Origin of the sequence: Acidianus brierleyi, assembly GCF_003201835.2 — an archaeon.
In the GTDB taxonomy this organism is placed as follows: Archaea; Thermoproteota; Thermoprotei_A; order Sulfolobales; family Sulfolobaceae; genus Aramenus; species Aramenus brierleyi.
On the sequence record NZ_CP029289.2, the window covers coordinates 2738031 to 2853373 of the forward strand.

The following is a 115343-nucleotide window of genomic DNA, read 5'->3' on the forward strand; positions in this document are numbered from 1 at the left end:
CGATTAAAGACATTGCCTGATGAACTTACAGTTTATCCTGGACACGGAAATTCTACACAATTAGGCTACGAAAAGATTAATAACCTATTCTTAACTGGAGAAGTAGACTTATAGTTTTGCTACTTTATGAAATTCTTCAATTTTCATCACAATATGGAGAAAATATTCCTCAATTACACATTAGATTTTGAATCTATGAAATTATGGAAAATCAATGACTAGGAAAAATAGATTACCGACAACTCAAATAGTTTTATACATCTTTCATAAATTCTTGTAAGATGTAGAAGATATTTTTTAGTCTGAAGAATAATGATACTTAATGTATGCATTAGTCTTTAATAAGAATGGTATGGAGAATCTAAAATACACAGAATATAAAGATCCTTCAGTCAATGACAATGAAGTTTTAATAAAAGTAAGGATTGCAGGCGTAAATCTTGTAGATTATTTTACTGTCGTGTCTATGAACGTAAATCCAATACCTCATATTCCTGGCGTAGAATTCGCTGGAGAAGTAATAAAGACAGGTAAAAATGTCAAGAGTGTTAAAGAGGGAGATAAAGTTACCATTTATGGTAGAATATTCGATGGAAATTGCGATATGTGTATGATGGGTTATGAGACCCTCTGTAGAAATGGTGGAAGAATAGGTGTAAACACTACCGGTGGGTTTGCAGAATATGTTTCAATAGAAGAGAAATACGTATTTAAGTTACCAGAAAATTATAGTTGGGAATTAGGTTCTAGTATGACTGTTGCAGCTTTAACTGCATATCATGCATTAAAGGAAGCTCAATTAAGGCTATCAGATACTCTGGTGGTTTTCGGAGCATCTGGAAATACTGGAATGTTCCTAGTTCAATTAGGGAAGAAATTCGGAGCTAAAGTAATAGCAGTAAGCAGGAAACAATGGCTTACAGACTTTGGAGCGGATATGATAGTAGGATATGAAGATGTTTACGAGAAGGTTAAGGATTTTACGAATGGAAAAATGGCAGACGTTATTATAAATTCTTTAGGTAAAGAATTTTGGGACAAAAGTTTCTCAGTAGTAGGAGTTAAGGGTAAAATAGTGACTTTTGGCACACTTACTGGAGCAGAAATCAAATTGAATTTAAACCAACTCTATAATAAACATATAAGTATCTTGGGCACTAATAGAGGAAACAGAAAAGATTTCTTAGAGCTTTTGGATGTTTGTAGAGACTGTAAGGTTAGAACATGGAAGAAATATAGCCTTGAGAACGGTATAGAAGCGTTAAATTCGTTGTCTGCCAATGATAGGGATGGTAGAATATTTATAGTGGTATAAAAAGATAATATCTTTTTCACTTTAATATTCACCTTCTAATAAAATAGAAATAGAGGTATATACCAAGATTTATTAAATAAGAAAATAAAATGAAAATATGATAAAAGAACATCGTCCTATAAATACAAGGAAGGTCTACATATATAGATGATATAGAACCTAGGAATATCAATTGTAACATTTAACGAAATAGTTAACTTCTCCAAGAGAGGGAATTAGGATAAACGTAAAAGGCGACGAAGTATATTATTATTTTCCTCTATTTCGGACTGTGGAGTACCTTCGCCAATTGAATCTCCACGGTATGCCGTTACAGATACTGTTGAGTATGTATCGAATTTACTATCAGGAAGTAGAGGAATAGGAGAAGCAGGAACTACTGACGCTTTATCAGATTTATAGCTTTAGAAAAATGTACCAAGAAAAATTATATGCTACTCCAATTAGACCTTGGTTTATAATATAAAAACATTTTTTCTAAATTATTAAAATAGATAAAGAGTTTATATATTATTTAATCTTTTTGCTTATGAATCTGACTAATATAAACTTAAACTAAATTTTATAATAAAAATATTTATTTAATTAATATGTATCATGTATCTATGGACTCTAATTGGTTTTCAATTTCACAAGAAAAAAGGACTGCAATAAAATATATTTCAGAAAATTTTTATCCAGCAAAATACATGAACAGATGGAGAGATTTCAAAGAAATTTCTTATAAATTATCAGAAATTGTTAAACTATATTCTTCTACACAAATAACTGAAGAAATAGAGCATTTTGAATTCTTTAAGCAATATTTTAATGAAGACACACTGGACTTACCGCTACCAGAATCTTACATCAAATGGTTTGATTCCATGCTTCTAGCGTTTAGGCACGGAAATATAGATGAAATAGCTTCACGTTTTCATATGATAACTGAAGGAATTTTAGCTACTGTAGGTTTAAAAATACTAAACGAAACGTCTATGGAATTACCAGAATTTAACTTTAATATAAAGAAAATAATAGAAGATGAGGCAAGACATATAAATTTTGGTTTTCAAATTATCATGAATCCAAATTATGCTGTAAATAGAATAGAAGAATTATATCCTTATGCTGAAGATATAATAAAGGATGGTATGAAATATTTAGAACCAATAGGATATTCTTGGTATGATTTACGTAAGCTTATGTTAGAATTGAAAGAAGCTAGGATAAACAAGTTAAAAAAGAAAATAATGTCTGCTAATTGAAATAAGTCATAAAACTCTTACAATATATTAAATTACGTTTGAACTTTCCTTTATATTAATATTATAATAAAATTTCTTATAAATATTAAATAATAAAATTTAATAGAAGGAGATTATAATTTATTGATTAGACTAAATACATTTATATTTATGCATTCATCATCTTGCAATTCACAGCTCTATTGTAGATTGAAATAATAGATTATGTAAGAGATATATTCAATTAAATTATTATACAAACAAAAACGTATTCAAGGACTTAGATTGAAACATTTTCTTTCAAATTATAAAAACAAAGTGAATTAACAAAGATAATCTGAATAGCCCATGTTTGTTAAGTAAGATTGATAATTATTGTAGCAAAATAATCTCTATTAAGATATTTAATTGAAAGAGTTATTATTCTATGAAACAATCACATATCATTTTGCGTATGAAACAAAAGTATAAATAGTATAATGATACTAACTGCTATAATTCCTAAAGTACCAGAAAAGTAAAACGCATATGACGGTTTTATTTCGAATAATATACCTATAACTATATTATAGAATATCTGAAATATATTAGTAAAAGTACTAATTAATGCAATTTGTGATCCACGAATTTCTGATCTAGTAACACTCTTACTAATATTCACACCCATTATATTTTGCATAGCAACAAGTAATGTCCAAAAATAAAATAATATAAATGTAATATAAATATTGTATACTAACGGAATAAGGAAAAATATGAATGATTCAGAAAATAATATAAGTGATAAGTTCTTAAAACTACTATAATTACTTAGAATAATTGAAAATAGTAGTGGTAAAAAGGCCATTATTATCGCGTATGTTGAATATATGACGCCAATCAATGTTAATGGTATTGATAGATATTTAACGAAATAAATTGTCACATAAAATACCTCTAGATTTAATCCTGAACTGAGTATAGAAGTTAAAATGTATAACAATAGAGTTTTATCTCTAATATGTTTAAAACTTAATTGCATTATTTTTCCTACTTTATAATTTTTGTTTTCTCCTTTAGGTAATTTAAGAAATCTTATCAAACTACTGATTCCAAATAATATTGAAATGAACACAAATAACAAAAGTGAAACACCGAAATACTGTAACAAAAAACCACCAGTTAAAATTCCTATAGATGCTAGGATGCTAGTTATAAGAGAAAATACACCAAAAGCTTTTCCAGCATCCCTATAATCAAGTATAAATTTATGGATACCTAGAGAATTAATCATTCTCACTATGGACTCAAAAATTATAAATGAAATTATAAAAAATACAGCGATACGCGTTCCCATTATAAGAAACAGAGGAACAGCAATTAATGCAGAGATAACAAGGGCATTTCTACTACCTATTTTATCAACTATAATGCCTAAAGGAAGATTTAAAATAACATATACAAAATTCGTTATACTATATATTGTACCAATAATAAATATATTAATATTAAAGAAAGTCATAATAATAGGAAAATAATACGCTAATAATGAATATGCAAAAGTAGAAATGCCAGAAGATAAAGAAAAATAAAATAATATTTTATCCCTTATAAGATAATAAATCTCCTTTAGCATAATTTTTCACTATAGGACACAAAGGATCTGGAGCTAGCAAGTCGTGACCTAATATATACGCGTTAAATCTGAAACCTCCTTTACAGATATTTTTAACAGTACAACTCTTACATGGTTCTTTAAGAAACGATAGTGTTCTTATAGCATTAAGCAATCTGTTGTTAGACCAAATTTCAATTAATGAGTGCGTCTTTAGATTACCTAGCTTTGCCAGAGGAATAGAAGTTGCTTCGGACCCAGGATAAACATCTCCATTCGGCGAAACGATTAGACCTATTTCACCCCAATTTGTAGGAATTGGTATCCTAGAATATAGAATATCAGTATCCACATAATTTTGTATAAAGTCTTCTCCATAGATTGATCTAAGTCTATTCAATTTGTCATGAATTTTTTTCTCGTCATTAGAATCTGGTACTACATACTTTTGATTAATATATCCGTGACCTACTTTTATAACAGGATTAATTTCTATCCAGTCTAAATTTGCTTTATATGCTAGATCCACAACTTCTTCTAAGTGGTCGAGATAATATTTAGTTAACACTATATTACCTCCAACAAGCTTTACTCCAAAATACTTAAATTTCTTAGCAATATTTGTTTTGTTTAATATTTCATTTTTAATATTCATGTCCAAAACTGATAGATCAGATAAATGCTTATGTGATGTGAGATTTATTCTAACTCTATCTAAACCACTTTCTACTAATTTTTTAATTCTATTATCAGAAACTGGTTCTCCACTAGTTAATAGTAAATATCTTAATTTTTGTCTTGAAATATAGGATAAGATTTCTTCTAAATCAGTTCTTAGCAGAGCTTCTCCTCCAGTAATTACAATATCCATAGCCCCTTCATAACTTTTATCCATATTTTTAATTTGATCAATTATTAATAACCATTCATTTACGTCTAATTCCTTTATTTCTATTGTAGATCTGAACTTTGGTTTTTCATTTGCTATATAAAAATTCCCTTCTTTAGGCGGATTATGGCAGTAAAAACATTGTTGACTGCATCTATAAGTTAGCTCCAATTCTATAAAAAAAGGTTTAGAGTTAATCACTTTAGTTCATCCTCTTTTTTAGAGTATTACCAACTCGTCATATAGTAACTAGGTGCATGAACTGTATAGTACATCGTATACTTTCTCTTTTGTATCTTTATCTCATTTTCAAACTTTTTTATTACATATTCTTCGTCTATTTCCATTCTTTACACCCCCTATTATCTAATATCTTTTGAACAGCTTTTTTTAACTCTCAATAATTGAGAAAACTTTTTAAATATGCCATAATTATTAAACTGTCATATTTTAACGTTTTTTAGACATTACCTACCGAATAAAGTAATATATACATTTATTTAATATACTCAGTAGTACTTCAAAGTACAACGACATCCCTTAAATTACACAAATACTTTATATATGTTAAGGAAAAGATATTGCCCTTTAAAGCCTCAGAAAGTACAAAAGTATTTTATTAAAATGGTTAATGCTTATATCATTCCTCCACATAACTAAAAATTGATCTCGTATCAAAAACAATGAAAGATTATTTAAAAACAAATACAAACATATTATGGTGATGAGTATTAATTAGGGGGTTATACCCAGGTAGATTTCAGCCATTTCATTACGGGCATCTGAGTGTAGTAAAATGGGCACTTGAGAAGGTTGACGAATTAATAATACTTATTGGAAGCGCTCAGGAAAGCCATACTTTAACTAATCCTTTTACTGCAGGTGAAAGAATTGAAATGATAAAAAATACATTATCAGAATACGATATACCGTCTAATAGGTTCTACATTATTCCTTTACCAGATATTTCAATGAACAGTATATGGGCCTATCATGTAAAATCATATGTTCCTAGATTTCATAAAGTTATAGGAAGGAATCCCCTAGTAATTAGACTATTTAAGGAGGCTGGAGTAGAAACTGAAAATCCTCCTGAATTTGATAGGATTAATTATAACTCCACATACATTAGAAAATTAATTATTGAAAATGATAGTAGATGGAAGAAGCTAGTGCCAAAGAGTGTAATTGAGGTCATAGAAGAAATTAAAGGAGATAAAAGACTCAGAGAAATTGTAGGTTAAAAAGCAATTTTGAAAAATAAAAATCATATATCAATTTTTAACTCTTGTTTTACCTTTTTCCAATCTATAGCCGATGAGATTGATTGGTATTCTATGAATTTTCCCTCATTACTTTTCCATTTATCAAAATTTTTCATTGCTGTAGAATGAGGTAAAGTACTAATGAAATCATGCATAGAATCTCTACTTTCCCAAACAGATACGGTAACATAATAAGATCTAGTGAAGTTAGCATATAATCCAAATGAAACTACTGGACTGTTCATTAATTTATTAATGATTTTTCCTGTTAATAATAGAAATTGAATAGTATATCGTCTTCTTAGAGGTAAATATGTAATCACTATTATGAACTCCTTTAAGTTAGAATTTTTAAGATATTTTTCATATTTCAAATTGCTCATGTAATTATTGATCATATGCTTATAAATGTCTACAATACTCTTACGTAACTATTAGTTATTTTAAATCGTTCTAATTCCCTTAACGCTTATATAGGAAGTACCTGTATACAAAGGCCAAATGAGACTTTTGTTAGATAATTACGAAACTTGGAATGAGTAAGTTACTTACTAGGGAGTAAGTAAAACGTTATTTAATCCTGAACAGAAAGATAATTTGAAAGATATTTTAGCAGAGAAACTGAAATCTCATCATTTCAAAATCACTAATTCAGTATTCTATTTTTATTGCGTTTTATTATCGTTAATCTGTTATTAATATAATCGATTTTCTCTATATAATCGTGTCCATATCTTAAAAATAAATATATTATAATTATACAATAAAAATATTAAATTGGAGACGGAGAAGAAACCCCTTCAATCTTTTTCATATATTCTTTATACATACATCTATCTTGAATAACAATTAATCCAGCCTTTCTTGCCTTTTCAGCAGCTTCGTCATTTCTTATTCCCTCTTGTAGCCATATTACTTTTACGTCTCCTTTTTGTTTTACCCTTTCTAAAACTTCATCTACTATTTTAGGAACTTCTGATGACGGTCTAAAAACTTCTACAACTTCAATTTTTTCAGGAACATCTAATATGGATTTATAGCTTTTTCTTCCTAAAATTTCATTAACTGTAGGATTTACTGGAATTACGTTATATCCTTTTGAAATTAGAAATTTAGGTACTTGATGCGAAGGTTTAGAAGGATCTTTAGAAAATCCTATTGTAGCTATATTCTTATATCCCTTAAGAACATTTAATATCTCATTTTCTTCGTTATCCATAATTATACTTTAATACCTATCTTTTTAAATCTATTTGCCTTATGTAACATAAAATTTAATATTAATATTATTAATTTATCAAATATTTTAAAAGGAGATTGATTAGTTAATAACAAGCATCACGGATATAAAACTTCCTTAAATCTTCAGTGGCCATATTTTAGATTCTTCCAATTTTTTATTTCCAGTATATCCACAAATTCCAACTCTCGGAGAATTAGGTATGTATTTATCCGAAGTACTGTATCTGGTTAAAGGATTATCATTTCTACCTAAAATATAGATGTATTTGTCCTTTATCTTTACACTGCTAATAACTTCTAGTTTAAGTTCAGTACTATTCCCATAATCGTACGTGTACTCGAAATAGAGACCCTTATTCAATATTTCTGAGAGTTTTGTCTTCATAGATTTCTTGCCGTCGTAATCTACAACAAAATCTGAAGGATATGTGATTTCATTTATTCTGAATTCGCTAGCGTGACCACAACAATCTACCCAAATATCTCTTATGAATTTATCTAAATCTTCTAAAGTATAATCTAAAGGAACTGCAACGTAAAGCCAATAATAAGCAGAATATTTATCCTTAATTTTTATAAGGTACGCGTCTATTTCTCCTTTTAGAACATCATTAACTTTACTGCATTTTGAGAAATGCTTAACGGCCATCGAAGTACTTATTTTAGTATTACAGAATATGCATTTTCCCCATGTAGATAGCATATTGTAATTATATATTTTCCATATTTATTCCTTGTCCATCTACAAGCTAGCTGCCACTAGTATTTTCCTAAATAGGAAGTACTAGTGATGATACGTCATAAGCTTATTAGTTAAATGTATGCTATTAATTTAAATAATGTCTAACATTAATCTTCTATCTGCAGCCGATTTATTAGTTAAGGAAGCTGATGAATTGCTTGAAAAGGGGACGTAGTGCAAGCGCCAGAAAAGTACTATAAGGCAGAAGAGGCAGTAAAACTGATGGTTAAGTTGTTAAACCTGAATGACATACTACAAAAAGTAAAGAAAGAAGATTATTGGGGTTTAGGAATTTTACATGATGCTGTAATTCAAATATCTCAAAAATTAGGTAATGAGAAAGTAATTGAACTTTGGAAGTCAGCTATAGCAATATTCACTGCTAACTTATCTAAAGATATCCTTAGTGTAGAAGCAGAAAAAGTGAAGGAACTTGTCGAACTCTCAGATAAGATCGCTAATCTTAAATTGGATTAAGGAAGCTGATGCTTAGTGGGCTACTTCAATTTTTATCAGAAATAACGTTCAACTTACTTTTAATCAAACGCTAGATTTAGAATTTATCTTGATCTAGTTCAAAACATAGTGAACTACTCCGCCCTAACGGACGTGGCTTCCTGCTTCAAAGCCGAGGCTTGCCAAAGGTAGAGGTCTCAGCTCCACAGGCACTAAGGGTCGTTCCGACCCCGATCTTCTTAGGATGTTGAGGGAAGCATTATAATCACGATCAGCGACCCAACCGCACTTGGGACAGACAAACACACGATCAGCCAAAGTTAAGTCCTTCTTAACATGTCCGCACCTAGCACAAGTCATTGAAGTAAAAGCAGGATCCACTAGAGTGAGTTTCTTACCGTACTTCCCAAGTTGATATCTCATGACACTCCTAAGCTCATGAATAGCAACATCGTGTAACCTCATCCTCAGCCTTCGAAGAGACTTACCAACAAGTTGCTTAACGCGAATGTCCTCCATTACGAGAACATCATAATGCTCAGCAAAATACTTACCAAGTTTCATGTACATGTCCTTCCTAAGGTTCTTCAAGTGTTCGTGAGCCCTCGCTAGACGAATCTTTGCCTTAAACCAGTTGCGTGACAAGAACTTCTTCCGTGAGAGAGCTTTATGAAGCCTCTTCATCTTATTGAGTGCCTTCTCATAAGGCCTCTGGTTGGGGACATATTCCCCGTCAGAGGTAGTGAGAAGTTTCTCTACGCCAACGTCCACAGCAACTACTTTGTTTGTCTTGGGGAGTTGAGGATACTCTTGATCCACAACGAAAGTAATGTAAACTCTCCCTGATGATGTTAACTTGATTACTACCCTCTTTACCTTGTCTAGCGGGAAGTCCCTATGGACAACGACGTTGAAGATCCCTAGGTTTGACAGCTGAAGCGTTATTACCTTCTTCTTGTTCTTCTTGCTTTTCGTCCTTATTTCTCTCACCTTCAGGACTTTCCAACCTGACTGAGGGTATACTAGTGAGTACCACTTGTGTGCTTTCTTTTCCTTTGGGTAACGTGCTAACCCATAGAAGAACCTCTGTCTAGCGTCGTAGAATCTGTCTGCAATCTGCTGCAGTGTTTGGGAATATAGATGTTGATATTGTTCATCCTGTTTTCTCAGATCGAGAGCTAGTTGCCTCAACTCCGTCTTAGTGAGTCCTTTTCCATCTCTTTCATGAAAATAGATGTCTGTCCAACGTAGGGTGTTGTATACTTCTGACGCTAACCTCAACTGGGCTTTTAACGCCCTCAATGTTTGTTCGTCAGTGTATGCTCTAAAGCGTAACCCTACGTCGGACATTAATAGGGTATTTGAAAAAGAAGTATATAAGCTTTACAAAGGGGGCTCCTACGGTGATTTTCACGAACAACACTCCTAAACAAGAAGACAAGCTTTACAAGAGTAAAACTTTTATAAAGAGAACAAGAAAATAACACAAGCCGAAAGTGAACATGGGGATAAAACCCCGTTGGATAGGCTGGCTATACGTCCCCGCGATCTAACATGTGGGACAACATCCCGAGTAGGAGCGTGCAAAAATTTAAGGGGACGTTCTCATAGTTAGTTCGCACTATCTCCTAACAAAATTAACAATACAACGCGTATTATAGAAAAATTCAAGAATCAGAAAAAGAGTATTACACATACAAAGTGAAGATCCTAAAGTTAACCTCTATCGAGTGGTTTCCTCGGCTCTTCAAGCTATCGCCTAGCCATGTTAGAGGCAAAGCATGTGGAGCCTATCCATCTCCACCCTTACGGATGGAGTCTTCCGCCCCCTTTGAACCCCTTGTTAAGATAAAATTCAACAGTCCACAAAGCACTTGAAAATGAATTATAATGAAAATTCTAAAATTAAGAAGAATTTATTATCATCAATTTCTGAAAATGGTAAATTTTATCTGAAAAATTGATAATCTTCTAGGCAATTCTTTATCTTACAATAAATCAGCAATATGAACTACTTTGCTGTATCTCATCATAGCCAAACTACATGATGGATTGGTTGAGATAACTGTATTTGCACCACTTTCCTTAACCTTCTCCTCTTTTACCTTCATTATTTTATCCGAAAGTTCTCCTTGAAAGACAAAATACGATCCCCCTGCACCGCATTCAAAAGAAGGATCTTCCATTTCCTTTATTTTTATGCCCATTCTATTTAATACTTCTCTATTATATTTTGTTATTCCTATAAGATTTGCGTGGCATGGATCATGAACAGTAACTTCTGAATTTATTTTAGGTAAAGGCATGTTATACTTTACAAGGAACTCTGAAAAATCGTATACGTTAATTCCCATCTCTTTCATGTGAGCAGTACAATTTGACGATAATGAAACTACTATTTTCCCTTTAAATTCTTCTTTTAATTTCTGAGCTATTTGTAAAGCTCTGTCTTTCTCTCCTTCTGCATAGTGAGGAAGACCGCAACATCCATTATAAATGCTTACTGTGAAATACTTTTTAAGATAATTGAACGCCTTCTCTACGGTTTTTCTAAAAACAACTGAAGTAATACATCCTGGGAAGAGTATAATTTGAGCGTTTTTATCGTTACTAATAAGTGGAGGAAAAGATTCTGGAATAAACTTTGATATTCTATACATTATCCCTTTATTTGAATGTTTAGCAATTTTTAGCGAGGTATATAAAAGATTCGAGTTTTCTAATATTCTATGAATTGTTTTCTTAAGGAAATCTGCTTTTCTCACTGAGGATATGGACTCACCGTATTCGACACCGCTAGGGCATGCAGCTTCACATCTCCTGCAGAATACGCAAGTCTCTATTCCCTCACTGGGTATTCCTAATTTAACTGCCAATATTCTTCCTCTCGGTGAATGAATTTCGGATCTTGTTATAACGTAAGTTGGACATGCTTCTAAGCAAAAGCCGCAATGAACGCACTTCTCTAATCCCATTCCCATAACCACTTTACAACTTGATTTTCAGGGGCGCATTTATTTTTTATTATTGACTTACATGGATTTAAAAGTCCTTTTGGATCAAAAGTTTTCCTGAGTCTATCCATAACTTCCATATCTGTTTCCGAGTAATATTTTTCTAGAAATTTGACTTTTTCAGTTCCTATCCCATGTTCACCAGAAGGTACTCCACCCATAAGTATGGCAAGCTCAGTTATTTCACTGCCAGCTTGAATTGCCCTTCTTAAACTATCTTTATCCTCTGGATCGTAAGGTATTAAAGGATGTAAGTTACCATCTCCAGCATGAAATACGTTTGCTATCATCACTCCCTTTTCTTTAGAAATTTTTCCAACTTTATTCATTATTTCCGGTAAGTCCTTTCTAGGTACATTACAATCTAACGTCAAGTAAGCTGGCGAAATAACTCCCATGGCTGGAAATGCTCCCTTCCTAGCATTCCAATATTTTCCATCGTCTTCAGGAGTCATGTATTCTCCCTCCAGATTTTTGATTACTGAAATAATTTTCTCATATTCTTCTTTAACGTCGTCCTCATTTCCGTCTAATTCAATTAATAAAACATTAGATATAGGTAATCCAGCCTTGTATTTACTCTTTTCTACAACTTCAACAGAATATTTATCCATCATTTCTAAAGCTGAAGGAATTACCCCAGACTTGAAAATGTTTATTACCGCTTCTGACGCATCTTCTACTGTTGAGAATATTCCTATAATTGTTTTCCTGGCTTTAGGTTTCGGAAATAATTTTAATCTAGCTCTTAGTACAGCACCTAAAGTTCCCTCAGCTCCTATAAATATTGACGTTGGATTAAAAAATGGCGAAGAATTGAAGTATTCCACTTTTCCATTGGGCAAAATAACTTTTACAGATACTACACTATTAAACGTTGGGCCGTACTTTATTACATGAATACCTCCAGAATCATGAGAAATGTTACCTCCTATAGATGATACAATGTAACTTGATGGGTCTGGTGCATAAAATAGATCTTGAGGAGAATTTCTTGTTACCATTATATTTGCAATCCCTGGTCCAACTTCTATCTCTAATCCTTGAATTCCATAAACTTTGTTTAGTCTAGACATAGATATAACTACTTCACCATTCAGAGGAATTGTAGCACCACTAAGGCTAGTCCCAGAACCTCTAACTATGAATTTTCGCTCTTTAGAAATAAGTAATCTAAATACTTCGATGGCTTCTTCCTCATTGCCTGGGAGAACAACCATTGACGGGTTTCCTGAAACTGCAGTAAAACCATCAAAGGAATAAAGGATTTTTTCGTTGTCAGTAATTACCCAACGATCTCCAACTATTTTTCTTAGTTCATCTTCCATAATTTATATAGAGAAAAAGAATAAATAAGAATTTCTTTAGAACTTACTTCCTTCTACTATTATTTCTTTATTTAGAGATATATTATTAAAGGAATATTTGCTTTTGGTAAAAACTCTACTGATAGTAGGTTATGCATTAAGGAACATAGGAGGAAATGTATCTTCTCCTTTCAAATTCTTCTGCTGGGATTACGAGAAAGCAACAACTTAATAAGTTACTTTCAATTAAGTTTAAATTTATAGTTCTCTTTAATGCAGATATAATCTTTTTTTACTAGTCCTATAAGACTAGTCTTATGAGACTATATATTAAGAGACGAGAAGAAAATAAGGAACATAAAGAACTGGACTTTAATTTATGGTAGAAGGAAAACTGGGAAAAGTACTTTAGTAAAGAAGAACTTACGAATGGATTATTATGTTTTGATTGGAGATTCAAATAATGCTATAACCATAGATGATAAACTGAAGGAAAATCTTAAACTACAATGTCATTATTACTTCTTATTCTTAGCCTCTTAGTAGTATTTACTACTAGTTGAATTTTTCTTCAGTAAACTGGGGAGTTTATTCTATCTCAGCAATCACTAAAACTTTCTTGCCTGCTAACTTTTCTCCAATCTCTTTAGGGATGACGGCACTATAGTAAGGAACTTTCTCTTCACCCTTCTTATAATACTCCATAGAAAACAGCTTAACATTATTTAACTCCAATTTATCCTCATCAGTTATTATCATTAAACTCTTCAACTCCTTATTTTCAAAGTCTTTAGAATATTCTATAGGAAAAGTTATAAAATAAAATCCTTAATTCCGTCTATTATACCGTTATCCCCAAAGGAGATAGTTAAGATATACCTCGTTAACGAATGATCTATAAAATCTTAACTTGCCGAAACCTAGGCTAGCTCCCCTTTCCTCGTTTATTCTAAAGTTCACGATTTCCATATCATTTCTCATCTTCATTGAAAGGTAAACGTCTTCATAACCGTTTATGAAAGTCTCGTCGAAAACTTTACCGTTTATCGCCCTTCTATTCAAAACCATGAAGCTTCCTCCGTTAACGAATGAGTCTTTCACCTCTCCAGCAAAGTTCCTCATTAATCCTATCATTGAGTCTATTATAGTAAGAGTTGTAACTCCCAGCTTTGCACCATATTTCGTCTGAAGGTAACTGTAAACTTCTGCAGGAGGTATTTTCATAAACTTTCCAATGAAGTTCATTCCCTTCAGAAAGTAGGGTTTCACTTTAATCAAAGAAACCTTATAGGAGTGGTATCTAGAAGGTTTAGCTAGAACCATTCCTTTGCTTGATGTAGAAAGTTCGTCTTTCAACTTCTTTAAGTTGTCTATACCATGAACGTCATCGTTAGAGATCACGACCCAACGAGGTGAACTTTCTAACGCAACAGACAACCCCTTGTTAACGCTCCTAGCGTAATTAAAGAAACTCCCTTTACTTTCAACCATCACGATCTTAGCTCCTGAGAATATTCTCATCGATTCCTTGGCGCGTTCACTTTCCACGTCAGCCGTGGGTATCACCACAGCTATATCATCGTTACCCGTTTGCCACACTTTCATTTGTGCTGTATCTCTTTTTCTCATCCATTCTATTATAGAATTCCTATCCAGAGAGTATATTTTCTCCACAATTGAAGGGTCTTCACTTGAAAACATGTCCTCAATCATGCGGAATTCCAAAACTTTACACCTTTTCTATAAAACACAGTATAGAAATTCATCATCGAAAAGGAGTATATTGCGTCCTCAATTGGAATTGTGAACATTCTAACCCCTAGAATTGAATGAGGACCATAAACAACCACCGGCAATGACGTCAGGAAATAGTCAAAGACAAAAAAAGGAATATATGTTAATCCAAGGAATATCCAATAGTTCCTGGATCTGAACATTTCAGGATCGAGGAACTCAACAAGCAGAATTGAGGATGATAAATAAATCAATACTATGAAGGTATATGAGTACTCCGTCAAAAATACATCTATTGCGAGAAGAAACAAAGCTATTAATATCATCAATTCTCTTGTAATCCAATTCACTTCCCTGTCACTTACCTTAGTTCTTACAAAATCGTATATTAAGAGGGTAGCAAAAGGCGTAACAATGAAGAAAAATACCTCCTCTATGGGAAGATCAACAATTCGAATACCTAAGATCCACTTAGGATTGAAACTCCAAGAGTCCTTAAGAGTAGCTAAGAAGTCCCATATTACGTAAAGAGGGGCAACTATCCCTATAGAGAATGCTAATGACTTATAATATCTTCTGACCTTGAAAAGGATTGATATTAGCAAGGTAGGGAAAAATATCATTGAATCAATTTCGACATAGGCTAAATGCGGTAGAAAGATATTAAATTCCAAATAGGTACACCCAAGAAATTATATAAACCTCGAGCTAGCACACTTCTCCTTTTAGGTTTTACCTTCATTCTATTGACCACACAAGGATCGGCCATTATCCTCCTTGCGGTCCACTTATACATATCGCCAGCAGTTTTTACTGCAATCAAATATCTACTAGGTATCATATGATATCCCCTTTCGGCTTCCTTTTGAAAGAAGAAATACCTTTTGAGGTTAAATCTCATGAATTCCTTGAAAGCTTCGTTGCACTCTAGCAGACTTGAAACCTTGAATTCCTTCATTTCGTTAACAGGCAAATATTGTCTTCCCATTTCCATGTCTTCTCTTACATCTCTAATGAAGTTTAGATATTGCATTGCTCTACCTAACATTCTAGCGTAGTATGTAGCTTCATCCCTTAAGTTAAGTATTTTCATCATCATAAGACCCACTACCTCTGCAGATCCCCACATGTAGCCTAAGGTCTCGTCTATTGTATAGTATACTTTCTTCTTTAAGTCACTCTCCATAGAGTTTAAGAATGCCTCAACCCATTCCTCTTTAAATCCTCTTCTCCTCATCATCTCAACGAAATTTGATAATACTACGTCTCCGCTAGAACCGTTATCAAGTTCCTTATAATATAATTCTCTGAGTGAGTAAAATTCTTTAACCTTTTGCGGAACGGAGTCAACTAGATCATCAAAAACTCGAACGAAAGCATAAAGTTTTGTCACATCTCTCCTAATCTCTCGAGGGAAAAGAAACGTGCTGTTATAGTAAGTTATGCTGCCCTTCTTGAAAATGCTGTTAAGCTGATCCTTCATAACTAAGAGTTTATTAAACATCTAGCAAAAATAATTGTGTAAAAAATTTCTTAATACTTGCTTTAAAGGGAAATTAAAATTCAATTAACATAACCTTTTATATCGTCTTTCACCTTTTATCCTATGTTAGAAACGTTAGAGCTCACTGCAATCGGAATCCTCTACTTCTTCGGAATGGAATTCTTAGCCAGATTTCTTCATAAGTATGTAATGCACGGAGCTCTTTGGTTCCTACACGAGGATCATCATAGAAAGAAACAAGCTGAACTTGAAAAGAACGATGCATTTGGAATAATTTTCGCGGGCATTGCAATACTCTTGATTGTTGAGTGGTTAAGAACTGGAAATCCGCTTCCTTTTGCAGTGGCTGTAGGAATGACAGCTTACGGTGCTGCTTACGTTTTTGTGCACGATATGATAATACACGACAGGCATTTACATTTACGTTCTTGGGGTTTAAGACACCAACCCTTTAGGGAGTTAATACTTGTTCATGACGTACATCATCGTGATGGGAGAGGAAATTGGGGTTTCCTTCTAGTAATAAGAGGAATAGATAAGATACCGGAGGAAGCGAGGCAAAAGGCATGAAAGTAGTAATAGTAGGAGCTGGAATAGGGGGACTTTCAACTGCCCTTTATTTAAGAAAGAAGGGAGAGGAAGTAACTATAATAGAAAAGTTGGATCAGCCAGGTGGAAGGGCTCGAAGCTTCTCACATGAGGAATTCTCATTTGACATGGGACCATCATGGTACTTAATGGCTGAAGTCTTCGAAAAATTCTTCCATGAGGTAGGAGAGGAACCCCCTCAAATAATGAAAGTTAACCCTTTATTTTCCTTATATACGGGAAAGTTAAACGTTCTAGAAAGAAGCGAGGAATTTAATCATGACCTTTCTCAGTTTAAGGACTTTGAAAGCTACTTGGAAGACACTCAATTCATGTATTCTCTGGCTATGGAGAAATTCCTATTTAAAGAGATGAAATTTTCGGATTTCCTCGATCCAGCAATAATAAGCAACTTAAAAAGGTTTCCAATATTTACCAGCTTGGATTCATTTAACAGGAGATATTTCTCCGACGATTTTCTATTGAAGGCTTTAGGTTTCTCCTCAGTTTTTCTTGGAGGTTCTCCTTTCAACACCCCAGCAGTTTATGCAATAGTAAATTATGCAATATACGGAAAGGGAGTTTACTACCCCAAAGGAGGATTTGCAGGATACGTAACTAAACTATTTGAAGCTTGTAAGAAGTCCGGAGTTCAATTCAAGTTCAATCATGAGGTAGATAAGATAGACGTAGATAACGATAAGGTCATTTCTGTTAGATCAGGTGAAGACGTGGAAAGAGGAGACGTGTTCATATTTAACATGGATTATCATTACGCTGATACTCTGCTCCCTATGGAATACACAATGAGGGGAGAATCCTACTGGGAGAGAAGAAAACTTTCTCCATCTGCAGTCTTAGCTTATGTTGGAGTTGAAGGAGAAGTTAATGCTCCACATCACGGAATCTTCATCAACGGAAATTGGAAATTACACTTTGATTCAATTTCTAAGGGAAATGAACCTGACCCTGAAAATATGTCTTACTACGTAAGTTATAGGAAAGCTACTGACAGCTCTTTGAAGGGAAAGGACTTGGTATTTCTTATACCAGTTTCTCCTGGACTTTTACTTCCAAATTATCAAGATTATGTCAGAAAAGTAATTGATGATTTCAAAGCAAAAACTAGAAGTAGCTTCCATATAAAATACGAAAAGGTATATAGAGCCGTGAACTTCGAAGAGGATTATAACGCATATAAGGGGTCTGCCTTCGGATTATCTCATACTTTAGATCAGACAGGTCCATTTAGACTTCCTATGAAAAACAGAAAACTATCTAATTTATTCTATGTTGGTCAATACACCCAGCCTGGAATAGGAGTTCCTATGGTAACTATATCTGCCATGATCGTAGGAGATAAAATATTAAACTGGTCTAAAAAATAGAAAATATAATCTTTTAATTTACTATATTTTTCATTACCGCCAATTTTAATAGGTTTATGGTCCATAGTTACTATTTTAGGAAACTTACTAGGAACACTAGCGCTTTCAGAAAGTTTATAGCCTTAGTCTTAAGGATTTTCATTTAAATCCTAATCTAAGAACTTTTCGAAAATACTAACGCATAGGTTATAAACGTAAGATTAATAAGGTTTTTCCCCTTATTCTTATTCCCGATATTTCAATTGTAATTTTTCTCTTTATGACAAACATTCAACTTCTACCTCTGGCCTATCTCGTTGTATTTTTAGGTTCAATACTAAGCGGTTTTATAGGATATTATTATTCATATGTAAAATACAGTTTAATTCCAAAAGAGACATTCGCAACAATTACCTCTATAATATCATCAATTTCTTCTCTTACAAACTCAATATTTATGATAGCTAGCGCCTTAATAATATTCATTATATCATATTAACTGCGCAGTATTGCTAGCGTTAGCCTTATTCGTTATTTTTAGATATTCAGTTCATTCCGTTTTTCTCAAAACTTAACTTGTTAAGAGACAAATTCGAATCTAAAGATAAAAGCTAAAGGAAAACATAGGGCAAACTTAAAGCAGCTACTTAATATCTTTCAAAATATTCTCAGATTTTATAAAATTGAATTCTAAAAACTAATAGTTATCGTAAATATAGTCGTAGAGATCTAACACTGACTTATCTAACTCTCCCCTCTTAACCTTATCTTCAATAATTTCCTTAAACGAGAATATACTGTCCATAACCTTTAATCTCCTTTCAGGATCAAGTGGGGATAGCACGAAAAGTATTTTTCCGCTATTCATTATGTACTTAGGATATAAGAACTGCTTCATTAATATTTCCATAATAACAGGAGCCATACTTCTATCAAATCTGGGAGCTAAGTTGATCAGTTCCTCTTCTATTTCTGATGGAGTAGCGTCAAGTAATTTACCTATTTTTTGTGCAGCCTCTTTAGCCGATATTTCCCTGAAAGGACCTGAACTATATGCCTTTGAAATTATGTTATATATCTCTTCAAGCTTATCGTTTTTACCAAAAGACTCCAGTATTCTCTTTGCTACTCTCATATCTTGTTCCTTATAGAATTCATATGTCCATTCAAAGTGCAATTTCCATAGGTCCTCGAATATGTCCCTAACCTTAGTGCCTCTAGTCATTTTCAAGACGTCGTTAGCCGGTATTACTCCGTCCCTAGTTAATTTTGGACCCTTAATATATCCGTCCTTAGTTACGGTTGCATCTCTATTCATTAGACTCCAAAGCCAAGCAGTAAATATCCTGTATGTAGCTAAATCGTTCATAAACCTTTGTTTAACCTCATAATCATCTATCGCTGCAGCTAAGTTACCGTTCAATAGCTGAAAACCGTAATTAGCTGCCATATAAAATGCATGCTGAACATGTTCAGGTGTAATATCTCCTTCTGGGACATCATACAATGCGTGCCATAATTCCTTTCCTCCCCATAGATCCTTATTATACAGTAATTTTTCTGGTGTATCAATCATGTCCTTACTTATAACCCAAGGAGTAATTTTTCCATGTTCATCTATCAAACCTAGTTTTTGAAATAATATTCTCTCTTCCGGTGTTAAACCACTATCAACTGTTGGTAATTTAGTACCTTCTATAGTGACATATTGAACTGGGGCATCTATTAATTTCTGTAATTCTTCAAGAGAAGCTCTTAACGGCTTATTTCCTGCCTCAACGTATGCTTCTTCCTTAGTTGCCACCCAACTCTGTCTAAACATGTCATACAGTTTTCCTTTAACTTTTCCTTGGATAATATCGTCCAATGTAACTTTACTAGCTTTATCAGTTATAAAGATCAGTCCTATTAATCTCTCCCTTAGTTTGTCTAATTTTATTCCTCTTAATGCTTTTACATTATACTTATGCCTTTCGAAGGGATCTGTTTGTGGGTAAAGCATCACTGCAGCCATACCACCTACAGGGGCAGCGTCGGCTTCACCGTCTTTCATTCCTGATAACAACATCATTAAAGCGTTGTATTTCTGGTATGCCATCATATTGGGAGACGTCATTGTAATGTTCTGTGGATCTGGAAGTACCTTGTCTTGTAACCACATTTCAATCAAACTGCCCAGATAATCCCATCTACCATTATTTGATTTGACTAACCTTTCTCTGAAAATCCATAATATTACTGGTAAATATCTTCCAGCATTGACTTCTTCATAAAGTAGGGCTAATTTCAATGTTCCTATTTTTAACCCTAATTTGCCTTCTATTCTCCTTAATATTTTCTCAACTAAAAGGGCTTCTTCTGGTGTCTGTGTCTTGGGCAAATAAAAGTATACTCCCGAACCGGCACTCTTTAAACTATTGTAGTTATTTAGTGTATAGATTACTGCAGACGATATTATTGCTGGTATTGGCTTTCCATCTAAAGTTATATCGAAATCAAGAATATGCAAACCGGGTAGCCTATGAAAAACTGTAGGCCATTTATCTCTGCTTTTGTTTATACTGTAAGTTTTGCCCTTTTCATAGTATGGATTTGGTGCCTTTCCTGAGAGAAATAGTTTTACATTTTTTCTACCCTCCCATACGTCAGCTACAGTTTTTCCAGATGCGTAAGGAACATACCATGCAGGCGAGGCATCTTCTTCATCTTCCATTGCTGATATTACATCTGTATTTATTTGATGGTAAGCTCTACTTAAGGGATACCATGGACCCGTAATCTCCAATCCAGGATTCTTAAGTGGATGTGCGTCATTAGGTATTGGCACATTATCGTTTAGTCTCCACCTTAATTTAGATTCTACTTCTAGAGCATTATCTATCATACCTTGAACAATTTCCCTAAAAGTTCTCTTATTTCCGTCAGCATCAATAAATATTTCGTCCCACGAAGGAAATGAACCCTTTAGCTCAACTGATTCTTTTGACTCTAACCATTTTCTTCTTTTACTTATAACACTCTTTATCTCTTCTGAGAATTCGAGTGAAAGCTCTTCGATGAGTTTTTCGACATTAATTGTTCTATCATTTATTATTTTTTCTCCGAAAAGATCTTTATACTTCTCATATATTTCCTCTGGAATCCTTATTATAGATGACAATTTAACATCAATATCATATCCATTTACATGTTTTTAAAGTTTGATAATATGGTTTTGATTATTAATATAAATTATTAAATATTATGGCACAGGGAAATATTAGCTATTAGAAAGAAAAACTAGACAATAGGAAATTTTATGCTGATAATAACTTATACAAACAGTATAAAGAAGTTGACCTTGGTCCGATTATCAAAAAATCTAAAAAATTTAAAAGTGTTCATACATTAATGGATTGGGTAGATGAAGTAGGGAAAATCAGCGAAACAAGAGAAGGTTCATCGTCAAACGTAATAACTAGAATTAACGTTTTTCCTTCTTCATATGAGGAAGTATCTGAAATTATTAAATTTGCAATAAAAAACAACTTAAAAATATATCCTTTTGGTAAGAATAGTAACCATATAGGTCCTAATGTGAATGCGGATATTGGTCTTTCTACTGAAAAATTGAACAGGATTATTGATATTTCTGAGGAGGATCTTTATGTTACTGCTCAAGCTGGAGTTGATTTTCAGTATCTTTCTAACGTTCTAAAGTCTCATGGATTACAGATTCCATTTTTATATAGCGGGACAACAGGTGGATTCGCTTCCACTAACCTACCTTCCATTTTAACTTGGTACGGTTATCCTAAAGACTGGTTATTGGGAGCTAAAATAGCTACAGGATTAGGAGAAATAATAAAAAGTGGAAGTAAAACTACAAAATTTTCAAGCGGATATAAAATATGGAAAGCTCTCTCTGGAGCTTTAGGATGGTTGGGGATTTATCTAGAAATCAATATAAGACTTATACCTTATCAAAATTTTCATTTTGAAGAGATCAAAAATTACGAGGAATATTTTAAAAGGAGACCTTTAGGTATTATAAGTGTAAAGGAAGGTAATAATATAAAAATATATGCAGTAATAAGAGGAGAAGGTAAGATATTCGAGATCCCAAAAAAATATGACGCCTCCATAGTTACAGTTAGAGGTAAGGAAATTGATGTATTAAAAGAAATTGAAGGAGATTATTGTGTTGCGTATTACGGTAATGGATTGATAAGGTGTAATGGAATAGATGTAGAAGGCCTCAGAAGCCAATTTGTGGTAATAAAGGAGAGAAATTGTGCTAGTAATTGCTTTGGTTATAATTATGAAGCTATTTCAATGCTTAAAAATAGTTTAGACCCTAATGGTATATTTTTCAATATTTTTCAATAATTCTATAATAATTACTACATTTACATGCTATGAATGTTAATTTTATATACAGTTTTAGAGAAAAAAGGAGTTATGGACGATAAAAGAGGTTTGGAGAAAAACGCTGTTGGATTTTGGTCACTGCTTGGTCAGTCCGTAGCATTAATAGCGCCATTAGGTGCAGTAGCAGCTACTTTAACTGGAAGTGCTGCATTCGCATTAGCTTCATTACCATTAGCTTATCTTGTGGCTATATTCGGAGTACTAACGTGGATTAACGTACCATATCAATTTTCAAAGAAAATAGCTAATGCAGGAGGATTCTATACTTTCGCTTTAAGAGGAATGGGACCTAGATATGGATTAGTAACTGGATTACTATATTTATTCTCTTATTTCAATGTAATAACAAATGCTATAATATTTACTGGAGGGGTATTCATACCTTCCATCCTTTCAGAATTCTTAGGGATCTCGTTACCCTCGTGGTTTTGGATAATATTCCTTATAATCTTCCTATCATCATTCACTATCCTAGCCTATCTAGGAATTAAGCCCTCTTTGAAATATTCCTTTATTACTTCATTAATAGAAATATCGCTTTTAATATGGTTAGCTATTACAATTATAATAAAAGTAGGACCTCACAACACATTAGCTCCTTTTACTCCTATAGCTCCAGGTGGATGGATAGCAGTATTCGAAGGAATGATATTGGGGTTTGGGCTTCATTGAATTTTCATGAATTTGTATCCAATCCTCAGCCCTTGGGCTTCACCAGAGTCACGGGGCATTGCCCCGTTCATACCCCTCCGCCCCTTTAGCGGGATAACCCCGACCCACCTACTCCCAGTGGGAGTAAAAAAGAGGTGGGGGAACCCGCACATCCTGAGGTATATGTTTAGAGATGCGTTCAGTTGCCTATCCAGAGTGAACCCGCACCTCTCACACCTAAAAGTCCTGCCGACCTTTCGGGAAACCCATCCACATCTGGGGCAGGACTTAGATGTGAGGTACGGGCTCACCTCCTTAACAAAGGAACCGTAAAGTGAGGCTTTATATTTTAGAACGCGGTGAATACTCCTCCATACAGTCCTCGAAATCTTCTTAGACAATCTATCGCTCGCATCTTGGAACATCTCTTTTTTATTCAACTTCTCGACAGCAAACATAGTGAGAGGATACATTCCCAACAGTTTGTTCACAAACTTGTGAACATAATCAAGCACGCGGTTCCTTTCACGGTGGGAGTACTTTCTCATCAGCAATTTCCCTTTTCTACCGTGCTTAGAGGCGAAGGACTGTATTTTACTCCTCTTCAACTCCATACCGAACTTAAGGCTATACAACTCCTTAATTGAAAATGTGACAAACTTATCACCATCATAAGCGTCCAGAGTGTATAAGTTACTGTCAATTGAAAGGAAATCGATAGGACTATTCCATGGTAGTTTATAACGGAATGGCAAATACACTTTATCCTCCTTAATTATGGGCTCACCTAATTCTAGCCCTTCAACCCTCCTTGAAAACCAAGTGTGAGACCAAGAGAAGGTAATATATTCGTAAGGTATTACAGTAATCCTAACTTCTTCGCCCTTAACTTTCCTAAGAGTAGACTTAACCCTAACGTAAACCTTCCTTAATGTCGGTTTCCTTAATGACGCTTGTCCTTTTTCAGCCCTCCTCCTCCAACTATTCAAGATTGAGTAAGCGTCGCTTATTGCCTTATCAACATAATGGGAAGCCAACTTGTTAACTTTCTCAAGCTCATCCCTTAACGTCTTGTAAACCTCCTTCTTCTTAGGCAGAGTTATTTTAATCTTCGTTAGGACTTTCTTACCTTTCTTTACTTCCTTCCTCTCTATCTTAACTCTTTCCCATAACCAGTCTAAAGCCTTCTGTAGTAGGACTCTGTAGTTCTCCAGTAGTATTTTCGTCTCCTCCTTCTTATCGTTCTTTAGGGAGTAAGTTAGGTAAACGTATTCCTCCTCCGGTTGGAATGATTTAAGCCTTAAGCTCTTCGACACATTTCTTCACCTTCTCATATTTATGGCTCCTCATACCATACAACTTTCCGCTAAATGATACCAGTATAGAGATCAAATCTTCGATTAGTTCCTGCTCTGGTGTTTTGTCCTCCTTATTTAATACCACGAGCTCGCTGTTGTGTGCTTTGCATACTTCTTCAATTATCTCGAAACCGAACCTAACTAGTCTGTCTGGGTAGGCTATGACAACTTTCGATACTTCGTTGTTTAGTATCATTCTCAATAGCTTGAGGAATCCTTTCCTCTTCATGTTTAATCCAGAACCAACGTCAGTTATTACTTGGTCGTAGTCCTTAACGTTCTCCTCCAGGTATTTTACTTGGTTTATTAAGTCGTCTTTCTGTGTGTTTGATGATACCCTAGCGTATAATACTACTTTCCTCTTCCTAACAATCCCCATGAGTCTTTCGACATCCTCTTCTTTAAACCTCCATTTTCCACTCTGTAGTATCACGGGTTTTATGTAACCCTTCTTAACATAGCTCTGTAGTGTGCGGTATGATATTCCTAGTTTTTGGCACACTTCCTTAGGTTTCAGCATTATAGTTAAACTTACATACAAAGTATATAAACTTCACGGTTTATCGGAAACTGTTGACTACGGCAATATTTTCTATGTCTGGCTCAAGTGGTGCAGTTTATATTGCAGAAGAAGCACAACAACCTAGAAGAAACATTAGATTAGCAGTATTGATAAGTTTTCTAATAACTGGTATAGTTTTCGTTTTGGTTTCTTATGCCTTTACTGTAGGCTGGGGAATAAGTAATATGTCAAATTTTGCATCTTCCGGAATACCTGGATTAATATTAGCCGATAAATACATAGGACTACCCGCAGTGGTTTTAATCTTCATTTTCATAGTAAATAGTTTATTTGCAGGTTCATTAGCTCCGTTGAATTCTTCAGCAAGACTACTTTATGCCTTAGGTAGAGATCAAGTACTGCCATCATTTTTTAGTAGAGTGCATCCTAAATACAGAACTCCCGCAAATTCAATATTATTCCTATCAATGCTTTCTGCCATAGTATCAATTACCGCCGGACTCGTGATGGGACCTTATTATGGTTTCTTATATCTTGTTCTAGCGTCTTCAATAGCTACTTTTATAGGGCATATTTTAGGAGACGTGGCTCTACCATTTTTCTATAATAAAATTAAGAATTTCAATATTATATTACACGGTATAGTTCCAGCAATTTCCTTTGTTATCTTAGCTTTAGGAATATATTACAGCTTTTATCCACCCACATATCCTATAAATATCGCAGCGATAACTACATCCGTATTTGCCATAATAGTGATAATTTATGCTTTAGTAAATAAGAGCGCTAGAAAATTAAGTAATTTGAATGTAGAAGAATCTGAAGATAAAGTATGATTTAACAAAAATATTTTTTATTATTGTGATATTGAAATTAATTATACAAGTATTTTGAAATCATTCAAGTTATATCAAACTATTTTTATGTTATAAAACCTAGCTAAATTCTTTATAAATACTAGACTTATTTTTAACTATACTTCTTTAATAATACAAAAATCAATATAGCCATAAAAACAAAATTTATAAAGGAGAAGAGGCAGTGTTGACGTTATTGTTTACTAAGTTCTGCTTTAAATTCTTGTATTGCCTTCCTTATTTCGTCTACTGACGCTTCATCTTCAAGAGTAGTTATATCTCCTACTTCACTATTCATTGTAACTGCTCTAACTACTCTTCTCATTATCTTTCCGCTTCTAGTTTTAGGAAGTTTGCTAACGAAATAGAGCTTATCTATAGTAGCTATTGGACCTACTTTCTCTCTAACGGTGTTTATAATCTCTTTTACCAAATTATCGTCTGCGTTATATCCCTGCTTTAAAATTACGAATGCTACCGGTACTTCACCTTTAATAGGATCGCTAACTCCAACTACTGCGGCCTCGGCTACAGAAGGATGCTCAATTAATGCGGATTCCAATTCATAAGTTCCGAGTCTGTGACCTGAAACCTTTATTACTTCATCAGCTCTACCCAATATCCAGAAATATCCATCTCTATCTTTTACCGCATAATCGCCTGCATAGAAAATACCAGGGAACTTACTCCAATATACTTTAACATATCTTTCTGGGTCTTTATATATGGTTAAAGGCATTCCTGGCCACGGATTCTTTAAAACTAGGTATCCTCTCTCTTCCAATTTGGCTGGGTTACCGTTATCGTCTAAAACGTCTGCTTCTAAACCAGGAATTGGCATTCCATTACTCCCAGGCTTCATTGGAATCATTAAATAACCAGGGAGGTTTGATATCATTATCCCTCCTGTTTCTGTCATCCACCATGTAGAACCGAAAGGTATCTCATTCCTTCCTACTTGATTATAAAACCATTCGAAGGCTTCTGGATTAATGGGTTCTCCTACTGAATGCATTAGTCTTACGCTCGTCATATCATGTTTCTTTACCCATTCTTCACCATACTTCATAAAAGATCTGATTGCTGTGGGAGATGTATAAAGAATACTTACCTTATATCTTTCAATTATTGAGGCCCACCTATCTGGCTGAGGATAATCAACAGCACCTTCATAAATTATCCCTGTCACTCCTTCCATTAATGGACCAAATACTATGTAAGAATGTCCGGTAACCCAGCCGATGTCTGCTGTGCACCAATATACATCTTCGTCTCTAACGTCGAATACCCATTTCATTGTTCCATGAAGTAAAGTCATATAACCCCCAATATCATGAACAATGCCTTTAGGTTTACCTGTTGTTCCAGAAGTGTACAAAATATAGAGCGGATCCTCAGATTTTAGTCTTTCTGGTTCCACGTAGGCGTTATGCGGAATATCGCTCATTATTTCATCATAATATATATCCCTCCCTTCGTTCATTCTAACTCCGTTGCCTATCCTCCTTACAACTATAACTTTCTTTATAGACGGAGTTTTCTCTAGAGCTTTATCTGCAATCCCCTTAAGATCTATTACCTTGCCTCTTCTCCATCCTCCGTCCGCTGTTATTAGCACTTTAGCTTCTGCATCGTTCATTCTTGTAGCTAAAGCGTCGGAACTAAATCCTGAAAATACTACAGTAAATACTATGCCTAGTCTAGCTGCTGCAAGCATAAATATAGGTAATTCAGGAATCATAGGAAGATAAATTGTAATCGTATCCCCCTTTCTAAGTCCCAATTTCTCCTTTAACATATAAGATACTCTATTTACTTCTCTATAGAGATCAGAATATGTTAGTTGTTTAACTTCTTTAGGATTTCCTTTCTCATCTACAGGCTCTCCTTCCCATATTATAGCAACCTTATTTCTTCTCCAAGAATTATAATGCCTATCAAGAGTTAAATAGGAGGCATTAATCTCTCCACCCACAAACCACTTATAGAAAGGGGGACTCGATTCGTCCAATACCTTATCCCAATGCCTAAACCACTCAAGTTGTGAAGCTACTTCTTCCCAAAATTCCTTATAATTTTTTACAGTTTTTTCATGAATCTCAGAATAAGTTTTCTCATCTATTACGTTATTTTCTCCTATCTTAGGTTTAATTTTCTTATCGAATGGTAAAGCCCATGTTACTGACATATTTAATATAATAGTTAGCTATAATTTTAAACATTACTTATGTTTATATATTATAAAAAGATTTTTAACTTTAATAGATGAGAGAATTTATCATGACAGAAGAAAAAAGAGCAAACGCAGCACCTCTAGGCCTCTCGGGATTTGCATTAACTACACTGGTTCTAAGCGTGTTTAATGCTGGATTATTGTCATCTCAGGGTGTAGGAGCAGTATTAGGCTTAGCTGCCTTCTATGGTGGACTAGCACAGCTACTTGCAGGGATTTTAGAGTGGAGAGCTGGAAATACATTCGGCTATGTAGCCTTCTTCACTTATGGAGCATTTTGGGAATGGTACTTCTTAACGGCTCTTGGAATTTTTGGAGACGTAACAGCTGCAGGAATAGGACTTGTCTTAGTAGGTTTCGGAATATTTACACTGGTAATGTGATTTGGTACGTTTAAGAGTAATCTAGGTTTATTCATAACGTTTTTACTTCTATGGATAACGTTCTTCCTACTAGGCATAGGCTCAATGATTAGTAGTACTCCGCTAATTCATGCAGGAGGTTATGTCGGAATATTAACTGCAATAGCGGCATGGTACACAGGCTTAGCTACCGTAGTTGCGGAAAACCTAGGAATAAAAGCACCTCTAGGAAAAGCTCCTATGGCATAATTTTTTATAAAATTTAAGCCGTTTACCAATTTTCCAAGAATTTTTATTTTCAACATTTTCTTTTTTTTAGTATTAATGTATTAATGGAATAAACATTGAGTTATGATAGCAGTTTTACGTAAATTTCTCTCTTAAATATTTTCATTTCCTTATGCAATAAGTGTAATTTGTTTGAGGCAATGATATTGTAGGCTTTACAGTGAACTATTAACTTATCTATGGTACTGAATTATTTTTAACGCTACGTAATGCTGAAAGGATTTTCCGATAAAAGTTATTAGAGTTACTTATAACGCTACTACTTCCAGTAAATTTTTATCCTTATTATTATCCAATTCTCAGATCATTTAATAAGAATTTATAGGGGTACTAACGTTAACATTAATGGAGTTTTATATTTGAGTTTAGCCAGATTAATTTTGGTAAAGTAGGTTTGACTCTAAGAATCGAAGTAGGTAAAAAAGGTTATATAATAATTCCAAAAAATATTAGGGATCTTATAGGAATTAAGGAAGGAGATACCATAATTCTAAATGTCGAAAATGGAAGAATAATTTTGGAACCAGAGAGAAAAGTAAATATTAATGATATTATTAGGAAACTTAACGAACATGAGGATAAAATATCTTATGCTAAGAAAATAAAGTTGGGTGATTTAGCTCAAACAAGCTTAGAAGAGGAGTTTGAATAATATTTTTAGATGCAAATTTTCTCATATACTTAAACTTAGGTGTAAAGGAGATAGAAGAAGTCTATCTTAAACTATTAAGGGAAGAGAGCTTAGCCTTAGATCCTTTAGTGTTAGATGAAGTTATCTATGTTTCTAGAAAGAAATATAATGTTAAATTTAAAGATACTATAGAATTTCTTGATGAAATAGTGCTACAGAATTCAATACTCTTCTCAATAACTTCTAACGAATATAAAAGAGCCAAAGATTTCATGATAAATTATTCTTTAAAACCTTCCGATTCTCTTCATGTAGCTGTTATGTTAAATAATTCTATTAAAAAGATTTTAACTGAGGATAAAGATTTTGATAAAATTAAGTAAATAGAAAAAATTTGGATATAAAGCCGCAGTTTTTGCTTTGTGGATTTATTGAATTTTTGCAGATCTTGATCTTCTTAGAACTTGATAAATTCTAAATTTAATGTCTAATTGAAAATTGATCTTAACAAGGGGTTCAAAAGGGGCGGAAGACTCCATCCGTAAGGGTGGAGATGGATAGCCCCCTTTGTAGTTACATTTAAATACGTATTTTTCAAATATTCTATTAATGGCAGTCACTGACGGAGTAAGCGTCACCGCCTTGGTTAAAGCGAGGGTCTATGTGGTACGCCTCTGCTCCAATCAATAGTTCCATATTGAGACACCGTAGGTTCACATTAGTGCTCGGGGTGGAACGACCCTTAGTGCCTGTGGAGCTGAGACCTCTACCTTTGGCAAGCCTCGGCTTTGAAGCAGGAAGCCACGCCCGTTAGGGCGTGGTAGGCTCCACATGCTTTGCCTCTAACATGGCTAGGCGATGGCTTGAAGAGCCGAAGGAACTACTTGATTGGGGTCAACTTGAGGACCTTCACCACCTCCTCCCCTATACCTAGTCTTCTTAGTCTCACCCTTGTATTCCCCATCCTTGAGTACGTGATAAACTATCCTACATATCTTGTTGGCCAAGGCTAATGTAGCCTTTTTGGAATTGCTTGTCCTCTTCAACAAGGCTTGATAGAAGCCATTAAATTGGGCCGTGTTCTTAGCGGACCTTGCAACAAGGAATAGAACGCGGGATAAGTGCTTATTCCCCTTGATGAGACCGTTGTGAAATTCGGTCTTCCCGCTCTGCTTAGTCCTTGGAGAAACTCCAGCATAAGAAGCAGCTTGTTTCGAAGACTCAAACCTGCTCACGTCTCCAAGCTCAGCGTAAATTGTGGCTGCAGAGATTGGGCCTATTCCGGGTATCTTAGTCAACTCTACTGCTTCCTCGGGTAGGAACTTCATTATCTCGTTCTCCACTTCCTTGATTTGTTCTTCTATAATGTTCAGTAGGTCCAGGAGTTGTTTTAGGATGAACGCTTCTATTCTAGTTAATTTTCTTCCCAATAATTTGGAGTACTCCTTGATCTCTTCGTCAGTTAGCTTCTCATCAGTGGCTAGTTTTCTCACTATTTCCTTTGTCTTCTTTTCGAAGGTAGCTTGTATCCTGCTGTTTCTAGAACTTTCCTTATCTCGTTCTTTACTTGTGTCTTTCTCTCTACTAGTCCTTCTCTGTGTCTTGTCATTTCTCTTAGTTCTTGCATTTCTCCCGTTGGTACGATCCTTTTACTGTGCCTGCAGCGTAGGCTATTGCGAGTCTTATGGAGTCGTTCTTGTCTGTCTTCTTGCCTAGGACTTCAACTGTTTGGACAGGGTTTATCACGTTTACTTTTAGTCCCTTGTCTCTCAGTACGTTGTATACGTGGTAGAAGTATACTCCTGTTGCTTCCATTATTCCTTCTTCGTATCCTTCTAGGAATTTTATAAGTTCTTTGAGTCCTTCCTCGTTGTATTTGAATTCTCTCGTATCAGCTTCTTTTACTGTGTTGTTGTTTATTTCCATCTTGGTTGCAACAAGTCTTGATTCCCCCACATCTATTGCAAATACTTTAGGCTTTATCTTCCTTTCCATGTGTAATACTCTTTTTCTAATTCTTGAATTTTTCTATAATACGCGTTGTATTGTTAATTTTGTTAGGAGATAGTGCGAACTAACTATGAGAACGTCCCCTTAAATTTTTGCACACTCCTACTCGGGATATTGTCCCACATGTTAGATCGCGGGGGACGTATAGCCAGCCTACCACATGGGGTTTTATCCCCATGTTCACTTTCGGCTTGTGTTATTTTCTTGTTCTCTTTATAAAAGTTTTACTCTTGTAAGGCTTGTCTTCTTGTTTAGGAGTGTTGTTCGTGAAAATCGCCGTAGGAGTTCACAAGTAGGGATAATAAAAACCGAACAATTCCACAAGGCATGTAACTGGTACTTCCGTAAAGTTCTTAGCCATTTAGAGACTAAAATGAGTAATGATAGAACAAAGACTTGCTAGAAGTACTAACGAAATTATTTTTACTTTGTTTAGAAAAATTATTATGTATCCGCTTTAGACAACGTAAGTATATAAGGCAATATCCAAGATTTTCTAGTAACGTTCAATACTGCTAATTCCTGCTATTAAAAATTATTTTATTTAATATATTTCTTATAGAAACAATATCACTTTTTAATAATCTTATTAATAACTAAGTTATTGGGAATATCATTAATTCTTTTATCTTTTATATCATCCTCATTATTATGGAAACAAAATATTCTGATGGAAAAATACTGTTAAAAAAGGATGGGAAAATAGCAGAAGTAATTCTCAATAGACCAGAAAAACTTAATACTATAACTTTACAGATGAGACGTGATTTAGGAAAAATATTTGAGGATTTAGATAAAGATCCAGAAACTTCTGTCATAATAGTTAGAGGAGAAGGAGATAAGGCTTTCAGTAGCGGAGGAGATATAAGCGAATTTCTAAATACTTCTCCAGAAGATTTACTAGATTGGGGAAAAACTATAGAGACTATAGAAAATGTTAGTAAACCAACTATCGCAGTACTTAAAGGATATATTTTAGGTGCGGGAACAGAACTTGCATTAGCGTGTGATATAAGAGTAGCTTCACCAGAGACTGAAATAGGATTACCCGAAATAAGATTAGGAATGATACCTGCTAGTGGAGGATTAACAAAAATGGTAAAATCTCTAGGGCCTCTTAAGGCTAAATATTACCTTCTTCTAGGAAAAAGGATAAAAGCACAAGAAGCTCAACAGTTGGGATTAATTCATGAGATTGCAGAAAATCCATATGATAGAGCGTTAGAAATATCTAAGGACTTAATTTCATTATCACCATTAGCAATAAAAGCTATGAAATCTGCAATAAATCTTATAATGGACTCTCCTATACAAGTAGGTTACGATATAGAAAGGAAAACTTTTGGCTTACTAAGGTTTTCAGAAGATTTCAAAGAAGGTATTGACGCATTTCTTCAAAAAAGAAAACCACAATTTAACGGAAAATAGTGTCACTCTAAAGTACTTAAATCTCCAACATCTTGACCTAATTCCTTAGCTCTAAGATATCTTCTTAATATTTTTCCACTCATTGTATGCGGTAAAGAATCTACAAATTCTATATATTTTGGAACATCATGAGCGGCTAGATTTTTCCTTACCCAATCTTGTATTTCATTTTTAATTTGTTCACTAGGACTTATCCCCTTCTTTAAAACTATAAAAGCCTTTATCGCGTTTCCCCTTTCCTCATCTGGAATTCCTATAACTGCAACTTCTGCAACGTTAGGATTTTCAGCAATTACGGATTCTATTTCAGCAGGCCCTACTCTATATCCAGAAACTTTAATCACATCATCTGCTCTACCTAAATACCAGAAATACCCATCTTTATCCATATAAGCAAGATCTCCAGTTAAATAGTAACCTCCTTTGAAATATTCCTTATATCTATCTTCATTACCCCAAATTCCTATAAATAATCCAGGGAATCCAGGCTTAAATGCTAAAATTCCTTGAGAATTTGGAGGTAAAGGATTTCCTTTTTCATCCACAATCAAGGCTTCTATTCCAGGCAGAGGCTTTCCTATAGAACCAACCTTTATTGGTAAGGAAATTATATTGCAAATAACATAAGTAGCAGTTTCGCTCTGCCCGTAAGCTTCATGTAATGGAACTCCAAAAGTATCCTTAGTCCAAGTAACTAAATCTGGTCCTACATATTCTCCTCCTGCGTGAATAAATCGTAAGGAAGAAACATCGTTTTTAATATAACGTAGTTCTTTTTTAAGAAGTCTTAAAGCAGTAGGAGCAGTACTCCAAACTGACACTTTAAATTCTTCAATAATACTCAACCATTTTTCTGCATTAAATTTCGATTCTAAGGTTACTACAGGTACTCTTCTAAGCCAGCCTGTCCATACTGAAGCATAACCTGCTACCCATGCAGGATCACCGGTAGGCCAAAATACATCGTCTTGAAGATCAAAATGATACATCCCGGAAATGTAATATAAAGCAATAGTGTTTTGAGCTTGAACTATTCCTTTAGGTCTGCCTGTAGACCCAGAAGTATATATTATAAACCATGGATCCTTTGTTCTTTTTCTTTCAACATATAACTTTTGCGTAGATTTTAAATCTTCAAAAGAATATTCATTATTATTTGAATTTCCATCAATTACTATGATCTTAACATTTAATCCAGACGTAGCATCTCTTACTCTACCTAACAATTCTTCATGAGTTAAGATAAAATGGGCTCCACTATTTTCTATTCTATATTTAAGAGCTTCAGTTCCGAATGATTGGAATACTGGAACTAATATCCCTCCAGCTAAAGTTGCCCCTATCATAGTAAAATATAATTCAGGAACTTTTCTGGAGAACAATATTATTCTATCTCCGTTCTTAAATCCTAAATCTTTTAGCGAATTAGCAATTTTACTTCCATTTAAAGCAAGGTCATGATAAGAAATTTTCCTTACTTCATCTTTTTTACCTACCCATATTAATCCTACTTTATTTTCATTTTTCTCAATATTTTGGTAAATTGAAAAATATGCAGGATTTATAGTCCCATCTGAAAACGTTAATTCTCGTTCAACTGAATCCCAATTGAACTCTTTTCTTACCTTATCGTAATCATTTAAAATAGGAGATATCTTATTATTCTTTTCCCTTATTTCTATGTTCATCTTAAATATTAATCTATTTCCGTATTTTTAACTTAATTATCTTACTCTAAAAAAGAATTAGCACTTTACGTTCCAGATAATCCTTTAAAAATAGGTATTTTTCTTCCATTTTCCTCTATAAATTCAACTGTAACTTTATCGCCTATCTCTAAACTATTCTTAATATTACTGTAAATTCTAAAACCTTCATCCATTTCCACAATGCCATAATATGTATCTCCTTTTTTGCCCTGAAACTTAGTAATTGAGAAAACCTTTCCATCACCTTTACTCACTTTAACCTCAAGATTTTTAGAATTACATTTAGGACAGTAATCTCTAGGATAGAAAAATACATTTCCGCACGATTTGCACTTAATATAAGGTAGTTTTTCATTGTTCATTAAATTTATATATTCCTTTTTTATTTCATCGAACATATTACTCACCTAAAACCATAGTTACTGCATGACCTCTATTCCATCCTCCTATTCCATTGACTAACACTCTATTAGCGCCCTCTACTTGGTGCCCTTTTGCCATACCATTAAGTTGTGAAAGAGCTTCTTCTAAAATGACTCCTCCACTCATAAACGCAGGTTGTCCTACGTTTAAGGATCCTCCCCCAGTATTTATAGGTATTTCGCCTTTGAACGTAGTATCTTTTTCCTCCACAAATTTTCCTCCTTTCCCTTTCTCAGTTAACCCTATATCTTCTATTTCCAGCAATACGGTTATTGTAAACGAGTCGTATAATTCAAATGCGTCTATTTTCTCTAAACTTACTCCTTTACTGCTTTCTATTGTAGGAGTGTACACTATATCTGGAAGTTCTGGAGGCATTTCGGCCCAGTGAGCTTCTCCATAAAAATGTATTTTAAGAGGTCTTAAATTGGAATTTCTTTGATGTTTACTAACTATAAATGCATGAAATCCATCTACAGGATATACAATTTCAAGTAATCTTAATGGATCGCTAACTAATCTCGATGAGATAACGTCTTTTACCGATAGAGGAGACTTATATAATGATTTTTCATTATTTATTGCATTTTTTCTTTGATTTACAGCTATCATTGCTCTCTGTTCATCAGTAGTGCCAAAAAGTTTTTGATGTCTTTTAGCTACTAAGGCATAATCTGTTACTGGATTCATATCCTCATAAACTCTAAAAAACTCATCGAAAGGAGTTAAACTTATGTTATAGAATTTATCCACAGAATCCGCAGTAACTTTATTTTCCCTTAAAAAAGAACCTTTTCCTCCTACTATGCAAAGTGCAGTATCTATTTCCCCTGAATTTACAAGTTTCTCAGCTCTGTATACCATAGTAAGAGCTGAAGGCCCACCGTAATCTACTATATCTATATATCTTGGTTTTATCCCCAAAAAGGCTGGGATTTGAAAAGAAGGAAAATGAATGTTTGCCTTACCATCGAATGTTCCAGAGAGCATTGTGAAAAACAATCCGTCTATATCATTTGAGTTAACTGAAGCCATTTCCATTGCATTATAAACTACATCAGAAAGTAATTGAAATGTTGAGCCTTCAAATTTTTTATAAGTTAATCCTGCGAAACCAGTTATCATTTTTCCACCTTATATTTCTCTAAGTATTCCTCTTTTAAAGAAATCCCCAAACCTGGCTTTTGCGGTGGGATAAATTCTCCGCCTTCATATCTTATCTCCCCTACTAGTCCTTCTCTTAAAGGATTATATCTTAGATGATACTCAATCATTGGTGAATTAGTAGCTAAAGCTGTATGAAGGCTTGCTATAAATCCTATTCCTCCAGCAGAATAATGAGGTATGAGAGGAAGACCGAACGCTCTGGCAAAATTCCCTATTCTCAGCATTTCCGTAATTCCTCCGTTCCATGCAGCATCTGCTTGAACTATATCAACTGCATGATTTAAGATAATATCTCTAAATTCATATAATGTAAATGCAGTCTCGTATCCTGCTATAGACAAATCTAATTCTTTAGCTAGCTCTGCACTCAAAGAAGGAAAATCTGTAGGTATTGGTTCCTCAAAAAACATAATTCCTAATTTTTCAAGTTCTCTTCCAACTCTTAATGCCGTATTAAAATCATATACATTATTTGCATCGACTGCAATGCTCACATTTTCGAATTCTTCTCTTATTGCTTTCAATCTCTTTAGATCATCTTCAATTTTTAGTCCTCCTATTTTTATTTTAACAGTATCAAATCCCTTATCTACATAACTTTTTACTTCCTCTAATAGCTTTTCTATGTCCTTATCTTGTCTATAGTACCCTCCTGTGATATATCCTTTTATCCTCTTATTTGTAGCTCCAAGAATTGAATAGATTGGAGATCCAAATTCTTTACCTAAAATATCCCATAACGCAATATCTACACCGCTTATTGCAGAAATCATTATTCCTCTCCTTCCTAGCCTAAATGTAGCTTTATACATCTTATCCCATAAACTTATTGGAGCAACTTCCTCGTCCAGTATTATGGACTTAAGGACTTTTTCTATAGTAGTTGATACTGCATCTAAAGCTCCATACGCTATGGATTCTCCGTATCCTATTTCTCCATTTTCAGTCACTATTTTTATAACTAAAACGTCCATGTAATGCTCTGCTCCTTCTTTCACTGCTAAAGCGTCCTTTTCGTAGAATTCTTTTGAAGATAATTTGATTACCTCTAAATCACGTATTTTCATTTCTAAATACCCTCCTCATTATCTTTCCAGAAGGAGTTTTTGGAATCTCATCAACAAAATTTAATACTTTTGGAACTTTATATGGAGCTAGATTATTTTTACAGAAAGTTATAATATCTTCCTTAAGTTCCTCGCTTGCTTTGTAACCATTTTTAAGTTTTATAAAAGCCGCTACGGTCTCTCCCCTATACTCATCTGGTAGACCAACTACTGCTACCTCGCTTACTGCAGGATGCATGTAAATAACTTCTTCTACTTCTCTAGGCATTATCTTAAAACCAGAAGCATCAATTATGTCCTTTTTTCTGTCAATAATATAAATCCAACCATCAACTATTTTACCGACATCTCCAGTAGGTAACCATCCATCTTTGAACTTATCCATCTTCCAATATCCGGATACGACTTGAGGTCCCCTTACTAATACTTCCCCGTCTTCTGCTACCTTGATTTCTGTATTATATACAGGAATTCCAGAACTTACTATTCCAGTTTCCTTATCTACTGGGAGTTTACCATTATAAGGATAAGGCCATAAAGTTGCCGGGGAAGTAGTTTCTGTTAAACCCCAGGCCATGTAAATCCATTGCCCTATTCTTTCCTTCCATTCTAATTCTAGTGCTCTAGGCATTGGCATTCCTCCAGATGACCATAGCCTCATACTCGATAAATCCTCATTATCATATACGTTAAGCATTGCCCTATATGCTGTAGCGACGCTCATTGTAACAGTAGTTTTCTTTTCTTCAACATCTCTGAGCGCAAGCGAAGGATCAAATCTATAGGAAATATCTATTTCACTTCCTGAAAGTATTGCAGTGGTTATGTGAAAAATTTGACCAGTTACATGAAAGAAAGGAGCAATACCTAAAACTTTATCTTTTTCAGAAAAATTAAACCATTTTTTATAGATCATTGATGAAGCGAAAATATTTGAATGAGTTATTGGAACACCTTTAGGCTTACCAGTAGTCCCAGAAGTATAAATTAATAAAGCTAAATCGTCAGGATAAACTAATCTTTCTTCACTAGAAGAAGACTTAAAGTCAAGTTGTTCTTCGCAATCTATCAACTTCCATTTAGTCTTTAGCTCATTAGGTATCTCGTGAAATGACTCTGGATTAGTAGTTATATTTTCTATTTTTTTGCTACTTATAGCTTCACACGATCTTATCATTAATTTAGCTCCAGAATTTTCTATAATAAAGTTCAATTCTCTTTCTGAATAAGAAGGATTTATAGGTAGCACGATTCCGCCTTTTTTCCATACAGCAAATTCAGAGATTACGAACTGAGGAATATTTTGCATAGAAATTATAACAATATCTCCATTTTGTATATTTAGTTGCGATGATACTGAATTTATCATTGAGTTTAATTTTCTAAAAGATATTTTTTCACCAAAGTAGTCCAACGCTATTGTATCTGAAGTATTAGAACTAATAATCTCTGTCATCGCCTTAGGGTTTTTTAGTTCGTCAAATTCTTCGCCTTTCTCATAAATCACAATACCAGTCCTCCTGTTACATCTATTATATCTCCAGTTAGGTAAGAAGCTTCATCTGAACAAAGGAATGAAATAACGTTGGCTACATCTTCTGGAGTACCCATTTTTCCTAGTGGGATTCTGTCAATTATAATTTTTTTAACTTTATCGGGCACTGACGCGGTCATGGGCGTATCGATAAAGCCTGGAACTATAGCGTTTACAGTTATTCCATACTTACCTAATTCTCGAGCAAGAGTTTTAGTAAAACCGATTATTCCTGCTTTTGCTGCAGAATAATTCGCTTGACCTATATTACCTTGCCAACTCGCTGACGACATATTTATTATTCTTCCCCATTTTTGTTTTATCATGCCATCAATGACTTGTTTAGTACAATTAAAAGTTCCATAAAGATGAACTTTTATAACTTGATCCCATTGCTCTGGAGTCATCTTTACAAATAACGCGTCTCTTATAATTCCTGCATTATTTACCAATATATCAACGTGATCTATGTTAAGTCCTTTTAATATATTTTCATAAAACTCTTTACATGAATTCCAATCTGAAACGTCCACAGTCAAACCTAGTGTTCTAGATTTAGTTAACGACGCAACTTTTTCTGCTTTATCAACAACATCCTTAGATATGTCTCCCATTACTACTGTGTATCCTTTCGATGCTAATTTTATAGAAGTTGCATAACCTATTCCACTACCTGCTCCAGTTACAATTGCTACTTTCATATTATCACCTTTAAAAAATAATATAAACCTATATTATTAATATATTCTTTCCTCTTAATAGTATCTCTATAACACGGAAAATAATTTATATTATCCATTAAACTATCTTCACATAATTCGTTTTTATATAATCATGTTTACATATAAAGTAGCTATTTCATTGGTGCCTTCAAAAAGTTTCTAGCCTTTATCTAAGGATTTTTCACAAATCTTAGTTTAAGAACTTTCTGAAAATACTAACGGGTTAGTCTTATTTAACTTAAAATTTTCAGTATATATAAAATCTTGTTAATTCTTATATAAGAGAATATAAAAAATAACTATTTATAGAAATAATCCAAACAAATATATAAATATACTAGATCGCCATTGTCAGTCTAATATAAAAATATTGCTATTTATATTTAAAGTTGGCATCACTTAAAAACTAAGTCTAAAGCCTAGATAATGTAAACATGTAAAAGAAAGAATATTAAAGATCGAGAATAATAAGAAAAATTAATGAGTTCTTCACCAGGGAAAGATCAGATACAAAACGGTATAAAAGAAATTTATAATACTGTACTGTCAACAAAAAATATTACTGCTAGATATATAGCTATACTAGCGTTAGCGTCTCTATGGTTAGACGCATACGATTTTGCCTCGATGTCTTTCGCCACTGCTTCTTTAGAAAATACTTTTCCTAATGTATCCTCATTACTAATCTCCTTCTCTATAGGAGTTATTGATCTAGGAGCTCTTTTTGGTGCAATAATTGGAGGATGGTTAAATGATAGAATAGGCAGAAGAGATATGTTCATACTTAACATGATACTATTTATATTCATGGCTGTTCTAGGCGGTTTTTCTACTAACATATACGAATTAACGGTATTTAGGGGTCTATTAGGCTTTGCTCTGGGAGCTGATACTGCTACAGGATTTACATATATCTTTGAATATTTAGAAAGAGAACAGAGACTTTTCTGGAGTAATTTATGGCAACTTCAATGGTATATAATGTATCTTGTTACTATTGGTTTCATCCTTTTACCATTTTATTTCATAGAACATAGTCTTACAACACCTATATTATGGAGAGTTATAATGATAGTAGGTGGAGTTATAGCTGCCGTAATTTTAGGTTTTAGAAGTAAAATACCAGAGTCGGTATTATGGTTAGCATATCAAGGAAAACTAGCTACTGCTAAGAAAATAATTAAAAAGACCTATGGAATAGATTTACCTAATGTTCCTGATGTAGATGTTTTTATAAGACCTGTAGGTAAGGGCGTAAAGAGCGCATTTAGTATTTTCAAAGCTAGTAAGTGGAGAGAGTTAGTATATAGCTTTAATGGCAATTTTGAACAAGGATTTATTTTCTATACATTTGGATTTTACATTCCATACATCTTATTGGCACTAAAATTAGTAGGCCCATTAGCTAGTTTAGAAGCTTTATCAATCTTATATGCTGGAGGAATTATAGGAGGATATTTAACTGCATGGCTAACTCCAAGAATTGGTACTAAATCCCAATATGTAATAGGAGCAGTAGGAGAAGGCACTTCAGTAGGTTTAATAGCACTTACATATATTCTTCATTTACCTCTTCAGTATTTCGTATTCTTCTCCTTCCTATTCTTCTTCTTCCATGTAATAGGACCTGCTAGCCAAGGAATGACCTCAATAAATACATTCTTCGGTACGGCTGAAAGAGGTACTGCTGCAGGATGGGGATATTCATGGGTGAAACTAGCAGCAATAATAGGATTACTTATAGGACTTGCTGGGGTCAAAGTAAATCCAATTGGAATGACATTAGGACTTGCAGCGTACGGAATAGCCACCGGAATCTTAGGCTTATTTATAGGATATGACACAAGAAAATACAAACTTGAGGACGTCGCAGAATTAACTGAAAAACCTCAAAAGGTTTAATTTTTATAAAATATCAAGCAATTTTTTTATTGTATTTCTTAGTAGTAGCGAAGCTCCCATTTTACTAATTCCAAATTCTTCTGCTAGATCTTCCAAATCTATATTTCTAGGCACGTTAAAATAACCTAGATCCTTAGCTCTTTTTATTATAGCCTTCTGTTTTTCAGTTAACATTACATCCGTCACCCCTCTAGATAATAATTTCATTATTATCTCATTGTTAATTTTCATATAGCTTAGGCTTATTATTTTAACGTTATCGCTAGCGAAACTACTCCTTATGTTATTGGCAGTTTCTTTAGAGGATATAAATTCATATGTTTCTATACCATCCAAAATTTTACTAGAAAGAAGATTTATATCTAAGTTCATTAGTTTTGAGAGAACAGTTCTCTCCTCCTTCTGCACCATTTCTATAGAAAATATTTTCATTCTGTTGGAATCTGAGAGATTATCTATTTCATAGTCAATTATACTATCATCCTTACTAAGAACGTTCTTTATAACTTTCTTAGGTTCATTATCAGTTATTATTGCTAATCTTTTAGCTTTCAATATTCCTAGACCGTTCTGCTCACTTAATAAGAAATCGGAATAGGAAAAAGGAGTATGAGTACTCCAACAGTCAAGATGTTTAAGCTTAATTGAAAAATAATATTTTAACTTATCCATATGTTTTACTAATGTATAAGCTTTATATGTTTTTATAAAAAGAAAATTGATTAGAATTATCAAATCCTCTTAACATAATTTATACAAGTCATACGCCTAACCTTAAATTAAAATATAGAATCTTAGATTTATCTAGCTGGACTGCTTATAGGTATTAACGAAATTAATCCTCCATCAATCACAATACAAGTGCCGTCTATAAATGAAGCTAAGTCTGAGAGAAGAAAAGCTGTTAGGTATCCTATATCTTCAGAATTTCCTACTCTTCCCATCGGATAAACTTCTCCCCATTCTCTTATTTTATCTTCAATATGTTCTTTTCCAACCTCCTTTTCTGCTGCCCATTCTAACAATGGTGTTCTTATTGACCCGGAACATATTGCTACACATCTGATTTGAGGAGCGTAGTCTACTGCTATACTTCTAGTCAGTCCTAACAACGCATGCTTACTTGTAGCATATGCAGCTACTCTTTTCTGTACAGCCATACTCTGTATTGATGCTATATTGATTATCACACCTTTACCCTGCTTTTTCATATAAGGTATAGAATATTTAGCCATAAGAAAAGCTCCCTTTACATTAACATTCATTATATTGTCCCAATCTTCTTCACTAGTTTCATCGACAGCACCATAACTTTCAATACCAGCATTATTTATAATTGAATCTATTCTTCCATATTTTGAGACAACATATTCTATTCCTTTGATGACTTCTTCCTTCTTAGATACGTCTACCTTAAAGTAATCTATTTCATAATCTGGGTTTTTAACGTCAAAATCAACTACTCTAACGCCTTCTTTCAGTAAAATCTTGATTATACCTTTGCCTATTCCTTGGGAACCGCCAGTAACAATAGCTACTGTACCTTTTAACCCTAAATCCATCATATCACACTTTTCATTAATCCATTAAAGTATTATAGTTTACGTATTCCTAGAAACGAAATTCTAAGGTCCTGTTTTGCAATTTTATCCTTTGATAGAGATTGATAGTCTTCCCACAATTTGGTCCTAATGAAACTAGGAGTTATGCTGAGAGAATACAACAGCGAACTATTTTTAGTTTGTGTGATAGTAAGCTGATGGTAGTATTTCTATTTTTGTCTCCCAAGATCTATAGCGAGTACAAGGTCCTCTAGCTCATACTTTCTTGGCTTAAGATTTCATAGAATCAGAAGTGATTGTGAAAGGATTATAAGGTTCAATTCGGTAGACCCAAAATCTGATTAGTAAAAATAATTTTTATTCATTATTAGTTATTTATGTGAATTTAATGAAATTAAACAATTGATTCTATAATTTTTTTAGAAATTTTTAAGTGTTGTATTAGATCTTTTATATTTCTGAAAGTAAACTGAGGAATATTATTATAATATTAGAAAATGATGAGATGTGTATGATAGAATCCGTTTTATTTACATTGATTATTTAATACATTATCCTTAATGTTCCTGATTATGAGTATAATGAAATATGTTCCTCATGAAGAAAAAATATGAGGTTTAATATTGAATTTGTATTTGTAAAACTATTTTGGGTCTACAGAGAAAGTCAGTATGTAGAGGAAAAATAGAACTGGTAAACGAAAATGCTTGGTTATATGTTAAATTCATAACTTCCAATATACTTAAAATGTTAAGGTATTAGTTTTTCACTTTTAATAGTATAGCCTATTACAATAGTTAATAGTATAGCTATTAGCAGTATTGTTATACCTGCATATAACATAAGATTTTGAATTCCTATGGCAGATTTAATTATAGTCCCTGAGTATATATACGAAAGAAGTATAGTAAAGCCTATATATGTTCCTAATGGAGACCTGGAAGATCCAGCTATCTTCTGCAGATATGAAAGATATAAAGAAGGCGGTATAATCATCCAAGAAATTCCTATAGAGTTAATTAAAATTAATATCATATAATATAAATTGCTAACAAGTAACCCCAAAATTATTGAAACTATCACTGTAATGGGAATTGAAATTAAAAGAAATGCAAGAACATATTCATTATATATTTTTCTAGATTTTATTCCTTCTGCAATAAAGAATTCTAGGAGGCCGTTTTGTCTATCGTCTATGAATAAAGATACTGTAAGAGAAGAGAACATTATTCCGAAGAAAGAAGGACTCATTAATAGCGATATCAATATAAATGGAAGTATAATTTTTATTGTAACTATTTCATAAATATTGATAATAAGAAGAATAATTGAGGCTATCAAAAAATATATTGTTGTACTATAACTTCTTTTTATCATTCTTTTTAGGAATAGGAACGAAATCATTTCTTCACCTCAAAAGATCTTCTAGGGGATTTCTCATTTCTTTAATTTCAAATATATTGATATTCCTTCTCATTAGCTCTTGGATTATAGAATTAACTTCTGCAGGATCATTAAGATTTATTACAAAATAGTCTCCTTGATATTTACCCTTAAGAATTTTAGACAAATCTTCTGATGCTCTAATCCCTATTGTATATTCTCTTAATTTTATTTCGTTTATAGGTTTGAATAATGAAATACTTCCTTTGTCTATAACTATAACATAATTTCCTATTTCTCTAGCTTCATACAGATTGTGGGAAGTATATATTATAATCTTGCTCTTGGATAAAGATACTATCAATTTTCTTATTTCTGAAGCTAAGATAGGGTCTAGATTTTCTGTAGGTTCGTCTAAAAGATATATATTATAATCTTTAAGAAATACCTTAGCTAATGACAATTTCTTCTTCTGACCTTGGGATAAACTCGATATTCTCTTATCCAATATATCTTCCAAATGGAATCTACCTATAACGTTATTCGGATCTCCTCCAATTATTTGAGAGAAAAATTCTAACGATTCCTTTACTGACATTTCTTGAGGCAAAGCAAAAGAATGAGAAAGATACCCTATGTTGCCTTCCTTCTTTATCTTACCTTTAAAAGGTGGAAGAACACCAGCTATCACCCTCAAAGTAGTCGTCTTACCTGCTCCGTTCCTACCAAGAAGTATATAGATTCCATTCTCCTTTATTTCAAAAGATACGTCGTGTAAAACCTCAGTTTTCCCATATCCTGCACTAACCTCATACAGACCTAACATATTACCACCTTCTTCTTCTAGGAAAGAAAACTAAGGAAAAAACTGAGACAAAAAATCCTATATAAAATAGTGCAGGCTTTCCTAGAATAAAACTTAATATGATTAAAAATATTGCAATAGCTAATAGGGAAAAACCTATTACTAAATTAGATTTAATTTTTACAATATATACTAACAATATTATAAAAACTAAGAGAACTAATGGAAAAATAACATAAAAATCTGATGTAATTGACATTTATAACACCTATCCTAACATAGAATCTCACACGCTGAAGCTGCAGCTGCTTCCGCTGCACATTTTTCTCCACAAGTAAATGAGTCGGTTAAAACTCTACATGGATCTCCAGCGCATTGCAAGTTTATGCATGCATCAAATACTTCAAGGTCTAATTCTGGCAAACTCAACTCACCTTCTCTATTTTTAAGAATGATAGTCCTTCATTTTTTATTTTTTCTGCTAATGATTCAACGGTAAGCTTCTGTCGTGGTACTTTATATCTTCCATCTAATACCTTGTTAATAATTTTTCCATGGCTAGACACTAATATCACTTTCATATCTGTTTCTATATGGTCTGGCTTCTTCAACGAATTCGAGAATTTTTCTATTACTGTGATAAAATCTTTTTGGGTATTTATCGATAGCACAACATAATGAACACCGTTACCCGCATCTATTGTAATTTCATATCCTTCTATATTATTTGTCTTCATATAGCCTATTTGAAATTCATCAATAGTAGTATTTCCATGTTCTAAAATTTTTATTTCTCTTGGTGGTTTAGGAAAATTTTCCTGGTTTTTCTCGAATACGTTATCTTTTGTAGGATCAAATAACAGGGGATATCCCCAGTAACTGGAGAGATAGCTAGTTAAAATAACTTTCTTTAAGAGCATTTTATCTAGATGCGATTCTCTATATATAGTAGACAACTACTATTACCTAACTTACTTGCTATTTAATAGCCACTTCCACAAAGGTATTGCTTTAAATCCGTCCACCTCTCCTTCATAATCCCAAGTTATTATTATTCCCTCATCAGCTTTCAAAGACGAGCTTGCCTCTTTAAGTCCTTCCATCTCCCTTTCCTCTATCTTATCCATAGCGTAGGTTACTTGAATTAAAATCTTAGGTTCAAAATTTTTAGATACAACGAAGTCAACTTCTCTCCTTTTACCTTTCCAGTAAAATACTTCCTTGCATCCCCTTCTCAATAACTCAAGATATACTACGTTCTCCATTGCCCTAGAAATTGAGAATTCGTAACCCAAAGCTGTTGGGTAACCAGTATCGATTATATAGAGCTTTTTAGGATTAGCTCTTCTTTTACTTTCGCTCTTTTCAAATTCCTCAACTAGGAATGAAAAGTAAGTCTCTTTAGCCTTTGAAAACAGTTCCAGAATAGTATCTTTACCTATTTTAATTCCCAACCCTTTCATATAATTATAAACTCTATTCACGGTAATAGGATTGGAGTAATTTGCTATAAGAAAACTTGCAAAGACTTCAGTAATATTAGGTTTAACTATAGAAAGATCTCTGACTATTACTGAATCGAAATATGACCTCAATAGTTGAACCTTATCTTTCTCAATTACAACGGCAGGATAAGAACCGAACTGCAAATATTCCTTCAGAAAGGAGAGTATTTTTCCTCTTTGCAGAGTATAGTCCATCAAGGGATTATAAATAAACCCTTTAAACCTAAGGAATTCCTTAAAAGATAAAGGGTAAACTTCATAATTAACACTTCTTCCCCTAAGTTCATTAGCTATATTTAAAGGCGTTAGTTGTGAAGACGAGCCTGAGAGAAATATCCTAGCGTTTAACCTCTTCCTAAACCAACTACCGTAATCCTTTACATCTTGAATCTCATCAAAGAAAATATACTTAGGAGTTTTGCCGATAAGTTCTTCAAAGGACAAAATTATCTTATCCAAATCGTTAACAGTCATGTTTTTTAACCTATAATCGTCAAAGTCAACGTATAAGATTTCGTCATGGGAAGCTAACCCTCCTTCAATTATTTTCTTTATTGTCTGATAGAGAAGGAAAGTTTTGCCACTTCTTCTCCCACCGGTTACTGTAATTACGTAATCCTTGTCTAGAGGTAAGGATAAGTCCCTTTCTATTATATTAGGTAATGCTGAAGTAAGCCATTCTGCTATGAAGCTCTTTATTCCTTCTTCCATAAGAATGATGATAATTGCAAGTTTAAGTCTTTTTCCGACCAGTTTTACGTAATAATTGGTCTCTAAGAGACCAGTTTAATTTCATTAATGCGATTTTAACATCTATGAAAATATTGTGCGTCTAAGATAATTTTTATTTTTTACAATTTAATTCTGTTAGCAAAATCTCTCTTTATCAATCTTCTAGGTAGCGGAGTGAACTACTCCCCCATCACCGGTAGACCCAAAATCATATTACAAATATAAATTCAATATTAAACCTCATATTTTTTCTTAATAAATAAAAGAATATATTTCATTATACTCATAATCAAGAGCATTAAGAATAATGTATTAAATAATCAATGTAAATAAAACAGATTCTATCATACGCATCTCATCATTTTCTAATATTATAATAATATTCCTCAGTTAATTGTGTGGAAATATAAAAAATCTAATATGGTACTTGGAAATTTATAAAAATTATCATATAATTATCTAACTAATTACATTAAATCGTTACGAACTACTAATAATGAATAAAAATTATTTTTACTAATAAGATTTTGGGTCTACCGTACTAGGCGTGGTCATCCTGCTAGGCGTAAGGCTGTGCGCGAGTTCAAGAAGTTGGGTTATGAACGTTGGCGGGATGAGAAGGGTTAGTTAAGGTGGTTGGTTGAGTCCTTGTTCTCTGCTGTTAAGCATTTGGTGAGTCTGTTAGGGCTACGAGTTTTGCTGGTCAAGTTGTTGAGGCTAAGCTAGTTTGGCTTATGCTTGGATGACATGGCTAACCTTGTTGTTGATCGAGCTAAGGGAGTTGAAGTTAAGTCTTAGTATAGTAAATTGGAAGATTTATTATTTTCTACAGAAAGCACATTTTTACTGTATCATTCTAATGAAATATATTGAACGAACCCACAAAGCAATGAGAAGCAAAAAAGTTAAAAATCTATATTATGTTGGACACTACACTCATCCAGGAGTAGGCGTTCCCATGGTTCTAATTTCAGCAGAAATATTAGCAAATATTATTACTATAAATCAATAAGTCCAAATTCAGCTCTAGATACCCAAACCCCTTCCTAGGAATCTAAATTACGTTCTAAACTTGATCGATTTCTAGATTAAGATCTCTAAAATTAATTAGAGTTTGCTATATAGCACTATTTTTTAGTTTACTTCAATCTTCATTGAAGCTAACGCTAAAGATTTAATCTGACTTTTGATTTCGAATTTAAGAAAAACAAGAGGCTTAATATCTAAGATTTAAGAATTCCACAAAGCACTATAGTACTTATTCTTTATAGCTTATTTTATCCTCAATCTGTTAATTCTCTTCTTTACTTAACTCATTCCCATTATTTCCTCTACAAAATATTCATAAAATCTAATACTTTTAATGAATATTATTGTTGTAATCTTTATTAACATTTAAAAAGATCAATTAACTATCAAACCATTAACTATATTTATGATGAAAGCTAATAATTATATTTATGAAGGTGGATGAAATGAGAGTAAATGAACTATTAGATATAAAATTCAGCGATATGCTTAAGAAACAGACATTAATGATTGATACTAATTCCAGTATAGCGGATGCTGCCAGTGAAATGATTAGGAATAACATCAACTCTTTATTAGTTGCCGAAAAAGGTAAACTTGTAGGTATAGTTACTGATAAGGATATTGTTAAGGCAGTAGCAAATAAACTCGATCCGTCATCAAATATTCAAAAAATAATGACTAGAACAGTTATAACAATAAATGGAGACGAAGATGTTTTAGAAGTTTTAGATACCATGCTAAATAATGAGATAAGGCACTTAGTAATTCGAAAGAATGGAAATATCGTGGGAACTATAACTAGAAGAGATATTATTAGTTACATTCTACTTTTCTCTAAAGAATGGCCTAGTTCCTGGAGATAAGCTGTATAATAACTAAGGAAAAAGTAAGAATAAAGACTATAATGTGTTAATTAAATTTAAGGAAATATTGATTAAATAAGATCTATATATTTCATATTAATTATTAATTTCTTTTTTTTAAAATATATTGACTAATGTATGAAACAGTTCTAATGATAATAAATCAATGTCAGTATTTTGTAATATGATTTAGTTTTGAATTTGTATCTTCAAATTAGCTTCAATTATATGCTTAGAATTCTAGTAATATGCCCCAATAATTATATTATATCTAATTATTTAATCTACTAATCGAAAACTTTAAATTCTGACTTAAATATGAATTATTATGAGTTTTGCAGAAAATCAAATTCTAGTTACTAATGCAGAAGAATTACCTGGATATAAGATAGTTGAAGTTAGAGGATTAGTAATAGGGATAACAGTAAGATCCAGAGGTTTGGGAGGTAATATAGTAGCCTCATTAAGAAGCCTAGTTGGAGGTGAAATCAAAGAATATATAGAATTAGCTGAACAAGCTAGATTACAAGCACTACAAAGAATGATTGATAACGCTAGAACTCTTGGAGCAAATGCAGTTATAAATGTTAGGTTCGACTCTAACGAACTAGCTCAAAACATGGATGAGATAATAGCTTATGGAACTGCAGTAATTGTAACTAAAAACAGTTAAATCTAGAATAAAAAACTAAATGGTTAATACATTAGGATTTTCAGAACTATTCTATTTTTTAGACTATTTATTTTAACATAAATACAGTTTAAAGCTAAATCAATAAGACTATTACTTCCAGTAAGTTTTTAATTATCATTTACCATATTTTTAATTTATAACTGGTAACAATCTCTTCTACTTAATAAGGAATCTTAAATTAAAATTTTGAACTTACTAGTCAAAAATTTCCAAATTAAAAGTACAAATTATCTATTAGTTAGAATATGCTTATTAATCAGAAAAATATTAATGGAAAGAATAAGGGGCAATTCGCTGATCCATTGTGAATAGCGATTTTATGCCTTTTATGTGATACAAATCTACTACATTAACGCTAAGTTTCACCATAATTTTTAGCTAATTATTCTAAAAAGAGTTAAATTAGGCGAATTCACAAAAGAAATCTGAATCTCCCATAGCTCTACATTAGTTACTTCAAATACTAAACATTTTTCAATGATAGAAGGATTGAAGATTAAGAACTGGAAAGAAAGTTTACAGATCTAATCTTTTTCTGTCCCGGAAATAATCTAAGGTAATTGAGAGAACCATAAAGTTCATTAAACTAAAACTATTTTCTTAAGTATTGTTGAATTCTATAGTTTTCTTCGATGTTAAACCAATTGTCTTTTCAAATTCTAAATCTAGTGTTAGACCAAAATTAAGTTTAACATTAGCTTTGATAAAAATTGAAGTAACTTATAAAGCAGAGAATCCATTAGGAAAACTTTATTTTACTGTATACCTACCCAGTAACTAGTGGTATACCCTGTTATTCGATATAAAACCTAAGGAGGATCCTAAAGATTTATTCGATAGAGAGGAAGAGCTTCAAAAGCTTAAAAATGGAATAAATTATCCTGTTTCACTCTTATTAGGTTTAAGGAGGAGCGGTAAGTCTTCTTTGGTCAAGGTTTTAATGAAGGAAGAGGATGCTATATGGATATACTTAGATTTGAGGAAATACGAAACTAAAACTTTTATAACTTATAAGGATGTAATAATAGAACTTGAAAAAGCATTAAATAGATTTCCTCAAAGAATAAAGAAATTACTTGAAGGAATAAAGGGGATCAATGTTGCTGGTTTAGAAATAAAACTGAATTGGGGAAAACAAAAGGTAGAAATATCTGAAATATTTGATAAACTTTCTGAAATAAGTGAAAAAGAAGATAAAAAGGTTATAATAGTGTTTGATGAATCTCAGGAACTTAGAAAGCTAAAAGGATATAATTTACTTAATCCGTTAGCCTATGCTTATGATAATCTAAAAATTAGGTTCTTATTTACTGGAAGCGAAATAGGCATGGTATATAGATTTTTAAAAATTAAAGATCCTAATTCGCCGCTTTTCGGTAGGGCAATGACGGAAATTACTATACATCCCTTCACTAAGGAAAAGGCTATAGAATTTTTAAAAAAAGGATTTGAAGAAGTGAAGATTAATCTCGATGAGAAATTACTTGAAGATGTATATAATAATATAGGAGGAATTCCAGGTTGGTTAACATATTACGGTTTTAATTACATTCAAGAAAAGGATCACGAGGAAGCCTTAAATAAAACTATAGAGTTAGCTGTTTCTTTAATAAAGAAAGAATTTAGGAATTTTCTAAAAGGAAGAGAGGAGGCTAAGGAAAGATATTATACAATAATGGGCGTTTGTAAAAAAGGTTGTAGATGGAGTGAATCTAAAAGAGCTATAGAAGCTAAGGAAGGGGTTAGAATTGACGATAAGAAATTAACTGAATTATTACAAAACTTAATTGACGCTTCTTTTCTAATTAAGGAAAATGAAATATATAGGCCTGCGGATATCTTAATAGAGAAAGCATTTTAGCTACCTAGTAATGTTTCCACTATATATCGAATTATATACACTTCTTGATTAAAATATAAATATAATAAAGCTACGTTAATTTATAAACATAATATCACTGAAATTATTGTAATAATATAAAAATGAATTCGCTAGAGTGCAATGCAATATATAGTCTAGTGCTTTGTGGACTAATTGAATTTTCTTAGGTCTTGAACTCACTAGATCAAGATAAATTCTAAACCAGACGTTTGATTAAAAGTAAGTTTAACATTATTTCTGAGAAAAACTGAAGTAACCAACAAAGCGTCTGCTCAGAGTAAGCTTATTAATCAGAATAATCAGAAAAAGATTTATGGAAAGAATAATAAGAGTTGGGAAAAGGAACGCTATCTATATTCCAAAAGATATAGCCGAGAGTATAAACTTGAAGGAGGGAGACAAAATAGAGCTAATTGTGAAGGAGGGAGACAAAATAGAGCTAATACCCCTTAGAAAGCCGACTAAGTATTGGGCAGAAATAGACGTAAATGAGGTAGAAGAGATTGGAGAAGAAATTAGTAAATCTCTCGGAATTAATAGTTGATACATCATTTTTACTTCCATTAGCAGGAATTAAGGTTAAAGGTATTGAGAATGATCTATTAGATGGAAAAACCATATATTATCCATCACTTATGTTAACAGAACTTATAGCTGTAATCATTAAAGAAGCAAAGAAGCTAAAATTAAGTCAAATACCAGAAGATGCAATGAAAGGTTTATCGTACATCATAAGTAATGTTAGATTAATCTCACTGGGACAACAAGATTTGGGAATAATATATGAGATTATAAACAATGGATGGAACGATATATTTGACGCAACCTTATATTCTGCCTACAAAAGTACTGGAGTTCCTTTAATTACAATGGATAAATCGTTTTACGAATTCTTAAACAGAAAAGGATTAGATACTAATAAAATCATATTAATTTAGATTATACAGTTTTAATATATAGATCAATTAATATCGATTAAAATACTATGATTCTCTTTAACTACTTGATCATATTATAGCATATAATGAAAGTCCCCCTTGATTAAATGAGGCTAAATTTTGACTTATTTTAAAATATATAATATCTTTATGCTTAATATTATTATATTATTTTGAATTAAAATAAAGTAAATGATTATAATGTCTGGAATTACTTTCCTAAAGCTTTAAACTTCTCTAAATTATTTAAATATTTATAATTTAAGTAGTTACTAACTATTCTAGTTAGTAATATCATTATCTATTACTAACCATTCGAATATATCACATAAGATATTCTTCTTTAATTATACAATAATAGCAATTTCTTTCCCCTTCACACGGATCAACTACTATCAAATTTATCATATAGAATATACATTAATCTGACCTTCTATTTCTTATATTACACTGGCTATTTCATACCCTAAAGATATAAGCAAATTTGCACTAAAAATCTTTGATTCCTAGAGACACCAATTTTTATAAAATTCTACATTAGTTTCATCAATGCATGAGGAGGAACAAGAATGGTTACAAGCAGCCAAACTAGGATTAGGTTATATGGGATGGCCTGGACATCCGTTCGGGAACTATTATCCTCCTTGGGTTAAATCAACAGACCCCTCTAAGTCTGTAAGTTCTGAAAACTCTACTGCAGTAACCCCACTAGTACTATTGTTATTGCCAGTATTATTAGTTCCAGAAGTATTTCAGAGTAAGATATATTTAATTAAGTCATAATTTTTTAATATCCTTTTAAGCTCTATATACATTTTTAATAATATTATTATGAAGGTTTATTAGACTATAATATAAAATATCATGATTAAATATGGCTAAAAAAGAGGAGATAGGCAAAAATCTGGAAAAAGATGGTCCAGCTTCTTTTGGTAAGGATACAGCAAAGGCTGTAGGATCTCAGTTTTTAGGATTTCTCCTTGATGCGTACGACCTAACAATGATATTAACAATAGCTCCAGTTTTGGCTGTTGTACTTCTCCCACCTTCATCTCCTTTACTAGCAGCATTTAGCGTTATATTAGCATATTCCTTGACTATAATATTTAGACCTGTGGGATCAGCAATTTTTGGGCATTTTGGAGACAAGTTAGGTAGAAGGACCGATCTGATTATAACAGTATTAGGTCTAGGAGTTACTAGTGCACTAACTGCAGCGTTACCGACTTATGCTCAAGTAGGAATATTATCTTTTATTCTATTTGTTATAATAAGAATAGGAGTAGGAATATTTGCAGGAGGAGAATATGCTGCTGGACATCCTTTTGCAATGGAATGGACTCCATATAAATGGAGAGGTTTAATGAGCGGTCTGGTTCAAGGTGGTTTCTCTTTCGGCGCTGCATTAGCTGCTGCTGTGTTAGCTCTCTTTATCTCAATTTTCGGTCAAAAGGCTCTTGAGATCTATGCATGGAGATATCTTTTTCTCACTGCTTTAATTCCAGCAGTTATAGCTCTAGCAGTTAGATTATTCATGAGGGATACTCCAATTTTTTCTAACTTAAAGGCAAACAATAAAATAAGGAAAAGTCCTTTTACTGATCTCTTTAGGAAACCTTACAGGAGAGATTTCTTTCAAGTTATGCTTTACATGACTGGAATGTTCTTCTTTGCCTATGCCCTATTCGCTTTTGTACCTACAATCTTGGAACATAAACCTTCTGTATTTCCGCTAGGCACGGCAGATGATATTTACACTATATCTACAATAGCTGCGTTTTTTGGTGCATTATCTTTTGGTGCATTATCTCAAATAGTTGGGAGAAGAAAACTAACGTTAATATGGGCTATAGCTACTGCTATAATCGCAATTCCTATTTACTACATGTTAATGTACGGTGCTACTATAGACAGTGTAGCAATAGCAATGATAGCAGGAATAATTATAGGGGTAATCACTCAAGGACCTTGGGGAATAATACCAATTTATCTTTCTGAAAGATTTAAAGCATCAATGAGGTCTTCTGGAGTTGGTTTCGGATATTCTTCGGGGATATTTCTAGGTGGATGGTTCAGTATATATGTACCTTTAATGCACGAATATCTATTCAAATCTATAGATACTCCTACAAATATATGGTTCTCTACTGCCGTTCTTCTGCTAATAGGAGCTATAATTGTAGGTATAGGGCAATATTTAGGACCAGAAACACTTGGAGAAGGCCTTTCTGAGTGAACCTTTATTATAAAAAATCTAAGATATAACATTTTTATACCGCTTAAACATTCTCTACTTATGAGTTCTACATTATGGAAAAAGAGGGTAATCCATATTATAGTTTTTGTGCTAGTATTATACCTAATTAATTTCCTAGATAGAGTAAATATTTCTTATGCAATAGACGCTGGAATGTTTAACGATCTAGGGTTGAGCTCTGCTACAGCTACAGTGGCTGCATCATTAGCTTCTTCTCTATTCTTCGTAGGATACTTTATTCCTCAAATATTCTCAAATTTACAGATTAATAGGATAGGAGTTAGGAAAGTTTTTGCTCTAGCTTTCCTATTCTGGGGCATTATTACTGTTTTAACAGGGTTATCTACTTCAGTTACTGAAGTGTACGTACTAAGATTTTTATTAGGAATTGCAGAAGCTCCATTTTACGCTGGCGTAATATTTTACTTGAGTTTATGGTTTACCAAAAAAGAGAGGGCTACAGCAAATAGCTTATTTAATGCAGCAATACCTATTTCTGGAATTATAGGAGGATTAATAGCGGGAACAATATTTTCGGTTTATGGTAATGATCCTGGGTGGAGATACTTATTCTTTTATGAGGGGGGCCTAGCTATAGCGTCAGTAATATTCATTTATACATTAATGAGTGACTTCCCTAAAGATGCGAAATGGCTATCAACAGAGGAGAAAAATCTTCTAGTTTCGGAAATAGAAACTTCACCAACTGTTCACACTAGATGGACCAGAGCCTTAGCGGACCCCGACGTAATAAAACTAGCTATTGTGTACTTCCTTGGAGTCACCAGCCTATATGGTTATACCATATGGCTTCCTTCAATAATTTCAAGCTTTTCTGGAATCTCGGCGTCCTTATCAAGTTTTCTTAGTGTTATACCTTACGTCATAGCTTCCATAAGTCTAATATTTATAGCTAGATATTCTGATAAAAAACAAACACATAAATGGGTTACTTTTTACGTATTTCTAATAGCTGGTGTCGGATTAGCTGCAAGTGCCGCAGTTCTAGGAATATCGGCTGCAATATCTTTCATATTTTTCGTGGTAGCTGCAATAGGTATATTCAGTTTCCTATCACCGTTCTGGGCAATACCTACAAAATTCTTAAAAGGTGAATCTTCTGCAGCATCAATAGGAATGATAAATGCCGTAGGAAATCTTGGAGGAATATCTGGACCTATAATAGTGGGAGTTTTAAAGGCTTACACTAACTCTTTTTTACCAGGGATTTACGCTATGGCAGCTTTCGCTTTCATAGCAGGAATAGTGGTTCTACTAATAAAGAAAGATGTAAAACAAATCATATAACCTAGTATTCTTTTTTACTATAATATTAAGACTTATATTTTTCTAAGATTAATCATATTCTTCTATTTGAGTTTAGACAATTCTTACCTTTCTTAATAATATTCCCTAATGAGAAATCCGCTTTAAGTAATGATAATCTAAAATATTTTTCACTTTATATTTAAATAAACTTATTTTTAGTCAATGGTAAAAATATATAATATATCATATAATAAACATTTAATGTTGGATAGATTTGTAATAATATTTATATCTTTCGTTTTGTAACGTATACATTAATCTAGTAAATATAATTATACTTTTACATGTTTATATTATAGAAAAAGATTTAAAAATGATGATTTAGATAATATTCTATGATGTTTAATGTCATCCCAATCAGCATTACAACAAATTCTAGACCAAATAGACACTAGGAAAGTAACTAGATTCTATTGGATAATAACGATCTTAGCTGCGATAGGAGGTTTTCTATTTGGTTACGATACTGAAGTTATAGGTATTGCATCTGTTTTTGTCCCATATCATTTTACTGGATTTGTTTACGGATACGAAATAGCCAGCGCATCATTGGGCGCAGCTATAGGTGCCATAATAGCTTATTTTTACACGGATAGATACGGAAGAAAATCGTTATTGATTGCAGACGCAGCTATTTACACTGCTGCCGCTATCCTCTCAGCTCTTACAATAAATGGGGCAATGCTTCTTATAATGAGGACAATCATAGGCATAGCTATAGGTGCAGATTCTGCAGTAGCTACTGCCTACATAACGGAATACGCTCCAAAGGACAGAAGAGGATCACTTGCAATAATGCAACAATGGATGATAACAATAGGTATTTTGGGATCTTATTTTGTTGGATCTGCAGTTTTGTTAATAGCTCCGTCTTTAGCCTACGCTGTAGGATGGAGATTAATATTAGGATTAGCCGCAATTCCTGCTTTAATAGGTTTAATATTCAGATTCATGATGCCTGAATCTCCAAGATGGTTGTTACTATCTGGACAAATTGATAGATTAAAGAGGGACTTAAAGAAGTTCGGATTAGAGGTTAGCGATTCACTCATTCAAAAAGCTACGCAAGAAGTTAAGGCTGAAGCTTTGGCAAAGTTTGATACGCCCACAAAGAGAGCTCTCCTAGTAGTAGGATTATGGATAGTTTTCCAACAAATAACTGGAATAAACGTTCCATTCTATTACGGTCCCACTATAATTCTTGGATTGCATTTATTTGCTAGCTCAACAAATCCAGTATATACTGAGATTGACTCAGTCTTGGCAGCATCAATACTTGCTGTAATAAACGTAGCAGCCACTTACATTGCCTTTAAGTATATTGATAGGATAGGAAGAAGGAACTTAGGAATTTCTGCATATGCAGGAATGCTAGTTTTCGATTTAATAGGAGGAATACTTGTAATGGAAGGTATATTAATAGGAGCCCTCATAGCGTTTGCAGGATTCATAATATTCTTCGCATATGGTGTAGGAGGTACTGGATGGTTAATTCAAGCTGAATATTTCAAGACTGCAATTAGGGGTAGAATGGCTGCAATAATAGCGTTAATAGATTGGTTAGCAAATTTCGCAATAATTGAAGTCTTCCCTGTAATGTTGTCGTCCATAGGATTAGCGGGATCAATGTTCGTATTTACGGCATTGGACGCTATAGCGTTAGGTGTCATATACTTCTTACTACCAGAAACTAAAGGATTATCGCTAGAGCAAGTAGTCAAAATGTTTGGAGAAACACCTACATCACAATTGAGGAAAGGAAGAGAAATCGTAATGAAAGAAGAGAAAAAAGAAAAACTTGTTCCAGAATCTAAATAACTTTTTTTAATATAACTATTTTATATTTGTCTAAATTCTCATCATATATTTCTGATACTATATCTACATTTTTTAACTGTAGCTTATAAAAGAATAAATCTCCTAAAAGTATAAATCCATATGGCTTCAGGATACGTACTAATTCCTGCAATGCTACATCTCTATCTTTTATATTATGATAGACTAAATTTGATACTATAACATCAAAGGAATTATCCCTGAATGGGATACCAGTTAGATCTGAAGATATTATGTAGAATCTTTTATCAAAACCTAAAATTGAAATATTTTTTCTCAACTTCTCTATGCTGTTATCCTTTAGGCTAGTATCTTGAAAATTATCAACGCCGTACACAATAGTATTTTTAAAATAATCCATTACTACGCTTGATAAAAATCCTAGTCCACATCCTGCATCCAATACTTTAGAAGGATCTTGTATGACTGAGCTAAACGCTTTCTTAAAAAGTTCTGATATTCTTTTCCTAAAGTTCTCCGATTCTTGTTTGGTAGAATGATGATAAGTGCCGAAATCTATTTCCATAATATCTACTTAATAGATTACGTTTAAATCTACCTAAATACCAAATAGGAAAACTAGAATTTTACGTCTTAAGATTATTCAGAAAAATCACTAGTATTTCCTAATATAAGTTGACATTATGCTTGAAGTTCAACCGAAATATTTATTACTGAACGCCCCCGTTAAGTTAAAGTTTAGCGTTACACGAAGTTATAGAATCTCTCTATAAAGTCTATTCCAATTTTTTATATAACTTGAAAATTAATAGAAATATCTAATTACTTAACGTTCTCTAAGCAATGGAGTAATTTATTTAAGTGGAAAAAAGATAATTAAATATATGCAAATCCTAAGAACGTCTGCCGACATATATCTAGAGGAAGCTGATGAATTACTTTCAAAAAACGACATAATTCAAGCAAGCGAAAAATACTACAGAGCAGCAGAAGAAGCAATAAAAATACTTTCCAGCGTGATTCTTGAAAAAAATATAATTTCTGAAGTTATAAGCAAGAACTGGAACACGGAAATAATTAATAAAGCAGTGTTTCAGCTATCGTCAGTACTTGGAAATTGGATAATTGAAAGCTGGGGCTCTGCAGTTGTATTAATAACAGTAAATCTTGATCTTCTACAAGTAAAAAAATATAGGGAAAATATAGTTAAGTTAATTCAGATTGCTGACGAAAGATTTAATAGAAAAATTATTGAAAGAGGCTGATGAATTACTTTCAAAAAACGACATAATTCAAGCAAGCGAAAAATACTACAAAGCAGCAGAAGAAGCAATAAAAATACTTTCCTTTAATAATTCAATAAAAATTATTTCCAAAGTAAACCAGATAGGTCACTGGAATTCAAAGCTTTACTTTAATGCTATTGATGAACTTGATAACATTTATCCCAATATAAGGTCATTATGGATATCTGCCTGGATATTACATGTAGAAGGATTTCATGAGGCTAGATTAACTCAAGAAAATGTTAAGCTTCTTAAAAATGATATAGAAAAAATAATAAAATTAATATAATAAGACCAATAGTCATAATTAGCAGTTTACGGAAATTTTTCTTGCTAAAATATTTTCATTCTATCTCGTAATAAAATAAATTTTATCCATTCTAGGCAAAGATATTTTAGGTATTACAGTAAATTATTTAACTTCTATTCCATTATATTAAATTATTTTTAACGCTACGTAATACTACAAGGATTTTTGTAGAAAGTCTACAGGAAATTCTTATCCTTTAATATTGTATAAAAAAGACGATAAAATAGGAAATTACTGGCGTTCAGTAATAAATATTTCGGTTGAACTTCAAGCATAATGTCAACTAAGGTTGCCACGTGAATCCTTTCAATTCACGTGGCGATTTAGGGTCACTTAGGCTCATAAGGCTTATTATTATACCAAACGCTCCACACAACCTTAGCCAACTTTCTCGCCAAAGCAGTGTACAACTTCCTACCGTGAAGCTTATCCTTATGAGACTCGTAAACAACAAGGTCGGGTTCTTTGAGTAGTTAATCTGCGCAAGAAAGTAGAAAAGGCTGCGCAAGTACTTATTACCCCTCCTTGAGATTCCCTTACTTACCACCGCCTTACCGCTCCTCTCCACAACAGGGTCCAGGCCGCAATAAGCTACGAAAGACTCAGGCTTAGGAAAGCGCCTAATATCACCTACAACAATGGTTATACCGACTGCAAGCTTCCCAACTCCCGGTATTGTAGGATGTGGTCTTCCGATACTTGACTCTCGATCATCTCCTTGACCTCTTTTAACTTCTCCTGCGTCTCAAAGAGGGCCTTAGCCAGTATTTTTACCTCTTCAAGTACTATTGGCGTGTATTCAAGTTGGTAGAGTACTTCTTGTGTTCTCCGCTTGCTAGTCTTTCCAACCTCTCCTTGTTTGTCGTTGTCGCTTACTAGGAATAGTGCTCTCTTTAGCCTGTTCTTGTGCTTTACTTCCATGTCCTTTAAGAACAGGTATAGAGTTACGAGTTCTCTAAGGGCGTTATACTCGTACTCCTTAGCCCTGTCTGCCATGTTTTCTAATTTTTCTGCGTCGTAAAAATCTGTTTTCCCGAAGTCCTTTTCCCTTGATAGCACGTTAGGGCTTACTTGTAGTACTCTTATTCCTTTTTCCTTGAAGTATTGGGAGGGCTTTATGGAGTATACTCAGGTGGGCTCCAGGACTATCGTGCAAGGCTTCATCTCGAGGATTTTTTCATAGCCTTTTAAGTTGTTCTCATATTTCCCTCCCCTGTTCGTGATTAAATTGTCTTTTGATATATCTATCCCTATGGGGTATTACTCTTTACTCCCTAGAGCTAATAAAACCTATATAGGAAGTATTAGCGATGTTTTCTGTTCGTACTCTTCCGCTATCATGGAACAAGTTTTATAACTTGGGAGGGGATAAGTAACTTATGAGGGGGTAAGTTTCACGTTATTTGATCCTAGACCTAAAGATAAATTGAAAGATATATTTGACAGAGAAAAAGAAATTAACGTATTAAGAAATTCCCTTGATTCTCCATTGACTGTCATTTTAGGCTTAAGAAGAACGGGCAAAACGTCGTTAGTTAAGTCGGTTCTTAATAACATAAGAGCCACTTACGTATTCTTGGACATGAGAAGATTTGAAAACAAGGAATACATAGTTTACAAGGATTTTCTAAGTGTATTGGAGAGAGAAGTTAACTCAATTACTAGAAAATATAAAGGATTAGTTGACTATTTCAAGACAGTTAAAGGAGTGAATTTTGCAGGTCTTTCTTTAAGCTTTAGTTGGGGAAAAGAAAGGACAGAGCTTTCTGACGTACTTTCTTCGTTAAATGAGTGGGCTGAGGATAATGGTAATAACGTAATCTTGGTTTTAGATGAGGCTCAAGAACTGATAAAGCTTAAGGGATATGACATACTACCGTCAATAGCTTATACCTTTGATAATTTAAGAAACTTGAGTTTCATAGTAACTGGTTCAGAAATAAGGGTAAAATCAAAGTTCTTAAGGTTTGACAATGAGAACTCTCCACTTTACGGTAGAGCTTACGTAGAAATTAACGTTAACCCTTTTGATAAGGATACATCAATTAAATTCCTTGAGAAGGGTTTTGAGGAACAAGGAATTAAATTCAGTAGAGCGGAAGAGGTTTACGAAGAACTGGGAGGTAACCCTGGTTGGCTAACCTATTATGGTTACGTTTATATTAAGAAAAGAGACACGGACGTAATGGAAGGAACTAAAAAATACGCTAAGAAGTTGTTATCTACTGAATTCTGTAATTTCCTAATTGAAGGCAATAGATTACAGTCAAAGGAAAGATATCTTAAAGTTCTAGAAACGTGCAAATTCGGTTGTTCATGGAAGGACATAAAGAATGCATTAGAGGCGTTGGAAGGAAGAGAAATAAACGATGATACATTGTACACTATACTTCATAATTTATTAGAGTATTCGTTTCTAATCAAGGAGAACAGAAAATACTTTTTAGCTGATCCCATTTTAAAGGAGATAAGTAATGTAAAGTGTTAAGTCCTTGAGTAATATGCCGTTGTCAGCAGTTTCCGAGAAGCCGTGAAGTTTAACCGTTTTGATATTATTTAACATTCCTAACCCTTTTAATTCTATTAAGTAAGCTGAAGCCATGTGTCTATTAAATCCCTTTTCCTTCATCACCTTCTTATGATCCTCAGAATTAGTAGTACCCTTAGGATTAACTAGGATGACGTTAAAACCCGACCTTAACGATTTAATAACACCGTGGATTAAAAACTGCTTCTTAGCAAATCTACTAATCCTTCTGTTACCAATCCTACTCTTAGTAAAAATTCCTCCTCTTTATTAGGAATAAATCCTCAAAGACAATGTGGTCAACACAAATCCTCGAAAGGGAATTAATGGCTCATGACAAAGCATTCAATCGCAAGCCTTAGCAAGCTTCTTACTGAAAAACAAAAACAAGATAATCAATATAGAAAATTAGAAAGTCTTATATATCTCTTGTAGTAGAGAAAATTATATGATACCAGAATATTTAGGTGGATTAATTTTCATATTGATTATAATTGGAATGTTATCATTAGTAGTTTACGCTGTATTGAATATTTTTTATCCAAAATCTCCCAGAAAGCTTAAAATTGAAGCCTCGGTAATTCTAGGTTTCATAATACTCGCATTATTTTCGTCTTTCACATCTTTCATTCTTTTAATAGTTATTCTAGCTTTGGGTTTAGGTTTAATATATGGATTTAAGAAAATATAATCTTTATTATTAAAATTTTTATATTTTCTTACATTTTAATAATTATAAAGGAGGATATAACTAATTATACTCATGTTAAACATTCCATTAGATTGTACTCATCTCATTCTGGGCATTTCTAAGTATTATTATAAATGCTTCATAATTTCCTCTTATGGGAAGTGAGAGTGGGAAAGACTTAATTATCAGCTTACCTTAAATTTTTATTTATGGAAATGAGAAAAGCAGACAGTAAAGGCAGAATTTATTTTGGTAATGAATACGCTGGAAAGAATTTTTACGTAGTGAAAATATTTGACGGTATACTTTTGCTTGATAACGAGATCAAAGCTAAGGAAATTGAAGAAAAGAAGGAGGAATTCTTAAAAGGAAATATAGAGAAATTATTAGAATTTTTAGGTGAACCTACAGAAGAAGAAATAAAGGAGGTAGTTGAAAGATCGAGGAAAAGAAGATTATCGTAGATACAAACATAATAATAAGTAAAAAATTCTTAGATCTTAATAATGTAATAGTAACTGAGAGTGTGGTTCAAGAACTTGCGGAATTTATATTTCAAAAATATCTAGATTATATGAATTCTTCACAACAAGAGAGAGCTAATGGATACATAAAACTCTTCAAATATTTGATCGAATACTTGTCTAAATATCCTTTACTGAGTCATTCCTTCAAGGATTATATTCAAGCTATAGATCTCTCTACTAGTAGGAATATCGATGTTACAGACGCTCTTTTAGTAATAACTGCTCTCAAACTGAATACAGTAATAATGACTAAGGATAAGGATTTTGAGAGAGTTAAGGATCTAGTAAAAATAAAATATTTGTGAATAAAAACATTTTATGCTATTAAAAATTTTCCTGTTGACATGCTTTGTGGATCTGTTCAATTTTTCTAAGAGACTACATTAAACTTACTTTTAATTCTACTGCTGATTTAGAATTTATACTGAAGAAGTGAGTCTAGAGCCTAAGAAAATTCAACTAGTCCACAAAACACTGTTGACAGTATTTTTCAAATATCTGTTTACATCTTGAAGAGTTTTATGCTTGGTTATAGAACTAAAGTTAATCGATATATTTAACAAACTAGCTTAAATAAATATTTTTAAATATTTAATGCTATAATCATACAGTGATATGTCTTGATTATTGTTGAAAGTAATGGAAAAAGAGAGGAAATTCCTGTAATAGATTATCATGTCCATGTTTGGAAAGCAAATGAAGATAATTGGCTGAGACCAGAATTAGCTAAAGGTTGGATAGACTGTTTTTATGATTATCATAAATCCTTAACTCCAGAAGAGTACCTCATGAATTATGAGACTTTTAAGTATTATGGAGCAGATAAAATGATAGAAGACGTAATGGTAAATGGATATGTAGACGTAGCAATAACGCAACCTCAATATCTGCAATACTTCTATAGAGAACCATTTGGGAATACTGATGAATTTGGGAAGCTAGTTCTTTCTAATCCATATAGGTTCGTTATAGGTACTAGGTGGGATCCTAGAGACGGCGAAGAAGGAAAAAAGAGATTAGAAGAAGACGTAAGAAAATATAGGGTGAAACCATGGCAGATGAAACATGTCAAATTGTATACTGCAGAATGGAAAGATATTAACGGAAATTTGTCGAGAGGATGGAGGCTTGACTCAAAGGAAGCATTTGATTTTATAGAATTTAGTAAATCTTTAGGAATTGACATTTTAGTGGCACATAAGGGACCTACTGTATGGCCATTGGATAAGGACGCTTTCGATATAAAAGACGTTGACTCTGCAGCCTCTTCTTTTCCTGAGATGAAATTCGTTGTAACTCATATAGGATTACCAAGATTAGAAGATTTTGTATGGACTGCAGTACAAGATAAGAATATCTATGCAGGATTAGCCGTTGCGTCAGCGTTTGTCCATAAAAGACCGAAATATTTTGCGCAGATAATGGCTGAATTGCTCTTCTGGTTAGGCCCTGACAGAATACTCATGGGAACAGATTATGCCATATGGAATCCTAAATGGATATTGGAAGATTTCATTAAGTTTGAACTTCCAGAGGACGTTAAAAGGGAATATGGAGTAGAATTAACTCTAGATGTAAAAAAGAAGATTTTATATGAAAACGCATCGAAATTGTGGGGAATCAACGTTAATGATGTAAAGAGAAGAGAGGATGAAATAAGTAAAAAAGCTAAAGTTCTTAAGGTGAATCTATGAGTGTAGAAAATGTACTTAAATCCATAATTGATCCTGAAACAAATTATTCAATTACCGAACTGGGATTTATTAAAAAAATTGAGAAGGAGCATATAGTTTTGTCTCCCCCTACTTACTGGTGTCCTCCAATGTTCCTCTATATGATTATGGAAGAAATAAAAGTCAAATTGCCTAACATTACCATTGAGGTTAGCGATCATCACGATGCAAAAAGATTAACAGAATGTATAAATTCCAGGAAAAGTTTTTCAGAATGTTATTCCAGTGAGGTTTCAGGAAATGAATATAACGAGATAAAAGAGAAATTCATCACGAAGAGGATGAAAAAAGACAGATTAACTAACCTATCTTTTAATATAAATGGGGAAATGTGCAAACTCCTTTCTGAGGCTAGAAGAAAATGAAAGCTTTCAGAATTCATGACTATAATAAACCCTTAGTAATGGATAACGTTCCTGAACCTAAAATAAGCGAACCGTACGATATCATAGTTAGAATAAAGGGGGCTGGAGTATGCAGAACTGATCTTCATATCCAAGAAGGAGTATGGAAAGATGTATTTAATCCTAAACTTCCGTTTACTATAGGCCATGAGAACGTTGGAATAGTAGAAGAAGTTGGAAGTGCAGTAGACTGGATAGAAAGAGGCGATTCAGTTATTCTTCACCCTTATATTACATGCAGACATTGTAGAGCATGTAGAGCAGGAAACGATATGCATTGTCCTTATGGAAAGTTCCCTGGATTAGATGGTACTGATGGAGGATATGCAGAATATCTTAAAACGTCTGCATTCTCTGCAATAAAAATACCTAAAGGGATAGATATAGCTCCTATGGCTCCTTTAGCAGACGCAGGAATTACTGCTTATCATGCAGTCAAAAAATTGTCTTCCTATTTTTATCCCGGATCAACGGCTGTTGTAATAGGAGTAGGAGGTTTAGGACACATAGGAATCCAAGTTTTAAAAGCGATAACTCCTGCAAAGGTTATAGCCATTGACGTAAATGAAGAAAAAATAAAATTAGCTAAAGAACTCGGTGCTGATGAGACTATCATTGCAGATAAGGATGGCGGAGTATCTGATGTGTTGAAGATCACTGATGGTGGAGCAGACGTTGTAATAGATTTTGTTGGAGAATACTCTACGCCATCTAACTCCTTAAAGATGATAAGAAAAGGAGGAATCTATTCTATTGTAGGATATGGAGGAGAAGTTTCAGACAAGACATTGGATTTCATAAGTAGGGAGATAAGTATAGTTGGAAATCTTGTAGGTACCTATAACGAACTCTCTGAATTAGTCAATCTTTATTCTCAAGGAAAAGTAAAATTGAAAGTAAAAACTTTCTCGCTGGAAGAAGCTAATGAAGCATTAGAAGAGTTAAAACATGGAAAAATATTGGGAAGAGGAGTTCTAGTAACATGAAAACGTAAGTAGTTCACAAATCTTTATGTTAAATTTTTATTAATAATAAAAACTTACCAGAAATACTGATTACATACTTTGTAGAATTCCTCAATTTTTTGAATAATTAGCTCATAGAGTTTTCTTAAATTCAAAATCTAACGTTAGATTAATAGTAAGTTTAATGATCCATTAATAAAATTTTAAAGTAACCCACAAAGCAATACATTTAACACTTTATTTGATAAAGAAATATTAGATCCGATATTAAGACCATTTTATATCATTAAAAAAGATAAGATACAATCTGACTTGCATAAATTAAAGATAGAAAATTATTATAATATAAAATATTAGCATGACATACGTAATTAAAATAGATGATAACTAAACTGTCTCTAGAGTTAGAACATTATGGAGATTGGACTGTATTTTCGGAAAACTTTGATAAACTCACTGCTGATAGTGTATATTTTTTTACTAATCCGTCTAGCAGACTGAATTATGAAATATTTCATGTAATGTCTTCAAAACAAGACAACATAGTAGATTTTATTAGAATGATAAGGAGATCAAAAGATATAAGAGTTATAAAATATATTTTTATTTCAAAAAATTTAGCAGAAATTCATTTGACTGGATCTTATGACTCTTCCATTAGGAAAATTTTTATGGAACGAATGAGTATAGTAAAGAATTTATCAGTTAAAGACGGTTTTGAGAATTATATTATATATATAGTAAACGGAGATCGGGATTTGATAAGGGAACTATATGAAGATTTAAAACATGTAGCTAAAATAAAAAGTTTCATCATAGAAGAATATGCAAAAGATAGTAACTATGTATTTTCAAGTCCCTTATTATCAAAAAGAGAAAAAACGATATTATTAGAAGCTTATAAGGAAGGATATTTCAATTATCCTAGAAATATTACACTTGAAAAATTATCCAATAGGCTAGGTATATCTAAAGCCGTAACGAATTATTATCTTAGAAATGGTATAAGGAAAATCATAAGAAATTATCTTATTCAAGATCAGGAATATTGTTAATATTTCCTAATCTAACTTATATAAGGATATTTCGCCTTCTTTCTTAATCTTAACATTATTTCCAAAGTATTTAATTAATGCTTCAGATGTTATAAAGGCTTGAGGATATATCTGTTTAACATTGAAAGCCTTTAATAATCTCTCTGTAAACTCTCCTAATGAGAGAAAATCTGATGAGAGAAGATCATACGCACTAGAAATAAGTTTAACTACAGTCTCGATTGATGCATTTAGGAACCTATCTACTTCTGAGCCTTCTATTATTCTTTTATTAGATGGCAGATAATTATGCCCAGGAATTATTATTTCAGGATTCATTTTAATAACTTTTTGAAGAGTTACTAAATATTTTTTAATATCAGATATTTGTGGAATAGCGTTAGTTTTGGAAGATCCTATTATGCCTTCACCTTGAATGCCATCACTTGTAAATAATATATTCCTAATACGAAATAGCAGAGTACCAGCTACGTGACCTTCTCCTTCAACAACTTCAACAATGTCGTGTATATCATCAAAATTTGTACTATGAATTTTAGGATATCCTAGTTCAGTTCTAATATATCTATAATATTCTTTGGTATACTTAGTACTTAAGAACTTTGCATATTTATGTGGAAAAAAGCTATATATAGACGTATATGTTGAAGAGAGAAGGCTTTTAGTTATAGGATGAGATCTTATCTCTACACCGAGATTAGCTAGCTTCCCACTACCACCTGCATGATCATAGTGACTGTGAGAGACTAATGCGATTTTAGGTAACCTAATACCTTGTACTAGTTCTTCGATTTCTGAAGTATATGAAGTATCTAGAAGAATGGGTATTCTTTTATCTATATATAACAAGTTTAAATCTACGTCTTGTAGATATGTAGCTAATAATAATATATCTTTATCTATCTCTTTAATTTCGAAGTTCATATTTTATTTCACTCCGTTCTTGATTTCTGAACTTCTTTCTGAGACTCTAAGAAATCTAGAGATTTGCCTTTAATTTCTAGACCGAGTAATGCTAAGCCTATCGCAAATACTGCATATCCTATCATCTGCGATATAAATATAGGAGCCCAATTATGAACACTAACTAATCCTCCGAAAATATATGCACTCAATGAGTAAAATACTCCATAAGTTATAGCCCATACTAAACCTACTGCAGTATGTCTAATTCTAGTAGGATACACAGCTGGTAAATACGCTGGCATGAATCCCCATGCAGTCTGGAAAAAGAACGCTACTATAAATAATATGGTAAAATCTAGGTATACTGAAATATTAATTGGAATAAACCACATTAATAATACTGCAGGAATAAGTCCTAATGGAATTAAAACTGCTTTTCTAGCACCTATTTTATCCATTATAAAACCCTCAACTAGATTGGCTACAAATTGTCCTATGGCGAAACCAATAAAAGCGAAAGTTATGGCTGATGCCGAAATTGATACACCAGTAATTCCTCCTTGATAATACCATGAAGGATAATAGAAATCTTTTGGTGACGTAGCAAACATCATAAAAGCAAACGTTACTAGTATAAGTACGGTTGGGAATAAATATTGTCTCTTAAACATTTCAGATATTGCCTGCCTATTAGAAGCTTTTTCTGCTAGCTCTTTTTGAAACTCATTTTTTATTGTACTAGCAACTTTCTGCCAGTATGGAGACTCTCTAATACCAACTCTAATACCAAAAATTATCAGTGCGAATAATGCAGATCCTATATAGGCCCATCTCCAGCCTAAGGCTGTCGCGCTAGCAAAAGTTCCACTAAATACTGCTGCTAACGCATATCCTAATGAGATCCCTCCCTGAGATATAGAAAGAAATGTACTTCTAATGTTATTTGGAATACTTTCAGCTAGTATAACCCATCCTGCAGTCATTTCTCCTCCAGTAAATATACCAGCTAAAAATCTTATGCTAGAATACATTGCCCAATTTATTGAAGTTGCACTTAATCCAGTCATTATCATAGTACCTAAAATGGTCATCATAAAGGTTAGTTTTCTTCCCCATAATCTATCATTTATTAGCCCAAAAATGAAAGCTCCTATTCCATCGCCTATTCCAAAAAGTAATGATGGTTCTGATAATGATGAAACACGAAATGTTGAATAGAGCTGTGGAGCTAAGAAACCAGTCAGAGTTACATCTAAACCTACAGCTGCCCAACCTCCAAAAACAGCTATTAATAATATTATACTGTAAAATTTATCATTATACGACATATGTATTCCCAGATAGAATTTATCAAATGTTATTTATAATGTTTGATTAATACATGTATAAAGCGTAAGAGATTAGTATATATAATATTAAAATATACAGAATATTGCAATTATTACAATATATATTATTATTTTAAAATGAGTCTAACTCCTTCTCTTTACTTATATGTTATATACAATCAATATAAGTCCCAAAAGTACAAAATGTACTATGGAACTTAAAATAAGCGATATAAAAGTTATCACAGTTCAAGCTAATTTTCAATGGACATTCGTTAGAATTTATTCTAAGGACATTTATGGAACTGGTGAAGCAGGCCCAGCTCCAGGGCTTAAAGGAATGGAATCAGATTTTAAAAAGTTACTTTTAGGAGAAGACGCTTTTAAGATAAAAAGAATAGAAGATAAGATGCGATATGCAACATTATATTCAGGAACAACTACTCATCATCTAATAGCAGGTATTATAAATGCTATTTATGACCTTATAGGTAAATATCTTAATATTCCAGTATATAAGCTTCTAGGCGGAGATAGAGATGTAATTAGACTTTACGTAGATGCACATGGAGGGAAAGGATTAGAGGCAATGAATTCAGTTTTGCTTCCAGAAAATCCAGAATTCTTAAAAAACGCAAACGTAGAAAAGAATAGACTACAGAGTACAAATAATCCAATACACGGAAGATTATCTCAGGAAAAATGGAATGAAGATTATACGCCAGAATCTTATTCTCAGAGAGCTAAGCAGTTAATAGTTGAAGGATATACGGCAATAAAGTTCGACTTAGATATTCCTACACCTTTTTCTAACGAATATAATATAAGATCTGGCGACCTTAATAATAAGGATATAGACTATATAGCTAGTATAATGAAATCAGTAAGAGAAACAGTAGGAGATGACATAGACCTTATGGTAGATCTTCACTGGAGATATAATATTAATACTGCAATTAGACTATGTAAGGCATTAGAGCCATTAAGACTAAGATGGATCGAAGATCCTACTCCTGCGCAAACATCCATAAGTAATCTAGAGGAGTTTAGGCTTATTACATCATATTGTAGCACACCTATAGAAACCGGAGAAAACATGTATAGTGTATATCAATTTAAGGATTTAATTAAGGAAGGTATAAGAGTTTGGGCACCAGATATAGCAAAAACTGGTATCAAGGAGGGCATAAAAATAGCCGAATTAGCTGAAATGTATGATATAGAGTTTTCTCCACATAATATAGGATCTCCAATAGCAACGTTAGCTAATGCTCATGTATGTTCAGCATCAGGAACTTTTGGAGTACTAGAGTTTCATGGACATGATCTTCCTATATGGCAACAACTTATAAAAGGAAATTTAAAGATGGAAAAAGGTTTCATAATCTTAAGTGATAAACCTGGACTTGGCATTGATTTGGATGAGAATGTAATCAAAAAGTATTGGAATATTGAATTATAATATTATATTTCTATTAAATTATGTCTTTTATTTGTAAATTTTCTATTATGGAAATTAATATAACTATATTTCTCATGTATTAATAGCATTTCTTTTAATATAATTCGACTTATTCTAACATCTGTTGTGGCCAAAATATTAGAACGAATTACATATTTTATGGAATTGACAAAAATACTTTTCATCGCTCTTCGTTTTAAATTTTCTATAATTCAGTTATTTGATTAGCCATTTTTTGTTTTATTTATATTTTTCTAGATTTAATTTAAGTTTAATAGTCAGTGATGCTCGAGAGAGTGTCCCAAGTGCAAATAATTGAATAAATCTATGTAAAGGTTTATAGATAATAATTCAAAAGATATTGTGAATTACTGAGAAATTTTGAATTTTCGCTTGAAGCAAAAAGTCGCGTAATACTTAAAGGGAACCGGGACGATGTAGTACCGATTCACATGAAGCATTGGATAGAACACTACAACGGCCCGGTCCCCTATGAACATTTATCAGCAAGGCATAAAACACTTGTGAAAATGAACTACATGCTGATCACGTCTGAAGTGCTGTCGCGTCTCTCTGACCTCTTCATATTGAGAGCGTTAATAGTTATGATTGTGTGGACGTGCTCCTACAGGGACGTGCGAAGCTACTACGAGTCAGACGTGGTGGTAAGGTGGTTCCTAGGCGAGTACAAGTCTAAGTCGGAGATCCATAGGAGGGCAAAGAAATTTAGGGGAGAGGTAAAGACTCTGTTCAAGGAGTACGCCAAGGAGTTGGAGGGGAAGATGAGTAGACTTGCTGACTACTTACCTAGCAGTGCGTTATACGGAAAGGTTGGAAAGCTGTGGATCGTGGATTCCTTCCTAATCGAGGTACCCTTCGGGAAGAGGAACAAGGAAACATTGAAGAAGAAGTTTGAGCTAGACCTAAGGCAGAGGAAGTACAGGGAGGCGGCTAACACGCTCTTCTTTTACATTAAGTGCAAAGTGAGGAGGAGGTTCAAGGGAGAGTTTACAAAGAAGAGGAACAGGAGTTCGGCTTCAAGGTCTTCAACCTCATGTCGCCTACAATGATAGTTCACGAGATTCAAGTGGAACTGGGCCAATTTTCCGGACAATAAGGTTGGCTTCTCTCGCAGCGGTTATAAGGTAGTGGATAGGGGCTTCGTGGGGAAGTCCTCGACCTGGTTGATAGGTTTCTCTAGTTTCAGGAGTGGAGTTCTTTGGGATCTTCTTGAGGAGGTATTGGAGGCCTTACGCTACTGAAAAGGGTATGGTCGAGTTCTTTGTCTACGTTATCGCGTTGATTTACAACTCCTACATCTACACTTCTGTGTTATCGCGTGTTCCGGAGAGTCAACTCGCCCACTAACTTGTACCGCGAGAGTTGATCAAGGTAGTGTGGACTATGTTGGAAATTCTGTTTTTCTCTATACTTGATTATTTTCCATTACAATATAAGCTTAATCTCTCGTTATACTGAAAGATATAATTATATTTTATTCTTAATTAATTATAAAATTGTTTTTCTATCATACTATATTTATTCAATTATTTGCGCTTGGGACACTCTCTTAAGAGGTTCTATGGTGATAAGGCTTACGATACTAACGAGATTTATAATCTTGGTGTTGATGTTGTTGTTCCTCCTAGGAAGAACGCTTCTACTAGGCGTGGTCATTCCTGCTAGGAGAAGGAATGTTCGTGAGTTCTTGAGATTGGGTTATGAACGTTGGCGGGATGAGAAGGGTTAGTTAAGGTGGTTGGTTGAATCCTTGTTCTCAGCGGTTAAGCGTACTTTTGGTGAGTCTGTTAGGGCTACGAGTTTTGCTGGTCAAGTTGTTGAGGCTAAGCTAGTTTGGCTTATGCTTGGATGATGTACATGGCCAACCTTGTTGTTGGTCGAGCTAAGGGCTTTGAGGTCAAGGAGTAGTATAGTAAATTATTTAGGAGAGATATTATTTTCTATAGAAAACATATTTTTACTGTATCATCCTATTGAAATATATTGAACTAACCCACAAAGCACATTCTTAAGACTCATTCTAGTATTTTCTACATTGCTTAAAAAATTTTTACATTTTTCTGGAATCTTCTTGACAAATATATGATAATGAACATGAGCATCAATAACTTTTATCATAAATAGAAAAATGTTAAAACAGAATATAAGATTTATTACTTAGAACGCTATGCTCGTTATTTAAATATTATTTCATAAAATATTCTAAATAGAATAATATATTTAATTATATTAATAATTATTTTTTTAGTAATTTTTTAAGATAATTTTTATAATATATAAAGTTTTAATTTAATATATTAAATCGAACTATATATGCACTACAAAAAGACTCGAAACCACGTTAAAGTAGCAATAGAATATTATAGGTAAGGTATTACTAACCTTTGTCTATTTCTAGTAATCCCACAAAAGTTCTTATTCATTAAAGAGATCTAAAAATTAGATATGAACAATAAAAGATTATTAGAAATGCTAACGTTGTAAGCTAGAAGTACATATACGATAGAGAGTTATAATTTCTACTATATGTAACACTTGACGAACTTCTAGGTTTATATAAGACTAGTTAAGGACATTAGGTTAATAGAAACTGGAGAATGGTTGATTATAGTCTTGTCGAACTATATGCACCCTTAAATCTTTTAAATGGAAAACTCCAATAAATGAGATTTACTTAAGAAGAATACAGTATATTAGAGATAATCTGATATAATTTTACTAATATGTATAAAATAGGACACTCGTACGATAACATCTGTTAGTTTAAATTAATGTAATAGTTTCATCTACTGTGTAATAGATATCTGTAAGTAAAAAATATCTCAAATTAATATAAAATTATCATTTTAATATAAGATTTTTAAACTATTGTTGAATATGATGATAAAATGTTATCTATAGATGAGTTGGATCTTAAAATATTAAAGCGGATTCAGAAAGATGGAAGATATAATTTACAAGATCTCAGTAATGAATTTAGGATTCCTAAATCTACCATACTATATAGAATAAGGAGAATGGAAAAAGATGGTATAATAACTGGTTATTATACTGGAATAAATGTAAGAAAATTAGGATATGATTATTTGGTAATAACACTTATTAAATCCAAATATGGGAAAGAACATTATGATAACGTAGCAAAAGAGCTATCTAAGCTACCTGGAGTTTGGGGAGTGTACTTTGTTCTTGGTAACATTGATTTTATAGTTATGGCCAGATTTAAGAATAGAGAAGATTTTATGACAAATTATTTAAATAAAATAACAACAATTAAAGGTATTCAGAGTTCTAATACTCATATAATTCTCGATATTGCAAAAGATAATTTTTATGAAATATTTTAAAAAAATTAAATTTTTATTTGATTAGAAAGTTTTATAGTCTCTTCAAATTTTTCCAATCCTCTATCTATTAATAGCTTAGGGATTGTTAATGGCGCCATATATCTTAGCACATTATCATATATCCCAGATTTGTACATAATTATTCCTTTTTTCAAAAGAATATCTATAAAGGGTTTAACACTTATTGGATCTTTGCGTTCATTTGAGAATTCTATTCCTATCATAAAACCTAATCCTCTCACATCATACTTTCCTTGCTTATAGTTGTCTTCCATGATTTCATCAAATCTTTTCTTAGTAAAATCACCTAACGTTATTACTCTCTCTAAAAGATTAGAATTCATTATGTAATTTAATGTAGCATTTCCTACTGCCATTCCTATCGGGTTTCCTCTGTAAGTACCTAAATGAAAGGCTTGTGGTAGTTTATCAAGGTCCTTATTAAATGCAACTAACGAAATTGGGATTCCTTCTCCGATACCCTTGGAAATTGTAACTATATCTGGCTTTATTCCTTCCCATTCATATGCCCAAATTTTACCAGTTCTTCCTACTCCAGTCTGTATTTCGTCGATTATTAGTGGGACATTATATTCAGTAGTTATCTCTCTTAATCCCTTTAAGAACCCCTTTGGAGGGACTATGTAGCCACCTTCTCCTGCTACTGGTTCAACTATAATTCCTGCCACATCGTTATTCTTCATTTCATAATCTACTAATGAGAGAACTTCATTTAAACAGTCTTTAAATGGACATCTGTATTCATAGGGATATGGAAGTCTTATTACGTTATTATCGTAATATGGTTGAAACTTTCTATGATTGAGCATATTACTTAGTCCTATAGTTGCTGCTGAAACTCCATGGTATGCTTCATTAAATGCTATGATATATCTTTTACCACTATTCCATCTTGCTATCTTTACTGCAGCTTCTACAGCGTCTGCCCCTGTAGTAGTGAATAAGAATTTAGCGTCGAAATTTAGCGTTCTCCTTAATGTTTTCATAAATTCTATCCTTATTTCAGTAGGAATTTCCATGTAATGCCATATTTTATCTAATTGCGAATCTACTGCTTGTCTTATTATGGGATTATTATGGCCTAAATTAACTACTGCTATTCCAGCAAACCAATCAATATAGACATTATTATCTACATCGACTATTGTAGATCCTTTAGCCTCCTTTACCGCTATACTGAAATACTTGGGATAATTTAAAGCAGATGTTTCCAGTTCCTCTTGTTGTTTTAATATTTCTGCTGATCTGGGTCCTGGGGGAGTAACTACTATTTTAGGGGCATCTAAAATGCTATTATCTAGTATCTCTTCCATGGACTATCTATTTATTTGCATGGAATAAAAGTATTATATAGATATATTTGTATGTTGTTCAAGTAATATTTATTGCGAATAAAAGTCTCTTTTTATCCTCTTATAGTATTATATGTCTATAGTATTTGTACATTGATCATTAGTACGTAGTAAAAATTTTTATGTCATATAAATAAGATATCGACTTATATGAGTGAGGAAAATAAGAAAATGGAAGAACATACTCTAAAAAAGGGAGAAGTAGGATTATGGCATGGAGTCTTTCAATCATTTTCGTTTGTAGCACCTGCTGGTGACGTAGCTATACTATTAGTAGGAACAGTAGCATTTGCTGGTGAATATACTGCTATTTCTGTATTATTAGCATGGCTAATCTATGGTCTTTTCATGATAACACCTTATGAATTCTCAAAGATAAAAGCTAATGCTGGGAGTTATTATGCATATTCTGCAGAGGGAGCTAAGTGGTTGGCTCCCATAGCATTATTTTCATGGATGGGAGAAAATTTGACTGGACCCGCATTTAGTCTGTTGGGATTATCTGGTTTCATTTTCCTACTATCTTCGACATTGAGTTCAATACCATTTCTATGGATAGTATTCTTGATAATAGTAGGCATATATATGGGATTATTGCCTTATCTAGGAATAAAACCTTCATTAAATTATGTTATGTATACAGGATTTGCTGAAGCATTATTTTTAATGTTATCGTCTATTATAATTATTATAAAACTAGGATCTTCCAATACTATAATACCTTTTACTATTTCTATACCATATATTCCAGCAATATTTTTTGGTGCCATATTTTCAATCTTAGATTTTACCGGTTTAGGTACTGTTACAACTATTTCTGAAGAGATAAAAGAATCTAAAAAAGTCGTTAAAAAAGCCCTAATATATGCATATGTGCTCTCGGGTATTTCATTAATATTGCCTGCATATGCTCTGACAGTAGGCTGGGGCCTTAGTAAAATTTCTAGTTACGCTATATCTCCAGACCCTGGATTAATAGTTTTCAAACAATTTCTAGGAATAGTAGGATTCGCACTCTTAGCTGCTTTCACTATTAATAGTTACTTATCATACAGTGTAGCAAAGACTAATGCAGATAGTAGAATATGGTTTTCTGCAGCTAGAGATGGAATAATACTACCTAAATGGATAGCTTATGTTCATCCTAAATATAAAACTCCGTCTCACGCTATAATATTCTGGTTAGGTTTGTCCGTAATAGTTAGTTTAATTTTCGGAATATTGTTTGGACCAGTTAACGGTGGTCTAGTTTTATTAGACATGGCTGGTGTAGCAATACTTTCAGTCCATATAGTTACTAATTCGGCGTTATCGATATATAAGAGGAGATCATCTCATCATTATTCCATTATCGAGATAGCTAAGTATTTTTTAGCTCCTTCTATGGCAAGTATTCTTGGAATAACAATTATATACTTTAGTTTACAATCAACTATAGCACAAGTAATATCTCAACCTACGCCTCTAAATTTTGCATACTTTGGAGCTACATTAGGAGGTGTATTGTGGTGCCTGGTAGGGTTTATAATTTCATTTTATTATATTAGGAAAAAACCAGATATTTTAGCAAAAGCAGGTAATTATGACGCTGAGGGAGAATTAAAATGAGTGAGTTAATAAAAATTTCTTCTAATTTAGTAGCAGGAATAGGTTCATTACATAAAATAGCACAATATCTGGACGATCTTAAATACCCTAGGTCTATATTAATTCTAACAGGCGAAAATACATATAAAATAGCAGGAAAGATAGTCTATGATAATTTAAATTCAAACGGATATGATGTGAATATAAAAATACTAGATATGAAGGGATATTTATCGCAAGTAAAGCAATTAGCCTTAGATCTTAGGAATTTTTCTAAGTCGGTCTTAGTTGCAGTTGGAGGAGGAAGTATAGCAGATATTGCAAAATATGTATCAAACGAGATAAACTCGTTATTAGTAATAATACCTACTACATTATCAAGTGATGCATTTTCTACTAGTTATAGTATATTTTGGAATAATAATGAAAAACAAGCTATAAAAACAAAATCTCCAAATTTGATAGTAGGAGATTATGATATACTTAAGAATCAACCTAAAAGATTTTTAGGTGCTGGCATAGGTGACATGCTTTCTAAGCTAACAGCAATACCAGATTGGAGATTAGCATTTTGGTTTGCTGAAGAACAGTATAATGATTTTGCAGCTAAAATAGCTATGGCAGAAACTAAATTACTTATAAGAAGGATAGATGATATAGCAAAGGCTAATTACATTGGAATAAAGACTTTATTTCATGCTGAGGTACTAGATGGATATCTTATGGAAATTTCTGGTACAACTAGAGTAGCTGCAGGTGCGGAACATTTGATTAGTTTTGTATTAGAAAATATGTCAGATAATGGTCTTCATGGAGAATATTGCGGAATAGGTACTATATTAATAAGCTATTTACAGCGTGGTTATAATTATAGTAAAAAAATAACTAAATTGTTAGAAAAAGTTAACGCACCTACTACCGCTAACCAACTAGATCTTACTAAATCACAACTAATTAAAGCACTTACTACTGCACATAAGATGAGAAATTGGTATACTATACTAGGTAATGGTTTAAGTGAAAATTCTGCAGAAAGATTACTAAGATATACTCATATAATTTAAATTACGTTAAAAATCTATTTTAGTTTTATATAGTAAACTAGGAGATATTAACAAGTCTGCATTATTTTGAATAATTTTAATACTGCTTTGTAGAGGAGAATATAATAGATTATCAAGTAAAGGGTCTATCCATATTAACAGGTTGCTCTTTCTTCTTATAATTTTCATTTCTCTCTCTAAAAGTCGCAAATCACCTAAATCCCATCCATCACTGAAGACGATGAGATTAACTTTCCTATTAATAAAATCACCATGTTTTCTTCTAAACGTATATAATGTCTCCCCTATTTTAGTTCCGCTACCGTATGACGTAATGGAAACTAATTTTCTTAGGTTTATACTATTAATACTAGTTACTTGAAATAAGTTAGTTACTCTCCTTAAGTCTGTGCTAAAGTAAAAAATCTCGGTTTTTGGGATTATCCTCTTAGTAAAGAAAGACAGTAATAAGCTATCTTTAAAAAAATCTTTCATGGAACCAGATACGTCACACAGTAAGACTATATTTGATTTATTAATTTTTTTAATTGATTTTATAAGATATGGCGATTCGCATGCATAACGTGGCTCATTTTTAATTATTCTCTTAATGTCTAAATTACCATTATTTTTAGGTTTACTTCTATGGCCTGCGGCGCTAAGTGCAATTAATTTTATTCTATTAGCTATTTTCTTCCATCTAATCTGATCTCTCATACTAATCTTCAAGTTATCCATTTTAATTCTAGACTCTTCTGGACTGTAAATAAGAAGATTGGACGATATATATTGGTTCTGGGTTATTTTACCTGTAACACTGTATTTATTCTCATTTTTGCTAATAGTTCTATGTAGAGAATTATCATAAGAAAAATCTTTTATTAATGTAGTCTCAAGTATAGCTTTTATAGTATTAAAGTCTCTTTCCTTTATAATTTTTATTGAATTTATAGCATCTATGGTCTCATTAATGCCTACATTTTTACCTAATCTCCTTAAAATATTTACGAACTTAATTATTATCTCTTCTTCCATTTTTATTACCTAAAAAATGTTTTATATCCTCCTCATCCTTTAGAAGCGTTATTATAAGGCTTTCTAGATCGTCTAATGAATTGACATTCAAAACATTTAATGCGGAAATAAAATCTATAGTCTCTGCTGTACCAGGCTTGTGTACTATTTCCTCATCTTGTCTTAATTCATTTACTATTTTAATGGCTTTCTTTGCGACTTCGTCATTAACATCCTTTACCTTTCTTTTTACTATTTCTAATTCCTTTTCCTCGTTAGGGTAGGATAAGTTTAAATATAAACATCGTCTTTTAATGGCGTCAGAAAGATCTCTAGTTTTATTAGATGTTATAAATACAAATGGCCTATTCTTAGCCCTTATTGTACCTAGCTCTGGAATTGTAACTTGAAACTCCCCTAGAAATTCTAATAGAAATCCTTCAAATTCTGGATCAGCTCTATCTATTTCATCTATTAGAAGTACTGCTTTTGTGTCAGACTTTATAGCCTTTAGTAATGGTCTTTCTATTAAAAACTCATCACTATATATCCTTTCTCTTATTTCTTTTTCATTAGTTTGCTGTAAAATTCTAATTTCCAATAATTGCCTAGGATAATCCCACTCATAGACGGCATGAGAGTAATCTAACCCTTCGTAGCATTGTAATCTTATTAAATCTAGATTTAGTGCGTTGGCAACGGCTTTGGCTAATTCAGTCTTACCACATCCTGGAGGACCCTCAATTAATAATGGTTTTTCTAATTTTAGTGAAAGAAAAACAGCTATGGCTGACTTTTTATCTATTATGTAATCTTTTTCTGCTAATAACTTAATTAATGTATCTATATTATCTATCATTTTATTCACATAAAAAATATTTAAGATTATTCGTTTGATGATACCCCTTTATCTTTAAGAATTTCCCAGACCTTCCATGGTAGTATAGGCATTTCCACATGTTTAACGCCTAAATGTGATAATGCGTCAACAGTAGCGTTTACAAAAGCTGCAGGAGATCCTACAGTAGCAGATTCTCCAACGCCTTTAGCGCCTAATGGATGATGAGGTGACGGAGTTACAGTTTTATCCAATTCCCATCTCGGAGTTTCTACTGCAGTAGGTATTAAATATTCAGCAAAACTTCCACCGTAAATATTTCCGTTTTCATCGTATCGTATTTCTTCCATAAAAGAAGTACCAAATCCCATAGTTAATGCACCCATGATTTGACCATCTACTATAACTGGATTTATAATGTTTCCACAATCATCTACAGCTACAAATCTTCTTACCTTAACTTGTCCAGTACCCTTATCTATATCTACTACACATATGTATGCCCCGAATGGAAATGTCATATTTGGAGGATTATAATATGTTATAGCTTCCAATCCTGCCTCCATATTTGGAGGAGGATTAGTATATGCAGCGAATGCAACTTCTTGAATTGACTTAAATTTATCTGGATATCCTCTAACATAAAATCTTCCTTTATCGAATTCTATATCTTCTTCTCTCGCTTCAAGCAAATGTGCCGCAATTTTTTTAGCTTTATCCAAGATCTTTCTAGAGGATACTGCAGCCGCTGCACCTGCAGTTGGAGTACTACGACTGGCATATGTACCTAAGCCATATGGACATGTATCAGTGTCGCCTTCTTCGACTATTATGTCTTCTACAGGGATTCCTAAAATCTCTGATATTATCTGAGCATAAGTAGTTTCATGACCTTGTCCTTGTGCTCTAGTTCCGAATCTTGCTATTACCTTACCAGTGGGATGTATTCTAATTTCTGCACTATCAAACATTTTAATTCCTACTATATCAAATAAATCTGCAGGCCCAGCTCCCACAATCTCAACGAAAGTGCTTATACCTATTCCCATAAGTTCTCCCTTTTTCCTTTTTTCTTCTTGCTCCTTTCTTAGCTCATAATATCCTATCTTTTCCATAGCCTTTTTCAGGGCGGCAGCGTAATTTCCACTATCATAGGTCCAACCTAAGACAGACTTATATGGGAATTTTTCAGGAGGGATAAAATTCTTTAGTCTTAATTCTGCTGGATCCATATGTAACTCATGAGCTAATATATCTACTAATCTTTCTATCGTATATACAGCTTCGGTAACCCTGAACGAACATCTATACGCTATTCCACCTGCAGGCTTGTTTGTATATGCACCAGTTACTTCTACATATGCAGCTTTTATATCATAAGCTCCAGTGCAAATGCTAAATAATCCTGCAGGAAACTTACTGGGATTCGCATCCCCATAGAATGCTCCATGATCACTTATAACATTAATTCGCAATCCTAAGATAGTCCCATCTTTCTTTGCAGCTAATTCACCATGAATATGAAAATCTCGAGCAAAAGCTGTACTTTTCATATCTTCTGACCTAGTATTTATCCATTTAATGGGTCTACCTAACTTTATTGCAGCATATGTAGATACTACATACCCCGGATAAACGTAAACCTTACCTCCGAATCCTCCCCCTATATCTGGCGAAACTATTCTTATTTTGTTTTCGGGTATTTTAGTTACCAATGAGAATACGGTTCTAACTACATGTGGAGCTTGAGTAGTCATCCATAATGTTAACTTTCCAGAAACGGGTTCATATTGAGCTACAGAACCTACTGGTTCCATATATGCCACATGTAAGCGCTGATAATAGAAATCTTGACTTACCGTAACTTCAGCTTCTTTAAATATCTTGTCTGTAAGATCGCGATCTCCAGCTTCCCATTTGAATACTAAGTTGGAATTTTTATCTGGCCTTACTAACGGAGAATTTGCCTCTAAAGCTTTCCTTGGATCTACTACTGGTTCTAAAGGCTCATACTCTATTTCTACTTGATTTGCTGCATCTGTAGCAATGTATTTATCTTCTGCTATTACAGCTACTACTTCTTGACCTTGAAATACTACTTTATCAATAGGTAATACCATCATCTTATCTCCCATTAATGTAGGTATCCATGAGAGTCCTGCCTTATCTAATTCTTCACCAGTTATTATATCAATAACTCCTGGTATCGATTTAGCTTTCTCCAAGTTTATTTTCTTTATTTTTGCATGAGCATATGGACTTCTAACGAAAACTAAATATGCCATTCCAGGTAATTTTATATCATCTACATACATTCCCTTGCCTTGCAAAAATCTAGTATCTTCCTTGCGTCTAATCTTATGTCCCATCCCATGTATTCCTTCAGGAATTAGGGTTTCTTCAATAGCCATTTAAATTTCACCCTTCATTTTTTCTGAAGCGTATTTTATTGCCTCTACTATATTCTGATATCCTGTACACCTGCAAAGATTTCCAGAAATTCCTATCCTTATCTCCTCTTCTGAAGGATTAGGATTCTTTTTAAGTAATTGATAAGCAGCCATTATCATTCCAGGAGTACAATAACCGCATTGTAGCCCATGCTTTACCCAGAAACCTTCTTGTATTGGATGTAGCTTGCCATCTTTAGCTAAACCTTCTATAGTAATAACATCTTTTCCATTTGCTTGTACTGCAAACATAGTACACGATTTGACTGCTTTACCATTTAGTATTACCGTACAAGCACCACAGTTTGTAGTATCACAGCCTATATGAGTACCAGTTAAACCTGCTATATCTCTTATAAAGTGCACTAACAATAATCTAGGTTCTATTTCGGCTTCGTATGGCTTTTCGTTAATATTTATTTTTACATGTACTTTTTGCATTTATCTCATCCAATTATATTTTTTAAACTTTGTTTAATTGCCCTAATGGTTAACACTCCTGCCATTGCTTTTTTATAATCTACTGGTGGACCAAAAGGTTCTTCCACTGGCTCAATAACGTCACTTACTATTTTTCCAACTTCTCTAATCAACTCATCGTTTATCTTGCTTCCTACTAATGCTTCTTCTGCCTTAACTATCTTTACTGGGTTATTAGTTGCTCCTCCTATGGCAATTCCTGCTTCCTTAACTGTACCATCATAATTTAAAGATAGATTAACTGCAGTTGAGACTATTGCAAAATCACCTGTTCTCTTAGCTAGTTTAATGAAATATCCACTATTTTTTGGTTGCGGAATAGGTATCTGAATTTCAGTTAGTATTTCATCTTCTTTTAGAGATGTTTGAAGGGGACCCAAGAAGAAGTCTTTAGCGCTAATAGTTCTACTTCCAGATAAATTTCTAACTATAAATCTAGCATTATAGGCTAACATTACTGCAGGTAAGTTATTACCAGGAAAATTATAGCATATGTTTCCTCCAATAGTGCCCCAATTTCTAACTATGGGATCTGCTATATTTTTAACTGCTTCATAAAGTAGTGGATACTTAGTTTTAATTAGATCTGAGTCTTCCAAATCTACGTATCTAGTTAACGCGCCAATTTTTAGATATCCGTCTGATTCATTAATAAATGATAAACTCGGAATATTATTTATATCTATAACATATTTTGGTGATATAATTCTTAATTTCATTGCAATTATTAAACTCTGTCCTCCAGCCAGAATCTTAGCTCCGTCCTTATAATATTTAGATAAGAGCTCTAATACTTCATCCATATTTAATGGAGAAAAATATTCAAAAGATGCAGGATACATAATAGTCATTTATAATTTACTAATTAAGGTAAAAAAGATAATTATGTTTTATTATACATATTTCATTATTTGATATATATTTGTGGATTAGCTTCAAATTTATCTTTACAGAATTTACTACAGAAGTAATAAGTTTTTTCACCAACAGTAGAATAATAAGGAACAGATTTAGAAACTGTCATTCCACATACTACATCAATCTCCCCTTCCTCTACTTTCTCGATCTTATTTTCTTTTGAAATTTTAGTAATCTCTGATAAAATACTTAATGCAATCTCCTCTGGAGATTTGGCATTTATATCTAATCCAGCTGGAACTTTTATTCTGTCTAATATATCGTCTTTGTAGCCCTTATTATGTAAAAACGATATTAGATCTTCTCCTCTCTTCTTTCCAGCAATAACTCCTATATATCTTATGTTAGTGTTTAACAGTGCCTCAATATACTCGTGATCTTGCTCTCCCATGGTAGCTACAACAGCGAATGTATTTCTATTTATTTTTATTTTATCTATATCTATTATCTTATTAATAACTATTATATTAAATCCTATATTCTGTCCTAAATTTTCAAGATAGTATATTATCGGATTATCTCCAATTAAAATTAGCTTCTTCCTTGGTAACATAGGATCAATATATAGGTAAAGCAAACCACCATGACAGGTTTTTAAATACAAAAATCTCGGTACTCCGTCTCTTATAACCTCTAAAGAATTATTTATTATCTCATCTTTAGTACAGAATCCTCCTATCCAACCTTCAAACGAACCATCTTTTTTAACAATCAACTTATTACCAGTTTTTAGGGCAGTGGGTCCCTCAGTTTTAATTACCTCTACTATAGCAAAGTCTTCTTCATTTTCTAATAGTTCTTTGACTCTATCTATAAAATCGGAAACATGAACAAAATAAGTATATCTAACTTTGCTATCTGTCATTATAAAATAGTTCTATTATATTATATTTAAACTTAGTGAGAATATTTAGCGAGAGAACTGAATCCCTTTACATGTTAACAGAAACGTTTTATATTTATCTATGCTCAATTTTTATTAATAAAAGATGACCCTCACAGTGATATAGGCTATGCCCAAAAGGATGAAAGTGATAGTAAGAATGTGAATCCCTGTACCATTGGGCTAGACTGAGTCTCATTATCTACGTACAAGACAGTTGAGGGTTAAGTCCTTACACTAGATCAAGATTGAATATAAAATGACTGAAATTAAGGTGTAGGGACAAACGGTAAGTATAAGAATAATGCAGTTTATGAATTGGAAAGTGTCATTATTAAGCTACAAATTTCGTTATTGTTTAGAAGACATATGGAAACATTATTTCAGCTGTTTCGTCAAATTATCTCGCGTGGAGATATAATCTTATATCTTTCAATGAGAGAAAGATATGGACTAAATTAAGAAATATAGTGAAATTCGTCATGTTTGAATAAAATTTAACAAACATAGCAAGAAAAACTCGAGATAACGTAGTAATTCTGAATTTATCTCACACATCTAAAAGAACGTTAGTGCTTTTATTAAGTTTTTGTCTTATCATTTCTTATTTTGCACTCTATTAAACGATAAAAATTTTCTGAAACTGCTGATCTATCTTAATGAGTTAATTCTTTTTATCTAAACTTATAAGCAGCTCGTTAATGAATATTAAGATATAAAGTTTTATCTTAAAAACCATGGCAATTATTTTTTGTTATAGAACGTCCCAGAAAATGCAATGTAAAATTGCTATTAAGTTTGCTACTAAATAAATTTAGGAATGTATAGCGTATAATGAATATTTTAAAAATTATCCGGCACATGAGTATAAGAAAACTATTAATAGTCTATTTTTGAATAAGGCAATAGTATGAGCAAATTCTTATTTGTAATCTTAAATGATCCAACTAATCTAGCTGAATCAATTAAAGCAGCCCACGCTCTTCATTATGCAGTAGAATTAAAAGAGAAAGGTCACGAAGTTTACGTTTATTTTGACGGATTAGGAACTAAAATACCTATAACCGATAGTCCGTACAAGGGTTTAAAGCTGACCTATGAGAAAGCTACAAATAAGGGTTTAATACTAGGAGCCTGCGGGTATTGTGCATCTCCCCCTCATCTTAACATTAAGGATAAATTGCCTAAAAGTATAAAGCTAATTGGAGATGAGGAACACCATTATGCTTTTACTGACCTAGTTGATATGGGATTTCAAATCATCATGTCATAAAATTTTGTCGACACTTTTAACTATTCTTTATATTAATTTAATTAATTTAAGTATTTTGTGAATTGGGTCATTAGCAAATCCAGTAAGTTAATAACTTGCTAGCACTATAATTCTACAGAAGAATTAGCTAAAAATTTTATGGAATTATTAATGTTATGTAATATTAATTTTAAATTTATATAAATATGGAATTGACTTATGATATTAAGAATCTAACTTTAGAAAACTGAAGTTATAGCTTAGCAGTTTCAGATAAATCATAAACTATATAATTTAAATGTTAATTTTGATAATCTGCATGCAAATGTGTTCCAATGAGCTTTTTGTATTGATTTTTTATTTCCAGATCTTTTAATGAACAAGAACTTTTATGGAATTTAGTATATACCGAGAAGTTACCGTAGTAGTTCCATGAAATTCATATTCTTTAACAAGGTGTAAAAATAAGGATAATATAAAACCTATATAGGAAATACTAGGGTTAGTAGTAAAGATAGGCCGTTTCACTATCTCTTAAGAACAAGTAATATGGTTATTAGTAAAGATATAAAGTGTACTAATTGAGCAACGATTCTAGTAAAGCCCAAGCCATAATCCTGATTCATAAAAGTGTCATTTAAGAATCTATTCTTTATTCCACTTCTCTTTTTCTAACGTTAGTGGTACATACTAGCAGAAGAAAACATTAATCTGTTCTTAATAACTACTCTCTTATATTTAACCTCAAACTTGGAATAAGTTATAATTATGAAAACGTAGAGTTCTTTATTATTCATGGCAATGTTCTTCCTCATGCTTAATAAATTTATAAGAAAGTCATAATAACTGTATATCCATTTTATCCGCTAAGTAGATCTAATATGATATAGAGTTTTTGTTACATAAGTTTATAGGTGTAGGATTTTCGTTCTAAGAAAGACTCAATTATCAATAAAGTCTATGATAAAAATAGCTATAGATGTTCATATTATAGGGAATGTAGATAGACTGAATAACTGAAAATAAATTTATTATAAATTATATTAACGGCTAATATTAGAAAATTTAGAATCAAAAGTTTATATTTATTCGTAATAAAATTTAACTTATGCCCATATGTCCATCATGTGAATATAGAGCGTCAGAATGGAAGAATATAGCCTCGCATATGTATCTTATGGCTAGGAATAGTGATCCTTCGCACGTTATGTGGATGAATAGGAATTTGACTATGAAAGAAGTTGACGTAGACAATCTTTCGATAATGTTAGAAAATTTCTTTTCAATTAAGGATAACTTAAGTTTCTGGATAAGGGAGAAGTTTATTCAGAAATTCTACGGCGAATCTCCTCATCCATTTATTTTGGCTATGCAAAATCCTACTAGAGGAGTCTTATTAGGATATGTCATAGAACACCAACATTTTCTCAAAAATTGGGTAAAAGTACTGTCCGAGATAATCTTTAAAACGGACGTGGAAGAGGTAATAAAATATGAATTAGAGAATATAAATGTTGAATATTTTGGATATAATGGAAGACCTTCTCATTACGAGTTATTAATAAGAATGGGAGAAAGCTTAGGAATGCCTAGAGAAAAAATCTTAAGTTATAAGCCTTTACCTTCTACTCAGTCTGCAATAAATACTTGGAGAAAGATTGCGTTTGAAAGCAATTGGGTTGAAATAATGGCAGCTATGCATAGTTTAGAACTAGTTGCAGATAAGACATTAAGGAAATATGGAGCTAAGATGCATTATTTCAACGAGACTATATTAAGTAGTAATGATTTTCCTAAAGAAGTTAAGGATTTCTTAAGAGAAGGTTATGAAGCAGACCAGACTCATGCGGGAGAAGCGCTAAAGCTTGTAGATAAATATGCTGAGGATCCTGAAAAAATTCAAGTTACTGTGTTAAGGTCTTTTGATGCTTTTGCAAAATATTTAACTGCAAGATTAGAAAGAGGTATGGAATTCGATAAAAATTTGATAAAGGTGGTTCTATGAAAATCCAGGTAAACGGGAGTAAGGCAGGAGATAAGGAAAATGGTTGTGCTTTATGCGGAGCAACTTGGGGAGATTATTATGAGGAGATCGATGGAGAGAAATTATTCTTTTGTTGTGATGTATGCGCTACAGAATTCAAGAATATGATTGAGGAAATAAAGAGAAGAACAGGATGGAAAAAGATCGACGAGTTATCAATAGAAGGTAATTACTATAAGGGAAGAAATTGTGTAGCTAAGACAGAGGGAAGAGAATACAAGTTCTACGTAAAATTTGGTGATGATGCTGAAATAGAGACCTTTAAGGAAATTGAATGAGCGTTATTAAATATTAAATAGAAATACTTTCAATTCAATAATACTTGCGGAACTGCTCAGTTTTTATCACAAAAATGAACTAATTTCAATTAGACATTTAATTCTGAATTTATCAAATTCTAAGAAGATCAAGGTCTATAAAAATTCAACAACTCCACAAAGCAATTTAATAATAAATCTATAAATGGAAGATTTAAGAGTTATAACTACATGATTTATAAACTTTATAAACGGTCTTATTTATTTATACTGTTAACTTAAGTAACTTGTGATAAGAGATGGAAGATTTAAGAATCATAACTGTACCTCTGAAAGAGGTAAAAGATAAAGGAACGGTAGTGGTAAATAAAAACGGAATTAATGTCCTAATAATTTACGATAAGGGAAATGTATACGCATGCGATATAAGATGTCCACATATGGGATATCCATTATCTAAAGGAACAATAAGAGATGGGATACTTATTTGCCATTGGCATCATGCTAGATTTAATTTAGAGGACGGTGGAACATTCGATTTATGGGCAGACGATCTCACGACTTATGAAACTAAGATAGTTAACGATAAAGTAATAGTAAATTTTAAGGAAAGAGACGTTAAAGCTCATGCAGTTAAAAGATTAAGAAAAGGAATAGATCATGATATAGATCTTGTTATAGCAAAATCTATTATAGACTTATTAAATAATGGAATTTCTTTAAATGACTTAGCTAAAGAAGTTTCTATTCACGTACTTAGAGATCATGAATGGAATAGCGGTCTAAATATTTTTACAATAATACTTAATTTGCTTAATTATGACCTTGAATTAGAATGGAAGATCTTGGGCCTTTTACATGGTATTAAAAACGTCTCTTCACAAATTTTCGAAAGGCCAAAAGTAATCTATCCAGAACCATTAGAAAATGCTGATAATTTAAAAAACTGGTTTAGAGATTTTATAGAAGGAAGGGAAGTTAATCCTGCTAGAAGAGCAATAATTAGCATGAGAAGCGAAGATGGACTTGACGCCATGGTAGCGTCAGTTACTGATCACTTTTTCTTAGACGAAGGACATATATTAGATCATTTAAATAAGGAAACTGAATTGTTAGATAAGATAGGATGGGATAATTCCAGGTTAATTTTTGCATCTTTAATTAGTCAATTGGCTAATGCTATGAGACATGAAGAAGATCCAAAATGGAGGATACCGGACGATCTTGTGAGTATAATAAACAGTGAAATAAGTAAAGCACAGGACATGAAAATAGGGAAAGAAAGGCTCGATCAAAAGGAGATGGATAATCTTGTAAATTGTTTATTGCAAGACGATCCAAAGAAACCCTTTGAATGTGTAACTCAAGCTATCGCCTCTAACGTTTCCCCTAAATATTTATCCTTAGCCTTGGGTTTAGCTTCCGCATATAGAGAAGCTAGATTTCATACTCAAAATGATTTCTCAGATTGGGAAACAGTACATCATCAATTCGTATATTCTAACGCTTTATATAGACTCTTTGAGAGAAAAGAGAGTTTTTACCTGATTAGAGGAATTTATCATGGTGTAGGAAATCTTTACTTAACAAGGTTTCTCAATATTCCTCCAGCAAGACTCCCTAAGGAAAGGACGTCAAGAAATGAAGAAGAAATAATAAAATCGCTGAGTGAAGCTATAGGTTCTAAAAGAATCGAAGAGGCATCTCTAGATGTTTATGATTATTTAGTTAGAGAATTCCCAGAAGATACGCTAATAAAAACCATTATTAGGTCTTTATTTATAGAAGATGTTAGTTTTCATACTGCTCAGACAGTGGATGCTGGAATATCGTTATTTAATGCCCTAAAAGGATACGATGAGAATTACGTTCCCCTAATAGCTACAGTAAGATATTTATCAGCACATAGTCCTACTAATAGGAGGAGTAAGATAACTGTAGACGTAGCTATAAAACTATCTAAAGGTGAGGCTTTATATACGTAGAAAATTATAATACCTTAACTCTGCGTGTCATTGGTATATCTACTATTTTTCTAAAATTTAGATTCTTTATATTTATTTCATAAAACGATGTAGTTGAATATACTATATTTTCATCATCTACTTTAGCTATAGCATTAGTTCCAAAAGTTGGTCTAGGTAATTTTATTCCCATTCTTGTCAACTTTCCGTCCTCATACATCATTAATGGGAATTCACTCATCTCTTGGGCAATAATTGCATTTCCTAAATCCTCTATGCCATGAAAATATCCTTTTTCAATTAGAGTATAATTTATTAGATCGTCAGTCAAATAAAGTCCGTAAGCTGTAGCTATGTAAAGGTGATCTTTAACAAGAAGATTATGAGAATCATTAAAGAAATCTAAAGGTTTTAGAGAAGTTATATCGCCAAAAAGTAAATTACCTTCTTCTACACTCGCTATTATTTTTCCATTATATTGAGCAAAATCTGTTATATGTGCGTATTCTGAATGAGGAAAACTCCAGCCTCTTTTCTTTCCCTCATCTCTTAGATCTATTAATTCCTTTATTCGCTCCTTATTAATAAGGTAAAGTTTAGGACCTTCTACTGATGCAATAAGTTGACCGTCAAGTTCATAAAATTTCCAGCAACTCTCATTAAGTATAGTTTTACCATTTAATATAACCCCACTTTCTGTAGAACATATGTAAAAATCATTATTCTTTAAAGTAAAATCGTAAACATCTTCCTTATCACATAGTAAGTCAGCTTCCTTATCTATTTTATATAATCCTTTACTTGTTCCGACTAGGTACATAAATTAACATTTATTTCCGAACATAATAACGTTTCTTATGATTATAAAAAAGGAAAGATATCTTATTTGCTTTTCATTGTCTTTATAAAATCTTCTACGCTCATTGCTAAGAACGTATTTGTCCTTACAGTTCCTCTGCTATTTAAATTTATTAATCCTTTTAGAAATTTTTCTGGATCATTAACTTCTACTACGTTTACGAAATCGTACTCTCCAAACATCGCATATTGATAAAGTACTTTTGCACCGTAATTCTCCAGCTCCTTATTAACCTCTAAGATCCTCTCTGGTTTTTCCCAGACGGTTTTTGCTCCTTCATCGGTTAGTCTTGAAAGTACTATAAATAGAGACATTCTATTTTATACTTAAGTTTACTAGGTAATATTCCTTATTACTATAAAATTATCATAATATAGAATAACTTGTTTGAAAGATAAATAACCTTATTATTTTACAAAATGATATCAATATTTATGTGGAATCATTTAAAGGGATGGAATAGATGTGATGACTGCTGGCTTGCGTATGAAAGAGGAATACAGCATCCTAATTCTCTTTCATGTTATAAGGTTGGTATTCCCATATCATCTCTCAACGTTCCAGTCAGTACTTTTATAGAAGAAATAAAAAAGAGAGATTATGTGGCTAAATACGGATTCTTTCCTTTTCCAGTAAATTTAGTATCAAAAGGAGTTATAATACTATATTTTACAAATAGAGAAGATATGTTGAAATCTATAGAAGATCTTAAGAAATTTGTTAAAGAACCTAACAATAGGGAAAAATTCTTCTTTAATAATTTTGTTAATGTGGAGTGGATAGAGGGATTCAATTATAGGAGAGGATGCCCAGAATATGATAAGAAATTCGGAGATTGGAGAAGATGGAGTTCCGAATAGAAACTTTCTTATCCTAATCTTTAGTTTTTCAGATGATGCTAATTTTCCCAACTATATTATAACTTTATCACTAACTTTCAATCCCTCGCTTAAACCTAGCTTAAAAGCTTTTACATTATTTTCGCCTCTAAGAGTAGTTAGAAAGCTTTCTTCCTTTATCATTTTAAATATTCCTAAACCATAAGCGAAACCTAAAATTGCAGAATTTACTACTCTCTTATCCCCTACCAAAGATGCTATATTATTGGCATTAATTTTGAAAATTCTAAAGTTGGAAAGTCTCTTTATTATTTCTTCAACGCTATTTTCCCTAACTTTAGGAAGAACGGGTTTAAGAGTATATTCGTTAAAAACGATGATTGAGTTTCTGTTTGCATAGTCTAAATTCCTGAGAATTTCGTTGGCTTCTAGTCCTATCAAACAATCTGCTCCATGTTTAGCTATAGTAGGAGAATAGACGTCGCCTATTCTAACGTGAATATTAACAGCTCCTCCCCTTTGCGCTAATCCGTGAGTCTCAGCTACAAGAACTTTTATACCTTCTTTTTCACAAGCGTTGGCTATCATTTTCCCCATTGTTATTATTCCCTGTCCTCCTACACCCGCTATTAGAATATTTAACTTAGCCATGCGTCATCCCAACCTTTTGGTTTGTCTCCTTTCATTGATATTGCCTTAAATGGGCATATGGGAACACAAGCCCCACAGCCTATACATTGAGAGAGATCTATAGATGCTTTCTTATTAGGTAAAGGAATGATGGCTGGACAAGTAAAATAATCATAGCAGATTGTGCATCCGGTACATTTATTCATATCTACTTCTGCTACTGGCAACCTATCCTCTATTTTATCTAAAGCGTCTAGTGCGCACGCTCTCTTAGATATAAGTACTGCCGGTTTCAAGTTTTTCTTTACCCATTCAGCAGTTTCTTTAATTATTCTTGTCGAAGTATTATAATCAAAGGGATCAAACGCCTTAACATACTCTATTCCCATTCCTTTTGCAACATTGGCTATATCTATATATTTGGAAGGACTTGGTTGTTGTCCAGTCATTGCAGTAGATCTGTTGTCTAGGACCAGTAGAATCATAGGAGTCTTATTATATACTGCATTAGCTAAACCTGGTAATCCGGTATGAAAGAAAGTTGAATCTCCTATTATTGCTATAGGAATAACTCCAGTACTTCTATAGACCCCGTTTGCTATCCCTAAACTACCTCCCATTTCTATTAAACTGTCCTGTTCATTAAAAGGTGGAAGAACTCCAAGAGAATAACATCCTATATCACCGGAGAAAAATGTATCTTTTATTCCCGCTAAGGCTAAACCTTTTTTAAGATCTATAAAAGATGACCTATGAGGACAACCTGGACATAAAGCCGGAGGTCTTGGAACAACATCAAATGCTATATCATCTATTTTATCAACTTCCTTACCAAGGAATTTACCTACTGCGTAATTAACTTTTTCTAACGTTAGTTCTCCAGTTCTATCTACAAGATCTTTGCCATGTATTTTTAACATAATGCCTTCGGACATCATTAGATCCTTAACTTGCATCTCGACTATTGGTTCTAACTCTTCTACAACTAGAACTTCTTCTGAATCTTCAAGAGCCTTTAAAGTAAGTTCCTTAGGAATAGGAAAAGGAGTTGAAAGTTTTAGAATCTTCACTTTTGAATTTTCAACTACTTCTTTAACAAACGCGTATGCTATCCCAGACGCAATTACTAGTTTTTTGCCATCTCCTTCTATTGAATTCAGCTCTTCTACTTTCTTCTGTATTATCTCCCATCTTCTCAACTGTTCTTTTCTATTCCTTCTAGCATTTTCAGGGACTAATGCATATCTAGAAGGATTTTTCGATAGTCTACCCATGACTGGAGGTTTAATATCCTTCATATCAACCTGGGATCTTACATGATTTATTCTTGTATTACTCCTAAAAATAACTGGATGCTTAACTTCTGAACTAAACTCAAATGCGCTCATAATTAAGTCGTAGGCGCTTTGAGGATCATAAGGCTCAATTACTGGAATTAAGGCCATCATTCCATAATATCTGTTATCTTGCTCATTTTGAGAAGACCACATTGACGGATCGTCTGCAGATACTAGAACTAGAGAGCCTTCTACTCCAGTGTAGGATGAACTCATTAACGCATCTGCTGCTACGTTAACCCCTACATGCTTCATTGTAGCTAGAGCTCTTGCGCCCATCATTGCTGCTCCATAAGCTGTTTCGAAAGCTACTTTCTCGTTGGAACTCCACTCTGCATAAACTTTATCCCCATATTTCATTATAGTCTCTATTATTTCTGAAGAAGGAGTCCCAGGATATCCAGCAGCTACTGCTACTCCAGAAGATAATGCACCAAAAGCTATTGCCTCATTTCCTAGAACTATTCTTTTTGACATAATTTGTCATTATGTTTTAAACTTTAAAAATCTAGTTATGTAAATTTTAAAAGTTTACTATATTGATATAGTAGTGATAGTTGTAAGAAAAATAATATTGTAATTATTCGTGAAATTCTATAAAGATAAGTGACAGTTAATGGCAAATAATGTTATGCTATATTTATCAATATATACTAAATTTGGAGACGAATCCAATTATTCCCAATATGACATTTTACCAAAAGAGATTAGGAGCACCTAGCCTTATGATTTTGGCTTTTAGAGAAATAGAGAAATGGAGATTATCAGTAAATATAAGGCTATTCTGACGGACTAGTTTAACTTAATGGGAAAACTGTTTTGATCAAGATCGATAGAAAGAAGACCATCAGAAAGAATTTTTAAAGAGAAGAAGATTCAGTTGCTGAGAGTTCAGATTTGATTTCTTCTATATCGTTGGCTGAAAAATGAGTTTACGTAACTATTAGGCACGGATTCTACGTGTATGACATTAAAGAGAAGATGCTAATATTTCCTATAAATTCTTATGCTTTCTTAGACCTGAAAGTATAAGATTACATTAGGATAATCTGCATTCAACTACATTAAACAGTTTCCTTGACTTTTAGAGTCTAAGGAAGCATAATCTGTTAGTAGAGAGTAGACTGGGAAGATATAATACAAGAACTTTTTAAAGTACTAGTGATTTGATATTCTTGTATGGGTCTCTAAATTTGTAACTTAAAAGCTACGTAGTGAGTTTATAAGTTTTTTAACTTAACTTCTCTATTGGATATCTACCTTTCTTGACAGCAACGGTAACCATACTAATAAATCTATCATAGAGAATAGACTGAGAGACAATATACTAATTAGAGGGAAGAATAAGGAAACATAGCCATCCGCAATTAAAGATGATAAATCTGTTAAGGTAATTAAAATACCACTCTCTACTACTGGGAATTTCGACTTAGAAACTATTTTACCTATTAATACCGGCCATACTAACGAATTACCTACTTGCGATAATATTCCGTAAATTATCAAAAGGTAGAGGAAAGGAGTTAAAGGAAATAGGAACTCCGTAATAACAGCTAGAAATGTACCTAACGCCAAGGATAGGAGTATTTTGTTTTTCGGAAAATAAATAGGAACTAAAGAACCTACAATATTGGCTAAGATAAAGGATATACTAAACCAACCAGCATTAATCTTGTTGAAAATTAAAGGTTCAATTAGTCCTCCTACAGAAGCTAAGGACATACTAAGTATGAATGATATAAGGAGGAGTGGAGAGACTAAGAAGAGAGACTCCTTGACTTTCCTTAAACCGGACTTTTTTACTTCTGTTTTCTCTATGCTTAGAGAGAAAACTAACGGGATTGAGGATAACCAAAATATTGAAGCTATTATAAATAAATCAGCTATGTTAAAAAGGAAAAGTACGATAGCAGATATTATACTCCCTATTGTATAACCGATAAACTTGGAAGATATGAAAAAATTTGCGCTTCTATATCTAGAGCTGAAAGTAGGCTCAGAATATGAGAAGTAAACTGCGTTAAGAAATAGGATTAAGGAAGATGCTATTCCATAAAGTATACCTAAAATAAGCACTAGTTTTAAATTGAGAGGTACCTTTAGATATAGAATGAGATAGAATATACTCTGAAAGGAGAAGGCCATAATTATATTCAGTTTAACAAAATTTTTTAATATTTGAGCTATGAAAGGTGCTAAAAATGCTCTTAATATGACCGCAATAGTGACAAGCACGAAAGCCAGTTCAGTATCATTATATATTTTTTCGAAATATACTGGCAAGTAAAATTGTTGTGATGAAGCAGTTGAAACTAAAATTAATAAAAAATAAATTTTACTTTCAGTTATCTTCATCCTTTTATACCATTAAATAGATTATATTTGCTTTAATCTAAAATCTTTCCTTTCTCTATGAAATATATTATTCTGCTAAGAGAAATTAATCCCCATAATTTTTGCCTTAATGTTAGTTTATTAATCCCTATAGTGTTTAGATATTCTTGGTAGTATTTATATAATTTTATAGTACCATTCAAATATTTTATATTTTTTGTAGCAGCAAATACAGTGAATTCCTTAGATGAAGCTAACATTGGAATAATTTGAAGCGAATCCATGTACTCTGGAATGTTTGGTTTATTGCCTATGAACTCAAATAGAGGAACGAAATATTTGTCATCATAGTATTTAATTTTCTCTATTAAACCTGGATCTTCCCTATAATTGATATTTATTAGAGAGAGTCCTTTTAGTGATCCCATACCTATTTCTACATCAGTTTCACTTTTTATTCCGTTTTGTCTTTCTATATTCTCTAGTTTATTTAGCATTATTTCCGTTGACTTTTTGACAATTTCGGGATTTTGTGTTATATATGATAATTTAGCTAATGCTAGTAAGTCTTCTCCCCAGTATTCGTCTAATTTAAATATTTTATCAGATACTCTTGTGAGGATTAATTTATCTTTAGTAATATCATACAGTTTTAACTGAAAGAGAGAGGAATGTATAGTTGCCCTCTTTGATAATAACTCATTAACTACTTCATATGATTCATTATTTCCAGTAACAAAATATGAGTCTATAAGAGACCATATATATAAATTGTAATCTCTATCTGCTAGGCTAAGAGCATTTATAGCAAGTATGTCTTTATTGAGTGAGTGTATAAGATTTATAGTTATACTCGTAGATATCTTTTCCTTCTGTACCTCTTCTTTGACATATCTTTTTAAATCTGGATCCTTATCTAATACAGGATTTAGATCTAATTCGACCCACATTGCTATCTAAATAAATAATACTTTTAAACAGCTTTTTTTTTTAACTGTAATAAAGTCTAAAAAGCTGTCTTAGATTTGAAGTTTATTTTATGATGATAAATATCTACTTTTCAGATTATAAGTTAATTCAAGTAAACTTCTTTTATCAATTCTTTATAGTGTGAATATTAATAATTAATAAAAATATCTAAGTAACGAATAATAGGAAAAATCTTATAAGTAAGTTATTTATTTAGCATTATAAAATGTTCTCTTCCTATATTGTTTAACATTTGCTTAGTTGCCAAAAATATTAATAGATGTTCTTTATTAGGACCTATAACTAATTTTTGAATTTACTACTTTTAAAAAGTTATTTTATTTTAGGCCATCCAATTGTAGAATCTCAGAACAACTATCATCTTAAGAAATTTTTTATTTTATATACAACCCTTAATGTTATGAAGAAAATTTCTAACTTAAAAATCAAGATATTAAGCGATAATTTTGTTTCAACAGTTGTTCCTCCTCTACTTGGAGAATGGGGATTTTCTGCTCTAATTGAGGCAGATGATGTAAAAATACTTTACGATGTAGGTAATTCAGGATATCCTGTGCTATACAATTCCGAAAAAATGGGAATAGATTTAACAAAAGTAGATTACGTAGTGTTAAGCCATGGACATATAGATCACACCGGCGGATTAGGAAATTCGGAATTGGTTAAAAAACTTGAGGGAAAAATTGTAGTAGCTCATCCTTCAATATTTGAGAAGAAGTTGATGAAATGGTCTAATAAGTTAGAATACATTGGAATTCCAATGAGTATGGATGAGATGGAAAAACATTTCCATTTAATATTAACTTCTAAACCTCTACAAATAACTGAAGGAATAGTTTTTAGCGGTGAAATTAAGCGATATGGTTTTAATGAATATACTAAAGGTCTATATACGGCAAGAGATTTTTCTTTGGTTGATGATCACATGATTGACGATACTGCATTGTTTTTGAGCACTGAAAATGGATTGGTTGTATTAACTGGTTGTGGACATTCTGGAATTCTTAACATACTTAACTACGCTAAAGAATCTTTAGGTGAAAATGTGTATGCTGCGCTTGGTGGTTTTCATCTTCTATTTTCTCCTAGAAATGAAGTTGAGAATGTATCTAAAGAGTTACTTAAATTAGAGAAAATAGGCCCAGCCCATTGTAGTGGAAATACTATTAAAAGCATAATAGCTGAAGGAAAAGATAAGTTCCTTGACGCAGGAGTAGGCCAGATAATAACGTTTTAAGATTAGAAGTAACGTTTCATTTCATGTACCACGTACCTAATGCTTTAGCTCCTAATTTACCTTTTGAATCATAAAATTCTATTGATACTATAGCTACGTCGTCATTGCTTTTAATTACTTCACCCTTAGAGTAAAATGGACCGTCCTTCATTGGTTCTAAAAAATTAATTTTCAACTCTTGAGTAACTTGATTTCTTCTCTTGTTTATGCTTAGCACTGCCATAGCGCCAGCATAGTCTAGGAGAGTCATTATTATTCCACCGTGAAGTATATTTCCGAGCCTAGTAAATTCCTTTTTAAATGGTATCATAATTTCGCAATAGCCGTTTTCTATTTTGAGAATTTTAATATCTAAAAACGAAAATAAATATTCGTTATCTTTAAGGATATTTTCGACTTGGTTTATTTCCATATGAATATTTGACACAAAAGAGATTAAGAAAGTTCTCAACTTGATAATAGCTTTTCTTAATAAATATATATCAGTAAAAATGCTATAGAATATTTAAAATAGTAATGAAATATCATTACTGAAGTGTTGTGGTGAATGCTTCTCCCTAGTAAATGCTTATTAGACACTAAGGAATTTTATACTTATGAGCATAGAGTTAGTTAAAAAGTATGAAGGTAAGATTGAAATATACCCTAAGATTCCGGTACGTTCTTATACAGATTTTTCCCTGATTTATACTCCTGGAGTGGCAGAAGTTTCGAGAGAGATAGCAAAAAATAAGGATAAAAGTTTTGAGTTAACTAGTAGATGGAATTCAGTAGCAATAGTTACAGATGGAACGAGAGTCCTAGGTCTAGGAAATATAGGACCTGAAGCAGCTATGCCTGTTATGGAAGGGAAGGCAGTTTTATTCAAGTATTTGGGTGGAGTTGATGCGTTTCCATTGCCTATAAATGTTAGATCCGCGGATGATTTTGTAAAGGTAGTGAAATCCATGGAACCGTCTTTTGGAGGAATAAACTTAGAGGATATAGAAAGTCCTAAATGTTTTTATATTCTGGAGACTCTTCAGCAATCATTAGATATACCAGTATGGCATGATGATCAGCAGGGTACTGCAGCAGCAATATTGGCTGGATTAATAAACTCTATGATATTAACAAATAGAACTCCAGAAGAGTCTAAAGTAGTATTATTTGGCGCCGGAGCTGCAAACATTGCTACTGCAAGGATATTATCAAGTTATGGATTTAAACTTGGAAATATGATAATAATAGATTCTAAAGGTCCAATTTACTCTGAAAGGGAGGACGTTGATCATTTCATGTATCATCATAGATGGAAATACGATCTTGCTGTAAAGACCAATAAATTTAATGCTAAGGAAATTGAAGAGGCGTTTAAAGACGCTGATATAGTGATTGCAGCTTCTTCGCCTGGACCAGATGTTATTAAGAAAAAATGGATAAGTTTAATGAAGAGTAATCCAATAGTTTTTGCTTTGGCTAATCCTGTACCAGAAATCTTACCTCAAGACGCTATAGAGGCTGGAGCTGGAATTGTGGCAACTGGGAGAAGTGACTTTCCAAACCAAGTAAATAATTCATTAGTGTTTCCTGGAGTGTTTAGAGGAGTTTTAGATAGCAGAGCTAGGAAGGTAACTGATGAAATGACCATAGCTGCTTCAGAAACATTAGCGGAATACGCTAGAAGTAAAGGATTAAGGAAAGATTATATAATACCTAGAATGGACGAATGGGAAGTATATTACAAGGTGGCTTCTTCTGTTGCAACAAAGGCAGTAGAATTAGGATTAGCTAGAATTAAGATGAGTAAGGAAGAGTTCGAAAATATTGCTAAAAAAAGAATCCTAAGAAGTAGAAAAATAATGAGTCTTATTGATTCTGATAATGAATAATCTTTATTTTTATCTAAAAATAATTTAAATAGAAGATAAAGTATACTAGAGCACATGGAAAAAGAAATTAATAAAGAAAATCAAGAGAGAAAAGTAAAATGGATTACTTTAAGGGGATTATTAGCTCTTGTAATTCCCATTTCTGGATTTATAACTGCATATCTATTAAATAATCTTGTCTTATTAGATTACGTTCATGTTATGTCTGGTTTATTGTGGACTGGTATAGATATTTTTATGGGATTCGTATTAACCTTTGTATTGAGGTCGTTAGATTTCAAGGAGAGAGCTGACGTGGCTAGAGGTCTAACTCCGACTATGCTCTTCCTTATGCCAAGTATAGCATCTGTAGCTGTAACAAGCGGATATTTTCTATCTAGTGAACTAGGATTGTTTAGCTTAACTTCTCCACTAATAATATCTTCTGGAATAATTATAGTTATATTAACTATACAAGGTTTTGGAATATTCTTACCGAATAACGTTAGAGTATTAATAGAATTAAATAAAGATAAACCTAATTATGGGAAAATTTCTAAGTTAATGATGATAAACTTTAGACTTTCTGGAATACAAGGGATACTTCAATTAATCCTAGTTTTCATTATGGCCCATTTAGCTATTTTATAACTCAATATTTTAGTTTTTTAGAGATAGATCTCAAATCTTCATAACAAAAATTTAAAAAGTAAAGTATTTTCATAATAATATGAAACGTGAAATAGTATATATTTCAATAATAGTTCTGATCTTATCAATGTATGCACAGTATTCAACACTAGCAGGATCCGGATATTATTATGTACAGACTAATTCTCCTCAATACTCTATTCTACCAGATTCAATATTCGTACAAAGTTTACCTTCTAATTATACTTTACCATTTGCAGTCCTACTTAATTTCACTAATTATGGAAGTTTAATGAAATATACTTATTCCATTGTAGGTAAGTCATCACAATATATTTCTCCTAGTAGCTTTAGAGAAAAATATTATCCGTCTAATTCTTATATTAATTCATTAGTTAAGTATCTCAAGACTTATGGAATAAAGTTTACAGGAAATTATGGTTTAATCCTAACCTTTAATGGTACAGTAGGAGAAATAGAGCAAGCATTTCACACATACATTAATATTTACTATTATCCACTAAGGAATATTTATTGGTTCGGATTAGTTGGAATAACAAATGTAGGTCCTTTCTATTATTTTACAAATAATGTAACTCCGTCATTGCCTTATAATGTAGGAAAGCATGTCTTAGGTATTGTAGGAATAGACAGTATTGATCCACATGTATATCCAGCTATACAACAGACATGGAAAGTTAAGATGAATTCGACTTCAGATTCTTCTTTAGTATCTAAAGTTCTTGTAACGCCAACAGTAATAGCTAACTACTTTAATTTCACAAAACTATACAACCTAGGGTATCTTGGACATGGAGAAACAATAGGAATAGAAGGTGTTCCAGAGTCTTTCGTTAATTCCAGCGATATTTATTCCTTCTGGAATAAATTCGCAATAGTTCCCAGAACTGGAGGTCTTCAAGTTATTGCTTTCGGTACTGACACTTCTTCAGGTCAATCTGGTGAGAATGAACTAGATGCCGAATGGTCTGGGGTATTTGCTCCTGCATCTCAAGTTGATATAGTGTTTTCTGACGGTTATGTAGGAGGTACTGCCTTAGTTAACAATCTATTAAATTACTATTACGAACTTTACTACATGATAAACTATATTAATCCAAATGTAATATCAATATCAGTAACTATTCCAGAATCATACCTTGCAGCGTATTACCCAGCTATGCTTTATATGATTCATAACATAATGATTCAAGCAGCTGATGAAGGAATTTCGGTATTAGCGGCTTCAGGAGATTGGGGATTTGAAAGCAATCACCCTCCTCCTAATTTTATAATAGGAACATATAATACCATATGGTATCCAGAAAGTGATCCCTTCGTTACTGCCGTAGGAGGAATATTCATTAGAGTAAACCAAAACGATACAGTAATTTCGATAAGCGGTTGGGATTATAGTACTGGTGGACTAAGTGTAGTATTTCCTGGCCAAGAATATGAGTTAACATCGCTTATTCCTTTAACTCCGCCAACTCCCAGAACATATCCTGATATCGCATTTATATCTGCGGGCGGATATAATATTCCTGAATTCGGCTTCGGATTACCTCTTATATTCCAAGCACAACTATTCGTATGGTATGGAACTAGTGGAGCATCACCGATGACTGCTGCAATGGTAGCTTTAACCGGTGTTAGATTAGGAGCACTAAATTATGAGCTATATCACATATCTTATAATGGAAATATATTAACTTCTAAAGGAATTATACAAGGTCTTCCAGCATGGATTCCAATTACTACAGGAGCTAATCCTACGCCTGCTCACTATGGATGGAATTTTGTTACTGGTCCAGGAAGTTATAATGCCTACAATATGGTATATGATTTAAGAATATATTATCAAAACCTATTATAAATCTTTTTTATTAAACTAAGTCTAATTCTTATCTAAATTTAAAAAGTTCTTATATAATAGCGTAAAGTTTTATAAAGTATTTATAAATATAAATCATTTTCAATGTATATTACATTTAAAATTTTTGTGTTAATTTTCATATATTTTTGTACTTTTTGAATAATATGATTGTACTATCTACTACTCTAATCATGAAATACTTATAAACATTCATGTAAGAAGTAAGATTTCTATAGTATATTTGAGAATATTCATAAAAAAGCCTAAATTTTTAAATTCTGACAGCCAATTATTAATTATGGCAGAGGAAGAGATAAAGAAAGTCCTAATGCAAAATCCATCGATACTAATAGATGTATTGACTGCAAAACCAGAAATCATTTATGAAGCACTAGCAAGGTTAACTCCTTGGCAAAATTTACCTACCAAGGATGATATAAGGAGAATTGAGGACAAGATGGTTACTAAGGACGAAGCAAAAAACTTCGCAACAAAAGATGACCTAAAGGTACTAGAAGCTAAGATGGTTACTAAGGACGAAGCAAAAAACTTCGCAACAAAAGATGACCTAAAGGTACTAGAAGCTAAGATGGTTACTAAGGACGAAGCAAAAAACTTCGCAACAAAAGATGACCTAAAGGTACTAGAAGCTAAGATGGTTACTAAGGACGAAGCAAAAAACTTCGCAACAAAAGATGACCTCAATAAGGCAATTAGAAAAATTGAAACTACTATAACGGCACTAGGTGCTAGATGGGGACTTTTAAACGAAAATACCTTCAGAATAGGTATTAACGACATTCTTAAGGATTTAGGTTGGAAAGTCTCAGAAGAAGTCTTGTATGATAAAACGGGATACATCTATGGAGAACCGTCTGATGTAGAAATTGATGTTACAGTAAGAGACGGTCAAACGATTATTATTGAAATAACTTCTGCAATAAAAAGAGGCGATTTACCTATAATATTGAGGAAAAGGGAATTTTATGAGAAAGAAAAGAAAATAAAAGTTGATAGAGTTATTGTCATAACTCCATTCATTCATGATAAGTATCCAGATAGAGTAAAGGCTATGGCAAAGGACATGGGAATTGAAATCTTATATCCAGAATAACATATAAGCTAATTCTTAGTGTTATACAATTAACCCTTATTAGCTTTACATTTTGCTACTTATCCCAAAAGTTTCTTATTCATTTAGATAGCATAAAATAGGAAGCAATAAGACAAAAATTTACTGATTACTGTAATTAACTCCTAAATTATTATATCTTAATTTTATTAAAAATTTTAATATATTCTCTATATTTGCCCCAATGACATATTTTCTTATATCCATAAGTACTTTATTATACTTCCTAATACTTTAAAGAGAAAGGTGGAATTGCAAGAGTCATAACAAATTATGCACTATAAACTAATAGATATAAATAAGATCAGATCTTTAGATTTTAAAGCATAGGGTATTTATTATTTATAAAAAATGGGTTAATTATAATACAAAGTAGTATTGAGAAGCGTTCTATTTTTTCTTTATAAGAAAAAGAATATAGTTTATTATACTCATAATCAGGAACAGTAAGAATAATGCATTAAATAATTGATACAAATAAAGCAGATTTCATTATTCATGTCTTTATCATTTTCTAATATTATAATAATATTCCTCAGTTTACTTTCAGAAATATAAAAGATCTAATATAACACTTAAAAATTTCCTAAAAATATTGCAAAATCAATTATCTAAATTACATTAAATTCACATGAATCACTAATAATAAATAAAAATTATTTTTACTAATCAGATTTTGGGTCTACCGTAAAAAGGCGAGGTTTGTCGTTCGTTTTATCATTATTGTATTCAATATTCCATGCTTCAACATTTATTATAAAACTAGATTTTTATTAAACAATATCATTTTACTCTATAGTATTTAATAATAAGAGATTTTTCTTATAAGGATCTGCATACATTATCTTCTATGATAGTTGATGATCCTTCTGTTAAATGTTCCTTTGATTTACACAATATTTTACCGTTTTCGACTTTAACTAAATTGATATAATAGCTCTCTTCAAGTCCCTCCGGCGTAACATTCAATTTCCAACTTTCTAGTACTGTACCTTTATTTACATGAAATTCTGCCATGCATGATCCACAGACTGGACATCGTATTCTTTTCCAAGAAGTTAGAAAACCACATTTTGCACATTTCATCAATATTCATCACCATAAATAATTACTGTGGAAGAATTACCAAACCCTGCCATGCTTAGACTTAGACCAGTCTTAGCGTTTTTAACTTGTCTATTTCCAGCTTCGTTTCTAATTTGGTAAAAAGCTTCTATTGCTTGAGCTATTCCACTAACACCTATTGGATGCCCTTTTGAATTTAAACCTCCACTAGTATTCAACGGTATATCTCCATTTATTTCAGTAGTTCCATTGATTACTGCCTTCCAACCTTCGCCCTTCTTGAAAAATCCTAGTTCCTCTGATTGGATTATTTCTAAGATAGTTGCCATATCATGTAATTCAGCAAAATCTATCCTTTCTACATGAGATTTTTTTATAGCGATTTCTCCAGCTTTTCTGACAGATGGAAGTTCAGTAAAGTTTTCTCTGTCAGCAATGAAGGAAGTATAACTAGAAAATCCTACTCCTTTAATGAAAACTGGTTTATTAGTGTAACTTAATGCGTCTTCATTTCTTACCATAAGTAAAGCTGCGGCACCGTCGCTTATTGGAGTAAATTCAAAAAGTCTTAGAGGTTCTGAAATTATTGGTGAATTAAGAACCTCATCTAACGTAACTCTCTTCTGTATATGTGCATAAGGATTAAGTGATCCATTATAGTGATTTTTGACAGCTACTTGAGCTATACTTTCCCTAGTAGCGTCGTATTTTTTCATGTACTCAATAGTAGCTAATGAAGCTAAAGAAGGTAATGAAGATACTCTTTCACTCTCAGGAAGTAAGGATGATATTATTTTAGTAACTTGTCTAGTTTTCTTTTCTGACATTTTTTCTGCACCTAGCACTAGAACTGCGTTAGCTTCCTTAGATTCTAATAACGACTTAGCTACAAGTATTGCTGAACCACCACTTCCACTCGTATTATCCACCCTAATTGACGGTACATTATCTAATGAGAGATACGTCGAAATGAGATTATTCAATCCAGATATTTCGTTAAATTCTCCAGAATATGAGTTTGAAAGTACAATAAAGTCTATAGGATATTTCAAAAGATTTCTGGTAGCTTCTCCTACAAGTTCAAATATGCTTTCCACTCTTTTTCCGAACCTCGTGATTCCTACGTCAACTATTGCAACCATAAAACTACGCTATATTCTTGAATTTAAAAATTTTCTTTGAAGTACTATATTCTTGAAGATTAATTAAAAAATATTTTTATTTATTTATATTTTAAGAAGAATGACTAAGTATTCGATTTCTTGTAATCATACCGTAGTATATAATCAGAGATATAAGAAAATAAAAACTAATCTCCATTCTAGACTTTGTTTTTAGTTATGGAAAACCAAGAAGCCATTAGATAGAAAAAACATGAACATAAAATTTGTTAATTATTTTGGAGATTTAGGATATATAATAAATTCAACTCTCTACGTTTTGAGAAATATGAAACTTGATCTGAAAGAAATTATGGAAAAAGATTTCGTAGTAAATAAATCATCAAAGGTTTATTATAAACTACATTAGCGAAGAAGTTTTTGTTGAAGATATAACATATCTAGAATTAGAGTGTTTGAAAATGCTAGAAAATAAATTTAACTCAAAATTAATTAAAAATAGGAATTTATAACATAGCTAAAGAACTACATATTATGAAAGATTCTCTAACTGGAGACTTTAACATAATTATCATTGCTAAACATAACTAAGGTAAAAGAGTTTCTAGTTAAATTATAGATTTTTATTTTACATATGAATTTTCTTTATTTAAGAATTTTATTATTTTAAAAGAAAATATGGATTATTATGAATTTTTCTTCTGTTAAGATTCATATATTCGTTAGGATATTCAATTTTCAAAAATGTTTCAGGGTATTTGTCTAACGGTATCTGAGAAATGTCTTCGTGAGTTTTAAGAAGATATGATTTAATTTGTGTAATATATCTCATAATTTACCATCTTTTTTGGAATTTTTATAGATATTGAATTATAACTTATTATGTATGTAATGTTCGTTATAACTCTTAATTTTTCAGTAATTAATAGATCTCCTCGAGAGAGTGTCCCAAGCGCAAATAATTGAATAAATATAGTATGATAGAAAAACAATTTTATAATTAATTAAGAATAAAATATAATTATATCTTTCAGTATAACGAGAGATTAAGCTTATATTGTAATGGAAAATAATCAAGTATAGAGAAAAACAGAATTTCCAACATAGTCCACACTACCTTGATCAACTCTCGCGGTACAAGTTAGTGGGCGAGTTGACTCTCCGGAACACGCGATAACACAGAAGTGTAGATGTAGGAGTTGTAAATCAACGCGATAACGTAGACAAAGAGCTCGACCATACCCTTTTCAGTAGCGTAAGGCCTCCAATACCTCCTCAAGAAGATCCCAAAGAACTCCACTCCTGAAACTAGAGAAACCTATCAACCAGGTCGAGGACTTCCCCCACGAAGCCCCTATCCACTACCTTATAACCGCTGCGAGAGAAGCCAACCTTATTGTCCGGAAAATTGGCCAGTTCCACTTGAATCTCGTGAACTATCATTGTAGGCGACATGAGGTTGAAGACCTTGAAGCCGAACTCCTGTTCCTCTTCTTTGTAAACTCTCCCTTGAACCTCCTCCTCACTTTGCACTTAATGTAAAAGAAGAGCGTGTTAGCCGCCTCCCTGTACTTCCTCTGCCTTAGCTCTAGCTCAAACTTCTTCTTCAATGTTTCCTTGTTCCTCTTCCCGAAGGGTACCTCGATTAGGAAGGAATCCACGATCCACAGCTTTCCAACCTTTCCGTATAACGCACTGCTAGGTAAGTAGTCAGCAAGTCTACTCATCTTCCCCTCCAACTCCTTGGCGTACTCCTTGAACAGAGTCTTTACCTCTCCCCTAAATTTCTTTGCCCTCCTATGGATCTCCGACTTAGACTTGTACTCGCCTAGGAACCACCTTACCACCACGTCTGACTCGTAGTAGCTCCGCACGTCCCTGTAGGAGCACGTCCACACAATCATAACTATTAACGCTCTCAATATGAAGAGGTCAGAGAGACGCGACAGCACTTCAGACGTGATCAGCATGTAGTTCATTTTCACAAGTGTTTTATGCCTTGCTGATAAATGTTCATAGGGGACCGGGCCGTTGTAGTATTCTATCCAATGCTTCATGTGAATCGGTACTACATCGTCCCGTTTCCCTTTAAGTATTACGCGACTTTTTGCTTCAAGCGAAAATTCAAAATTTCTCAGTAATTCACGATATCTTTTGAATTATTATCTATAAACCTTTACATAGATTTATTCAATTATTTGCACTTGGGACACTCTCTCGAGAAATAATTTTATGCGCGTTTTCTAGGCTTGCACATATGAAATTCCTTTTAATCATTTTTCCCACTTTTACACAACATACATAATGTAAATTAATATTAGTTTGTTTAACAGATAATCTAATTCTTATTATTTTTACAAAAATTAATAATCATCATATATCATTATTAGTACATTATCGTAGTCTATGAATTCCATTAATTTATAGAAGGAAATTCTAACAATTCTTTAATATGATTTAAAAAAGATTTGTAGATGGAAAGGTTGTATAACAAGATGAACATAAAATGATTAGGAGATGGAAACATAGACCTACATAAATTACATTAATCTTAACAAAAGAAGGAAATATCGGTAATTTTAACAAACATTTTATAGCACTAATTATAAATAAATTAAAAATAAATATATTTTAGCTATTCTGATCTTACAAGTATTCAAAATGAAAAGTAAAATATAATTATCTTTCGTCAGTTATGTAATTATGGGGTACGTAGATTCTCATACACACGTATGGTTTAGGGAAGCTATAACAGAAGAAATGAGAAAAAGAAGTGAAATAGTAGGTTACAGAATACCAGAGTTTTCTCTAGATTATATAATTAAGGAAATGGATAATGCACAATTGGATTATATTACAATAATAGCCTATCCTTCTAGAGAACTTTGGGGCATAAAAGAGGATTTTCCTTTAAAGATAATAGATGTTTGTAAGAAGTATCCAGATAGATTCGCAGTTATTGGAGGTGTTGAAGTAAATAAATTAAGTGTTCAGGAAACTAAAATATGGTTAGAAAAACAATATGAGGCAGGAATTTCAGGTTTTAAACTACATCCTCCGCATATGTGGATTAAGCCAAACGATTATAGAGAAGAAGAAAAAGGAATGAAACAACTTGAAATACTATACGAATTTTCTCAAGATAATAAATTACCTGTAGTAATACATACTGGAACTAGTTTTTTCCTAACTGCAAGAAATAAATACGCTGACCCGATCTTCGTTGATGACGTAGCAGTTGATTTTCCAAGATTAAGAATAATAATGGCACATGCTGGTAGACCTAACTGGGTAAATACTGCTTTCCAGTTAATAAGAATAAGGAAGAATATATACACAGATCTGTCAAGTATACCTCCAAAGAGAGTTCTAGAATATTTACCTAGATTAGAAGAAATAAATGAAAAAGCTCTTTACGGTAGTGATTTTGGCGGTCCCGGAACAAAAGGTTTAGGAGATAACCTTAGAGAATTCCTCAATATTCCATTGTCTTTACTTGCTATGGAGAATATAACTAAAAATAATCCAAGAAAATTAATCAAGACTTTAGGTTAAATTTTTCCTTAATGTTCTTCCTTACAGTTTTTTTGTCTAGTTTTCCAGTGCTTGTCTTTGGAATTGAATTTACAAAGATTATTTTGTCTGGCAACCACCATCTAGGAAATTTATTCAGTGACATTAGATAATTCCTGATATCTTCCTCTTTAACCTTATATCCTGATTTTGGGACTACCAAGGCCACTGGTCTTTCTCCCCATTTTTCATCAGGAATACCTACTACTACTGCCTCCAATACTGGTTCAAATGACATTATAGCGTTTTCTAGATCTACTGAAGATATCCATTCTCCCCCACTCTTTATAAGGTCTTTTGCCCTATCGACTATCTTTATATTACCGTCAGGGTAGATAACTGCAATATCTCCAGTCTTAAACCACTTTTTACCATTTACATTAACTATGCTCTCAAACGTTTTTTCTGGCGAATTAAAGTACTCTTGAGTTACCCAAGCTCCTCTTATTATGAGTTCTCCTATACTTTTACCATCCCAAGGTAACTCGGTTAAATCTGGGGATATTAATCCTATTTCTATACCAGGCATAGGAATGCCTTGCTTACTTAGCTTTTCTACGTCGTCTTTAATATTTACTGTAGTTATTGCTTCAGTTTCAGTCATTCCCCATGCATGATAAGTCCTTATTCCCATCTCTTTAAAGGACTTTATTAGACCTTTTGGTGGTTCAGCTCCTCCAGTTATAGCTATCTTAAGAGACGATATGTCTATTTTTTCTCTTTTTATATAATCTAAGAAAGATATCCACACTGTCGGAGCTGCTGACGCAACTGTAACCTTTTCCTTAGAAATAAGCTCTGCTAAATCTTCTGGACCGGGCTTAGGACCTGGTAATACAAGTTTGGCCCCAGTCATTAATACAGCATAAGGTAGATCCCAAGCTGATATATGGAACATGGGAACTACAGGCATTACAACATCGTCTGAGGATATTCCTATAACATCTTTTGCTAAAAGCTCTACGGAATGAATAAAAATACTTCTATGACTATAAACAACTCCTTTAGGATGACCAGTGGTACCGGAAGTGAAACACATTACTGCTCCGCTTTTCTCATCTACGTTATCGAAAGAATATATAGGATCAAAACTATCAATGAGTGTGTCAAGATCATTAGACATTATAAAAAACCTGGAATTTACTCCATTTTTTAACTCTTCAGTAATTCCTTTAAGATCTTCATCGATGAATACTATTTTATCGTTTGCAAAGTTTATTACATACTCTATCTCGTTTGGCATAAATCTTACATTTATTGTGTGAAGTACTGAGCCTATTAGTGGTACGGCAAAGTAAAGTTCTAAATGTCTTCTAGTGTTCCATGCTATTGATCCAACAACACTTTCTCTAGTTACTCCCTGTTCTAACAAAAATCTAGATAATTTCCTAACCCTTTTAGCGAAGTCTCCGTAAGTAATTTTCTCAATATCATTCTTATTTCTGGAGACTATTGTTTTCTCTTTATATAATCTTTCTATTCTCCAGAAGATATTGTTTACATTAAGATCAAAATCCATAATAGTGGATTTCATAAAATCTTTACCGAAAAGAAACTTATTAACCTTACTTTTAAGTAATATAAAAAAATCAAATATAATTCAAATATTTCCATATTCATAATTTGTCGAATACTATTTAATATTCGCTGAGACTATACAATAGTTATGTGGGAAATACAGTTTTACAATGAAAAAGTACTCTTCGGTAACAAATCTATAGAAAAATTAAAAGAATTAGAAATCAAACATCCTATCATAGTAACTACAAAATCTCTCATAAATTCGGAGTTGATATTAAAAATAAATGAATATATTAAAGCTGATAAAATTATTCAAGGGCCTTCTCAACATACTCCAGAAAACGAACTCGAGGAACTTGAAACTTTGATTACGTCAAAATCGGTAATAAGTATAGGCGGAGGAAGTGTTATAGACGCTGTAAAATTGGCAAATCCATATCTTCATATAGCTATTCCTACTACTCTTTCAGGAGCCGAACACACTGCCATAGCTGGATTTACGAAAGAAGGAATAAAAGTGTCTAGTAAAGTAAAACCTCCAGATATAATAATTTTAGACCCAGAAGTTATAAAATACACTCCTGAATGGCTCCTTAACAGTACTGCTTTTAGAGCTCTGGATCATGCTATAGAAGCAATATACTCAACTAGGGCCTCGCCTTTCACCGATGCGCTATCAATTGAAGGATATAAATATATGATTAATTGTTTAGAAAAAAAGGATTTACTTCAATGTCAAATTGGAGTTTGGTTATCGTCTTTGGCTTTTATGTACGCAGGACGTGGACTAAGTCATGTATTTGGATATATTTTTGGCCCAGCTTTTAACATTCCACATGGAATCACGTCATGTATTTCGCTTCCAAAAGCTATAGAATTTAACATAGAACAAGCTAAAGGAAAACTATCATTATTAGACAATGACGTTAAAGAACGCATAATAGGCTTAATGAAGAAGGTTAATCTTATGGAAAAATTATCTAAATATGCTTCTCTAGAAAACGCTTTAAAATTTTCTACTTTATTAGCAAATTTAACTAATAATAGTGAAAATCCTAGAAAGATAAGTGTTAAAGATGCAGAAATGTTTATCAAATCTCTCTTTTAAATTTATATTCTTGAATAACTATAATTAATTATGTTATTTCTACTTTGGTTTAAAGTAAAACAGCCAGAAAGTTTATCTCAAAAAAGATTAATGGAAATCTGGGAGAAAGAAGCTGAAGCTACTATGTCTGCAGTAAAATCTGGAAAGATAAATAGTAGAAGCTCTATCAATAATTATAGTTCAAAATTCATAGTCTATATAATAATTTAATATAAAAATAAATAGAACTATAAGCAATAATAAAATATCTATCATTTTAGTAATTATTCAACTCATACTCCAAGGCGAGCAAAAACACTCCTTATATAATAATTTGAAAACTTTTTCCACTAATCATATTGATTAGACGTGCTAAAGCACAAAAACTATACATTTTCTAGTTATTTTATTTCTATATTATAATATTCCTTAAATTTCAATCTAACAAAATTGAACATAAATATAATCGAGCCGATTAATAGGTAAGTTCCTCCTATTCCTAGAATTTCTATTAAAATACCACCTACTGGACCAGAAAGTGCAAAGATTCCCTTAGATATTACTTGTATGAATCCCGACGCCCTTCCCCAATACTCTTTATTTATATATCTTAACTGAGTGACAGAACCTAAGGTTGAGGTTATTCCTGATAAAAATGAAATAAGAAAGGTTGGAATTATAGCAATGAATACATAATGAATTAAGTCATAAGATGCTATACATATCGACATTATCGCTATAAGTGTAAATTGATAAAAGCCTAATTTACCTTTATTTATCCTTAAGGCAAAGATTGAACCAACTAACAATCCCACTTGTGCAGTAATTATCAAGATACTATAGTAAATCGGCCCTAAATGTAAAAAGTCTTGCACGTAAAATATCATAAGTAATTCTAAAATTCCAAAGAATAGATTCTCTAACGTAAGAATACTTATCTGTGTAAGTACTTTATTCTTCCTTACATAATTAAACCCGTCTATAAGACTTTCCTTGAAAGTAATTCCTTTTTCTCCTTCATTAAATCTATCCTTTATATTTACTGGTAAGGATAGGAAAATTGCCATGGCCAAAATAACCAGAGTAGGGATTATTGAGAATCTAAAAATGAAGGTAAGAATTATACCTACTAAAGCATTAGCTAAGAACCCTAATCCTCTAAGAATAATTCTACCTATAGATATAATCTTTTTGTATTCTTTCTCATCTACATTTTGTTTAGTCCATATACTAAATATAGTATCAGTTATATTGGCAGTGAAACCAAATACTATTGCTGACAAATAGAACAGTAAAATCATGAAGAAGAGGTTATCAGCTAATAATGCGATTTGAGATAAGAGTAAGATCATGAAAACTATTAGTGATAACATTAAAAGTATTAACTTCTTCTTTCTCGATAAATCTATGACCGTTCCAGTGAAGTAACTGAAGAAGTACGGTATCGAAGGAAGGCTTAGTAATATTCCCGTGAGTAAGCTGGAGTCGGTAAGCTTTGATATGACCCATCCTGCTAAGAGTATGAAGAAACCCTCATCAACTATTATCAGATAAGTTGGAAGTAAATTATATGTCGCCCACCAAATGGTTTTCTTCATCTTTCATATCCTCTATATCTTTCATTTTTCTTAGTTGATGTTTAAATTTTTCCCATAGTATATCATCAGCTATAATATCATTTAATGCAGCTAAAATACCTTCATATAGTCCTAGATTATAATTACAAGTGTAATTATCTACTGTAATCTTTCCGTTTTTAGCAAAATCTATGTGGCCAAGACACGCATTACAGATTTTCATTATATCGCACATCTTGCATTGATCTATTTTAGTCTTTATATTAATATCCTTGAGGAAATTCCTTACCCCAATTGTTTTTGTATTAATTAATCCTTCCTTTATATTACCCATGTAGAATCTGTTATCGTATGATAACATATAGCAAGGATATATATCGCCATTAGGCATGATAGTTACATTATTAAACCCTGCAGTGCAATGAGAATTTAAGGATCGTTTATTGATAATAATTTTTTTTATAAAATTATATATCTCCATAATTTTTGCTCCTTCTGCAAACAGATATGCCATATATCTTCCTAATTCGAAAGCCATGTCGTATATTTTCTCTTCATATAAACGTAGCAAGTCATCTGAAAACATTTTTAGAAATTCATTTCCTTGACCCACTTTGGTAAGTGGACTAATGGCCACATTGTATATACCATATTTATTGTAGAAAAATTTATAAATAAAAAGCATACTTATATTTTGTTCAA

At 32.6% G+C, this 115343-nt stretch carries 106 protein-coding genes and 9 pseudogenes (2 of these 115 cut by a window edge); 57 read left to right on the plus strand and 58 right to left on the minus strand.

Annotated elements, in window-relative coordinates; all coding sequences use genetic code 11:
• The 3 genes from DFR85_RS30620 to DFR85_RS30630 form a co-directional block, all read left to right on the plus strand.
• Window positions 1-114: the 3' portion of an MBL fold metallo-hydrolase gene (locus DFR85_RS30620; RefSeq protein ID WP_110271547.1), read on the plus strand. The gene continues 513 nt to the left of window position 1, outside the view; 114 of the gene's 627 nt are visible here — the last part of the coding sequence; the start codon falls outside the window, past its left edge; it ends in the stop codon at window positions 112-114.
• A gap of 208 nt (window positions 115-322) precedes the next feature.
• Window positions 323-1315 carry an alcohol dehydrogenase catalytic domain-containing protein gene (locus DFR85_RS30625; protein ID WP_110271548.1) on the plus strand — a complete coding sequence of 331 codons (993 nt, stop codon included), beginning with the start codon at window positions 323-325 and terminating at the stop codon, window positions 1313-1315.
• Between the two features lie 590 nt (window positions 1316-1905).
• Window positions 1906-2562 (plus strand): ferritin family protein, encoded by a 657-nt coding sequence (locus tag DFR85_RS30630; protein ID WP_246252932.1) that lies wholly within the window; start codon window positions 1906-1908, stop codon window positions 2560-2562.
• Window positions 2563-2977: 415 nt separating this feature from the next.
• Here DFR85_RS30630 and DFR85_RS30635 read toward each other — a convergent pair whose 3' ends face one another.
• Window positions 2978-4156, minus strand: coding sequence for an MFS transporter (locus tag DFR85_RS30635; protein ID WP_110271550.1), 1179 nt, complete (start codon window positions 4154-4156; stop codon window positions 2978-2980).
• The gene (locus DFR85_RS30640; protein WP_110271551.1) at window positions 4122-5225 is read right to left on the minus strand and encodes a radical SAM/SPASM domain-containing protein; all 1104 of its coding nucleotides are present in this window, start codon (window positions 5223-5225) and stop codon (window positions 4122-4124) included. Before DFR85_RS30640 ends, DFR85_RS30635 begins: the two co-directional genes overlap by 35 nt.
• Before the next feature lie 533 nt (window positions 5226-5758).
• Here DFR85_RS30640 and DFR85_RS30645 point away from each other — a divergent pair.
• Window positions 5759-6268: a nicotinamide-nucleotide adenylyltransferase gene (locus DFR85_RS30645; RefSeq protein ID WP_110271552.1), complete on the plus strand. Its 510-nt coding sequence runs from the start codon at window positions 5759-5761 to the stop codon at window positions 6266-6268.
• A gap of 23 nt (window positions 6269-6291) precedes the next feature.
• On the opposite strand, the gene DFR85_RS30650 is transcribed toward DFR85_RS30645, so the two are convergent.
• The 3 genes from DFR85_RS30650 to DFR85_RS30660 all read right to left on the minus strand — a co-directional run bounded on the left by DFR85_RS30650 (window position 6292) and on the right by DFR85_RS30660 (window position 8234).
• Window positions 6292-6672: a hypothetical protein gene (locus tag DFR85_RS30650; RefSeq protein WP_110271553.1), complete on the minus strand. Its 381-nt coding sequence runs from the start codon at window positions 6670-6672 to the stop codon at window positions 6292-6294.
• 389 nt (window positions 6673-7061) lie between these two features.
• Complete coding sequence (locus DFR85_RS30655; protein WP_110271554.1) at window positions 7062-7508, minus strand: CoA-binding protein; 447 nt, start codon at window positions 7506-7508, stop codon at window positions 7062-7064.
• Window positions 7509-7646: 138 nt separating this feature from the next.
• Entirely contained in the window at window positions 7647-8234 is a 588-nt protein-coding gene (locus DFR85_RS30660; RefSeq protein ID WP_110271555.1) for an IS1096 element passenger TnpR family protein, read from the minus strand.
• A gap of 213 nt (window positions 8235-8447) precedes the next feature.
• Between DFR85_RS30660 and DFR85_RS30665 the strand changes: the two genes are divergently transcribed.
• Window positions 8448-8750 carry a PaREP1 family protein gene (locus DFR85_RS30665; RefSeq protein ID WP_246252933.1) on the plus strand — a complete coding sequence of 101 codons (303 nt, stop codon included), beginning with the start codon at window positions 8448-8450 and terminating at the stop codon, window positions 8748-8750.
• Window positions 8751-8873: 123 nt separating this feature from the next.
• On the opposite strand, the gene DFR85_RS30670 is transcribed toward DFR85_RS30665, so the two are convergent.
• The 7 genes from DFR85_RS30670 to DFR85_RS30705 all read right to left on the minus strand — a co-directional run bounded on the left by DFR85_RS30670 (window position 8874) and on the right by DFR85_RS30705 (window position 16267).
• A complete protein-coding gene (locus DFR85_RS30670) occupies window positions 8874-10079 on the minus strand; it encodes an RNA-guided endonuclease InsQ/TnpB family protein (protein WP_110271556.1) in 1206 nt (401 codons plus the stop codon).
• A gap of 638 nt (window positions 10080-10717) precedes the next feature.
• Entirely contained in the window at window positions 10718-11704 is a 987-nt protein-coding gene (locus DFR85_RS30675; RefSeq protein WP_110271945.1) for a (Fe-S)-binding protein, read from the minus strand.
• Window positions 11695-13071 (minus strand): FAD-binding oxidoreductase, encoded by a 1377-nt coding sequence (locus DFR85_RS30680; RefSeq protein ID WP_168367226.1) that lies wholly within the window; start codon window positions 13069-13071, stop codon window positions 11695-11697. The genes DFR85_RS30675 and DFR85_RS30680 overlap by 10 nt, the downstream gene beginning before the upstream one ends.
• A 567-nt stretch (window positions 13072-13638) precedes the next feature.
• Window positions 13639-13809 (minus strand): hypothetical protein, encoded by a 171-nt coding sequence (locus DFR85_RS30690; protein ID WP_012716298.1) that lies wholly within the window; start codon window positions 13807-13809, stop codon window positions 13639-13641.
• Between the two features lie 90 nt (window positions 13810-13899).
• Window positions 13900-14775, minus strand: coding sequence for a hypothetical protein (locus tag DFR85_RS30695; RefSeq protein ID WP_110271558.1), 876 nt, complete (start codon window positions 14773-14775; stop codon window positions 13900-13902).
• Window positions 14760-15458, minus strand: a complete 699-nt coding sequence (locus DFR85_RS30700) for a lycopene cyclase domain-containing protein (protein WP_110271559.1) — start codon at window positions 15456-15458, stop codon at window positions 14760-14762. The genes DFR85_RS30695 and DFR85_RS30700 overlap by 16 nt, the downstream gene beginning before the upstream one ends.
• The gene (locus tag DFR85_RS30705) at window positions 15428-16267 is read right to left on the minus strand and encodes a phytoene/squalene synthase family protein (RefSeq protein WP_110271946.1); all 840 of its coding nucleotides are present in this window, start codon (window positions 16265-16267) and stop codon (window positions 15428-15430) included. Before DFR85_RS30705 ends, DFR85_RS30700 begins: the two co-directional genes overlap by 31 nt.
• Window positions 16268-16390: 123 nt before the next feature.
• Between DFR85_RS30705 and DFR85_RS30710 the strand changes: the two genes are divergently transcribed.
• Both DFR85_RS30710 and DFR85_RS30715 read left to right on the plus strand, forming a co-directional pair.
• Complete coding sequence (locus tag DFR85_RS30710) at window positions 16391-16858, plus strand: sterol desaturase family protein (RefSeq protein ID WP_110271560.1); 468 nt, start codon at window positions 16391-16393, stop codon at window positions 16856-16858.
• A complete protein-coding gene (locus tag DFR85_RS30715; RefSeq protein WP_110271561.1) occupies window positions 16855-18264 on the plus strand; it encodes a phytoene desaturase family protein in 1410 nt (469 codons plus the stop codon). Before DFR85_RS30710 ends, DFR85_RS30715 begins: the two co-directional genes overlap by 4 nt.
• Before the next feature lie 676 nt (window positions 18265-18940).
• Here the strand turns inward: DFR85_RS30715 and DFR85_RS30720 are convergent.
• Entirely contained in the window at window positions 18941-21403 is a 2463-nt protein-coding gene (locus DFR85_RS30720; RefSeq protein WP_110271562.1) for a malate synthase, read from the minus strand.
• Between the two features lie 230 nt (window positions 21404-21633).
• Between DFR85_RS30720 and DFR85_RS30725 the strand changes: the two genes are divergently transcribed.
• Together DFR85_RS30725 and DFR85_RS30730 are read left to right on the plus strand one after the other, a co-directional pair.
• Window positions 21634-22611 (plus strand): FAD-binding oxidoreductase, encoded by a 978-nt coding sequence (locus tag DFR85_RS30725; RefSeq protein WP_110271563.1) that lies wholly within the window; start codon window positions 21634-21636, stop codon window positions 22609-22611.
• Window positions 22612-22683: 72 nt separating this feature from the next.
• Window positions 22684-23325 carry an APC family permease gene (locus DFR85_RS30730; RefSeq protein ID WP_110271947.1) on the plus strand — a complete coding sequence of 214 codons (642 nt, stop codon included), beginning with the start codon at window positions 22684-22686 and terminating at the stop codon, window positions 23323-23325.
• On the opposite strand, the gene DFR85_RS30735 is transcribed toward DFR85_RS30730, so the two are convergent.
• Together DFR85_RS30735 and DFR85_RS30740 are read right to left on the minus strand one after the other, a co-directional pair.
• A complete protein-coding gene (locus tag DFR85_RS30735; RefSeq protein WP_110271564.1) occupies window positions 23319-24620 on the minus strand; it encodes an RNA-guided endonuclease InsQ/TnpB family protein in 1302 nt (433 codons plus the stop codon). The genes DFR85_RS30730 and DFR85_RS30735 overlap by 7 nt on opposite strands.
• On the minus strand, window positions 24598-25182 hold the full coding sequence (locus tag DFR85_RS30740) for an IS607-like element ISSis7 family transposase (protein WP_110271565.1): 585 nt from the start codon (window positions 25180-25182) through the stop codon (window positions 24598-24600). Before DFR85_RS30740 ends, DFR85_RS30735 begins: the two co-directional genes overlap by 23 nt.
• Before the next feature lie 53 nt (window positions 25183-25235).
• Between DFR85_RS30740 and DFR85_RS30745 the strand changes: the two genes are divergently transcribed.
• Window positions 25236-26021 (plus strand): APC family permease, encoded by a 786-nt coding sequence (locus DFR85_RS30745; RefSeq protein WP_246252934.1) that lies wholly within the window; start codon window positions 25236-25238, stop codon window positions 26019-26021.
• 214 nt (window positions 26022-26235) lie between these two features.
• Here DFR85_RS30745 and acs read toward each other — a convergent pair whose 3' ends face one another.
• Window positions 26236-28230, minus strand: coding sequence for an acetate--CoA ligase (acs, locus tag DFR85_RS30750; protein ID WP_110271567.1), 1995 nt, complete (start codon window positions 28228-28230; stop codon window positions 26236-26238).
• Between the two features lie 92 nt (window positions 28231-28322).
• On the opposite strand from acs, the pseudogene DFR85_RS30755 reads away from it, so the two are divergent.
• The 3 genes and pseudogenes from DFR85_RS30755 to DFR85_RS30765 all read left to right on the plus strand — a co-directional run bounded on the left by DFR85_RS30755 (window position 28323) and on the right by DFR85_RS30765 (window position 29939).
• Window positions 28323-28886: pseudogene (locus DFR85_RS30755) on the plus strand (acetate uptake transporter).
• A 433-nt stretch (window positions 28887-29319) separates the two neighbouring features.
• Window positions 29320-29577 carry an AbrB/MazE/SpoVT family DNA-binding domain-containing protein gene (locus DFR85_RS30760; protein ID WP_110271568.1) on the plus strand — a complete coding sequence of 86 codons (258 nt, stop codon included), beginning with the start codon at window positions 29320-29322 and terminating at the stop codon, window positions 29575-29577.
• The gene (locus DFR85_RS30765) at window positions 29577-29939 is read left to right on the plus strand and encodes a type II toxin-antitoxin system VapC family toxin (RefSeq protein ID WP_281351097.1); all 363 of its coding nucleotides are present in this window, start codon (window positions 29577-29579) and stop codon (window positions 29937-29939) included. The genes DFR85_RS30760 and DFR85_RS30765 overlap by 1 nt, the downstream gene beginning before the upstream one ends.
• Before the next feature lie 468 nt (window positions 29940-30407).
• Here DFR85_RS30765 and DFR85_RS32360 read toward each other — a convergent pair.
• A pseudogene (locus tag DFR85_RS32360) lies at window positions 30408-31551 on the minus strand (IS110 family RNA-guided transposase).
• Between the two features lie 666 nt (window positions 31552-32217).
• Between DFR85_RS32360 and DFR85_RS30775 the strand changes: the two are divergent.
• Window positions 32218-32994, plus strand: coding sequence for an enoyl-CoA hydratase/isomerase family protein (locus DFR85_RS30775; protein WP_110271570.1), 777 nt, complete (start codon window positions 32218-32220; stop codon window positions 32992-32994).
• A 2-nt stretch (window positions 32995-32996) separates the two neighbouring features.
• Here DFR85_RS30775 and DFR85_RS30780 read toward each other — a convergent pair whose 3' ends face one another.
• From DFR85_RS30780 to DFR85_RS30805, 6 genes are all read right to left on the minus strand, one after another.
• Window positions 32997-34682: an AMP-binding protein gene (locus DFR85_RS30780; protein WP_110271571.1), complete on the minus strand. Its 1686-nt coding sequence runs from the start codon at window positions 34680-34682 to the stop codon at window positions 32997-32999.
• Between the two features lie 65 nt (window positions 34683-34747).
• Complete coding sequence (locus tag DFR85_RS30785) at window positions 34748-35101, minus strand: Zn-ribbon domain-containing OB-fold protein (RefSeq protein WP_110271572.1); 354 nt, start codon at window positions 35099-35101, stop codon at window positions 34748-34750.
• Between the two features lies 1 nt (window position 35102).
• Window positions 35103-36251 (minus strand): thiolase family protein, encoded by a 1149-nt coding sequence (locus DFR85_RS30790; protein ID WP_110271573.1) that lies wholly within the window; start codon window positions 36249-36251, stop codon window positions 35103-35105.
• Window positions 36248-37360 carry a mandelate racemase/muconate lactonizing enzyme family protein gene (locus tag DFR85_RS30795; RefSeq protein WP_110271574.1) on the minus strand — a complete coding sequence of 371 codons (1113 nt, stop codon included), beginning with the start codon at window positions 37358-37360 and terminating at the stop codon, window positions 36248-36250. Before DFR85_RS30795 ends, DFR85_RS30790 begins: the two co-directional genes overlap by 4 nt.
• The gene (locus tag DFR85_RS30800; protein WP_110271948.1) at window positions 37347-38816 is read right to left on the minus strand and encodes an AMP-binding protein; all 1470 of its coding nucleotides are present in this window, start codon (window positions 38814-38816) and stop codon (window positions 37347-37349) included. Before DFR85_RS30800 ends, DFR85_RS30795 begins: the two co-directional genes overlap by 14 nt.
• A 47-nt stretch (window positions 38817-38863) precedes the next feature.
• On the minus strand, window positions 38864-39595 hold the full coding sequence (locus DFR85_RS30805; RefSeq protein ID WP_110271575.1) for a beta-ketoacyl-ACP reductase: 732 nt from the start codon (window positions 39593-39595) through the stop codon (window positions 38864-38866).
• 501 nt (window positions 39596-40096) lie between these two features.
• On the opposite strand from DFR85_RS30805, the gene DFR85_RS30810 reads away from it, so the two are divergent.
• Entirely contained in the window at window positions 40097-41518 is a 1422-nt protein-coding gene (locus DFR85_RS30810; protein ID WP_110271576.1) for an MFS transporter, read from the plus strand.
• 3 nt (window positions 41519-41521) lie between these two features.
• Here DFR85_RS30810 and DFR85_RS30815 read toward each other — a convergent pair whose 3' ends face one another.
• The 8 genes from DFR85_RS30815 to DFR85_RS30850 form a co-directional block, all read right to left on the minus strand.
• Window positions 41522-42190 carry a helix-turn-helix domain-containing protein gene (locus tag DFR85_RS30815; protein WP_110271577.1) on the minus strand — a complete coding sequence of 223 codons (669 nt, stop codon included), beginning with the start codon at window positions 42188-42190 and terminating at the stop codon, window positions 41522-41524.
• A 128-nt stretch (window positions 42191-42318) separates the two neighbouring features.
• Window positions 42319-43080 (minus strand): SDR family oxidoreductase, encoded by a 762-nt coding sequence (locus DFR85_RS30820; RefSeq protein ID WP_110271578.1) that lies wholly within the window; start codon window positions 43078-43080, stop codon window positions 42319-42321.
• A 750-nt stretch (window positions 43081-43830) separates the two neighbouring features.
• Complete coding sequence (locus DFR85_RS30825; protein WP_110271579.1) at window positions 43831-44484, minus strand: hypothetical protein; 654 nt, start codon at window positions 44482-44484, stop codon at window positions 43831-43833.
• A 4-nt stretch (window positions 44485-44488) separates the two neighbouring features.
• Window positions 44489-45289 (minus strand): ABC transporter ATP-binding protein, encoded by an 801-nt coding sequence (locus DFR85_RS30830; RefSeq protein ID WP_110271580.1) that lies wholly within the window; start codon window positions 45287-45289, stop codon window positions 44489-44491.
• Between the two features lies 1 nt (window position 45290).
• Window positions 45291-45527, minus strand: coding sequence for a hypothetical protein (locus tag DFR85_RS30835; RefSeq protein ID WP_110271581.1), 237 nt, complete (start codon window positions 45525-45527; stop codon window positions 45291-45293).
• A 14-nt stretch (window positions 45528-45541) separates the two neighbouring features.
• On the minus strand, window positions 45542-45691 hold the full coding sequence (locus tag DFR85_RS30840; RefSeq protein WP_162582882.1) for a hypothetical protein: 150 nt from the start codon (window positions 45689-45691) through the stop codon (window positions 45542-45544).
• Between the two features lie 2 nt (window positions 45692-45693).
• The gene (locus DFR85_RS30845) at window positions 45694-46224 is read right to left on the minus strand and encodes a hypothetical protein (RefSeq protein WP_110271582.1); all 531 of its coding nucleotides are present in this window, start codon (window positions 46222-46224) and stop codon (window positions 45694-45696) included.
• Window positions 46225-46239: 15 nt separating this feature from the next.
• A complete protein-coding gene (locus DFR85_RS30850) occupies window positions 46240-47484 on the minus strand; it encodes an ATP-binding protein (RefSeq protein WP_210433921.1) in 1245 nt (414 codons plus the stop codon).
• Window positions 47485-48045: 561 nt separating this feature from the next.
• Between DFR85_RS30850 and DFR85_RS30855 the strand changes: the two are divergent.
• From DFR85_RS30855 to DFR85_RS30910, 12 genes and pseudogenes are all read left to right on the plus strand, one after another.
• Window positions 48046-48303, plus strand: a pseudogene (locus DFR85_RS30855) (IS5/IS1182 family transposase); the annotation flags it as partial.
• A gap of 91 nt (window positions 48304-48394) precedes the next feature.
• Window positions 48395-48517, plus strand: coding sequence for a hypothetical protein (locus DFR85_RS32180; protein WP_281351045.1), 123 nt, complete (start codon window positions 48395-48397; stop codon window positions 48515-48517).
• Window positions 48518-48980: 463 nt separating this feature from the next.
• Window positions 48981-49400 carry a CBS domain-containing protein gene (locus tag DFR85_RS30865; protein ID WP_162582884.1) on the plus strand — a complete coding sequence of 140 codons (420 nt, stop codon included), beginning with the start codon at window positions 48981-48983 and terminating at the stop codon, window positions 49398-49400.
• A gap of 328 nt (window positions 49401-49728) precedes the next feature.
• Window positions 49729-50073 carry a YbjQ family protein gene (locus DFR85_RS30870; protein ID WP_110271586.1) on the plus strand — a complete coding sequence of 115 codons (345 nt, stop codon included), beginning with the start codon at window positions 49729-49731 and terminating at the stop codon, window positions 50071-50073.
• Window positions 50074-50701: 628 nt separating this feature from the next.
• Window positions 50702-50875, plus strand: coding sequence for a hypothetical protein (locus DFR85_RS30875; RefSeq protein WP_162582886.1), 174 nt, complete (start codon window positions 50702-50704; stop codon window positions 50873-50875).
• A gap of 21 nt (window positions 50876-50896) precedes the next feature.
• Window positions 50897-51955 carry an AAA family ATPase gene (locus tag DFR85_RS30880; RefSeq protein WP_281351098.1) on the plus strand — a complete coding sequence of 353 codons (1059 nt, stop codon included), beginning with the start codon at window positions 50897-50899 and terminating at the stop codon, window positions 51953-51955.
• Window positions 51956-52289: 334 nt separating this feature from the next.
• On the plus strand, window positions 52290-52520 hold the full coding sequence (locus DFR85_RS30885) for an AbrB/MazE/SpoVT family DNA-binding domain-containing protein (protein WP_110271588.1): 231 nt from the start codon (window positions 52290-52292) through the stop codon (window positions 52518-52520).
• The gene (locus DFR85_RS30890; RefSeq protein ID WP_110271589.1) at window positions 52480-52914 is read left to right on the plus strand and encodes a PIN domain-containing protein; all 435 of its coding nucleotides are present in this window, start codon (window positions 52480-52482) and stop codon (window positions 52912-52914) included. The genes DFR85_RS30885 and DFR85_RS30890 overlap by 41 nt, the downstream gene beginning before the upstream one ends.
• Window positions 52915-53463: 549 nt before the next feature.
• Entirely contained in the window at window positions 53464-53697 is a 234-nt protein-coding gene (locus DFR85_RS30895) for a hypothetical protein (RefSeq protein ID WP_110271590.1), read from the plus strand.
• 91 nt (window positions 53698-53788) lie between these two features.
• The gene (locus DFR85_RS30900; RefSeq protein WP_110271591.1) at window positions 53789-55150 is read left to right on the plus strand and encodes an MFS transporter; all 1362 of its coding nucleotides are present in this window, start codon (window positions 53789-53791) and stop codon (window positions 55148-55150) included.
• A gap of 60 nt (window positions 55151-55210) precedes the next feature.
• Window positions 55211-56479 (plus strand): MFS transporter, encoded by a 1269-nt coding sequence (locus DFR85_RS30905; RefSeq protein WP_110271592.1) that lies wholly within the window; start codon window positions 55211-55213, stop codon window positions 56477-56479.
• A 366-nt stretch (window positions 56480-56845) separates the two neighbouring features.
• Window positions 56846-58318 (plus strand): sugar porter family MFS transporter, encoded by a 1473-nt coding sequence (locus tag DFR85_RS30910; RefSeq protein WP_110271593.1) that lies wholly within the window; start codon window positions 56846-56848, stop codon window positions 58316-58318.
• On the opposite strand, the gene DFR85_RS30915 is transcribed toward DFR85_RS30910, so the two are convergent.
• Window positions 58311-58862 carry a class I SAM-dependent methyltransferase gene (locus tag DFR85_RS30915; RefSeq protein WP_110271594.1) on the minus strand — a complete coding sequence of 184 codons (552 nt, stop codon included), beginning with the start codon at window positions 58860-58862 and terminating at the stop codon, window positions 58311-58313. The two genes, DFR85_RS30910 and DFR85_RS30915, sit on opposite strands and share 8 nt — an antisense overlap.
• A gap of 319 nt (window positions 58863-59181) precedes the next feature.
• Here DFR85_RS30915 and DFR85_RS30920 point away from each other — a divergent pair, with 319 nt between their 5' ends.
• Window positions 59182-59562: a PaREP1 family protein gene (locus DFR85_RS30920; protein WP_110271595.1), complete on the plus strand. Its 381-nt coding sequence runs from the start codon at window positions 59182-59184 to the stop codon at window positions 59560-59562.
• Window positions 59549-59872 carry a PaREP1 family protein gene (locus DFR85_RS30925; RefSeq protein ID WP_246252936.1) on the plus strand — a complete coding sequence of 108 codons (324 nt, stop codon included), beginning with the start codon at window positions 59549-59551 and terminating at the stop codon, window positions 59870-59872. Before DFR85_RS30920 ends, DFR85_RS30925 begins: the two co-directional genes overlap by 14 nt.
• A 350-nt stretch (window positions 59873-60222) precedes the next feature.
• Here DFR85_RS30925 and DFR85_RS30930 read toward each other — a convergent pair.
• Window positions 60223-61147 (minus strand): annotated as a pseudogene (locus DFR85_RS30930) (IS110 family RNA-guided transposase); the annotation flags it as partial.
• A 172-nt stretch (window positions 61148-61319) separates the two neighbouring features.
• On the opposite strand from DFR85_RS30930, the gene DFR85_RS30935 reads away from it, so the two are divergent.
• Window positions 61320-62381: an AAA family ATPase gene (locus DFR85_RS30935; protein ID WP_110271597.1), complete on the plus strand. Its 1062-nt coding sequence runs from the start codon at window positions 61320-61322 to the stop codon at window positions 62379-62381.
• 57 nt (window positions 62382-62438) lie between these two features.
• On the opposite strand, the pseudogene DFR85_RS32065 reads toward DFR85_RS30935, so the two are convergent.
• Window positions 62439-62775 (minus strand): annotated as a pseudogene (locus DFR85_RS32065) (hypothetical protein); the annotation flags it as partial.
• 93 nt (window positions 62776-62868) lie between these two features.
• Between DFR85_RS32065 and DFR85_RS30945 the strand changes: the two are divergent.
• The 7 genes from DFR85_RS30945 (at window position 62869) to DFR85_RS30975 (ending at window position 67795) form a co-directional block, all read left to right on the plus strand.
• A complete protein-coding gene (locus DFR85_RS30945; RefSeq protein WP_110271598.1) occupies window positions 62869-63111 on the plus strand; it encodes a hypothetical protein in 243 nt (80 codons plus the stop codon).
• Between the two features lie 209 nt (window positions 63112-63320).
• Window positions 63321-63575, plus strand: coding sequence for a hypothetical protein (locus DFR85_RS30950; RefSeq protein WP_110271599.1), 255 nt, complete (start codon window positions 63321-63323; stop codon window positions 63573-63575).
• Window positions 63576-63622: 47 nt separating this feature from the next.
• A complete protein-coding gene (locus DFR85_RS30955; protein WP_246253088.1) occupies window positions 63623-63943 on the plus strand; it encodes a PIN domain-containing protein in 321 nt (106 codons plus the stop codon).
• Between the two features lie 315 nt (window positions 63944-64258).
• Window positions 64259-65332, plus strand: a complete 1074-nt coding sequence (locus DFR85_RS30960) for an amidohydrolase family protein (RefSeq protein ID WP_246252937.1) — start codon at window positions 64259-64261, stop codon at window positions 65330-65332.
• Entirely contained in the window at window positions 65329-65736 is a 408-nt protein-coding gene (locus DFR85_RS30965) for a metal-sulfur cluster biosynthetic enzyme (RefSeq protein ID WP_110271601.1), read from the plus strand. The genes DFR85_RS30960 and DFR85_RS30965 overlap by 4 nt, the downstream gene beginning before the upstream one ends.
• Window positions 65733-66761, plus strand: coding sequence for an NAD(P)-dependent alcohol dehydrogenase (locus DFR85_RS30970; RefSeq protein WP_110271602.1), 1029 nt, complete (start codon window positions 65733-65735; stop codon window positions 66759-66761). Before DFR85_RS30965 ends, DFR85_RS30970 begins: the two co-directional genes overlap by 4 nt.
• A 359-nt stretch (window positions 66762-67120) precedes the next feature.
• Window positions 67121-67795: a helix-turn-helix domain-containing protein gene (locus DFR85_RS30975; protein WP_110271603.1), complete on the plus strand. Its 675-nt coding sequence runs from the start codon at window positions 67121-67123 to the stop codon at window positions 67793-67795.
• Window positions 67796-67801: 6 nt separating this feature from the next.
• Here the strand turns inward: DFR85_RS30975 and DFR85_RS30980 are convergent, their stop codons facing one another.
• Complete coding sequence (locus DFR85_RS30980) at window positions 67802-68719, minus strand: MBL fold metallo-hydrolase (RefSeq protein WP_110271604.1); 918 nt, start codon at window positions 68717-68719, stop codon at window positions 67802-67804.
• An 8-nt stretch (window positions 68720-68727) separates the two neighbouring features.
• On the minus strand, window positions 68728-70029 hold the full coding sequence (locus DFR85_RS30985; protein ID WP_110271605.1) for an MFS transporter: 1302 nt from the start codon (window positions 70027-70029) through the stop codon (window positions 68728-68730).
• Window positions 70030-70240: 211 nt separating this feature from the next.
• Here DFR85_RS30985 and DFR85_RS30990 point away from each other — a divergent pair, with 211 nt between their 5' ends.
• The 3 genes and pseudogenes from DFR85_RS30990 to DFR85_RS31000 all read left to right on the plus strand — a co-directional run.
• Window positions 70241-71491: a mandelate racemase/muconate lactonizing enzyme family protein gene (locus DFR85_RS30990; protein ID WP_110271606.1), complete on the plus strand. Its 1251-nt coding sequence runs from the start codon at window positions 70241-70243 to the stop codon at window positions 71489-71491.
• A 452-nt stretch (window positions 71492-71943) separates the two neighbouring features.
• A pseudogene (locus tag DFR85_RS30995) lies at window positions 71944-72859 on the plus strand (IS5-like element ISC1290 family transposase).
• Between the two features lie 192 nt (window positions 72860-73051).
• Window positions 73052-73420, plus strand: a pseudogene (locus DFR85_RS31000) (transposase); the annotation flags it as partial.
• A gap of 57 nt (window positions 73421-73477) precedes the next feature.
• On the opposite strand, the gene DFR85_RS31005 reads toward DFR85_RS31000, so the two are convergent.
• The gene (locus DFR85_RS31005) at window positions 73478-73630 is read right to left on the minus strand and encodes a hypothetical protein (RefSeq protein ID WP_246252938.1); all 153 of its coding nucleotides are present in this window, start codon (window positions 73628-73630) and stop codon (window positions 73478-73480) included.
• Window positions 73631-74400: 770 nt separating this feature from the next.
• Between DFR85_RS31005 and DFR85_RS31010 the strand changes: the two genes are divergently transcribed.
• Window positions 74401-74859: an Lrp/AsnC family transcriptional regulator gene (locus tag DFR85_RS31010; protein ID WP_246252939.1), complete on the plus strand. Its 459-nt coding sequence runs from the start codon at window positions 74401-74403 to the stop codon at window positions 74857-74859.
• A gap of 5 nt (window positions 74860-74864) precedes the next feature.
• Here the strand turns inward: DFR85_RS31010 and DFR85_RS31015 are convergent, their stop codons facing one another.
• Window positions 74865-76193, minus strand: coding sequence for an aspartate aminotransferase family protein (locus DFR85_RS31015; RefSeq protein WP_110271607.1), 1329 nt, complete (start codon window positions 76191-76193; stop codon window positions 74865-74867).
• Window positions 76194-76382: 189 nt separating this feature from the next.
• Between DFR85_RS31015 and DFR85_RS31020 the strand changes: the two genes are divergently transcribed.
• Both DFR85_RS31020 and DFR85_RS31025 read left to right on the plus strand, forming a co-directional pair.
• A complete protein-coding gene (locus tag DFR85_RS31020; protein WP_210433922.1) occupies window positions 76383-77840 on the plus strand; it encodes an APC family permease in 1458 nt (485 codons plus the stop codon).
• Window positions 77837-78883, plus strand: coding sequence for a sn-glycerol-1-phosphate dehydrogenase (locus DFR85_RS31025; RefSeq protein ID WP_110271608.1), 1047 nt, complete (start codon window positions 77837-77839; stop codon window positions 78881-78883). The genes DFR85_RS31020 and DFR85_RS31025 overlap by 4 nt, the downstream gene beginning before the upstream one ends.
• 6 nt (window positions 78884-78889) lie before the next feature.
• On the opposite strand, the gene DFR85_RS31030 is transcribed toward DFR85_RS31025, so the two are convergent.
• Genes DFR85_RS31030 through DFR85_RS31055 form a run of 6 tightly spaced genes read right to left on the minus strand, consistent with a single transcriptional unit; the run spans window position 78890 to window position 85427 of the window.
• Window positions 78890-79897 (minus strand): VWA domain-containing protein, encoded by a 1008-nt coding sequence (locus DFR85_RS31030; protein ID WP_110271609.1) that lies wholly within the window; start codon window positions 79895-79897, stop codon window positions 78890-78892.
• Window positions 79875-80735 carry an AAA family ATPase gene (locus DFR85_RS31035; protein ID WP_110271610.1) on the minus strand — a complete coding sequence of 287 codons (861 nt, stop codon included), beginning with the start codon at window positions 80733-80735 and terminating at the stop codon, window positions 79875-79877. Before DFR85_RS31035 ends, DFR85_RS31030 begins: the two co-directional genes overlap by 23 nt.
• Window positions 80736-80761: 26 nt before the next feature.
• Window positions 80762-83125 (minus strand): aerobic carbon-monoxide dehydrogenase large subunit, encoded by a 2364-nt coding sequence (locus DFR85_RS31040; RefSeq protein WP_168367227.1) that lies wholly within the window; start codon window positions 83123-83125, stop codon window positions 80762-80764.
• Window positions 83126-83605, minus strand: a complete 480-nt coding sequence (locus tag DFR85_RS31045) for a (2Fe-2S)-binding protein (RefSeq protein ID WP_110271611.1) — start codon at window positions 83603-83605, stop codon at window positions 83126-83128.
• Between the two features lie 5 nt (window positions 83606-83610).
• A complete protein-coding gene (locus DFR85_RS31050) occupies window positions 83611-84495 on the minus strand; it encodes an FAD binding domain-containing protein (RefSeq protein WP_246252940.1) in 885 nt (294 codons plus the stop codon).
• Between the two features lie 56 nt (window positions 84496-84551).
• The gene (locus DFR85_RS31055; RefSeq protein WP_110271612.1) at window positions 84552-85427 is read right to left on the minus strand and encodes an XdhC family protein; all 876 of its coding nucleotides are present in this window, start codon (window positions 85425-85427) and stop codon (window positions 84552-84554) included.
• Window positions 85428-86355: 928 nt separating this feature from the next.
• On the opposite strand from DFR85_RS31055, the gene DFR85_RS31060 reads away from it, so the two are divergent.
• From DFR85_RS31060 to DFR85_RS31075, 4 genes are all read left to right on the plus strand, one after another.
• Window positions 86356-86718, plus strand: coding sequence for a hypothetical protein (locus DFR85_RS31060; protein WP_110271613.1), 363 nt, complete (start codon window positions 86356-86358; stop codon window positions 86716-86718).
• Between the two features lie 1087 nt (window positions 86719-87805).
• Window positions 87806-88702: a thiaminase II/PqqC family protein gene (locus tag DFR85_RS31065; protein WP_110271614.1), complete on the plus strand. Its 897-nt coding sequence runs from the start codon at window positions 87806-87808 to the stop codon at window positions 88700-88702.
• Window positions 88699-89019 (plus strand): TA0938 family protein, encoded by a 321-nt coding sequence (locus tag DFR85_RS31070; protein ID WP_110271615.1) that lies wholly within the window; start codon window positions 88699-88701, stop codon window positions 89017-89019. Before DFR85_RS31065 ends, DFR85_RS31070 begins: the two co-directional genes overlap by 4 nt.
• 278 nt (window positions 89020-89297) lie before the next feature.
• Window positions 89298-90983: a Rieske (2Fe-2S) protein gene (locus DFR85_RS31075; protein ID WP_110271616.1), complete on the plus strand. Its 1686-nt coding sequence runs from the start codon at window positions 89298-89300 to the stop codon at window positions 90981-90983.
• Between the two features lie 4 nt (window positions 90984-90987).
• Here the strand turns inward: DFR85_RS31075 and DFR85_RS32070 are convergent, their stop codons facing one another.
• Together DFR85_RS32070 and DFR85_RS31085 are read right to left on the minus strand one after the other, a co-directional pair.
• On the minus strand, window positions 90988-91782 hold the full coding sequence (locus DFR85_RS32070) for a hypothetical protein (protein WP_110271617.1): 795 nt from the start codon (window positions 91780-91782) through the stop codon (window positions 90988-90990).
• Between the two features lie 62 nt (window positions 91783-91844).
• A complete protein-coding gene (locus DFR85_RS31085) occupies window positions 91845-92135 on the minus strand; it encodes a GYD domain-containing protein (protein WP_110271618.1) in 291 nt (96 codons plus the stop codon).
• Between the two features lie 120 nt (window positions 92136-92255).
• On the opposite strand from DFR85_RS31085, the gene DFR85_RS31090 reads away from it, so the two are divergent.
• Window positions 92256-92681, plus strand: a complete 426-nt coding sequence (locus tag DFR85_RS31090; RefSeq protein ID WP_110271954.1) for a hypothetical protein — start codon at window positions 92256-92258, stop codon at window positions 92679-92681.
• Window positions 92682-92732: 51 nt separating this feature from the next.
• Here the strand turns inward: DFR85_RS31090 and DFR85_RS31095 are convergent, their stop codons facing one another.
• From DFR85_RS31095 to DFR85_RS31110, 4 genes are all read right to left on the minus strand, one after another.
• A complete protein-coding gene (locus DFR85_RS31095) occupies window positions 92733-93311 on the minus strand; it encodes an indolepyruvate oxidoreductase subunit beta (RefSeq protein WP_110271619.1) in 579 nt (192 codons plus the stop codon).
• Window positions 93299-95104 carry an indolepyruvate ferredoxin oxidoreductase subunit alpha gene (gene iorA / locus DFR85_RS31100; protein WP_110271620.1) on the minus strand — a complete coding sequence of 602 codons (1806 nt, stop codon included), beginning with the start codon at window positions 95102-95104 and terminating at the stop codon, window positions 93299-93301. Before iorA ends, DFR85_RS31095 begins: the two co-directional genes overlap by 13 nt.
• A 768-nt stretch (window positions 95105-95872) precedes the next feature.
• Entirely contained in the window at window positions 95873-96982 is a 1110-nt protein-coding gene (locus DFR85_RS31105; protein ID WP_110271621.1) for an MFS transporter, read from the minus strand.
• 32 nt (window positions 96983-97014) lie between these two features.
• A complete protein-coding gene (locus DFR85_RS31110; RefSeq protein WP_110271622.1) occupies window positions 97015-97911 on the minus strand; it encodes a hypothetical protein in 897 nt (298 codons plus the stop codon).
• A gap of 440 nt (window positions 97912-98351) precedes the next feature.
• Here DFR85_RS31110 and DFR85_RS31115 point away from each other — a divergent pair, with 440 nt between their 5' ends.
• Window positions 98352-99188, plus strand: a complete 837-nt coding sequence (locus DFR85_RS31115; RefSeq protein ID WP_110271623.1) for an MBL fold metallo-hydrolase — start codon at window positions 98352-98354, stop codon at window positions 99186-99188.
• Window positions 99189-99204: 16 nt separating this feature from the next.
• Here the strand turns inward: DFR85_RS31115 and DFR85_RS31120 are convergent, their stop codons facing one another.
• Complete coding sequence (locus DFR85_RS31120; protein WP_110271955.1) at window positions 99205-99600, minus strand: PaaI family thioesterase; 396 nt, start codon at window positions 99598-99600, stop codon at window positions 99205-99207.
• A 184-nt stretch (window positions 99601-99784) separates the two neighbouring features.
• On the opposite strand from DFR85_RS31120, the gene DFR85_RS31125 reads away from it, so the two are divergent.
• The 4 genes from DFR85_RS31125 to DFR85_RS31140 all read left to right on the plus strand — a co-directional run bounded on the left by DFR85_RS31125 (window position 99785) and on the right by DFR85_RS31140 (window position 104679).
• A complete protein-coding gene (locus DFR85_RS31125) occupies window positions 99785-101059 on the plus strand; it encodes an NAD(P)-dependent malic enzyme (protein WP_432417916.1) in 1275 nt (424 codons plus the stop codon).
• Window positions 101060-101113: 54 nt separating this feature from the next.
• Window positions 101114-101689, plus strand: coding sequence for a hypothetical protein (locus DFR85_RS31130; RefSeq protein WP_110271625.1), 576 nt, complete (start codon window positions 101114-101116; stop codon window positions 101687-101689).
• Window positions 101690-101768: 79 nt separating this feature from the next.
• Entirely contained in the window at window positions 101769-103565 is a 1797-nt protein-coding gene (locus tag DFR85_RS31135) for a S53 family peptidase (protein WP_110271626.1), read from the plus strand.
• A 295-nt stretch (window positions 103566-103860) separates the two neighbouring features.
• Complete coding sequence (locus tag DFR85_RS31140; protein ID WP_110271956.1) at window positions 103861-104679, plus strand: PD-(D/E)XK nuclease family protein; 819 nt, start codon at window positions 103861-103863, stop codon at window positions 104677-104679.
• Window positions 104680-105519: 840 nt separating this feature from the next.
• Here the strand turns inward: DFR85_RS31140 and DFR85_RS31145 are convergent.
• Together DFR85_RS31145 and DFR85_RS31150 are read right to left on the minus strand one after the other, a co-directional pair.
• Window positions 105520-105783 carry a hypothetical protein gene (locus DFR85_RS31145; protein WP_162582888.1) on the minus strand — a complete coding sequence of 88 codons (264 nt, stop codon included), beginning with the start codon at window positions 105781-105783 and terminating at the stop codon, window positions 105520-105522.
• The gene (locus tag DFR85_RS31150) at window positions 105783-106904 is read right to left on the minus strand and encodes a thiolase family protein (protein ID WP_110271628.1); all 1122 of its coding nucleotides are present in this window, start codon (window positions 106902-106904) and stop codon (window positions 105783-105785) included. Before DFR85_RS31150 ends, DFR85_RS31145 begins: the two co-directional genes overlap by 1 nt.
• Window positions 106905-107136: 232 nt before the next feature.
• Here DFR85_RS31150 and DFR85_RS31155 point away from each other — a divergent pair, with 232 nt between their 5' ends.
• Complete coding sequence (locus DFR85_RS31155) at window positions 107137-107292, plus strand: hypothetical protein (protein ID WP_168367228.1); 156 nt, start codon at window positions 107137-107139, stop codon at window positions 107290-107292.
• A gap of 252 nt (window positions 107293-107544) precedes the next feature.
• Here the strand turns inward: DFR85_RS31155 and DFR85_RS31160 are convergent, their stop codons facing one another.
• Together DFR85_RS31160 and DFR85_RS31165 are read right to left on the minus strand one after the other, a co-directional pair.
• Window positions 107545-107715 (minus strand): hypothetical protein, encoded by a 171-nt coding sequence (locus DFR85_RS31160; protein WP_162582890.1) that lies wholly within the window; start codon window positions 107713-107715, stop codon window positions 107545-107547.
• A gap of 309 nt (window positions 107716-108024) precedes the next feature.
• A pseudogene (locus DFR85_RS31165) lies at window positions 108025-108940 on the minus strand (IS5/IS1182 family transposase).
• 646 nt (window positions 108941-109586) lie between these two features.
• On the opposite strand from DFR85_RS31165, the gene DFR85_RS31170 reads away from it, so the two are divergent.
• Complete coding sequence (locus DFR85_RS31170; protein ID WP_110271629.1) at window positions 109587-110438, plus strand: amidohydrolase family protein; 852 nt, start codon at window positions 109587-109589, stop codon at window positions 110436-110438.
• Here DFR85_RS31170 and DFR85_RS31175 read toward each other — a convergent pair.
• Window positions 110422-111990: a long-chain fatty acid--CoA ligase gene (locus DFR85_RS31175; RefSeq protein ID WP_110271630.1), complete on the minus strand. Its 1569-nt coding sequence runs from the start codon at window positions 111988-111990 to the stop codon at window positions 110422-110424. The two genes, DFR85_RS31170 and DFR85_RS31175, sit on opposite strands and share 17 nt — an antisense overlap.
• A 132-nt stretch (window positions 111991-112122) precedes the next feature.
• Here DFR85_RS31175 and DFR85_RS31180 point away from each other — a divergent pair, with 132 nt between their 5' ends.
• Entirely contained in the window at window positions 112123-113085 is a 963-nt protein-coding gene (locus tag DFR85_RS31180) for an iron-containing alcohol dehydrogenase (RefSeq protein ID WP_110271631.1), read from the plus strand.
• Window positions 113086-113115: 30 nt separating this feature from the next.
• A pseudogene (locus DFR85_RS31185) lies at window positions 113116-113235 on the plus strand (MIase like protein); the annotation flags it as partial.
• Between the two features lie 230 nt (window positions 113236-113465).
• Here DFR85_RS31185 and DFR85_RS31190 read toward each other — a convergent pair.
• Both DFR85_RS31190 and DFR85_RS31195 read right to left on the minus strand, forming a co-directional pair.
• On the minus strand, window positions 113466-114662 hold the full coding sequence (locus DFR85_RS31190) for an MFS transporter (RefSeq protein WP_110271632.1): 1197 nt from the start codon (window positions 114660-114662) through the stop codon (window positions 113466-113468).
• Window positions 114631-115343 carry the 3' portion of a radical SAM/SPASM domain-containing protein gene (locus DFR85_RS31195; RefSeq protein ID WP_110271633.1) on the minus strand. Its footprint extends 610 nt past the window's final position, so 713 of the gene's 1323 nt are visible here — the last part of the coding sequence; its start codon lies beyond the right edge, outside the window; the stop codon is at window positions 114631-114633. Before DFR85_RS31195 ends, DFR85_RS31190 begins: the two co-directional genes overlap by 32 nt.

What these genes read in the sequence shown, in the direction of transcription:
- DFR85_RS30625 (WP_110271548.1), top strand. Translation starts at nt 323, where the DNA reads ATGTATGCATTAGTCTTTAATAAGAATGGTATGGAGAATCTAAAATAC.
- DFR85_RS30630 (WP_246252932.1), top strand. Translation starts at nt 1,906, where the DNA reads ATGTATCATGTATCTATGGACTCTAATTGGTTTTCAATTTCACAAGAA.
- DFR85_RS30635 (WP_110271550.1), bottom strand. Translation starts at nt 4,156, where the DNA reads ATGCTAAAGGAGATTTATTATCTTATAAGGGATAAAATATTATTTTAT.
- DFR85_RS30650 (WP_110271553.1), bottom strand. Translation starts at nt 6,672, where the DNA reads ATGAGCAATTTGAAATATGAAAAATATCTTAAAAATTCTAACTTAAAG.
- DFR85_RS30655 (WP_110271554.1), bottom strand. Translation starts at nt 7,508, where the DNA reads ATGGATAACGAAGAAAATGAGATATTAAATGTTCTTAAGGGATATAAG.
- DFR85_RS30660 (WP_110271555.1), bottom strand. Translation starts at nt 8,234, where the DNA reads ATGCTATCTACATGGGGAAAATGCATATTCTGTAATACTAAAATAAGT.
- DFR85_RS30670 (WP_110271556.1), bottom strand. Translation starts at nt 10,079, where the DNA reads ATGTCCGACGTAGGGTTACGCTTTAGAGCATACACTGACGAACAAACA.
- DFR85_RS30675 (WP_110271945.1), bottom strand. Translation starts at nt 11,704, where the DNA reads ATGGGATTAGAGAAGTGCGTTCATTGCGGCTTTTGCTTAGAAGCATGT.
- DFR85_RS30680 (WP_168367226.1), bottom strand. Translation starts at nt 13,071, where the DNA reads ATGGAAGATGAACTAAGAAAAATAGTTGGAGATCGTTGGGTAATTACT.
- DFR85_RS30690 (WP_012716298.1), bottom strand. Translation starts at nt 13,809, where the DNA reads ATGATAATAACTGATGAGGATAAATTGGAGTTAAATAATGTTAAGCTG.
- DFR85_RS30705 (WP_110271946.1), bottom strand. Translation starts at nt 16,267, where the DNA reads ATGAAGGATCAGCTTAACAGCATTTTCAAGAAGGGCAGCATAACTTAC.
- DFR85_RS30710 (WP_110271560.1), top strand. Translation starts at nt 16,391, where the DNA reads ATGTTAGAAACGTTAGAGCTCACTGCAATCGGAATCCTCTACTTCTTC.
- DFR85_RS30715 (WP_110271561.1), top strand. Translation starts at nt 16,855, where the DNA reads ATGAAAGTAGTAATAGTAGGAGCTGGAATAGGGGGACTTTCAACTGCC.
- DFR85_RS30725 (WP_110271563.1), top strand. Translation starts at nt 21,634, where the DNA reads ATGGATTGGGTAGATGAAGTAGGGAAAATCAGCGAAACAAGAGAAGGT.
- DFR85_RS30730 (WP_110271947.1), top strand. Translation starts at nt 22,684, where the DNA reads ATGGACGATAAAAGAGGTTTGGAGAAAAACGCTGTTGGATTTTGGTCA.
- DFR85_RS30740 (WP_110271565.1), bottom strand. Translation starts at nt 25,182, where the DNA reads ATGCTGAAACCTAAGGAAGTGTGCCAAAAACTAGGAATATCATACCGC.
- acs (WP_110271567.1), bottom strand. Translation starts at nt 28,230, where the DNA reads ATGTCAGTAACATGGGCTTTACCATTCGATAAGAAAATTAAACCTAAG.
- DFR85_RS30775 (WP_110271570.1), top strand. Translation starts at nt 32,218, where the DNA reads ATGGAAACAAAATATTCTGATGGAAAAATACTGTTAAAAAAGGATGGG.
- DFR85_RS30780 (WP_110271571.1), bottom strand. Translation starts at nt 34,682, where the DNA reads ATGAACATAGAAATAAGGGAAAAGAATAATAAGATATCTCCTATTTTA.
- DFR85_RS30785 (WP_110271572.1), bottom strand. Translation starts at nt 35,101, where the DNA reads ATGTTCGATGAAATAAAAAAGGAATATATAAATTTAATGAACAATGAA.
- DFR85_RS30790 (WP_110271573.1), bottom strand. Translation starts at nt 36,251, where the DNA reads ATGATAACTGGTTTCGCAGGATTAACTTATAAAAAATTTGAAGGCTCA.
- DFR85_RS30795 (WP_110271574.1), bottom strand. Translation starts at nt 37,360, where the DNA reads ATGAAAATACGTGATTTAGAGGTAATCAAATTATCTTCAAAAGAATTC.
- DFR85_RS30800 (WP_110271948.1), bottom strand. Translation starts at nt 38,816, where the DNA reads ATGACAGAGATTATTAGTTCTAATACTTCAGATACAATAGCGTTGGAC.
- DFR85_RS30805 (WP_110271575.1), bottom strand. Translation starts at nt 39,595, where the DNA reads ATGAAAGTAGCAATTGTAACTGGAGCAGGTAGTGGAATAGGTTATGCA.
- DFR85_RS30810 (WP_110271576.1), top strand. Translation starts at nt 40,097, where the DNA reads ATGAGTTCTTCACCAGGGAAAGATCAGATACAAAACGGTATAAAAGAA.
- DFR85_RS30815 (WP_110271577.1), bottom strand. Translation starts at nt 42,190, where the DNA reads ATGGATAAGTTAAAATATTATTTTTCAATTAAGCTTAAACATCTTGAC.
- DFR85_RS30820 (WP_110271578.1), bottom strand. Translation starts at nt 43,080, where the DNA reads ATGGATTTAGGGTTAAAAGGTACAGTAGCTATTGTTACTGGCGGTTCC.
- DFR85_RS30825 (WP_110271579.1), bottom strand. Translation starts at nt 44,484, where the DNA reads ATGATTTCGTTCCTATTCCTAAAAAGAATGATAAAAAGAAGTTATAGT.
- DFR85_RS30830 (WP_110271580.1), bottom strand. Translation starts at nt 45,289, where the DNA reads ATGTTAGGTCTGTATGAGGTTAGTGCAGGATATGGGAAAACTGAGGTT.
- DFR85_RS30835 (WP_110271581.1), bottom strand. Translation starts at nt 45,527, where the DNA reads ATGTCAATTACATCAGATTTTTATGTTATTTTTCCATTAGTTCTCTTA.
- DFR85_RS30850 (WP_210433921.1), bottom strand. Translation starts at nt 47,484, where the DNA reads ATGGAAGAAGGAATAAAGAGCTTCATAGCAGAATGGCTTACTTCAGCA.
- DFR85_RS32180 (WP_281351045.1), top strand. Translation starts at nt 48,395, where the DNA reads ATGAGAAGCAAAAAAGTTAAAAATCTATATTATGTTGGACACTACACT.
- DFR85_RS30865 (WP_162582884.1), top strand. Translation starts at nt 48,981, where the DNA reads ATGAGAGTAAATGAACTATTAGATATAAAATTCAGCGATATGCTTAAG.
- DFR85_RS30870 (WP_110271586.1), top strand. Translation starts at nt 49,729, where the DNA reads ATGAGTTTTGCAGAAAATCAAATTCTAGTTACTAATGCAGAAGAATTA.
- DFR85_RS30885 (WP_110271588.1), top strand. Translation starts at nt 52,290, where the DNA reads ATGGAAAGAATAATAAGAGTTGGGAAAAGGAACGCTATCTATATTCCA.
- DFR85_RS30895 (WP_110271590.1), top strand. Translation starts at nt 53,464, where the DNA reads ATGCATGAGGAGGAACAAGAATGGTTACAAGCAGCCAAACTAGGATTA.
- DFR85_RS30900 (WP_110271591.1), top strand. Translation starts at nt 53,789, where the DNA reads ATGGCTAAAAAAGAGGAGATAGGCAAAAATCTGGAAAAAGATGGTCCA.
- DFR85_RS30905 (WP_110271592.1), top strand. Translation starts at nt 55,211, where the DNA reads ATGAGTTCTACATTATGGAAAAAGAGGGTAATCCATATTATAGTTTTT.
- DFR85_RS30910 (WP_110271593.1), top strand. Translation starts at nt 56,846, where the DNA reads ATGTCATCCCAATCAGCATTACAACAAATTCTAGACCAAATAGACACT.
- DFR85_RS30915 (WP_110271594.1), bottom strand. Translation starts at nt 58,862, where the DNA reads ATGGAAATAGATTTCGGCACTTATCATCATTCTACCAAACAAGAATCG.
- DFR85_RS30920 (WP_110271595.1), top strand. Translation starts at nt 59,182, where the DNA reads ATGCAAATCCTAAGAACGTCTGCCGACATATATCTAGAGGAAGCTGAT.
- DFR85_RS30945 (WP_110271598.1), top strand. Translation starts at nt 62,869, where the DNA reads ATGATACCAGAATATTTAGGTGGATTAATTTTCATATTGATTATAATT.
- DFR85_RS30950 (WP_110271599.1), top strand. Translation starts at nt 63,321, where the DNA reads ATGGAAATGAGAAAAGCAGACAGTAAAGGCAGAATTTATTTTGGTAAT.
- DFR85_RS30965 (WP_110271601.1), top strand. Translation starts at nt 65,329, where the DNA reads ATGAGTGTAGAAAATGTACTTAAATCCATAATTGATCCTGAAACAAAT.
- DFR85_RS30970 (WP_110271602.1), top strand. Translation starts at nt 65,733, where the DNA reads ATGAAAGCTTTCAGAATTCATGACTATAATAAACCCTTAGTAATGGAT.
- DFR85_RS30975 (WP_110271603.1), top strand. Translation starts at nt 67,121, where the DNA reads ATGATAACTAAACTGTCTCTAGAGTTAGAACATTATGGAGATTGGACT.
- DFR85_RS30980 (WP_110271604.1), bottom strand. Translation starts at nt 68,719, where the DNA reads ATGAACTTCGAAATTAAAGAGATAGATAAAGATATATTATTATTAGCT.
- DFR85_RS30985 (WP_110271605.1), bottom strand. Translation starts at nt 70,029, where the DNA reads ATGTCGTATAATGATAAATTTTACAGTATAATATTATTAATAGCTGTT.
- DFR85_RS30990 (WP_110271606.1), top strand. Translation starts at nt 70,241, where the DNA reads ATGGAACTTAAAATAAGCGATATAAAAGTTATCACAGTTCAAGCTAAT.
- DFR85_RS31005 (WP_246252938.1), bottom strand. Translation starts at nt 73,630, where the DNA reads ATGATAAAAGTTATTGATGCTCATGTTCATTATCATATATTTGTCAAG.
- DFR85_RS31010 (WP_246252939.1), top strand. Translation starts at nt 74,401, where the DNA reads ATGTTATCTATAGATGAGTTGGATCTTAAAATATTAAAGCGGATTCAG.
- DFR85_RS31015 (WP_110271607.1), bottom strand. Translation starts at nt 76,193, where the DNA reads ATGGAAGAGATACTAGATAATAGCATTTTAGATGCCCCTAAAATAGTA.
- DFR85_RS31020 (WP_210433922.1), top strand. Translation starts at nt 76,383, where the DNA reads ATGAGTGAGGAAAATAAGAAAATGGAAGAACATACTCTAAAAAAGGGA.
- DFR85_RS31025 (WP_110271608.1), top strand. Translation starts at nt 77,837, where the DNA reads ATGAGTGAGTTAATAAAAATTTCTTCTAATTTAGTAGCAGGAATAGGT.
- DFR85_RS31030 (WP_110271609.1), bottom strand. Translation starts at nt 79,897, where the DNA reads ATGGAAGAAGAGATAATAATTAAGTTCGTAAATATTTTAAGGAGATTA.
- DFR85_RS31035 (WP_110271610.1), bottom strand. Translation starts at nt 80,735, where the DNA reads ATGATAGATAATATAGATACATTAATTAAGTTATTAGCAGAAAAAGAT.
- DFR85_RS31040 (WP_168367227.1), bottom strand. Translation starts at nt 83,125, where the DNA reads ATGGCTATTGAAGAAACCCTAATTCCTGAAGGAATACATGGGATGGGA.
- DFR85_RS31045 (WP_110271611.1), bottom strand. Translation starts at nt 83,605, where the DNA reads ATGCAAAAAGTACATGTAAAAATAAATATTAACGAAAAGCCATACGAA.
- DFR85_RS31050 (WP_246252940.1), bottom strand. Translation starts at nt 84,495, where the DNA reads ATGACTATTATGTATCCTGCATCTTTTGAATATTTTTCTCCATTAAAT.
- DFR85_RS31055 (WP_110271612.1), bottom strand. Translation starts at nt 85,427, where the DNA reads ATGACAGATAGCAAAGTTAGATATACTTATTTTGTTCATGTTTCCGAT.
- DFR85_RS31060 (WP_110271613.1), top strand. Translation starts at nt 86,356, where the DNA reads ATGAGCAAATTCTTATTTGTAATCTTAAATGATCCAACTAATCTAGCT.
- DFR85_RS31065 (WP_110271614.1), top strand. Translation starts at nt 87,806, where the DNA reads ATGCCCATATGTCCATCATGTGAATATAGAGCGTCAGAATGGAAGAAT.
- DFR85_RS31070 (WP_110271615.1), top strand. Translation starts at nt 88,699, where the DNA reads ATGAAAATCCAGGTAAACGGGAGTAAGGCAGGAGATAAGGAAAATGGT.
- DFR85_RS31075 (WP_110271616.1), top strand. Translation starts at nt 89,298, where the DNA reads ATGGAAGATTTAAGAATCATAACTGTACCTCTGAAAGAGGTAAAAGAT.
- DFR85_RS32070 (WP_110271617.1), bottom strand. Translation starts at nt 91,782, where the DNA reads ATGTACCTAGTCGGAACAAGTAAAGGATTATATAAAATAGATAAGGAA.
- DFR85_RS31085 (WP_110271618.1), bottom strand. Translation starts at nt 92,135, where the DNA reads ATGTCTCTATTTATAGTACTTTCAAGACTAACCGATGAAGGAGCAAAA.
- DFR85_RS31090 (WP_110271954.1), top strand. Translation starts at nt 92,256, where the DNA reads ATGTGGAATCATTTAAAGGGATGGAATAGATGTGATGACTGCTGGCTT.
- DFR85_RS31095 (WP_110271619.1), bottom strand. Translation starts at nt 93,311, where the DNA reads ATGGCTAAGTTAAATATTCTAATAGCGGGTGTAGGAGGACAGGGAATA.
- iorA (WP_110271620.1), bottom strand. Translation starts at nt 95,104, where the DNA reads ATGTCAAAAAGAATAGTTCTAGGAAATGAGGCAATAGCTTTTGGTGCA.
- DFR85_RS31105 (WP_110271621.1), bottom strand. Translation starts at nt 96,982, where the DNA reads ATGAAGATAACTGAAAGTAAAATTTATTTTTTATTAATTTTAGTTTCA.
- DFR85_RS31110 (WP_110271622.1), bottom strand. Translation starts at nt 97,911, where the DNA reads ATGTGGGTCGAATTAGATCTAAATCCTGTATTAGATAAGGATCCAGAT.
- DFR85_RS31115 (WP_110271623.1), top strand. Translation starts at nt 98,352, where the DNA reads ATGAAGAAAATTTCTAACTTAAAAATCAAGATATTAAGCGATAATTTT.
- DFR85_RS31120 (WP_110271955.1), bottom strand. Translation starts at nt 99,600, where the DNA reads ATGGAAATAAACCAAGTCGAAAATATCCTTAAAGATAACGAATATTTA.
- DFR85_RS31125 (WP_432417916.1), top strand. Translation starts at nt 99,785, where the DNA reads ATGAGCATAGAGTTAGTTAAAAAGTATGAAGGTAAGATTGAAATATAC.
- DFR85_RS31130 (WP_110271625.1), top strand. Translation starts at nt 101,114, where the DNA reads ATGGAAAAAGAAATTAATAAAGAAAATCAAGAGAGAAAAGTAAAATGG.
- DFR85_RS31135 (WP_110271626.1), top strand. Translation starts at nt 101,769, where the DNA reads ATGAAACGTGAAATAGTATATATTTCAATAATAGTTCTGATCTTATCA.
- DFR85_RS31145 (WP_162582888.1), bottom strand. Translation starts at nt 105,783, where the DNA reads ATGAAATGTGCAAAATGTGGTTTTCTAACTTCTTGGAAAAGAATACGA.
- DFR85_RS31150 (WP_110271628.1), bottom strand. Translation starts at nt 106,904, where the DNA reads ATGGTTGCAATAGTTGACGTAGGAATCACGAGGTTCGGAAAAAGAGTG.
- DFR85_RS31155 (WP_168367228.1), top strand. Translation starts at nt 107,137, where the DNA reads ATGAACATAAAATTTGTTAATTATTTTGGAGATTTAGGATATATAATA.
- DFR85_RS31160 (WP_162582890.1), bottom strand. Translation starts at nt 107,715, where the DNA reads ATGAGATATATTACACAAATTAAATCATATCTTCTTAAAACTCACGAA.
- DFR85_RS31170 (WP_110271629.1), top strand. Translation starts at nt 109,587, where the DNA reads ATGGGGTACGTAGATTCTCATACACACGTATGGTTTAGGGAAGCTATA.
- DFR85_RS31175 (WP_110271630.1), bottom strand. Translation starts at nt 111,990, where the DNA reads ATGAAATCCACTATTATGGATTTTGATCTTAATGTAAACAATATCTTC.
- DFR85_RS31180 (WP_110271631.1), top strand. Translation starts at nt 112,123, where the DNA reads ATGTGGGAAATACAGTTTTACAATGAAAAAGTACTCTTCGGTAACAAA.
- DFR85_RS31190 (WP_110271632.1), bottom strand. Translation starts at nt 114,662, where the DNA reads ATGAAGAAAACCATTTGGTGGGCGACATATAATTTACTTCCAACTTAT.